The organism is Acetobacterium paludosum (genome assembly GCF_008086595.1).
GTDB classification, from domain to species: Bacteria; Bacillota; Clostridia; order Eubacteriales; family Eubacteriaceae; genus Acetobacterium; species Acetobacterium paludosum.
Window position 1 is genome coordinate 1 of sequence record NZ_RXYA01000006.1, and the last position, 115,343, is coordinate 115,343.

Below are 115,343 nucleotides of genomic sequence, written 5' to 3' on the forward strand. Positions count from 1 at the left end.
AGAAGTAAAGTCTTCCAGCGCCGAAAGTACTTGGTGGGTAACTGCCTGGGAGGATAGGACGTTGCGAGACTTTTTTGCGCGAAATAACGAGCCATGCGGCGAAAAATATAAAAATAGAGATCAAAGAACAAGTTTACTTGCTCTTTGATCTCTATTTTTATATTTTTTAGGAAGGAGCCATCTGGCGACTGACGCGACTGAGGCGTAGCGCAGCGGAGACGAAGTGTCGCATGAGCGAGTACAACAAACCCTGATTTGCGAGAACATTGATTCAAGTTCACTTGAAAATCAATGTTCGTGTATCTGTTTTTTTATAGGGCGAAGCCCGCGACTGAGGCGCAGCGACAGCGGAGACGAAGTGTATGTCTTCATTTAAGCGGCAGTATTTCCACGAGCCATCTGATGACTGCTGCGATGAAAGTAGTATTCAAAAAAATATTTGATTAATATATAGAGATGCCGATGACGCATTAATCCCAACAACTTTTTTATAATAAAAGCAGTCCAATTGATGAGTCGATTGGACTGCTTCGGGGATTTCACTTAACAGCGGCATTTTATGTTCATTTTTAGCTTTGATGAAAAAGAAACCGTCGCTTATCCAGTGCAAAATACAAAACTGAACCCAAAACAACACATGAGATCACTTCACCGATACCAACTGTTGCCATCATAACCGGTATAGGTAAAGGGATACCATAACTGAACTTTAAAATAAAAGGCACTACGATCATATTTGTAACAACTGGAGGAAGTGTAACCAGAAGCGGGTACTTATGGTTTCTCAGCTGATAACTGAGGACCGCGGCAATGAGGGTTGCCAGACTTCCAAAGAGAATATCAATTACGGTACATCCGGTTAAGAGATTGCTCAGTAAACAGCCGAGGAAAAGCCCTGGAATGGCTGCCGGTGTAAAAGCCGGTAAGATACAAAGCATCTCGGAGAGTCGAATCTGAATTTCACCACTGGCCAAACCCAGTGAGCTGGACACAAAGGTTAGAACGACATACATTGCGGCAATGACCGCCGCCTGGGTAACAAAGAGAACACTGATTTTTTGCATAAAAAAAAACTCCTTTAGTTTTGTTTTACGTGTGGAAGGTCACGAACACACGAAGAAATTTACTGAATCCGAAAAAAATATCAGTTCAATTATTATAACTATATCGGATTTATGAGAAAAATGCAAGAAAAAAGGGAAAGTATTAAAAATATAAAGAAAAGTTTATAATGGGCCACAGTAATCTGAGAGCCCCGAAATAAGAGTTCATAGAATAACCTGATGGCTCTCTCGGGGAAGAGAAATCGGCCACAGCATCTTTGATAGCAATAATTTCAAACAATCATCTTTACCTTCTGATAAACATTGATTTATTTGGTTTAATTTAGTATGATTATATTAGTAATTCAGCATGATGCTGACAAGCTCCTTAAATGAATTGGAGGAATGCGGTATTGTTCATTGGGAATCCTACAATGAGGTGCCACCAAAGGTCGAATACTCTAAGGGCATAGCTTAATGCCAATTTTATTTAAACTTGGCCGTTGGAACTCACAACTAAATACGAATAAGGATAGGACAAATGAATAACGAAGAAAAATTTTCAACATTAGATAAGCTTATTGGAAATACGCCATTATTAAAAATAAATTTCTTGTATCAGGGAAAACCGCGTTGTATTTATGCAAAAGCTGAACATTATAATCTTACCGGAAGTTTGAAAGATCGAGTGGCTTTGCATATCTTGAAAAAAGCCTATGAAAAAGGTGAAATATTTGAAGGGGAAACCATTGTTGAGGCAACAAGCGGGAATACCGGCATTTCATTTGCGGCCATTGGTACTTATTTGGGACATCCGGTCGTAATTTATATGCCGGATTGGATGAGTGATGAGCGAAAAAATTTAATTAAAGGTTTTGGCGGTGAAGTTCGTTTGGTATCAAAAGAAGAAGGTGGATTTTTAGGGAGTATTGCACAATCAGAAGCCTTGGCGGCAGAAGGCAACGTATTTTTACCCTGTCAATTTTCGAATCAGGAAAACAGCCAGGCACAGTACGAGACAACAGCGCCGGAATTAGAGGCTCAATTAGACAAGTTTCACGTGAAACCTCAAGCCCTAGTAGCAGGAGTTGGAACCGGTGGTACTATTATGGGATTAGCCAAATATTTCAAAGAAAAGAATCCGGAAATCAAAGGCCATCCTTTGGAGCCGGTTACTTCACCAACCTTATCAACGGGATATCGTGTGGGAAAACATCGAATCCAGGGTATTTCAGATGAATTTGTGCCTGATCTTATTAAACTGGATAAATTGGATGAGATTATTGCAGTGGATGATGGCGATGCCATCATCATGGCTCAGAGGCTTTCCCGAGAGCTGGGCTTAGGCGTTGGAATTTCTTCAGGCGCTAATTTTTTAGGTGCCATCATTGCACAGAACTTGCTGGGCGATTCTCAAGCAGTAGTGGCTACCGTATTCCCAGATGACAACAAGAAATATCTAAGTACCGACTATGTTAACGAAGAACCAATGAAAGGCCGTTATTTATCGAAAAATGTCGAGCTTATAGATTTTGAAGCCTGCCGATAAAAGTTCGAATGTACAAATGAAATAATTGAAAGGTTAGGATGAGTTATGGAAAACAAATATGTGGATGTTGTAATCGAAAAAACTAAAAAGATAGCTTTGATTGCACATGATGGAAAAAAAGCGGAATTATTGGATTGGGTTGTCAGAAACAAAGAAATATTACAAACCCATTTCTTATGTGGAACGGGAACAACCGGTCGGCTGATCCAGGAAAAAACAGGATTGCCGGTTAAAATTTTTAAAAGCGGACCTTTAGGCGGTGATCAGCAGATTGGTGCACAGATTGTGGATGGCAAAATCAATATGCTTATTTTTATCTGGGATCCTTTAGAGGCTCAACCTCATGATCCAGATATAAAGGCATTACTTCGGATTGCCACTGTTTATGATATCCCAGTAGCCAATAATCTGGCAACGGCGGATTTCATAATCCATTCCCGATTTATGAGTGAAGAATATGTGCACCCCATAGAGGATTACAGTAAACAAATAACAAAAAGAGTTGAAAAGTTTTAATAATAGAAAGAGGAAAAAATGACATATCGATATATACCCCAAGGCGTTTGCCCCCATGAAATTGATTTTGAATTAGACGGTGATAAAATTATAGATTTATCTTTTGTGGGTGGCTGCAGCGGTAATTTAGAAGCTTTATCCATCATGATTAAAGGGAAAACTGTTGATGAAATCAGCAGCTTATTCAAAGGCCACACCTGTGGAAATAAGACGAGCTCATGTATGGATCAATTAGCAATCGCATTAGAAGAAGCTCAGAAGGTAGCATCATGAACGGACAAAAAAGAAGCGATGTAAAAGTTGGTGCATTGGTTGATATTGTTTTAAAGGCGGATCAGAGAACTGGAAAATTAACACAAGGACGAGTAGGTCGATTGTTAACTAAAAGCCCTAATCATCCCCATGGGATTAAAGTGATGCTTGCCGACGGTCAGGTTGGACGTATTGCAAAAATATACGAAGAAAATTAATAATAATAAAGTATTTTAGGGGAGACAAAGCAACAGATAAAAAAGATAATCTGTTGCTTTGTCTTTTTTTTATGCAATTAAATCAATAAGATCGGTTGACATATAAGCGGTTGTAATATAAAATTGCAAATAACCAAAAATAGTAAAACAAAGCAAAACATAACATAAAAATATAAAAAAGAATAAAAAATACGGATGGTTAAAATAAATAATAAATATAAGGATATTAATGCAGTTACTAAAGGCAGTTACTAAAGGCAGTATGTATACAAATATAAGCTAATAACGGAGGAGAATTTAAAATGTATAAAAAACCAGGTTTTGAACCGAGTAGAAATGAAATGTTTAGCATCCTTGAAAATAATATTAAACCCATGTTAGAAGATGAAACAATATCGGTAGCAACATCACTGGGAAGAATTTGTGCTGAGGATGTTTATGCGAAAAATACCCTTCCCAATAAACCGGTCAGTGCACGTGATGGGATCGCCGTTCATTTTTCTGATTTTTCAAAAGGAACGCCTGATACTTCAGAATGGTCAGAAGGAAAAGAATATTGTTTTAGCAATACCGGGGTTGCTATCAGGGAGGATTATGACACGGTTATCACGATTGAAAATGTTAAATTTGATAAATCAGGAAAGGTAAGACTTTTATCGGTTCCCGAAAAGTGTGGTGAAGGTGTTGGTGTTGAAGGAGGTCAGGTAAAAGAGGGGGAACTGTTGGCGTACACCGGCGAGCGAATCAGCCCATCTTTAATCGGGATCCTGCTCACCGGTGGGGTTGCAAATATCAAGGTTCTATCAAAACCTAAGGTGGCATTTATTCCAACTGGAGACGAGCTTGTTCCTAGTGGATTCGAGATCCCATTGGGAAAAAATGCAGAGTCTAACAGTCTCATGCTGAAAGCATATATAAACGAATGCGGCGGTGAAGCGATTCTTTATCCAATTATTCCGGATGAATTTGAAAAACTGAAGGAAGCCGTTCTATCTGCCATCGAAATTGCGGATTTGGTTTTGATTTGCGCAGGTTCTTCAAAAGGAAGCAAGGATTTCACGATAGATATACTGGAAAGTGTGGGTAATGTGATTGTGTATGAGTTAGGGCATGGACCGGGAAAGCATTGCAGTTTGGCATATTCGGGAAATACCCCCATTATTGGTTTGCCGGGACCGCCTACCGGTGCGGATTTGACGGCAGCATTGTATGTTAAAAATACATTAAGATTAATACAAATGCAGCCGATACAGTTGCCATATCGAATTATTGCAATGCTTGCGGAAGATATAAATGGACGCAAGATTGATTTTGTCAGTTTTATGAGAGTGTTTATTAAAGATGGCCAATATTATGCAAAACCAGTTGAGCTGCAGGGGAAAACAAGAGCAGAAGTTTATCACTTGCAAAATGGACAATTTTATTTAGAGAAGGGATCCAGTATTAAAGCAGGAACGTTGATTTCGGTAGAAATGCGGTATCCAAGGGAATATATTACAGAGGCATAATGATGTAAAATGAAAGAAAGGAGTACACCGAGTGATAAATCTGGAATCAAGCAGCAAGTCGATCCCCATAGATAAGCCTAAACCGCAAATATCCGCGGTTTGGCATGCCCATAAAATAATTTACTTTTCAATCTTTTTATTTATTGCTGCTTTTTTAATCTCGCTGTCCATCGGACGTTTTAATGTACCGCTGATTCAAGTCGTTAAAATATTGATTTCACAAGTAGTTCCGACAGGCATGGAAGTCACCTGGACAGAGCAGATGCAAAATGTAATCATCAATATTCGCTTGCCACGCTTGGTGGGGGCTTCGTTGGTAGGGGGCGCACTGGCATTGTCCGGGGCGACCTATCAGGGATTGTTTAAAAATCCACTGGTTTCACCAGATCTGCTTGGCGTTTCCAATGGTGCCTGTGTTGGTGCGGCCATTGCAATTCTGCTGGGTTTTCCGTCATTGGTGATTCAGGGCTGTGCACTTTTGACCGGTCTTTTGGCAGTCTTGATTTCAACCAGTATTCCTAAGTTCTTCAAGAACAATTCTTCATTGATGCTGGTACTGGGCGGGGTGATTGTATCTGGTTTTATGAGTTCGTTGCTCGGAATTACCAAGTACGTTGCTGATCCCGATAATCAGTTGGCCGCGATTGTTTACTGGACGATGGGCTCCTTCGCCACGACGAATATGAATCAGGTACTTTTGGTGATGCCGGCAATATTGAGCGTCATGGTTGTTCTGCTACTGATGCGCTGGAGGATTAATCTGTTGTCTTTGGGTGATAAAGAGGCAAGATCGCTGGGCGTCAATATTCGAAAAACACGTGGCCTGGCAATCTTTTGTGCTACTATCCTCACGGCGTGTGCGGTCTGTTTGTGCGGTACCATTGGGTGGGTTGGTTTGATCATTCCTCATTTTGGCAGACTGATTATTGGACATGATAACCGCTATTTGCTGCCGATTTCCACCATCATCGGGGCGGTATTTATGATTGTGGTAGATACGATTGCGAGAAATCTGACTGGCAGTGAAATTCCTTTGAGTATCATCACCGGACTACTGGGCGCGCCATTGTTTGTCTGGTTGCTGGCCCGCCAGAAAGTGAGAATCAGCTGATGTGTGATGATGTAATTCTTGGAGTGAAAAACCTCTCCTACTCCTATGATGGCGTGAAAAAGATATTTGCCAATATCGATTTCGAACTGCGCAAGGGCGAGGTCCTTGTTATTTTAGGTGCCAATGGCGCCGGTAAATCTACGCTGCTTGACTGTATCAGCAATATGCTGACACCCACAACGGGAGAGATTCTGCTAAAAGGGAAGAACATTGCAAAATATGCAATTAACGATGTAGCGAAGCTAATGGGTTACGTCCCGCAAATTTCTACTCCGACGTTTTCCTACACAGTCAGGGATTATATTGTCATGGGCCGCGCACCTCACATGGGGATTCTCAACGTCCCTGGTCCGGCTGAGTATGACAAAGTGGATGAGGTTATGAAAGATATGTGGATCAGTGGTTTGGCTGATAAAATTTACGCCAACATCAGCGGAGGTGAGCGCCAGCAGGCGCAGATAGCTCGTATTCTGGTCCAGGAGACGGATATTATTTTGTTGGATGAGCCGACTAATCATCTGGATTACGGTAACCAGTTGAAAATTATCCAGATTATTTCCAAACTTGCCAGGATTCGAGGATTGACAGTGGTGTTGACATCCCATATACCGGATCACGCGATCATGATTGATGAAAAAGTTGGAATTATGGATAACCTTGGGCATATGACGGTCGGTCCGGTAAAAGAAGTAATCTCGGAGGAGTCCCTGAAGGAGCTCTATCATACGGACCTGCACTTGGTCTATATTGATGAGCTTAAACGTATTGCCTGTGTAGCAGGAAAATTGAATGATGAGAATCGGAAGTAATTCCGTTCTATATATATTAAATGAAAGAGAGATAACATCGAATGGAGAAAAAAATGAAAAGAAAAATTGTTAGTATGATGTTGGCAGTTGTGATGATCGCAACACTGGCCACCGGTTGCAGTAGCAGCAGTAATGCGGAGACTTCTAATTCTACCAAAACTGGCACCCATACCGTTGTTGACTTGGCCGGTCGTGAGGTCACCATTCCAAACGACGTAACCAAGGTTGCCACGCTATGCGGTCCCAGCTTTGAGACGGCAATCATGCTTGGCGTGGCGGACCAGGTTGTCATGACTGGTAGCAAAAGCGGTTCAACAGGTTGGGCGAATGTCGTCTGTCCGGAGTTTGCCAATATTCCTGTTTCTGAGAATGCCATGGCCCCCAATGTGGAAGAGCTAGTCAGCAAGGGCACACAAGTGGTTCTGTACTGGGACTCTTATCCGGATGTTATTAAAGAACTGGAAGACGCCGGTATAGCGGTAGTTGTGACCCAGCTGGATAAGACTGGCGTCAATACAGACGCGGATTTTCTTAAATTGAAGGAAAAGGAAGTAACCCTGGTGGGAGATGTTTTTGGTGGTGATGCCGTTGAAAAAGCCCAAAAATGGTGCAAATATGCCGAAAAAACCACGACTTCCATTACCAGCAAAACGGCCAATCTGACTGCGAACGAGATCCCCAGTGTCTATTATGTACGTGGCCCTGAAGCCCTGAGCATCCATGGCGGTCAATCCTACACTAATTACCTGGTTGATATGGCCGGTGGCAGCCTTGTCAGTAAAATTGATGATGAGCTGCTGTATACTACCACTATGGAGCAGGTCGTTCAGTGGAATCCCGAGTATATTTTCATGGGTCGTGTTAACAATGTCGAGCTGATCACTCAGGACCCCGCTTGGAGCTCTATCCAGGCTGTGAAAAACGGAAAAGTGTATGTGAATCTCAAAGGTGTCGGCCCGGCGGATTATTCGACTGACTGCTTCTTGTTGATGGAGCAGATCGCAAAGACCCTTCACCCAGATTTATTTAAAGATCTGAACATGACCGAGGAAGTCAAGTCCTATTACAGTGAGTTCTATAACTACAAACTGACGGATGATCAGGCCAATCTCATCTTGAACTTCAAAACCCCTGCCGGAAAGTAAGGACGAAAATGGTAAGTAATCCATGGAGACTATATGATTGTCTGTTGGAATCACTGCCTGATGAGGCCGTGGTTGAGTCGTGCATGATCGGACCGATCTGGACCGTCGTGTGCACCTCAGTCGGCACGGGAATGGCAATGACACCACCCGATGCACCACAAGCTAATCGATTGGCAGGGACGATTGCGGGTACACCGCTCAGAGAGCTTGCCGAACTGGTGAAATCCTGGGATTTTGGAGAGGCCGCAATAGGGCTGGCCGCGATCAACGCCTGGTATAATCAACCGGAACGGGTGCAGAGCAAGCGCTGCAGATCAAAAGAAAATGGATCAATGTTTGGCGAGTTTGAAACCCTTATGACGGGAAAAAAGGTGGCAGTGATCGGTCATTTCCCGGGAGTGGAACCATTGCGGCCAATCTGTGAGCTTTCAGTGCTGGAACGCATCTGCCAGACTGGTGATTATCCAGATCCCGCTTGTGAATATCTGCTGCCCGATCAGGACTTCGTTTTTATAACGGCAACGGCATTGGAAAATAAAACAATGCCGCGTTTGCTGCAGCTTTGCCAAAAACCGTTTACCGTGATTTGGGGACCAAGCACTCCCTTGACGAATGTTTTGTTTGAATTCGGTGTCGATGCATTGATTGGAAGCCTGATCAGTTCAACGGCGGATGTAATCCGCATTGCGGGAGAAGGGGGAATCGCAACCCGTCTGCGACCCTATATGGAAAGCCGATTATGGCTGTCCGACGAAGGGAAGAGCTAAAACTACAAGAATGGTTTTGGCGGATGTAATTGAATTGGGAGGATGCGTTGGAAAAATATTTTGAAGAATCTCTACAATACTACAATCCTAAGGCATCAATGAGGGAAGAAAATGCCAAAACGCTGATTCCAGAAAGTCACGAATTACACGTCGGCCCCTCTGCCTGTGCAAGACGTTTATCCATTGGTGCCTACCAACACCACGATGAGGACAGGATCACAAATTTGTATATCACTGAAGATGATATTGTTTCTGGCTCCTATGAAGATATCATACCAGATGCAGTTGAAGAGTTGCTGGAGTTGTTAGAGAAAAAGCCCCGTGTCATTATTATTTTTGTGACCTGTATCGATGATCTTCTGGGAACCGATCATGAGGCGTTATTGATACTGCTCAAACAAAGATTTTCGGAGATAAGATTTATAACCTGTCACATTGATCCCCTGGTTATGGATAGATCGATTAAGCCGGGAATGAAGATGCTGCAACAGCTTTATAGTGTATTGGATAAAAGCGAGCTTAGAGAGAAATGCATTAATTTGATCGGAAACAAGTTTCTGTTGTCCAATAAAAGCGAATTTAGAAATATCATGAATTCTGTAGGCTGGGAACTCAAAGAGATGAATGCTTGCAAAACATTTGATGAGTTCAATGAGATGGGAAAAAGCAGTCTAAATGTCGTGGTTGATCCGGTGGCAAAGTATGCTGCAGAACAGATGGAAAGAGCCTTGAATATACCACTTCGACTGACTTATAACTCCTATGATCTCGATATTATTGAGGAAAACTATAAAAAAATATTTAAGGCCATCGCTGAAAAGATGCCGAAATTAAGTGATTATCGTAAAAGCACAGTAAAAAAAATCAGTGAAACGGTGGGATATTTAAAAAATATCCCGATCGTTATTGACAATGGCGCGGTGAGTCGGTCGATACCGCTGGCAAGAGCACTGGACAAATATGGTTTTAATGTAAAGTTAGTATTTGATGGGACGATCATTTTCAGTGATGTTGAAGATTTAGAATGGCTGAAAGAAAATCGGCCGGATATCAAAATTGCCGATGGCCGGAATTTCAACATCATGAATATGAAAAATAATTTAGGGGATTGTCTCTGTATCGGTTTCAGTTGTGGCTATACTTTAGGTGCAAAACATATTGTGGAACGGCTGCCTTCCTGCTTCGCATTTGGATACTATGGGGTGGAGTTGTTAATGGAGCTCATGATTCATGCATACAACATGGTTGTAGATTATGAAAAAATTAGAGAGCGAAGTGAGGCGTGGAAATATGAGCCAATTAAGTAGATATAAAAAGGGGGTTTTAGAGCAAAGATGCAATTTATAATTCTCTTTTATGTCTATATGAAAATAAGAAAGGTAGGATAAGTGTGAAGACGAAAATACACTATCCTTTGGTAGAACCTGATAATTCAAAAAATTATAAAGAAATTCAAGAATGGGTAGGGATTCGAGTTGACATGACAGAGTTATGTCTTGGCGATCGCCGAGTGTGTCAATATGACTAATAATTATACGACATTACAAAATTATTACTCGATATTATGAAATTTATTGACATATGTCAATAAAAGACTATATAATAAAAAAAGCATAAATGTAAAACACAATAAAACGTAACTAAACAACATTAAATTCATGAAAGAGAGGTATGAAAAGGACAAATAATTGATGAAGAATTTAATAGAGATTGAATCAAAGCAAAACAATTGTAATCGATAGACAGGGAATTAAATAGTATTATCAAAGCAAAATGACAAAATAAGGTTGAGGAGAAGTGAGATGTATAAAGTACCGGATTTTCTGCCAAGCAGAGACGAGATGTTAAGAATTCTGGAAATCAATATAAAACCTGTTTCTAAAACTGAGACCATACAAGTTGCTGTTTCATTAGGGAGAATTTGTGCAGAGGATGTATACGCAAAGCATACATTACCGAACAAACCGACCAGTGCATGCGATGGCGTTTCAGTCAAGTTTGATGATTTTTCAAACGGAAAACCAGATACATCATTATGGATAGAAGGCAAAGATTATTGTTTCAGTAATACGGGAGTCGCCATTCGAGAGGATTTTGATACCGTTATTGCAATAGAAAAGGTTGTGTTTGACGAAACAGGGAGAATTTCCTTTTCATTGTGTCCTCAAAATCGCGGGGAAAAGGTTGGACAGGTTGGCGGTCAGACGAAAGAAGGCGAGTTGATTGCATATCAGGGCGAGTGTCTGAATGCATCATTGATTGGTATGCTTCTGACAAGCGGCATTACAAATATCAAGGTGTTAGCTAAACTAACGGTTGCATTTATACCAACGGGGGATGAACTTGTTCCGGCCGGTTATCAAACGCCGCCAGGAAAAAATGTGGAGTCAAACAGTCTGATGCTGAAAGCGTACATTAATGAATGCGGGGGAGAAGCGATTCTGTATCCAATTATTCCAGATGAGATGGAAAAACTGAAGGAAGCGATTCTATCAGCCGTTGCCGCAGCAGATTTGGTTTTAATTTGTGCAGGCTCGTCAAAAGGCAACAAGGATTTCACAATCGAGCTTTTGGAAAGCATCGGGAATGTCATGGTTTATGAATTGGGTCATGGACCGGGAAAACACTGCAGTTTTGCTTATTCCGGCAATACCCCGATTATCGGTTTACCGGGACCGCCCATGGGGGCAGATCTTACGGCGGCATTATATGTAAAAAATGCAATACGTCTCTTGCAGATGCAACCGGTACAGTCACCATATACGATAGAAGCAGAACTCACTGAAGATATTAACGGAATTTCTTTCGATTTTATACGCCAGATGAATGTGGTTATGAAAGATGGAAAATATATAGCACAACCTATTGCCAATCAGGGAATGACACGTGCAGAATTTTATCACAAGACCAATGGGTATTTCTATATAGAAAAAGAGGCGATCATCAAGGCAGGTGCGAAAATTTCGGTAGCAATGCGTTATCCAAAAGAATATATTGAGGTAGTCTGAGGATGGAAGACGAAAGAAATATCATTATAGAAGAAACTATCGAGAAAATAGAAAGTACAATTGGAGCGGAATTAGACCAGATAACGGTGGAAAGAGCGGTTTTTGGCCTGTTTTTTTCAGGAGTAAAACTATCCACCGGACAGGGTGGCCTTTGTTTTACTCCGGTGAAGGAAATGCCTGAAGCGGTTTGCTGTCCCAGCACAGCTAAAGCAATGCCGCTGTCAGGTAAGCTTGCAGGTCGGTCAGTTCTAAAATACATCGAAGATGTTCATTCGAAAAATCCATTGAAACGAACTTTAGGTATTGCCACCCTAAATGCACTCAGCACGCTGTGCTGGGAAAAGGCTGATGATCGAAATTATGAAATCATCATGGGTGAAGATGCTTTTGATAAAGTTGATGTGACACAGTTTAAAAAAACGGTGGTTATCGGTGCCCTGGTGCCAATGTTGAAAAAGCTTACAAATGCGGAAGCAGACTTCAAAGTTTTGGAAATGGATTCAAGAACACTTAAAGGAAAAGAACTTGAGCATTTTGCTCCGGCAACAGATGCGGAACTTTATATTCCAGATGCAGATTTGATTGTTATTACCGGCGTGACCATCTTGAATAACACCCTCTATGATTTGCTGAAAATGGCAAAAAAAGGTGCTGAAATCATTGTTACCGGACCAACAGCCAGCATGTTGCCGGATGCTTTCTTTAAGTATGGTGTGACTCTTTTGGGAGGAATCATTGTCACAAAAGCAGATGAAATTCTCGATATCATCAGTGAAGGTGGATCGGGGTATCATTTCTTTGGAAAATATGCAGAAAGAACTGTAGTCAGAAGCGTGTGAACATCATAAGACTAATTAAATTGCTAAAAAAAGGAGGCCTGCATGGCAGATGAACAAAAGAAAAAACCGGCTGTAATCGTGATTATTGTGTCTTCTTTTTTACTAATACTGTTTTTTTTTATATCTCTTATGCTTGGGAGATATCAGGTGACACTGGGTGATATTGCCACTGTTTTCTATTCAAAGATTTTTCAAACAGATTGCAATGTTTCTGAAATGGTACAGTCGGTAATACTGAAGGTTAGAATCCCAAGGATATGCGCTGCGATTTTGATTGGAGGTGCGCTTGCAACAGCGGGAGCCACTTATCAGGGCCTATTTAAAAATCCCATGATATCACCCGATATTCTGGGTGCCTCAGCAGGGGCAGGCTTTGGTGCAGCAATGGCGATATTATTGTCATTACCATTTGTATTTATTCAATTCTCAGCATTCCTATTTGGATTGCTGGCAGTTGGTTTAGCGTGTCTTATCTGCAAAATGGTGAGCAGAGGAAAAGATGCTTTATTGATTCTGGTCTTGGCAGGAATGATCGTGGGAACTTTTTTTTCGTCGCTGATAACGCTGATGAAATATGTGGCTGATCCTCAAAGTAAGTTACCGGAAATAACTTACTGGTTGATGGGCGGTTTATCGGCAGTGTCAAGCAGCGATGTTTTGATGATGCTTGTTCCTTTTTTCTGTGGAATCGTTCCACTGTTTTTATTGCGGTGGCAGCTCAATGCGATGGCATTTGGAGATGAAGAAGCTAGGGCTATGGGTTTAAATACAAAAAAACTGCGAACTATTTATATTGTTTCGGCAACCCTTCTTACTGCGGCAGCCGTGGCAGTATGTGGAATGATTGGCTGGATTGGCTTGATTATTCCTCATTTAACAAGGATGTTGGTGGGACCAAACCATAAATATTTAATACCGGCATCCTTTTTAATCGGCGGTGTTTTTTTGCTGATGGTGGATGACTTGGCACGCACCTTGTTTACCATGGAAATACCATTGGGAATTCTGACATCAATAATTGGCGCACCATTTTTTGTATATCTTTTACTAAAAAGAAAGAAAGGGTGGATATGAATTTTGAAGCAAAGGACATTCGCGCAGGCTATGAAAATGTGGATATTGTAAAAGATGTATCCTTTTCACTGGATAGCGGCGAAGTATTGTGTTTGTTGGGGCCAAATGGTGTAGGTAAAACCACATTGTTTAAATCACTTTTAGGATTTTTGCCCTTACATGGGGGAGTGGTATTAATTGATGGACAGCCATTTAATTATAAGGATTGCAAGAAACAGGCCGCTTTGATTGGATATGTGCCGCAGCTACATGAGCCGCCTTTTCCCTTTCAGGTTTTGGATGTGGTGGTCATGGGGGGGATTGCACAGATGAATATTTTTTCAGGACCTACCCGAGAAGAATATCAAAAAGCAGAAAATATTTTAGAAATGCTTGACGTAGCATTTCTTTCAGATAAAGTATATACCGAAGTCAGCGGTGGGGAACGACAGATGGTACTGATAGCCAGAGCCCTGATGCAGGAGCCCAAATTTTTAATGATGGATGAACCCACATCAAATTTGGACTTTGGTAATCAAATGCGGGTACTTCAGCAGGTTCGCATGCTGGCAGCAAAGGGAATGGGTATCATTATGACATCCCACTTTCCAGATCATGCTTTCATGTGTTGTACAAAGGCGGCTGTAATGTGCAAAGATACTACTTTCAAAGTTGGTTCTGTAGAGGAAATTATCACCGAAGAAGCTCTCCAGAAAGCATATGGAATTCGGGTGAAGATTGCAAATGTGGATGTTCATGAAGAAGCCGTTGAGATGATTACAACTTGTTTACCAATATTGAATACCATTAAGATCTCTAGAGAAGGGAGGAAACTTAATGAATCGGCTTGATAAAGCATATGAAAAAATATTGCAATTATATGAAGCTGAAGGTTTGTCACCCGGATGTCTTGAAGGAATCACCTTTAGCGGAAAATGGACAAGCGTTTTTGGCGGATTGGGTCAGAATGGGATGGCTTTTAATTTCACTGGTGAACATAGCGTTTATGGAGCGATTGATCCAGCTCCTTTAGTTGAACTCCAGTGTTTTGTTGGGAAACCGCTTATCAACCTGGCAGAATATCTTTCACAAAAAGAGGATATTTTACATCGATCTGTTTACCTGGCGGTATTAAATGCATTGTCCGCCCCGTTAAACCGTCGGGAACGGTTGATCACCAGAGGATTTTCGTTTGTAAATAAAGAACAGTTTGAATTTGTCAAAGAAGACGATTTTGTTACGGTGATCGGAGCTGGCGGGGTGATTGGAAATTTGCAAAAGCGGTGCAAAGAGGTTCATGTTTTGGATATGCGGAATAAAAACACCTTGGAGAATCTTTATGTTGGAAAAGAAATTTGCCGGGGGCCGGGAAGATTGAAGTTTCATAACCCAGAGGAAAGTGCAGCATTGCTTTCTCAGTCGGATATTGTTTTTATGACAGGTTGCACATTGGTTAATCAAACAATTTTCGACTTGTTACCGATGATCAAAAAAGCCCGAGTGATAGGAGTTTTCGGACCAAGTGCCATGATTTTAGCAGATTTCTTGAGTGATTTGGGAGTGAATTATATACAAACTGTTTGCATAACAGATTCTGAGGCAATGAAAGAATGGATGCTCAATGGATTTGGAATGAAAATACCTGAGATTATGATGGAAAATTATTTAATTAAGATTTGTAAAGAAGGAGAAATTTCATGAAAAGAAAAATATTAGTGATGATGTTTTTATCTCTGGCAGTTGTATTGTTAGCCTTAAGCGGCTGCAGTTCGACAAAAACAGATTCGGCAAATACTGAAGAGAAATCGACGACAGTGACTGACGCAGCGGGTCGCGAGATAACCTTTCCGGAAAATATTAGCAAGATTGCAATCACATGTCAAGGTGGGACAACGCATGAAGTGGCTATATTCGGAGGAGCTGATAAGATTGTAGCCGAGCCATCCATGGAACAATTTCCACAATTATTGAAAATGTATCCGCAGTTAAAGAATGCTACGAATGCGGGCTCATTTGATGATATCAATGTGGAACAGCTTATGGGAACACAACCGGATATTGCTTTGGTTGGTATTACCTCGGCAAAAGGAAATGCTCTTATTGAAGGGGTTGGAATACCCACCTATACCATGTTGATTGGTTCAGCTGGAGTAGACAATCTGAAACAGGAATTTTTAAATGTTGGACACATGTTAAACGATGATAAAAAAGCGGAAGCTTTGGTTAAACATTGGAATGATACGTTGGGTGATCTGGATAAGATTGTGTCAAAGATTCCTGAAAATGAAAGAAAAACTGTTTATTATACCGGAAAGGTTATTACAAAAGCAAGTAGTGGTCAATGGGGACGCAGTTGGATTGAGGGGTCAGGAGGCATATTTGCTGTACCTGCTGATGTTACTGGAGATATCAGTGTGGAACAGGTTATGGAATGGAATCCGGATGTCATTGTAACACAAGGTGGAAACGGAACAGCAGATTTGTTGGGCGATGCCAGAATACAAGATATGAATGCTATTAAAAACAAAGAAGTTTATGAATGTCCTATCGGCGCTTTTTGGTGGGATCGCCCATCACCGGAAGCAACCCTGGGTTTCTTGTGGCTAGCAAAAACGCTATATCCAGAATATACAAAAGATATTGATTTAGAAAAGGAAACAAAAGATTTCTTCAAAGAATTTTATGAATATGATCTGAGCGATCAAGAATACAATTCTTTCTTTTTTAATAAAAGTATATAGTTTATTATGGATGCAGACAAATTGATTATGATAGTTCTTTGAATTAGTAATAAGAGAAAAGGGTTAAATGAAAATTAATTCTTTTTCGAAAAGCTGAACATGTAAAAAATAAAAAAAAGACAAGCTCGATTCAATATAATCAGTAGCTTGTCTTTTTTAATACTTTATCGTAAGTTAAAAAAATAACATATTTAATTGACATAAAAGCTTCAATAATATACAATTGTACAATAGAAACACAACTAAAATGAATAAAACAATACAAAAAGAAACTAATTAGAACATGGAAAATAAAACGAAAAAAAATTATGTTTGAGGAAACAGTATAAAAAATAAGTTTAGACTATTAAAGAAAAGGAATAATGGATTGAAAATTAGAAGTAACGACTATTTCATGATAAAAACAATTTTATTGATTTGCTTTACGATATTTTTGTTCTTTGCATCATTTTTGATAGGACGGTTTGAAATATCGATCAAAACGGTTTGGGATATCATACTGGCACAATTTATCAATATACCTCAGTATTGGGATGCTACTCTTAATACTGTTATTTTACAGGTGCGCTTTCCCAGAATTGTTCTTGCAATTTTAGTGGGAGGAGCACTTTCAGTATCTGGAGCTTCTTATCAGACATTATTTAAAAATCCTATGGTATCACCAGATATTTTAGGTGTATCAGCAGGCGCTGGTTTTGGCGCAGCATTAGCAATGGTTAATAATGCTTCTTGGTGGGAAGTTCAAGTGTTAGCTTTTGTTTTTGGGATTATTGCTGTAACATCGGCATATTTAATTTCACATATGTTTGGCGATCATTCAATTACGGTCCTTATTCTAGCGGGGGTTGTTGTTTCAAGTCTATTTCAAGCATTGATTTCGATCGTGAAAACGTTGGCCGATACGGAAAATCAGTTACCCTCCATCACCTTTTGGCTGATGGGAAGTCTGGGAAAGTGTACAAATGAAGATGTTTTAATAATGCTGCCGGCATTGATTTTATCACTGGCGATGATTTTTGTTTTTAGACACCAGATTAACGCTTTGGCAGCAGGAGAAGATGAAGCCATTACAATGGGTGTAAACGTATCACTGGTTAAACTGGTCGTTGTTACCAGTTCGACACTTATGACTGTTTCAGCGGTGAGTATTTGTGGTATCGTGGGATGGGTTGGTATGGTGGTACCACATATTGCCCGAATGATTACCGGTGCAAATTTTTCAAAGCTTGCTTCCACTTCGTTTATAGTTGGAGGAGCATTTTTATTGATTATCGACAATGTTATTCGTGGAGTTGAAGGTGCTGAACTGCCGCTTGGTGTGATGACCGCTTTGGTTGGAACGCCGGTATTTGTTATATTGTTGTCAAGAGTAAAAAAGGGGTGGTCGTAATGTTAGAAGTTGAGGGGTTGAGCTATTACTATCACCCGGACAGAATTATTCTCAAAGATGTTTCATTTGTACTGGAAAATCAAGATATTTTATGCATGCTTGGTCCGAATGGAACTGGTAAAACAACATTGCTTCGCTGCCTGCTTTCTCTTAATAAAATGAAAAGTGGGCGGATCGAAATTGACGGGTTTGATTTGACACGAACATCGGTGAAAAAACGTGCACAAATGATGGCATATGTTCCCCAGGCGACAACAATGGCGTTTCCTTATGAAGCAAGAGAAGTAGTGCTTATGGGCCGGGTAGCGCACCTGGCAACCGGAAAACGGCCAACAAAAAAGGATCGTTTAATTTCAGAGGAAGCAATGGATAAGCTTGGAATTTTAAATATGAGCCGTTATCTATTTAATGAGATGAGTGGTGGTGAAAAGCAAATGGTTTTAGTCGCTAGAGCTTTAGCACAACAGGCTCAAATCTTAATTATGGATGAACCTACTGCGAATCTTGATTATTGCAACCAAATCAAGATGCTTCAGGTGATTAAGTCGCTGGCTGAGCAGGGATATTCAATCTTGATGACATCTCACTTTCCGGATCATGCATTTTTGGCATGCAACAAGACAGTTCTTATGCGGGACGGAGTCATAATGGCACAGGGTTTATCTGAAGATGTGGTAACCACTAAGAATTTATCAATGCTTTATGACACACCTGTTTCTGTAATAGAAGCACGATTAGATGATCAGGATAGGGTCATTAAAGTATGTGTCCCAATAATGAATGAATATAAAAAAAGATAGAATAGCATTAAGATTGAGAGGATAAGATGAAAAAAATTGCGATTTATGGAAAAGGTGGAATAGGAAAGTCTACAACCACTTCTAATATTTCAGCAGCGCTGAGCGAAAAGGGATATAAGGTCATGCAGATTGGCTGTGATCCAAAATCAGATTCCACAAAAACATTGATGCATGGGAGAAAAATTCCAACGGTTTTGGATCAAATGAAAGAAAAAGGCGAAAATATTGAGCTGGAAGATCTCGTATTTGAGGCTTCCAATGGGGTTCTTTGTGTAGAAGCAGGTGGACCGACGCCGGGGATAGGTTGTGCCGGAAGAGGCATTATCACGGCTTTTGAAAAACTGGAGGATCTGGGAGCATATGAGAAATTCAAACCGGATATAGTGTTCTACGATGTACTGGGAGATGTTGTTTGTGGTGGCTTTGCGATGCCTATTCGAGGGGGATACGCAGATAAGGTATTTATCGTAACTTCTGGTGAAATGATGGCGATGTACGCGGCGTCCAATATCGTATCGGCAATCAATAATTTTGGGAAACGAGGCTATGCAAAATATGGCGGCCTGATTTTAAATTCCCGTAATGTTGAAAATGAAGTGGGGCTGGTTTCTAAACTGGCGGAGGAAACCAATGGCAGTATTATCAGTATCCTGCCACGGGATGGGATCGTGCAACAGGCGGAAGATCAGAATCGGACAGTTATAGAGTCTTTCCCTAAAGCGGATATGGCAAATTGCTATCGGGAACTTGCTGAGCAAGTTATAAATAGGCTCTGATTTGGAAAAATATTTTGAAGAATCTCTGCAATATTATAATCCAAGTGCTTCACTTGTTGAGGAAAAGGCAAAAACGCTTATTCCTGAAAGTCATGAATTGCATGTTGGACCCTCTGCGTGCGCAAGGAGACTATCCATTGGCGCCTATCGACGACATGATGAGGATCACATTACTAATTTGTATATTACCGAGGAAGATATTGTCTCCGGCTCCTATGAGGATATCATTCCAGATGCAATTGAGGAGTTGCTGGAATTGCTGGAGAAAAGACCACGTGTCATTATCCTTTATGTAACCTGTATCGATGATCTTTTGGGAACCGATCATGAGGCCTTGTTGATGTTGTTAAAGCAAAGATTTTCGAATATTAAATTTATAACCTGTCACATTGATCCGATAGCCATAGACAGATCGATTAAGCCGGGAATGAAAATGCAGGAACAATTCTATAGTGTGTTGGACAAAAGTGACTGTAGAGAAAAGAGTATTAATTTGATCGGAAATAAGTTGCAGCTATCCAATAAAAGTGAATTTAGAAATATTATAAATTCCGTAGGCTGGGAACTCAAAGAGATGAATAGTTGCAAAACATTTGATGAATTCAATGATATGGGAAAAAGCAGTCTAAACTTGGTGGTTGCTCCGTTTGCAAAGCTTGCAGCAGAAAGTATGAAACGAGACCTGGATATTCCTTTTCTGATGACATTTTCGTCCTATGATCTGGATACTATTGAAGAGAACTATAAAAAAATATTTAAAGCGATTGAAATAGAAATGCCAGTTTTAAGTGATTATCGAAACAGAACCGTAAAAAAAATCAAACAAACCGTGGAACATCTAAAAAATATGCCACTTGTTATTGATAGCAGTGTAATTGGTCGGTCAATACCGCTGGCAAGAGCACTGGATAAATATGGCTTTAATGTAAAGTTGGTATTTGATGGAACGATCCTTTTCAGTGATGTTGAAGATTTAGAATGGCTGAAAGAAAATCGCCCGGATATCAAGATTGCCGATGGCCGTAATTTCAATATGATGAATATGAAAAATAGCTTAGGCGATTGCCTTTGCATCGGGTTCAGTTCTGGGTATACCTTAGAGGCAAAACACGTTGTGGAACGGTTGCCTTCCTGTTTCGCATTCGGATATTATGGGGTTGAATTGCTGATGGACCGCATGATCCAAGCGTATGATACTGTTGCAGATTATGAAAAAATTCAAGAGCAAAGTGAGGCGTGGTAAAATGAGTCAACTAAGCAGATATTTACCTCCATTTTCAAGTGATTATTCTGGAATTTGCTCCAGTTTATTTGATTTGGATGGGATGGTTGTCATTCATGACGCCCATTGTTGCAGTATGAATTATGTCAATATGGATGAACCACGTTGGTACGGAAATAAAAAACCGATCTTTTCTTCTGGACTTCGGGAGATAGATGCGATCATGGGCGATGATGATAAACTCATTCGTAAAATCATCAAAGCATATCATGAACTGAACCCAGAATTTATTGCTATACTTGGGAGCCCCGTTCCAACAATTGTAGGTGCCGATATGGAGGGAATTGCTCAGGAATTGGAAAATGAACTTGAAATTCCCGTTTTTGGTTTTTCTTCAACGGGACTAAGATATTACAATCGCGGCATTTCTGACACCATGATAAAGCTGATAAAACGTTATGCCCGGGAAGGGTCTAAAGTGGATAAAAACGTCAATATTTTAGGCCTAAATGCGCTTGATTTCTCGGATAACAGTAATGCTGATGATATCAGAGAAGTGCTAAAATCAGCAGGCTGGAAAGTAAGCTGCAGTTTTATGATGGGTTGCTCCATACCGGAGATTGTAAATTCTCCCCGGGCAGCGGTGAATGTGGTTGTCTCGCAATCCGGTATGGATTTAGCAGAATACATGGAAAAAACATGGGGAATTCCATACGTTGCCTTTACACCGATGGGTTTAAACGATAATAAGAAGATATTCAGTATGATTGAAGAAGCTTGCAAAGAGGGAAAAAGCCGGGTTATCCGTTCTGATGATTTATATGATGGCGAAATACTGATTATCGGAGAACAACTGATTGCTAATTCAATTCGTGAAGTATTGGCCAGCCAATATGGAGTAAAGGGGGTTACGGTTGGCTGCTTATTTGGAAAAGACAAAAGACTGGCGACTGACTTTGATATCGATTTTAAAAGCGAACTTCAGATCGCCAGAAAACTGAAAGAAAACAAATATTCGATTGTAATCGGCGATCCGTTATTAAAAGCTTTAGTGGATAAGTCACAAGCAAAGCTTTTTGCTTTACCGCATGTTGCGGTATCAAGCAAGCTATATTGGCATCAGTATCCAACGTTTGTGGGGGATGAGATGGAGAATTTTATTGGTGAGGTTTCACAAACGTTAAAAAATATACTAATATAACAAAAAAAGAAGGAGAAACAAGCATGAAGTCAAGTAAAAGAATGATTGTGTTATTGTTAGCAATGGCATTGTGTGTATTCTGTTTTGCAGGATGCACTCAGAGTAAAGCCGCAGATACAAAGGGGTCAACCGAGCGAACAGTTACCGATATGGCAGGAAGAACAGTCACACTGCCGGCCGAAATAAATAAAATCGGTACTTTCGGTGCTATCGGTGTACTTAATACATTTGTAGAAACGATGGGTGCAGGTGACAAGATCTGCAATGAAGGATCACCTACTTTTGTGAAAAGCCCAAGCTGGTCAAAATATCAGTATTTATTCGCTCCCCAGTTGCCAAACTGTCTTCCATTTCAAGGAGCAGACAGCGAAATACTGATGGAAAATGTATTGTCAGTAAAACCTGATTTATGTCTGACGATGGATTCAGCGATGACGGCACAGCTTGAAGCTCAGGGATTGACCGTTATCCAACTTTCATGGACAAAAACAGATGATGTAAAAGAGTGTATTACCCTCCTTGGTGAAGTATTGAATAAACAGGATGTGGCAAAGGATTACCTTTCATATTTTGATGATATGGTTGCAAAAGCAGACAAACTCACCAAGAATATTGCTGAAACAGATAAGAAAAAAGTCGTTTATGGAACTATAAGCCAGTTTACACAACCCCATATTATTGCTGAGTGGTGGATTCCCGAAGCCGGTGGGATCAGTGTGACAAGTGCCAGCAGAACCGCTACGACTGGCGAAACATTGACTTACACAATGGAGGATCTACTTCAATGGAATCCTGACGCAATGATTGTTACAGACAAATCAGAAAAAGATAAGATTTTAGCTGATGCGCGTTTTGCTGATCTTACTGCAGTTAAAAATAATGCCATTTATATTATGCCTCGAATTGCACATGTTTGGGGAAATCGTACGACTGAGCAGCCGTTAACAATTATGTGGACGATGAACAAGTTATATCCAAACATAATGTCAAATAAAGATCTTGCAGATGATATTAAATATTTCTATAGTCATTTCCTTAAATATGATTTTACCGATGAGCAAATACAAGAAATTATTGGTTGAAAAAACATAACAGCGTTTCAATGAGAAAAAGATAATTTGATTAAAATATTTTTAGAAAGGTTACAAATCAATATGGATTTAACTATAGAACAGGCACTGGTGATTTTGCAAGATGCTCGTGATCCGAGAAATGCCTACAAAATCTTCCAGCAGGCATCAGAAATAAGGGACCGAACAATAGGACGCCGACTGTGGTGGACTTCAGGGTCCGGTGGGATTTTCCCGTGCAGGATAACACCCCGTTGCTCTTATTGCACGTTTTGTGCAGATGAGATGTTTCCGATAGATACTCTTTTGAAGGCTTTGGAGCAGATTGAAAGTCTTGGTATTCAGCAGTTCCATATAAGTGGAGGAACGGATTTAAACGGCGGGTTTAATGAGCCATTATTGGAGATGGTTCGCATCATTAAGGCCCATTCAGGACTTCAGCTGGAAATCAATCTTGGACCTTCGTTAAAAAAAGAAACAGTTGAGGAATTAAAAAAACTTGGTATAGACAGTATCACCAGTTCGCTGGAATGCAATGCTTCTGAAGTTTTCAGCCGTGCAAAGCCAGGAGACAGTTTAGAACGTCGTCAGGAGCTTTTGCAATTTTGTGATGATGCTAACATACCGAGTCGGTCAATGATGCTGGTAGGGTTAGGTGAAACGGATCGTGACAAAATTGAGCATCTGTTTTTTTTACAACGGTTCCGAAAACTTTATCAGTTACGAATTTCACGTTTCAAGCCCTTCCCGGGGACCGCTTATCAGAATAATCCCCGTTGTTCCCCATGGGAAACCGCTCTTGTAACGGCAATGGCCCGACTGATCTTGCCAAATATAGAAATCAGTTTAGCGGCTGGAAACAGTTCAGATGATATCCCTCTCTGGTATATGGCAGGCGGAGGAAATCAGTTGCTTGGTGTTTCCATTGCAAAAAAAGCACCGCCCACAGTCCCCGATGTTGATATTTATGAAATCGGGGAGAATGCTTTTGTTGTGGATAAACGAAAACAGGTAGAACGAATACTGGAAGGAATGAAGTTGGAAATATCTAATCAGCTGCCTGACCATCAAACAAGCTAACATAAAAAAAGACGTACTTTCTTTTGAAAGTACGTCTTTTTTGGACTGAAAGTTAGGGCTCAACAGAGATGAGCTGGTCACCAAAATTCTTTACAAAATCAGCAAAATGGTCAGGTCCCAACAGCAGGGTGCGGTTGGTGGTTTGCACCAGTAAAACGGTATTGTCATCGTAAAATGCGGTCGCTTCGATACCGTTTTCCAAATTGAAAATCCCTTCTCGATAATGACGGATTTCGGCCCCGACAACCTTGGATTTAATGGCATATTCGGGATGCTCATCCAAGTTTATTACGGTAGCAGAAAGAATATCTTCTTTGGGGATGGTTTCATAAGTTAACCCAGACGGAAGACGAAGAGACAGATTATTTTCATTGACGGTGATTCCGGCGAGGACCGGAAGCACGATAAAGGCCGCAATAATAAAAATAAGAACCAGGCTGCCCAGGACTATTTCTCTAATGGCTTTGCCCCGTAAATCATGGTAAGCTTTATAGGTATAAATAGCCTTTCCCAGAAGGAGACCGACTAGCGCTAAAGCAGCAAAAAAAAGTGGATTGATGGTACTTAAAAGAGAAACTGAATAATTCATGGTTAGTTAATTATGGCAATATTCTAATTTGAAAAGCCATACCCTTCTATAATAATTAATAAATTTACTGATGACCTATTTTTGATTCTTTTTTTCATAACGAGCAAGTTCGATGCTCATTTCTGATGGTGATTTGTCTTTTAGATTTGCCAATTGCACACTAAAATAGTAATAATTGATATACTCAATAATGGAAAAAAGGTAAAGAATTAAACCGAAAATATTCATTGTTACCAAAAGATTTTCCGGCTCTGTGATGATCAGATAAAGACAAAACAAAGGGTAGAGAAAAAATAAAAACTGGTCAAATTTCTTCAATACTGAAAAAAGCGGCATGATCCACTCATCAGCTGAACCGGGATGATCCACTTGATAATGGCGGTAATACCAATAACCGGCGCTTTGCAGGATAATGAAAATAAGGATAGCACCAGGTAAAAGCAGGCGCAAATCCAGCGGCTGATCGGTAGAATCGGTGAGTAAATACATTAAGATCCCGCAGATCATCGCGGTTACCAATTCACTCATATATAAACGATAAAGTTCTTTTTTTGTTTTTTCTGCCATTTAGAGCTCCTTATCATGTGGTTCTTGATTTGAATTCGCATCTTTTCTTTTTTTACTTTGGTGAATATAGGTGTCCAATCGTTTGCGATTAAGAAAAAGAATTAAAGCAAAAACAGCATAAATGGACACGGCGATAATAAATTGGGCGGGGGTATCATCCATAATACCGGCCCCAACCATGTTATTGATAAAAACGCTGGGACATCGTGCCAGCGTGGCGATGACCAAAAATGTTTTGAAAGGCATCGTCGAAAGACCGGCTATGAAACAGAGCATATCGTCAGGAAAAAGCGGAAACAGAAAAATAAGAAAAAGAACAATGGTTAGCTTTGAGTCCTCGATATTGTCATATTTTTCGACCACTTTCGAACTTACAAATTTTAAAACAAAAGGGCGGCCAAATCGTTTAGCCAAAAGAAAAACAACCGCAGAACCGATCAGGGTGCCCGATGCGCTTAATAAAAAACCGCCGACTGTGCCAAAAAGTGCGCCACCGATTAAACCAACAGTTCCCCCTGGAATCGGAGCAACGATGATTTGAAGAAGCTGCAATATAAAAAAGGCCAATGGGGTCCAAATTCCAAATTGTAATAAAAAGTTCTGGAGTGAATCCAACGTTGAAAAAATTTCCATCAATTACCTCGAATATCTTACAGTCATTTTAGCATAAAAACGACAGATCTACACCATTTTTTGCAGATCTGCCGTTTTTATGTTAAAAACATCAAAGAAAATTTTGGGAGAAGACTGAATATTTGTACGGCTATCGGTTTTATTCTAGGCAGCAAGCCCACAACAACCAATGTTTTTGAAGCTATCGAGACCAGGATGATTTTTGATTTAAGGCATGAAATGATATTATGTTTTCAAATCCCGCCGATTAAAAGCAAAAAACGTCAGGGCGAAAAAGATCACTGAGACAATCAGCAGGATTACGGCAGAAGTGAATGAAAGCTGATTATCAAGCATTAGGGTGGAACCTTCAAAATATTTGAAGGGGGTGAAAATCTTCAGAAATGTCAGCTTATCATATAAATCAACAGCCACGGAGATAAGAAAGAAACCCAGGATAAAAGCACCAGATACGGAGGTTGCAAGCTTGGTGTTTTTCAATACAGCGCCAAACATCGCTCCCAGCGCCAGAAAGAATAATTGCAGGATAAACAGCGCCAGCATGGTTAATGATACCTGGTTAAACATGCCGTCACCATTATTATGCAGGGAAATAAAGAAGACTGACGCTCCGAAAGTGACCATATTAAAAATCAGAATATTAATGACACCGGCGATGAGCTTGGGCATGATAACTTGAAATCGTCTGATTGGTTTAGCATAGAGAAAATCAGCACAGTGATCCCGTTCTTCCCGGGAAACGGCAACCGCTCCGAACATTACGGCATGGACAGCGGCCAGGAGCATGAAATATAAAAAGAAGACGGAATAAAAGCCGGCGACTTTGGTAAGATCAAGGGAAGAACCGACACCAAAAATAACCATGATTTCCTTTGGAAATCCCGCTAACAGTTTGCTCATATCCACATGAGAATCGATAAATCCCTGGTATTTCATCATTCCGGCATAGATAATAAAAACTTGGGCACAGCACCAGATAATCAGAGATGTGACGTTTGCTTTCATTTCTTTTTTGAATATATTCATTAGGGGGCCTCCTTAATAGCCTAGATGGATGGCAGATCTTTTCGTGCAAAAAGCCTGAAAGTTAAAAAGATAAACAGGCCAACTAAAACAAACCACAGTAATAAATACAGCGAGTCATAATTCATGGTTTTGGAAAGTTCGGATAGATCAAAATAACCAAACGGCGAGATAAGCCCGAGTTTGTCATCTTTTAATGTTTCGTTGAGTAAAAAGACAATATAAAAAATAAATACCACGCCCATGCTGATGGGAAGAACGGTTCGAATCCGTCTTAGAAAGGCGGAAACAAAAAGCCCCAGGCTGGCAAAAAAGATCTGAATAAATAGCAGGCTGCTGGTGATCAGTACAAAAAGCTTAACATTGTAGGGTTCGGCACTGAGAATGGAAACCGTGATGAGAGCAGCCACAAAAACAAAGGCATTGGTAATCAAAATCTGAACCAGAACAGCCATTATTTTCATTGAAATAATCCGGTTGCGGGTCACGGGTTTAACAAACAGAAAATCACCGGTTTTTTCTCTTATCTCGGAAGAAATGACAGCAACCCCCATGTTCATGGCCTGAACAGCGCCGGCCAACAATATATAGGTAAAAGGAAATTGATAATAGCTCAGAATGGTGTTAAGTTGCAGATCGGCTATCCCTAAAGCTCTTTGAAACTCAATGGGAAAACTTTTAAAGACCTTTTGAAAATCCTCCAGCTGACTCGAAATGGATGGATAGATCAACATAAACAGCACTAAAATACCCGCCAGGGACAGACACCAGATGATCAGAGATTTTCTGCCCATGCGCAGTTCCTGCTTTAGAATATTCATGGCTAGTCCTCCTTTTGGTAATAGTGCATAAAAATCTCCTCAAGACTTGGCTCTTCCACGAGCATATTCAGAAGGGCCTGACCCTGAAGACGCTCAACAATCCGATTGATATCTCCTTTAAACAAAAAATGGAGGGTGTTTTTATCCAGGGTTAAGTTGGTAATACCGTCAAGGTTGAAGTGATGAACATCAATAACCCCACTATATTCCAGCGTGAATTTCTTGTAATTGTGTTTTTGCATATCCCGGATATTCTCGATTTTTACAATGGTGCCATCTTTGATGATGGCAACCCGGCCACAGAGCTTTTGGACCTCGGATAAAATATGGGAGGAAAACAAAACCGTGGCACCTTTCTTATTCTCAGTTCGGATAAGATCAAAAAATTTCTGCTGCATCAAAGGGTCCAGCCCACCGGTGGGCTCGTCCAGAATAATCAGTTTCGGTTCATGGAGCAACCCCTGGACAATCCCAACCTTCTTTTTATTCCCGTAGGATAAATCGTCAATGCGCTTGTTCAGATCCAGATCCATGACATCGGCCAGGGTTTGAATGCGGGTGTAGTTCACATTGTCGTAAAAACTGGCAGAATATTTGAGAACTTCTAGGACCTTCATATGTTCATAATAAAAAACCTCTGATGGTAAATAGCCAATATCTCGGCGGAGCTCACTGCCGTATTTAATACAGTCTTTTCCAAAAATAGTGGCGCTGCCGCTGGTGGGATGAATCAGCGACAGCAGGGCCCGGATGGTGGTGGATTTGCCGGCTCCGTTGGGCCCGATGAATCCGAAAATCTCACCTTCTTCCACCGAAAAAGTTACATTTTCAATGCCTCGATGTTTGCCATAATATTTCGTTAACTGATTGATTTCTATTACGTTCATAAGAATGCCTCTCTCTTGTTTAACTAACATTTTTCTATCACAGCTTATGTGGGGGATGTACCCTATTATAGCAGAAATAAACGATTCCAAAAAGAGTAGAAGTAGACAGCAATTAGTTCGATTAAATGACAAGATTTAGGGAATATAGGATAGTGTTGGAAAAGGAAATTCGGAAAATTGATTGAAAGTTAAAATAAAACATAAAGGAGAAGAAAAAAGAATGACTAACAAAAAAGAAATGAGAGAATTGATTCTAAATATTTTCAACACCCGTTATGCCTGCAAGGGTTATGACCCGGAGAAAAAGGTATCCGAAGAGGATTTTAAGGTGATTATGGAGGCTGCCAGGCTTTCACCCAGTTCCATGGGATTGGAACCCTGGAAATTTGTGCTGCTCAATAATAAGGATATTAAAGAAAAAATTAGACCATATGCCTGGGGTGCGGAAGTGAGCCTGGCAGGGGCAAGCCATTTTGTTCTGATACTGGCAAGAAAGCCCATAGATATGAAATATGATTCGGACTACATTGAGTATATGATGAATGATGTTCAGCATTTTACGGATGAATTAAGAGCAGTCCGAAAGAATAAATTGAAAGATTTTCAGGAAAAGGATTTGAAACTTCTTGAGAGTGAGCGGGTATTTTTCGAGTGGGTCTGCCGGCAGACCTATATTCCGCTCGCAAATATGCTGACAGCAGCAGCGATGCTGGGCGTGGATTCAACTCCCATGGAAGGTTTTAACTATGATCAGGTTGAGAAAATCCTTATTGAAGAAGGGGTCATTGATCCTGAACATTTTGGCTTGTCTTGTATGATTGCTTTCGGCTACAAAAACAGAGATCACCGCCCGAAAACAAGACGGAAGATGGAAGCGGTACTGGAAATTATCGAATAGGAATAAATGGAGAGCATCCCTAAATAACTTTCCTGAGTTGATTTTGGATGCTCCCTTTTTGATCAGACTATTCTAAATTATGCTCCGCCAGAATTGCTTTGATTTTATCGAATGAAAAATGAGCAGCGGCTCTTCGGGATTCCACCGGTTTAGTTCTAATATCAATATGAGGACTGGCATCATTTCCCTGGGAAGGACCATTGTCAATATAAAGATCCACATCGTCCCCGAAATATTTGATAGACTCTTCAATTGTGGCGGCAGCAGGCAAGGCCTTTGTATTTGAAGAGCTGATGGCGAGGATCATGTTACAACATTCATAAAGATCTCGGATGGGACTGTCCTGAAAATAGACAACGATGGCATCGGAATCAGCCGTTGCTGAATCAAGCGGAGTCTGTTCCTTCTTTTGAACGTACATGCTCACCGGTGAAGGCGAAAAAAGTTCGATAATACGTTGTTGACGTTCATCAATTACCGCGTATTTGGGTATTTTTGTTTTGTCCATTACGATGGTAATCGGCTTGTTTGAGGGGCTGTGACGGATTGCCCGTAATCGATTCAAAGCGTTGCAATTAAAGGCATCACAGACTACCACATACACCGTCAGTGTAGGCATAACAACGATTTTACCTTCTCGGATCGCCTGGGCTGCTACTTCATAAGCTTGCTGACCAGCTTTCAACAACTGATATTTGTGTTCCGGTTGTGTAGATTCTTTCTCAATGCGGGCATGATTCATAATCTTAACGCCTCTCTTTTATTTGCTATTGTTGTTATATAAATTATTTTGTGAGGATATTATACCACCTGCAATAAAAACAGTCGAATACATTTTGCACTCGTTTTCAATTTTGCCTTTTCCTCGAGGTACAGTAATAAGGATTTGAGGGAAAGGGGTGAATTCAATAATTATTTTTCACGGAAAAGCAAAGAAAACATTGACTTCTTAGGCATAAAACCGTATAATCATTGAGCATGAAAAAATTTAAAAGTTAGAATAACAACCTTGGAGAGATGTCTGAGCGGTTGAAGGAGCACGCCTGGAAAGCGTGTGTACATGTAAGTGTACCGAGGGTTCGAATCCCTCTCTCTCCGCCATTTAAAAAAACAACAATAACGGCGTTTAAGCCGTTTTTTTTATGCCGTATTTTAAGCCTATCCGTTAGAGGCTTTTTTTACCTTTAGAAAAAGTACTGATGGAAATGGAAAGTTAACTTGACATTTGTTGGTGTGATGGTATAATGAAAAAAAGGAAAGCAAACTTTCCATGAGAAGGTGCTTAATGAAAAATCGTTTAGAAGAGATTAGGAAGCAACGTGGTATTAAGCAAGAGGAACTGGCGGCAGCTTTAGAGGTATCACGTCAGACCATTGGTTCTTTAGAAAAGGGAAGATATAACCCCTCAATTTTATTGGCTTTTAAAATTGCACGATACTTTAATATGCGTATTGAAGAAATTTTTATCTATGAGGAAGAAAACAATGAATAGTAAATTTAAAAATTTGAGTTTTGTGTTAGTCGGCATTGTATTATTACTATTAGGATTATTTATTGTTAAATTCAATCCGGTATTTGCCAGAGCAATTTTAGCATTACCTTATGTGTGTATTGGTATTGGCTGTGGATTATTTGGTCATGGTATGGGAAATATCATTAGCATAGGAGCTTTGAAAAATAGTCCGGAAATTTCAAAACAAGTTGAAATTGATAAGAACGATGAACGAAATATAATCATAATGAACAAATCCAAGGCTAAAGCCTACGATATGATGGTTCCCGTATTTGGCGCATTGCTGCTGGCATTTGCATGTATGGAAGTAGAATTAACCGTGATATTATTATTAGTTGCAGCCTATTTGTTGGTGGTATTTTATGGCGTTTATTACAGATGTAAATATGATAAGGAAATGTAATTTGTGATAGAACCACACTGATTTTTCAGTGAAATTGAACCATTGTCTTCTCATTTCGAAGGTGATATCGGTGTTGGATTAAAATAATACAGACATATAGGAGATAATGATGAGCTAAATGTAGACCAACACGACAGTGATTATACACATCTCACTGAATAGGGCAGGAGACTTTTATAATCTTAGCGCTTCCTTAATTAACCCACTGTTAACATGATTCTAAGGTTTGATAAAGTTTCAATGGTTATTATCATAAATGTACACAACCAGTACACAACAAACAAATCCCTTTTTCTTTTCATTCCTAATATGAAAAAAGCAGCGAGCCAACCGAGGGTTCGTTGCTTTTTTATTTTTTGTTACAAAAAAATACAATAACTTGAATTAAAATCAAATTAAGAATAAGATATTTTTAAGCAAACCAAAAAACTTTGGGAGAGTGGAAAAACGAATAATTATTTTAAAAAAGGATTTGTTTTAGCAACAATGGAGCTGCCCGGGAGGCAGCTTTTTTTTATAAAAGTGGGTCAATTGTGGGTCACAATTGGGTTTGATTTAAAGCAATGTGATGCTTGAAATGAGCAACGAAAACGCTGCAATAGTTGTTGAGAAAATGCTGCTGCGGAATTATTTAATTCAAAAGTAAAAACATTCTATTTTTATAAAGTTTTTATTATGAGAAATAATAACTCGTGGACAAAGTCACTTTTTTCTGTTATTATTCAAATTATAAGGAAGGTGTTTATCATGGTACAAAGAAAACAATATATTGAGAAATTAAAAAAGATGAAAGACAAAGAAATCATAAAAGTAATTACCGGAATTCGCCGCTGCGGAAAATCTACATTACTTATGATGTTTCGCTCTTATCTTAAAGAATGTGGTGTCGCGAATAAACAAATTATTTCAATCAACTTTGAAGATATTGCCTACGAGCATCTGCTTGACTATCGAAAGCTCCACGACTATGTCTTAAATCTAATTATTCCCGGAGAAATGACTTATATATTTTTAGATGAAGTACAAAATGTGCCACAATTTCAGAAGGCTGTTGATAGCTTATTTATTAAAAACGATGTTGATCTTTACATCACAGGATCAAATGCACAGATGCTTTCAGGAGAATTAGCCACATTGCTTTCCGGTAGATATATCGAAATTAATATGCTTCCACTCTCTTTTTCGGAATATTATGAAATGGTTGGAGGAGATAAGCGGGATGCATGGAGCAACTATTTTATAAACGGTGGATTTCCTTATTCTGCAACAATTGAAGAAGATGATATTAGAAGGGATTATCTAACCGGAATATACAATACCGTTTTACTTAAAGATGTTGTTGCAAGAAAACGAATCAGTGATATTCCTTTACTCGAAAGTGTTGTCAAATTTCTTTTTGATAATATTGGAAATATTGTTTCTTCGAAAAAAATTGCTGATAGTCTGACTTCTTACGGAAGAAAAACAACTTCAGCAACAGTTGAAAATTACATTGAAGCTTTAACAAGTGCATTTATTTTATACAAAGCAAGCAGATATGATATCAAAGGAAAACAGCATTTAAAATCACTTGAAAAATATTATCTAGTGGATATAGGACTACGCCGTATGCTACTAGGCGACAAAAATGCCGATATCGGGCATATTCTTGAAAATATTGTTTATTTGGAATTGATAAGGCGTGGTTATTCGGTTAATATCGGCAAGGTTGATGATAAAGAAATTGATTTTATTGCAATGATCGGCGGTGATAAGATATATTATCAGGTTTCAGCAAGTATTCTCGATCCAGCTACCTTCGAGCGTGAAATAGCCCCTCTAAAAAAAGTTCCGGATAATTATCCTAAATTTATACTATCAATGGATAATTTTCCAATGGATGATGAAGGTATAAAACAAATTAATATCATCGATTTTTTGCTTGAAGAAATATAAAGGTGAATTACGGCACAAGTGCCGCCGGGTGTGCCAACAGTTAAAGTAAGAGAGTGAGAATTAAAATGGAAATGTTGAAATTTCAAGCTTTCAGTGCTATCATGCATATTATTAGATAGAACCCAAAAGGAGGATTGTGATGGCAACAAAAAGTATATTAAAAAGCATCGACATTAAAGACCGAAGGCTATGCCGTCAATTTGTTAATGCTTTGAAGAATGCAAAAGGCAAACGAAGCATCACTGTTGAAATGAGCAAGCCTGTAAGAGAGGTTCACGGAAAAGACATCAAAACTTTGTTTGAGAATAATTAATGAATAGCTATATCCAGATTAATTTAACCGGACAGAAAGGACGTGCTAAATGGAAAAATTGATAAAATACGTCACATTGATTGATCTTTGGAAAAAAAAGAATATTGCTTCAATCAATGATCTTGATCAAAGTTTAGACAGTTTTCGTGTTTTATTTGCATACCATTCAAATAAGATTGAAAACCAAGAAATTACTTATCATGATACCCGGGAAATTTTCGAAAATGGACAAGCTTTAAATTTCACAGGAGATCCCAGAACATTATTTGAACAGCAAAACCAAAAACTCTGCTATGATTTTTTAGCACCTAAAATTGTGAATAAAGAACCAATAACTTTAGAGTTAATTAAAGAGATCCATTTTTTATTAACTCAGGGAACCTATGATCAAAGACGCTTTATAGAAAATAATGAAAGACCAGGACAATTCAAGCAACGTGATTATGTTGTCGGAATCAATGAAGTTGGAGAAGCACCCGAAAAAATACCGACACTACTTCAAGGATTGTTGGATGAAATCAGCAATACAAAAGGCGATCAATTAAAAATCGCTTCTCATTTTCATGCTAGATTTGAATTTTATCACCCATTTGCAGACGGCAATGGACGAGTTGGCCGGACACTACTTAATTACTTTTTAATGATAAATAATCTACCGCCACTGATCATCTATGACGAAGATAAAAAGCTTTATTACGAAGCACTGGAAGCCTATGATAAGACAGAAATCATTGATCCGCTTTATAAATTCCTAGAGTATGAATCCATAAAAACATGGAATCGGCAAATAAAAAAACCAAAATAATAATTAAAACAACGCCCAATTCGAAGATGAGAAACTGATCATTCGAATTGGGCGTTTAATATGAGTCCAGGTGAACTACCCGCTACCCTAAAGGGATAGCGGCTTCAGAAATTGAAGCTGAGTTTACCAGACTAAGTATTCAGAAACGGATAATACGATAGTTAGGTCATGATACCTTCGGTTGACGCATCAGACCGTTGCTCTATCGCTTATATTTAAGTTTAGCCGAGGTAAGGCTATTGTGATATAAGTGTAAAAAGCCTAATTATCATTGTCGAGATGAGGTCGGATTCCTGTTTTGGTAACAAAATCAGGATACGCGCTACCTACTCCGGCCTGCGAATAAACTTTTGATTAAATGGCAAAAGAAAATGTATTAGCGATGTAAGTTGAAGTAAATAGTGATAATATGATAGAATTGGCCTAACAATAACATCGAAAAGAGGAAACCGTATGGCAACAGGCATCATTTACATAAGATTTAATAGGGAGATGACTCAATGAGCATCAGTGCTAATATTAACGAAAAAGCAAGTCTAATATGGGCAATTGCCGATAAATTGACCGGCGTCTATAAACCCCATGAATATGGAGAAGTGATTTTGCCACTCACCGTGATCAGGCGGTTTGATTGTATCCTGGCAGAGACCAAAGCAGCCGTGCTCGCAAAAAATGAAAAGTTGGGAAATCTGGCCATGAAAGAGTCCTTTCTTGCCAAAGAAGCCGGATATTCTTTTTATAATACCAGTCCCTTTGATTTTGAAAAATTGTTGAATGATCCGGATGGGATCGAAGCCAATTTCAGATCATATCTCAATGGATTTTCGGGAAATGTTCGAAATATCATCGAAAAATTCAAATTTGATAATCACATTGCCACCCTTGCCGAAAAAAACCTGTTATATATCGTCATCCAGGAATTTACCACGCCCAATGCCGATTTACATCCCGATAAAATTTCCAATTTAGAAATGGGTTATATTTTTGAAGAGATTATTCGCCGGTTTTCAGAAGCCCATAATGAGGATGCCGGACAGCATTATACCCCCAGAGAAGTCATTGAACTAATAGTCAACATCCTTTTTAATGAGGACAGTGAATTATTAACCGGGAATATTGCCAAAACCATTTATGATCCTGCCTGCGGGACCGGCGGCATGCTGTCGGTATCGGAAGACTATTTAAGAGCATTGAACAGTGATGCCCAGCTGATCTGTTTTGGACAGGAAATCAATGACCAGACCTATGCCATCTGCAAGGCCGATATGCTTATTAAAGGCGGCAATGCCGATAACATAAGGAACGATAATACCTTATCCTCAGATCAATTTCTAGAGGATAAATTTGATTATATATTGTCCAATCCGCCTTTTGGCCGGGAGTGGAAGAACGATAAAGCCGCCATTGAAAAAGAAGCCAAGATGGGTTATGCCGGCCGATTCGGACCCGGGCTGCCGGCAATTGGCGATGGTCAATTGCTTTTTCTGGAGACCGCCCTTTCGAAAATGAAACCCCAGGGCTCACGCGTTGCGATTATTCATAATGGTTCGCCGTTGTTTACCGGGGATGCCGGCAGCGGACCCTCGGAAATCCGTAAATACGTGTTAGAAAATGATTTATTAGAGGCCATTATTGCCCTGCCCAATGACCTTTTCTATAATACCGGCATTGCCACCTATATCTGGGTGCTGTCCAATAAAAAGAAAAACTTCCGCAAAGGGAAGGTGCAGCTGATCAACGCGAATGGGCTTTACGAGAAGCGCCGAAAATCCCTGGGCAATAAACGAAACGATATCCCCAAAACGGCCATCGATGAGATTGTGCAATTGTACGGTTCCTTTAAAGAAACAGAAATCAGCAAGATTTTTGATAATAAAGACTTTGGTTATGCCAAGATTGTGGTGGAACGACCAAAGCTTGATGAAAGCGGACAACCCCTTTTAAAAAAAGGATTGCCGGTACCCGATGCATCCCGGCGTGATACCGAAAGCATTCCTTTAAAAGAAAACATTGAGGCTTATTTTAAGAAGGAAGTCTTACCGTTTGCCCCGGATGCCTGGATTGATGAGAAAAAAACCAAAATAGGATACGAGATCCCGTTCACCCGTTACTTTTACAAATATACCCCACCAGTGCCATCAAAGGATATTATGGCAGAAATATTAGCAATTGAAAAGGAACTGGATGGGGCCTTGGAGGAAATTTTTAATGGATAATAATATTGAGAAGATTTCCGATAAAACATATCAAAAAATCCGCAAAACGGTTATTGTTGCTCAGACAAAAGTCTATTCGGCTGTTAATGCTGCAATGGTTAAAGCCTACTGGGAAATTGGCAAACAGATATTTGTGGATTGTGGGGAGAATGATCGAGCGGATTACGGAAAAAAATTAATTAAATATCTTTCTGTAAAACTGACAAAAGAATTTGGCAGCGGATTTGACGAAAGAAATTTACGATACATGCGACAATTTTATACGACATTTCCAAATTGGAACGCACTGCGTTCCGAATTGAGTTGGACCCATTACCGAGTAATAATGCGTGTTTCCAATGAGCAGGCACGGGGCTTTTATCTAGAGGAATGCTTCAAAGCTGGATGGAGTACCAGACAGCTGGAACGACAGATCAATACCTTGTATTATGAACGGATTTTAGCAAGCCAGGACAAAGAAAGCGTGGCTAAAGAAATAGAAACCTTAGAACCAAAACCCGAGTATCAAAGAATCATCAAGGACCCCTATGTGCTGGAATTTTTAAACTTAGAAGCCAATCCCCATTTCTATGAAAAGGATTTGGAGCAGGCCTTAATAGACCATCTGCAAAAGTTCCTATTGGAGCTTGGGCGAGGGTTTTCTTTTGTGGCCCGGCAGAAAAAAATAACCTTTGATGGTCGTCATTTTTATATTGATCTTATTTTTTACAATTATATTTTAAAATGCTTTGTACTCATTGACTTAAAGCTGGGGGATCTGGTCCACCAGGATTTGGGACAAATGCAAATGTATGTCAACTACTATACCAGAGAGCTGATGAATGAAGGCGATAACCCGCCGATTGGGATCGTTCTTTGTGCCAATAAAAGTGAAGCAGTGGTTAAATATACTCTCCCAGAAGATAATACCCAGATTTTCGTATCTAAATATATGACCTATCTCCCCACCGAAGAGGAACTCAAACGGGAATTAAATCTTGATGAGTTTGTCAAAATGGAATCAGGTGATGATCAATGAGAAAGATCAAAGACAGCGGGATTGAATGGATTGGGGAGATACCAGAAGATTGGAAAGTTCAAAAGCTTAAATATCTTGGAAGATTAACGTCAAATGGTGTTGATAAAAAAATTAAAGAAGGACAAAAATTGTTTAAATCTGTTCACTATATGGATGTGTATAGGAATAGTTTGAAAGAACTACAAAATAGTGATGACTATCTTGTGATTTCAGCGGATGATGATAAAAGAAGTAGTTGTCAATTAAATAAAGGCGATGTCTTATTTACTAACTCTTCTGAAACACCAGATGATATTGGTCATTCGACAGTGATTAAAGAAGACTTAGAAAACATTTTATTTGGATATCATCTAATGCGTTTTAGACCAGGGTGTAGGATGGAGTTACATTATGAAAAGTATTTATTTGGTTCATATTACATAAGAAAATGGTTTGAATATCGGGCTATCGGGATGACAAGGTATGGTTTATCACGTGCTGATTTCGAGGAGATACTAATTGTTTTACCTAGTTTAGCGGAACAAACTCAAATCGGCATCGTCCTTGATCGCAAATGCACCAAAATCGATGAAACCATCGAAATGGAAAAACAGGTCATTGAGAAGCTGAAAGCCTATAAACAGTCCGTGATTACTGAAGCGGTCACAAAAGGCTTGGATCCCAATGTGCCAATGAAGGATAGTGGGATTGAGTGGATAGGGGAGATACCAGAGCATTGGTGTGAAACTCGCATAAAGTATGTTCTAAAATTAAATCCGAGCTATTCAGAAAAAATTGATGGAAAAGCAGAAGTATCATTTGCTCCAATGGAGACTTTAACAAATTATAAATTTGAGCCAAAGACGGCTTTATTAGATAGTATTAAAGGTAGTTATACATATTTCGCTAATGAGGATATCATAATGGCAAAAGTAACACCTTGTTTTGAAAACGGGAACATTGCAATAGCAGATAATCTAAAAAATGGTGTTGGTTTCGGTAGCTCTGAATTATTTGTTTTTAGATGTAAGTTGGTTAGTAATAGATACATGCTCTATTATTTTCAAAATGAGATATTCAGACAGAACTGTATTGCAACGATGTATGGTACTGGTGGGTTGAAACGAGTTTCCTCCAATTATATATATAATTATAAATTAGTTATTCCAGAATTATCAGCGCAAATCCAAATTGCTAACTACCTCGACGCTAAATGCGCTAAAATCGACCAAGCTATCACCCAAAAGCAAACCCTTATCGAAAAACTTACCCAATATAAAAAAAGCCTGATCTACGAATGTGTCACAGGAAAAAGGGAGGTTCATCATGTCAGATAAACTTAAAGAGATCGATTTCGAAGCCGCCATTGAAGATTATCTAATCAATCAGGGCGGTTACAAAAAAGGTAATCCCCAGGTCTTTGATCGCGGGCTGGCGTTAGATAAAGAAACCCTGATCGCCTTTGTTAAAACAACCCAGCTTAAAAAGTGGGAACGGTATACCGACATTTACGGTGAAAGTGCCGAGGATGCCTTTATTAAGCGCTTTTCCAAAGAAGTCAAGGCAAACGGACTTTTAGCCGTGCTGCGCAAAGGCTTTAAGGACCGGGGCATTGAATTCAGGGTCTGCTTTTTTAAGCCGGAAACCGCCATCAATCCGGATACGGTCAAGCTTTATGATCAGAATAGCCTCCACTGCACCCGTCAGTTACATTACTCGCTTCTTAATGAAAACAGCATCGATATGGTCCTCTTTCTCAATGGCATCCCAGTGGTATCGCTGGAATTAAAGTGTCAGTTCACCGGTCAGACGGCACACCACGCCATTAACCAATATCAATTTGACCGCGCTTCCAAAGACCCGATATTTGAGTTTAGAAACAGGGTCCTGGTTCATTTTGCCGTGGATCTCTTTGAGGTTTATATGACCACCGGGTTAAAGTGCAAAGACACCTATTTTCTGCCGTTTAACCAGGGTTCCAATGGCTCCGGGAATGTCGGCGGCAAGGGTAATCCGCTTAATCCCAATGGCTATCAAACCGCCTATCTTTGGGAAAAAGTACTGTGCAAAGATCAATTAATGGAGCTCCTGCATAAGTATATGCATTTGCAAAAAGAGCTGATTGAAGATGAAAAAGGAAAAAAGACGACCAAAGAAACGATGATTTTCCCCCGGTATCACCAGTTGGATGTAGTCACAAAGCTTCTGGGGGATGTGAAAGCCAATGGCGCCGGAAAAAACTATTTGATTCAGCACAGTGCCGGCAGCGGGAAATCCAATTCCATTGCCTGGTTAGCCCATCGCTTGGCGGGTTTGCATAATAACGGGGATGAAAAAATCTTCCAATCGATTATTGTGGTGACCGATCGAAAGGTTCTGGATAGTCAATTGCAGGACACCATCTATCAGTTTGACCATGTCCTGGGGGTGGTGGAATGCATCGATGAGAAAAAACACGCGGTGGATTTACGAGACGCTCTGAATGCCGGCAAGCGAATCATCATTACCACCCTGCAAAAATTCCCGGTGATCTATAAAGAGGTGGAAGTCATCGGCAAAAACTTTGCTATCATCGTGGATGAAGCCCATTCCAGTCAAACCGGTGAAGCCGCCCAAAAACTTAAAAAGGCGCTGGGAAACAGCGAGGAAATCTTAGAAGAATATCGGCAAATGGAAAGTCAAACCGAAGCACAGACCAAGGACGATGAGGATAAGCTGGTTGAAGAGCTGTTATCCCATGGCCAACTCAGCAATTTATCTTTCTTTGCCTTTACCGCAACCCCAAAAGCAAAAACATTGCAGCTCTTTGGGGTGAAGCAAGCGGATGATACGTTCAGAGCCTTTCATATTTATTCCATGCGTCAGGCCATTGAAGAGGAGTTTATCCTGGATGTGCTTAAAAACTATACCACCTATCATATGTATTATCAAATTACTAAAAAAGTAGCGGATGATCCCAACCTGGAGACCGGTAAGGCAATCAAAGAAATTTCCAAATATGAATCCCTCCATCCCCATAATCTGGCGCAAAAAACAGCCATTATGGTGGAACATTTCAGAAGCAATACCAAAAACAAGATTGGCGGCCGGGCCAAAGCCATGGTGGTCACCTCGTCACGGCTTCATGCGGTACGCTACCTATTTGAATTCAGACGTTACATCAAGGCTCAGGGCTATGATGAATTATCGGTGCTCGTGGCTTTTTCTGGCAGCGTTAATGATCAGGGGGACGATTTCACCGAAGAAAAAATCAATCAAGATAAACAGGGCAAAACAATCAAAGAAAATCAACTCAAGGGGCAGTTTCATTCCGCTGATTTTAATGTGTTGATTGTCGCCGAGAAATATCAGACCGGCTTTGATGAACCGCTGCTGCATACGATGTTTGTGGACAAGAAACTATCCGGCGTTAAAGCGGTTCAGACTTTATCCAGATTGAACCGCACCATGAAAGGCAAAGAAGATACCTTTGTGCTGGATTTTGTAAACAATGCCGAAGATATATTAAAATCCTTTCAACCCTATTATGAAGCGGCGGTTCTGGAATGTGAAACAGATCCCAATGTGGTGTATGATTTAAAAAATGCTTTGGATCAGTATCAAATCTATCAGCCCTCAGAGGTGGAACACTTTGCTATTGCCTACTATGACCAGGATGAAGCCAATATTCAGGGGCTGCTGACGGGCTGCTTGAAGCCGGCAATGGATCGTTTCGAAGCCAAGGAACCCGATGAACAGGAAGTTTTTAAATCCGCGTTGGCTCGATTTGTGCGAATCTATGCTTTTATTATTCAAGTTTGCCGACTGTATGACAAGGACCTGCAAAAATTTTATGTGTATGCAAAATTTCTGGCCAAATGTTTACCCAAGGATGTGGCGGTGAAGCTTGATTTAGCCGATAAGATTGTTTTGGAATATTACAAACTTACCAAAAGCTATGACGGAGAGATTGTTATGGAAAGCTCGGTTGACTATATTGCCAATATCAAAGGCGGTGTGGGTAGTATTGAAGTTAAGAAAGATCCCTTATCCAGCATTATTGAAAAGATGAATGAACGGTTTGGCACTGCTTTTGCAGAACAGGACAAGGTGTTGGAACAAATGAAAAACGATTTTGCCAAGGATGATAAGATTGTGAATGCAGCAAAGGCCAAGGATCGATCCTTGTTTAAATATTTGTATGAACAGCGGTTTAAAGATGTGGCAGTCAATCGTTATGAGTCAAATGATTTATTCTTTATGAATCTATTTGGGGATGAAACAAAAATGAAATTTGTAATGGATATGATGTCAGACGTGATTTTCAATGAGTTGGGAAGCATTGAAAATAAGGCTTAACCGTTTTAAATCCCGGTTCGCCCCCCACATCTTCGGGTGGTCTTTTCCCCTTTCGTTCAAGCAAAACAATTCGTCTATTGGTACTATCTGGAACAACCGTTTCCAATTCAATAATCAGATCATGTAAAAATTAAGTTGTTTTTGTTATTATTTAGCGTATGACTAAAAAAAGAGGAAATAGATGACAAATACAAAAAAACAGGTTATTAATGCAGTTACAATTATGGGATTATTAGGATCAGCCTTCTTCATCATATACGGAATAAAAATGCAGATCTTTACATCACAGACGGCGCTGGAACAGTTTATGAAATCGGCTGGTGTTTTTGCACCTTCTCTTTTTGTTACATTTCAAGCAGTTCAGGTTGTTATCCCGATATTGCCGGGTGGTATTGGTTGCTTGGCAGGCGTTATCATATTTGGACCCGTCAAAGGTTTTATATATAATTATATAGGTATTTGTATTGGTTCCGTTATGGCTTTTTTATTGGCGAAGAATTATGGCTCGGGATTTGTGAGAAGTGTGTTCAATGAAAAAACATATCAAAAGTATGAGTCATGGCTGCAAAAAGGATCAAATTTTGATAAATGGTTTGCGTTGGCAATCCTTTCACCAGTAGCGCCGGATGATTATTTATGCTATCTGGCCGGACTGACAGAAATGAGAGTAAAAAAATTCACTTTAATTATTTTGGCCTGTAAGCCGATTGGGATTGCCGCCTATTCATTTGGAATTAATTTAATCTATACTTCTTTATTGTCGCTATTTCACTAAAAAAACGAATGACAACTATTCATTGACAAATAATTAATCGAAGAGTATACTGTTTTTATCGGGAGGTGCTTATGCGAATTTCAAAAGAACCGGAAGTAAGAAAACAGGAAATAATTGATACGGCAATGAAAGTTTTTGCCAGAAAAGGCTATGAAGCTACCTCCATGACAGATATTGCGAAGGAAATGAATGTGGTTTCGGGTCTGTGTTATCGGTATTTTAAGTCAAAGCATGAGTTATATGAAACAGCAGTGGAAATGTATGCGAAGGAATGCAGTGCACCAGTGATTCAGATCCTGAGACAGGAAGGGTTGACGCTGGAAGGGTATATCGAACGACTGGAAAAAAATTTTATTACGACAGACGGCAAAGAGAAATATCATGATTTCTTTCATCAGGCTGAAAATGTGATGTTTCATCAGCAATTGGAGTTAGTGATGTTAAAAATTGTTATGCCACACATGATAAATTTTTTAGAGAACATGAAGAAACAAGGGGAAATTCAGATTGACGACACCGAAAGTGTGGCAAAGTTCATTCTGTATGGCCAAATGCCAATTATTAATGATGAGACAATAACAACGGCAGAAAAGGTGAGCAAGATAGATAAAATATTAAAAAAAATTCTATCTTAGAAGAGTGATGTTCGTTAGTGAAATTATCAATATAAACAACAACCCCCGGCTTATTTCAATCGGGGTTATTATTTAAACATCGAATGAATTAATGTCAATGATAAAAATTTAATGAAGGAGAAAATTAATGAGCCAAGAAAAAGCAAAACAAGCAACGAAAAAACATTTTGATGAGAGTGCGGAAGATTATAACAACAGTTATGATGGAAAATTTGTAAAATGCATGTATGACGAAATTGTTGAGAGAGTTCTAGCGGCCAACCCCAAGTCAATTTTAGATTTAGGTTGTGGCAATGGAAACATTCTGGAAAAAATAAAGCTAAAATCAGACGCGGATTTATATGGCCTTGATTTATCTGAAAACATGATCGAATCAGCAAAAGAAAAATTAGGGGCAAGGGTAGAATTAAAAGTCGGAGATGCTGAACAACTGCCGTATGATGATAATCAATTTGATATTATCGTGTGCAATGCCTCGTTTCACCATTACCCAAATCCGGATCGGGTATTGCTGGAGATCCGCAGGGTTTTAAAACCGAAGGGAACATTGGTATTGGGTGATCCGACAGCACCTTTTGAATGGTATCTAAAATTTTTGAATTGGGGTTTGAAATGGAGCAATTCAGGAGATTTTCGAATTTATGGAAAAAAAGAAATTCATGAATTGTTATTGAAGCATGGATTTAAGGTATCGGACTGGAAAAAAATTAATTATCGGACTTTTGTTATTAATGCATCTGGGATCTAAAGGCTGATGAAAACCGGTGGCAGAATAGAAACATATTTGTTTGGTTTTGAATCATAACAATAGCTTTTTACCAACTTCAGAGTATCTATTCATGCCAAGACCCCCCTTTTCATTTTTTGAAAAGGGGGGTCTTGGGTTTTAACCGTTATGATTATAAGGCTGACAGTTTAGCCTGCATTTCTGGACTCAATTGGACAACCAGTTCGGCGTTGTAAGAGCGGTTTTCGGTTGGCAGTTTGAAGATCTGCTCAGCGGCAAGAGCATAGGTCCGGGAGATATCGGCAAAGGAGCCTTCCTTGACAGCCGGATCAACATCTGTCGCAAAGATCGAAATGGTATCGTTGTTGTTGTTGACGACCTCGATGGTGCGAAACTGCTGGGGAAATTCTCTCAGCGATGAGGTCTCGACTTCCCAGAAGCCAAGTTCCGGCCGGCTGTCGTCCGGTGATTTCAGTGCGGTCACCATATTGAGATGGCGGTGTCCGGCAACGATCAGAATCAGGTTTGGATAGGTATGAAGTTTAGCAATGAGCTCTTCTTCAGTGACAACAGCGTATTGGCTGAAGGTCATTAAAGCATTGAGACCGCTGCTTTCAGGATTAGCGCCGATGGGGATGTGCATGGCGATAATCATCAGTTTATCTTCAGCCTGACCTTTGTCCAGTTCGTTGACAAGCCATTCATAGCGTTCCGCGTCAAGCGAGCCCTTGCCATTGCCATAAGGGCCGCTGGGATCTTCATCACGCTGAGTGTCATCAACGACGATGACCTTAATGGGCACATCGGATTTTGGTTCAAAGCTGTAGCAGCCGAATCCACTGGCGGCGTGGGATTCATTGAAGCCGTGTCCTTTTGGTTCGGTGGTGGTATCGAAAAATTCGCTGAACCACTCGTGTCGAAAAAGCGAGCGGCGATTGGGATCCGCGGGTATTGTTGGGGCACCATCCGGAAAGTCGGAAACCGGACCGGCGCCGATGATGTCGCCGTATGGGGTTCGGCCATCGATTGAGCCCATGTAATAGCCTCGGCCGTTGATGCCGGCACCGGAGGTGAAGATATTATCCATATTGATGATGGTGTCGCCAATCAGGGTCTCGCGGATGTAGTCATCCGGGGGAAACATACCCATCCAGAAATGATCGTGGTTGCCAAGGACCTGATACCAGGGGATCGATTTGTCAAGCCCAGCGGCCTGGTATTCATCCTGGTAGTCATTAAGCGGTCCGGGAATGGGATCATCTTTCGCGCCAGAACACGGATTGATGAGCTGGCCGTCAAGGACATCAATAAACCAGCGAAGCTCGTTGTGCTGGGTGCAGTTGCAGTCATCACCCAGGGAAATTCCGAAATCAAATGACTTTTTCTGGTGAAGGGCATTGACGGTCTGGACGGCGGCATCAAGGACATGGGTGGTATACAGCATAATTCCGGAATAACCAGAAATAACGCCCCATTCGTAGCCATAATAAGGAACCTGGGCAGGAGATTCTTTGTCAGTCAGGTGAATATCGGTCATGGTAAAGAAATTCAAAAGTCGCATCGGCTCAGCAACTAATGAATGGTCGTAAGCAGCGGGCATGAGATCCAGTCGCTTTTCATAATCAAGTCCGTCGCCATATTGCCATTGACCATAGCCATACTGCGAATATTTTGAGAGCTCATGGATCGGAACTTTAGGGGCAGATGAGGGGATCGGAACAGGAACAATCGTTCGTTCAACCGTTGTAAAGACTTCAGAATCGATTGGATAGCTTGCTTCAGGATTTATTTTTGTCATTTTCGGTCTCCTTTTAATTTAGATTAAGATAATTTCTAATGGCACTGTGATCTTTTTTTATAGTGCTAGTTTACCATATTTTAAATCAAAAGATAAAGCTTATATAATTAATCAATTAAAAAGCTTAAGACTATTCATGTTTTAATAAATTGTTCATGATATACTGAAAAAAAGTTATTTGTCAGCAAGCTGGTTTTGCAATAATCATTTTTAGTCTGGAGTTGATCGTATTGATAAAAAAAAGTACCAAACCGAAAGACCTTTTTCATCTGGGATTTGAACTTGGGCTGATCCTAAAAGGTTTAAACGGTTTATTGGAGATGATTGGCGGCATATTGTTCTTGTTTTTAAACCCAGACAGACTGAATTATATCATTGTTTTATTGACGCAAAATGAATTATCTCAGGATCCAAATGATATCGTGGCAAATGCGTTAATCAATCTAAGTCACAGCTTTTCAGTCAGTACACAACATTTTGGGGCTTTCTATCTGTTATCCCATGGTCTGATCAAATGCATTCTTATTTTTCTGTTATGGCGAAGAAAAAGTTGGGCCTATCCTCTTACGATAGGCGCATTAGCATTATTTATACTCTATCAGTTATACCGATACATCATCAGCCCATCATGGTTTTTGATCGCTCTTTCTATTTTAGATGCGGTGATGATTGGTCTGACTTTGATAGAGTATCGAAAAATGAGAAGTCAGCCCGTTCAACTTGAAGAGTGATGTCATTCTACGATAAGAGTGCGGTTTAGCTGATTAAAAATTAGATAAATGGCTATAATTAATTTAAGTGATGTCATTTCGGCTGAGAAGCAGAGAAGCAGCGATTAAAAAAGATTAACCGATTAGTTTGAGGTAGTAAGGCTTTAAAAATATAAGGAGGAAAAAATGGCTAACATTATTAAAGTAGGAGAAAAGGCACCCGATTTTAAATTACAGGACCAAAGTGAAAAAGAAATATCGCTCAGTTTGTTCAAAGGTAAGAAAGTTCTTTTATCATGGCACCCATTAGCATGGACGGCAGTGTGTACGGATCAAATGAGATCTTTGGAAAGAAATTTTAAACAGTTTGAAGAAAAGAATACGGTGGTATTGGGTTTAAGTATTGATTCTCAGCCGAGTAAATCGGTATGGGCAAGAGTACTGTGTTTGAACAACATAAAGATTCTGGCGGACTTTAATCCGCTGGGAGAAGTCTCAAGAAAATACGGGATCTTCAGAGAAGACCGTGGGTCATCAGAGCGAGCAAACATTCTCATTGACGAGAATGGCATGGTAATATGGGCAAAATTATATGAAATTCATACGCTTCCTGATGTGGCGGAAATCCTGGAACAATTATAGGAGACGTTCGGATCGAGACGCAATAACAGGAGCTTGAAATGGGAATAGTATTAACCGAATTAGAAGAAAAAGATTATGAAAAAATATATCATTTAATGGAAGTTGCTTTTGAGAAGGAAGAAATCAGAACATGCGAAAGTGGCCGGGAGCAATTAAACAAGGGCAATTACCGGATTTTGATTTCCCCAAATAACAAGGATGACATCGGTGGTTTTATTGCTGAGTGGGATCTTGAAACCTTTGTTTTTATTGAACATTTTGCGGTTGAAAAAGAACTCCGGGGACTTGGAATCGGTTCGAAAATGCTGGAAGAGTATTTAAAAAAGGCAACCAAACCCGTGATGGTTGAAGTGGAAGACAATGAAACGGAAATTGGAAAACGGCGGATCAATTTTTATAAAAGAATGGGCTTCTTTCTATCTGAATTTGGTTATCATCAACCAATTTTAAGAGGCGACGGAGAGAAAGAAATACTGCTTAGAATCATGAGCTTTCCCGAAGAATTATCAGAGGAAGGGTTTCTTGAGTTTAAGAAGGTGGTTTTTGAAAAAATTTATAAAAGAAAAAATTAAAGTGAGTCAGGTACTCATTTAGTGATTGCTTTTGGGCAAATTAGAACGGAAAGGGGAATTGTTAATGGAAAACAGGTATTCAAAACTATTTCAACCAACTTATATCGGAAAACTTAAGATTAAAAACAAAATATCCATGGCACCCATGGGACCAATCGGTTTTGCGGATGACAATGGAGCATTTAATCAAAGAGGGCAGGATTATTATGTCGAACGGGCAAAAGGCGGAGTCGGTCTCATTATTACCGGAATTTGCAGTGTTGATTTAGAGGTAGAGGATATGACAAAACCCGTCATTCCCTGTCCCACCATCAATCCATTGGCGTTTATTTATGCGGGAACGCAGATGAACGAACGGATTCATGCATATGGAGCGAAGATTATTATGCAATTGACAGGCGGACTGGGGAGAAGTGCGATACCGGGATTTGTTGGTAAGCATATTGCCCCGTCCAAGCAGGAAAATCGCTGGGAACCTGCCATTATTCACAGAGAGATGACCGTTGAAGAAATCCAGGAGGTTATCAATAAATTTGCGATCGCGGCTTCAGTCGCAAAAGCTGCGGGTTTTGATGGTGTGGAAGTTCATGCAGTTCACGAAGGCTATCTGCTCGATCAATTTGCCATTTCCTTTTTCAATAAGAGAACCGATGATTATGGCGGCAGTTTAGAAAATCGGTTAAGATTTGCAACCGAGATTGTGAAGGCCATAAAAGGTGTTTGCGGCGCAGACTATCCGGTTACCCTGCGTTACAGCCTCAAAAGCTTTATGAAAGGTTTACGCCAGGGGGCCTTGCCGGGAGAAAAATTTGCTGAAGTCGGAAAAGATACTGCCGAAGGAATCGCGGCCGCCAAACTATTGGCTGCGGCAGGATACGATGCCCTGAACGTGGATGCGGGAACCTACGACTCCTGGTATTGGAACCATCCGCCGATGTACTTTAAGGAAGGCGGCATGTATCGTGAGTTTGGAAGAATTTTAAAACACCAGGTTAGCGTGCCGATTATTTTAGCCGGTCGCATGGATGACCCGGATATGGCCTGTGCGGCTATTGGCGATTCATGCGATATTGTCAGCTATGGCCGGCCGCTTCTGTCGGATCCCGATTATCCGGAAAAGGTCAGACAGGGACGTTTAGATGAGATCCGTCCGTGCTTGTCCTGTCATGAAGGCTGTCTGGGGAGAATATCCCATGGGCCGCTGTGTTGTGCAGTTAATCCGGAAGTCGGGCGAGAAAAGATATATGGCATTGAACCGGCAAAGCAGAAGAAAAATGTTCTGGTCATTGGCGGGGGACTGGCCGGAATGGAAGTCGCCCGGGTTTGCGCCATCCGTGGGCATAATGTGACACTCTGTGAAAAATCGGATAAGCTGGGGGGAAACTTAATCCCCGGAAGCGTGCCGGATTTTAAAATAAATGATAAAAAGCTTTTGGCCTGGTATGAAAGACAACTTGAGCTTCTGCAGGTCATGGTTAAGAAAAACATAACGATGAATAAAGAGCGGATCGAAATCCAGGGGGATGAAATCGTTGTGGTAGCAACCGGGTCCCAGCCAATTGCCGGAAATTTCGGGAATGAAAGAGAAATGATCACGGCCAGCGAGGCCTTGCTGGGAACAAAGCCGGTGGGCCAAAAAGTCCTGATTATCGGCGGCGGATTGGTTGGCTGTGAAACGGGGTTGTGGCTGGCCCAGCAGGGGAAAGACGTCACGATCGTTGAGATGGCGCCGGATATAGCCGGGGGCCCCCATGGTATGCCGTTTATGAATTACGATATGTTAAAAGATGAATTAACCTATCATCAGGTTGAAATTTATAAAAGCACTCAGGTTTCCAGCGTTGAAAAAGACCTTATTACACTGGTGACTCAAGATGGCGAGGTCAAACTTTTAGCGGATACCGTGATTATTGCCATTGGTTATAGAGCTGAAAATCATTTGTACAAGCAGATTAATGTGGATAGCAAGGTTCCGGTATACAATATTGGGGACTCCCGGCATGTGAACAATATCATGTATGCCATTTGGGATGCCTATGAAATAGCCCGGGAATTGTAAACAGCCATTAAAGGCCAATTGTTTTATCGCAGTGCGGCGCACTGCGATAAAACAATTGGCCTTTAACTTTAGTGCTTAATTTTCAGAATAAAATTCGACCGTTTTTCCTTCTAAAATCATATTGGTGGTTTTCACGGCGCACATTTTCCCACACATGGTGCAGGTGTGTTTTTCGGCAGGAGAGGCGCTTTCGTAATAGGCTCTTGCTTTTTCGGAATCAATTGCAAGTTCAAACATGGCATCCCAATCGAGTTTATGACGAGCTTCCGCCATGTTATTATCGATTTCTCGGGCATGAGGCACGCCTTTGGCGATATCTGCGGCGTGCGCGGCAATTTTGCTGGCAATAATACCCTCTTTTACATCATTGATATCCGGGAGCCGCAAGTGTTCTGCCGGGGTGACGTAGCAAAGAAAATCCGCACCGCTGGCGGCGGCGATGGCACCGCCAATGGCGGAGGTAATATGGTCATACCCCGGGGCGATGTCGGTTACCAAGGGGCCTAAAACATAGAAAGGGGCACCATGGCACAGCCGTTTCTGAATGGTCATATTGGCCGCGATTTCATTCATTGCCATATGTCCGGGGCCTTCAACCATAACCTGAACATCTTTTTCCCAGGCCCGTTTGGTAAGCTGGCCCAGCTCGATTAGTTCGCTGAGCTGTGAGGCATCGGAACTGTCATCAATGCAGCCCGGTCTTAATGCATCACCAAGACTGATGGTAACGTCGAATTCCCGAAGAATTTCCAGAAATTCATCATAGTATTCATAGAAGGGATTTTCATTTCCGGTCATTTCCATCCAGGCAAAGAGCAGGGAACCGCCCCGGGAAACGATATTCATTTTTCGGCCGGTACGCTTAAAGGCTTCAATGGCCCGTTTATTGATGCCGGCGTGGATGGTCATAAAATCAACCCCTTCTTCAGCATGCGAGCGGACGACTTTCATAAAATCCTGGGGGGTGATTTCCAATAAGTCTTTTTCCAGATAACCAATGGCATCGTACATCGGAACGGTGCCGATCATGGCTGGAGAAATTTTTATGAGTTGGTTGCGAAAGGTGTTGGTTTTCCCATAATTGCTTAAATCCATGATGGCTTCAGCGCCAAATTTCAGAGCGAGCTTAACCTTTTCCAGTTCAATATCATAATTTTTACAGTCTCCGGAAACCCCCAGATTGACATTGATTTTTGTGCTCAGTCCGGTGCCGATACCCTCTGGGGAGAGTGATGTATGGTTAATATTTGCCGGAATGGCAACCTGACCACAGGCAATCAGTCCCCTGAGTTTTTCGGGTTCCATGAATTCTTTTTTAGCCACGATTAGCATTTCTGGGGTAATGATGCCTTTTTTAGCCGCTTCCATTTGCGTTTTGTAGTTTTTCATCGGTTGTTCCTTTCGAATTTGTTTTTTGCATAAAAAAAAGTGCTTTCCCATTCAGGAAGGCACTAAAAGCACTTGATTAATAATATTAGCCGAAACGCTCTGCTTCCCTACGTTAGTATTAACTAACAGGTTCAAAGGGTCAGGTTTTAACCTTCTCAACTAGCATCTAGTCCCCCCGCAAATAAATATTCAATTTATCGCATTATATCATGGAAAGAAAATTTGTCAAGATGAAGGGGGGATGTACTCAGTTTTGTCTGAAAAATTGATCACAGCACTATTTACAAAAGATCCAAATGTGTTATAATGCTAGTAATTAAATGATTGTTTTTCGGGTGCCTTTCGGGGAGAATAGGGAAATAAAATAAGTGAAATACTTATACGGGCCCACCGCTGTGAATTGGGAGTTGCTGTTATATTGCCACTGTTGTAAAAGACGGGAAGGCGACAGGAGCGATGATCATAAGTCAGAAGACCTGCCGGAAAAACCAGATTATGTCAGATGTGGAAAGTCTACACTTTTATTAGTGTAGGCTTTTTTGTTTTTTAGTTAGAATTTGATCGATAGAAATATGAAAAGGGTGGATAAGAATGAAAGCAGCAGTTTTAGAAAAAGCAGGAAAATTGGAAATAAATGACCTGGAGATGCCCGTATGTGGGGATGATGAGATTTTGGTTAAGATAAAAGTGTGTAATATTGGCAAAATGGATATTAGATGCGCTACCCTGGGTCAGCGAGATCTTGTATATCCAAGAGTACTGGGTCGTGAAATAGCCGGAATTATCACCCAAAAGGGTAAAGAGGCAGTTGGTTATCAGGTTGGGCAGCGGGTTCATGTTCATCCGAAAATTGTCTGTGGAAAATGTGAATACTGTAAAGAAAGATCGGATAATTTATGCGACCAAGTCCAGATTATGGGATTTAATTTGGATGGCGGTTTTCAGGAATTTTTGAGAATTCCTTCAGAAGGAGTTAAGGGAAAAATTCTTAATGTCATCGACAATGATGATCTGAATTTTGGAGAAATCTCATTTATTGAACCGTTGGCATGTTGCGTTAATATTCAGGATTCTCTTAAACTGAAGCCATCATCAGTGATGGTTATTATCGGTGGCGGTCGCATGGGAGTACTTAATCTATTGGTAGCAAAAGCTTCGGGGATAAAAAAAGTACTGCTTATTGAAAAAAATGAGGAGCGTCGAAAGTCAGGTTTGGAACTAGGTTTTGATGAAGTGTTCGGCGAAAAACAGGAAGATATCATTGAACAGATAAAAGCTGTCACCAAAGACCAGGGAGCGGATGTGGTTATCCCCTGTTGCCCAGGACCCAATGCCTTGAACCTGGCTATGAAGATTTTACGCAAAAAAGGACAGTTAGGCTATTTCAGTGGGGTTATTAATGAGGAAGGGGTTCAGCCGGATATCAATCTGATTCATTATAAAGAAATTTCAGTGATCGGAACTTACGGTTCCAGCCGGGCTCATAGCCGGAAGGCGAAGGCCTTGCTGGAATCTGGAAAAATTAATGTGAAACCGCTTATTTCCCATTACGTCAGTCTGGATGATTTGGCTTTGGGAATGGAATATGTTAAAAATTGCGATGGTTATTCAACAATTGTAAAAATTTAAAGATCAGAAAGAAAAACTGAAAAGATTATTTTGTCTGAATCAAGGGATTTTTATAGGTGTTTTGAATAAAAGATGATAAAATAAATAGAAACTTATCCACAATTACCGGCGAAAATGAAAGAATTGTGGATAAGTGAAGATGTTCGAATGTACGACACGCTGAAATAAGACCATTGCATTAGAGAAAAATGAACAGAGGAGCGAAGCATCATGCATAAATTTGAAAACTGTTTAGTGGTTGGTATATCGTCCCGGGCGCTTTTTGATTTAGAAGAAGAAAATCAGATTTTTAATACAGACGGCGTTGAGGCCTATGCACAATATCAAATTGAACACGAAAACGATATTTTAAGTCCCGGCACTGGGTTTGATTTAATCCGGGCTTTGCTTAATCTTAATGAGATCGAGCCGGAGAAACGAAAAACTGAAATTATTGTTATGTCCAAAAACAGTGCTGATACCAGTCTGCGGATTTTTAACTCGATCAAATATTATAATCTGGACATTACTAGAGCCGCTTTGGTCAGCGGGGCTTTTCTGTCACCTTATTTGGAGGCGTTTCAAACCGACTTGTTTTTATCAGCTAACGAGGAAGATGTTCAAGAGGCCATTAACTCGGGAGTAGCGGCCGGAATCATCTATACTGAGCATCTGCCCAGCGAAAAAATAAAAGAAATTGATCAAATTCGAATTGCTTTTGATGGCGATGCGGTTCTTTTTTCTGATGCTTCTGAAAAAATTTATCAGGCCCAGGGAATTGAAGCTTTTCAGGAATATGAGGCCAAAAATGCCAAGAACCCTTTGCCGGAAGGACCCTTTGCCAAATTTTTAAAAACACTGTCCACCCTTCAAAAGCAGTTCGATAAAAATCAGGCTCCGATTCGAACGGCATTGGTAACCGCTCGAAATGCACCGGCTCACGAACGGGTAATCCGAACCCTAAGAGCCTGGGATGTACGGATTGATGAGGCTTTTTTTCTCGGCGGAATGGAAAAACAGGATGTCCTGAAGGCTTTTGGCGCCCATATTTATTTTGACGACCAGGCGATTCATACGGATGCAACATCGGAGTTTGTTCCTTCGGCCCGGGTGCCGGCTAAAATTAAAATAAATGAAGAATAGGCTTGTTGACAAAATAAAAAAGAATCCTTGGAAAGAAAGGATTCTTTTTTGAGAGAGAGAGGATTGTTTGTTTTTCAATCTATATTAAACTGATTAATTATGGAAAGTTAATTAATCGGTGTTAAATCATTACGCTTAGTTTATCCCTTGTATGTGGTCAAGTGTTGATAGTTATGTGAAAATTATGTGAATTCAGTGTAAAAATTATTTCAAGGTAAAATATTTTGTTTTAGCCCCTAATTTAAATCATATTTTAAATTAGGGGATTTTTTTATGAAACGTATTTTGTAGTTGTTAAAAATTAAAAAAAATACAATAAAATGATTGACAAATATAAAAGAATCACTTACACTATCCTTACAAAACATATATGAAAGATATGACATATATGAAATATAGGGAGGACTTAGAATGTCAATAAACAAAGAGGAATTATACAATAAACTGGCTGAAGCTGTGCTCAATATGGAAGAAGAAGAAACAGTTGCACTCAGCAAACAGGTTATCGCTGAGAACCTGGATGCATATGAGGCAATCGTTAATGGATTGACCGTTGGGATGAATCAGGCCGGAAAACTTTTTGATGAAGAAGAATATTTTGTACCAGAACTGCTAATCTGTTCTGATGCCATGTATGCCGGATTGGAAATATTGAAACCCCATATAAAAACTAAAGATAACGCGATCAAACGAAAAGCAGTGATTGGCGTTATTGAAGGGGATACCCATGATATTGGAAAAAATCTTGTCAAGATCATGCTTGAAACCGGCGGCTTTGATGTTATCGATTTGGGTAGAGATGTTGCACCGGCAACCTTTGTTGAAAAGGCTAAGGAGGAAAAGGCCGAATTTATTGTGGTCTCCACTTTGATGACAACAACAATGGAAGGTATGAATGAAGTAATTGAGATTCTAAACGAAGAAGATATTAGAGACGATTATAAAGTATTAATCGGCGGCGGTCCAATATCACAGGGCTATGCAGATAAAATTGGCGCAGATGGATACGCCGAAAATGCAGCAGAGGCGGTAAAATTGGCAAATAGATTAGTAGCAGCCTATGGAAACGAGATCTAATATAGAATAAAACGACTGTAAAACGAAAATACAGTGTAAAGACTATTAACAGGAGGAAATCAAATATGTCATTGATACAAAGAAAAGAAGAATTAACTTCCCTGGAGAGGGTTGTCCGAACTCTGGAACGCAAAGAGGTAGATCGAATACCGGCAGTGCCACTCGTTTGCGGTGCCTCATACAGAGTTCTGGGAACGCGATATGATAAATGGTCCAACGATGCAGAATTGGCAACCCAAAGTTTACTTGCCGCACAGGAATTAATTGGACAGGACGCCTTTCTATTGCTTGTTGATCTTTCTGTTGAAGCGGCTGATTTTGGCCAGGAACTTATTTTCCCGAGATACAGCACCGCTTATCCGGATTTTAATAACCAATTCATTAAAACCTATGACGACTATAACAAGATTAAAAAAATTAACCCCCGAGAAACAAAACGGATGAAACAAGTCATTGATATTATCAAAGGCCTTTCCGCAGCAAAGGGAAATGAAGTGGCAATTCTGGGATTTGTTTATGGCCCATTAGGCGTATTGTCGCAGATTAGAGGCCATAAGAACTTATTTGTGGATCTCATTAAGCATCCCGATGAAGTTTTAGCAGCGGTTGACACAATAACCGATGTGCTGGTGGAGTATGCCATTGCCCAGGTTGAAGCAGGCGCGCATTCAGTTTGTATCGATCCGTTATATTCTTCAGGAACTGTTCTTAGAAACACGACCTGGGAGAAATTTGAAGGACCGTATTTAAAAAGAATAACTGATGCTATCCGTAAAACGGGGGCGGCGGTATCCATCCACAATTGCGGTGATGGGGTATACTTTGAAGAAGTCATAAAATGGTCAGATCCTGTTGCAATATCCGTTGCTCATCCAGCCCATGGATCTAAAACTTGGGAAGAGCATGCTAAAGCATGGGGAGATAAAGTCATTACGATTGGCTATTCTGATCCGGCCGAAACAGGTTTGGTTTTTACAGCGGATGAAGTATTGGAAGATTGCAAAAATCAAATTGATACCTTTAAAAAATATAATGCCGGATTCATTCTTTCCACTGGTTGTGAATTCCCGCCAAATGGGAACTTGTTAAATGCCGCTGCGATGGTTGAAGCATCTAAGCGCTACGGACGATAAAATTATAAAGTGATTACAAAATCTGGTGATTATTATTAATATTTTGGGATTCAGACAGCTATTTTGTGTTTGAGTTTGCTGAAAATTCACACGCTTAAGGTGAACACCAAACGGGTGTTCACCTTAACGTGTATTTGGGATTATTCAGCAAATCAGACAGATTTAATGATCATTTATAAATAATTACAAATAGATTAGGAAGTGGAATGATGACGATACAAATTGATATTTTTTCCGGCTTTTTTGGTGCCGGGAAAACGACCTTAATTAAAAAGCTGATTGACGAAAAAGTGTACTCGAAAAAAGTAATGATTATCGAAAACGAATTTGGAGATATTCCCATTGATGGAGAATTCTTAAAAAAATTCAATATTGAAATAAAAGAAATAAAAGCGGGCTGCATTTGCTGTTCAACCGCGAATGATTTTAATGATACATTGATCGAAATTATTGATGCAAAAGAAACAGAACGCATTATTATCGAACCTTCCGGGGTTGGAAAACTTTCAGAAATCGTTAAAATTGTAAAAAAAGTCGAAGCAGAAAATGATGCCCGGCTTAACATGGTTATTTCAGCCGTTGACGTGACGATGTATGAAGAATTCAGTAATTTATTCAGTGAATTTTATGAAGACCAGGTTATCCATGCAAGTACGGTCGTTTTAAGCCGCACCCAAAGCGTTAACGATGAAGAACTGCAAGTGGTTGTTTCAAAAATAAGAGAACTCAACGAAAAAGCGCAAATCATCACAACACCCTGGGATGATCTAAATGGGATTGAATTGGTTGAACTGTCAGAAGCGGATGTAAAACAGGAAACATTGAAAGAAGCGTTCACTGAAATAACAACGGATGAAGTTGAATACGATCCCGAACGGCCCCATGACCATGACCATGATGAGTTTACAAGCTGGGGCATTGAAACACCAAAAGTTTATTCTTTAGATGAATTGACAAGCATCTTTCAGGGGCTGAAAAACGAAGAAAAATATGGAAAAGTGGTGCGATCAAAAGGAAAAGTTCAGGTGGATAGTGATCATTGGATCGAGTTTGATTTTGTCCCCAGACAATTTGAAATAAGAGCATCGGAACCGGATCACACTGGCCGAATAACGGTAATAGGCCATGATTTAAACAAAGAGAACCTGATTAATATTTTTTAAGATGAAGATAAAAGTAATCGCATGTGAGGTAATGAAAGAAGAAATTCAGGCTATCGAAGGATTAGATGACCTGGATTTCGAGTTCGTTTCGATGGATTTTCATCTTTATCCGAAAAAGTTGAAAACTGAATTACAAAGAATTATTGATCAGTCCCGGGGCTATGACAAAATTATTTTAGCCTTTGGTTTATGCGGCGGGGCAGCGAATGGCTTAAAGGCAACAAACTGCGAGCTGGTCATACCCAGAGTCCATGATTGTATTTCGATATTTTTATGCCCGAAAAATGGTTGCGTCTGTGATTTCAAAAAAGAAATTGGCACGTTTTATCTCAGCAATGGATGGATGATTACCGAGAAATCAATTTTATCCGATTATCAGCGCATTTTACAAAAGTTTGGGCCCCAGAAAGCCAATAAAATATTAAATAGAATGTATGACGGTTATAAAAAAATTCTGTTTATTGAAACCGGCGGGGTCCGTCAGGATGAGGTTATCCGCCAGTCAAAAGAAATTGCTGAATTATTTAAAGCGGAGTATGAAACCATCCAGGGGCAATCTGCTTTTATTGAAAAAATTATCAGCGGACCCTGGGATGAAGAAAATTTTATTACGGTAGCTGCCCAGGGGATTATAACAGAAGAGGATTTTGGGATTAATGCAAAATAATTTCAATAAGGAAAGAAAGAGGAATTAAATAATGAACGATTTAACACCAAAAGAACGGATATTTCGTTCTTTAAAAAAGCAAACAGTGGATAGGGCGCCGGTTATTTGCCCGGGAGGAATGATGAACGCCGCGATTGTTGAAGTCATGAATAAAACCGGACACACTTTGCCTGAGGGCCATCATGACAGCAAAATAATGGCTGCGTTGGCAAATGATGTCCATCTAAACACCGGTTTTGAGAATTTTGGCATACCGTTTTGTATGACTGTTGAGGCAGAGGTGTTGGGGAGCGAAATAAATTACGGAACTCTTTCCTGCGAACCCAAGATACAAAGGGAAGTATTTTCCTCTGTAACAGACGTTGTCTATAGAGAATCAGGGGCAATGGAAAAGAACGCAAGAGTCAATGCAATTATTGAGGCGACTTATGCATTATCAAAAAGATATCCGGATGTTCCGGTCTTTGGAAGTGTTACCGGTCCGCTTAGCACCTCGGCATCGCTGGTTGATCCCATTCCCTTTTTGAAAGAGCTGAGAAAAAACCGGGATGGAGCTCACCGCGTCATTGATTATGTCAGCGATCAGATTATCGAATATGCAAAATTGATGATCGAAAATGGCGCAAGTGTCATTACGATTGCCGATCCGACTGCAACTGGAGAAATATTAGGACCAACGATGTTTGGCGAATATGCAGTTAAATATTTGAATAAAATTATTGATGCAATCCATGAAACGAATACACCCGTTGTCGTACATATCTGTGGAAAAATGAATGCGGTAAAAAAATTTGTTCCGCAAATCAAATCTGATGCAATCAGCACCGATTCGTCAATTAGTTTGAAAAAGCTGAAAGAAGAGTATGGTCAACTGACAACAATGGGCAATCTCAGTACCTACTTATTAGAATTTGGTGAAGCAGAAAAAATTTCAATACTGACGGAAAAGTTGAAAAATGATGGCATCGATATAATTTCGCCGGCCTGTGGCCTAAGTACCTCTACGCCATTAAGAAACATCAATGCAATGACAAATAGGGTAAAGGAGTCTTAATGATGGTAAAAGTAAATTTTGTGGCAGAAAACAAGAGTGTTTTGGTTGCCAAAGGCACAACAATTTTAGAAGCTGCCAAAAAGCTGGAAATTGTTATCGAATCACCATGCAATGCTGAAGGTGTCTGTGGTAAATGCAAGGTGCAGGTTTCAAAAGACAGTCTAAAGAACATCGAGCAATATGGAAAACATCAGTTATCAGATCAGGAAAAGTCGCAAGGATTTGTTCTGTCATGTCAAACGAAGGTAATTGGAAATGTCAATGTTGAAGCGGTTTCCAAGCATCAGAACAAGACGCTGCAAATACTAAATCACGGTCAAAGCTTCGATATCGAGGTTGATAGCCTGATCAAAAAAGAGTACGACGGAAACGGAAAAACGATTATTTATGCCGGAGATCAGATTATCGGTGAGGAAGAAGGCGATACGTCATTACTTAATTTTGGTGTCGTGGTAGATATTGGCACAACCACGTTGGTAGCAACGATCGTTAACATTAATACCGGCGAAGAACGCTATTCGGTTTCGGCATTAAACCCCCAGAGCTTGTATGCCCAGGATGTTTTATCCAGAATAAAGTATGCCTCAAGCGAAGAGGGCTTGGACACCATGTATTTTGGGATAACCCAGGAAGTCAATAATTTGATCGAAAAAGCGGCAAAACATACGGGAATTGATCGAAACCATATCTATGAAGTTATTTACAGTGGAAACACCTGTATGATCCACCTGGCGGCTAAAGTGAATCCCTATTCATTAGGTAAATATCCGTACACGCCATTATTAAGGGGCGGAAGCAGGCTGAGTTATGACGAGCATTTATTAAACATTTCAGAAAGCGGAGCAATTTATTTGCCGCCGATTATTTCAGCATTCGTTGGTCCGGATATCACATCGGGGATTTTGGCGACCCGGCTTCAAGATCGAAAAGGGGTTACCCTGTTTGTTGATATCGGAACAAATGGAGAAATGGTTTTGGCCAGTGACGGGCTTTTAACCGCCACGTCCACTGCGGCCGGACCGGCTTTTGAAGGCATGAATATTACCTATGGGATGAGAGCCGAAAAAGGAGCCATTGAGTATTTTAATATTGAAGAAGATGGAACGATTGAAGTAAAAACCATCGAAGACGGAAAACCTGTCGGCATTTGCGGAAGTGGTCTGATCGATATTGTGGGAGAGCTTGTTGCCAATAAAGTAATTGATAAAAGAGGAAGATTTTCAGCGCCGGAAAACAGCGATTTAAAACAGGGACTCGGCGCCCGAATCGTGAAAATCGATGGAAAAAATGCTTTTGAAGTAGCAAAAGGTATTTTTCTTACCCAGAAGGATATCAGACAGGTTCAACTAGCAAAAGGTGCCGTAAGAGCGGGGATTGAATTCTTAATGAATACTAAAAACATTAAAGCCGAGGATGTCGATAAAATACAAATTGCCGGATCATTCGGCTTTCATTTGAGAGCAGAAAGTCTGATCAATATCGGTTTATTGCCAAAAGAATTTGAAGGCAAGATTGATTTTGTCGGCAACACCTCGAAATCAGGCGGCCATGCATTTTTGTTGAACCAAAAATACCGCGATGAAATGGAAGAATTGGTTAAGGAAATTGAAGTTGTTGAATTGTCAAACGGCGAGAATTTTGACCGGATATTCGTTGATTGTTTATCTTTTGATAAACAGAAAAAAATCGCATAATAAAATCAAAAAAAATATTGACAAGCAAAGAAAAGTGATGTATATTAATCATATAAAACATATAGGATATATATGAAATACAATTTTAGGAAGTAAAGCAATATGGAAAAAAATACAGAAAGAAATGAGAGGTCAATTAATATGAGCGAAAGAAAACTAGGATTCGATACACTACAAGTACATGCAGGACAGGTGCCAGATCCGGCAACAGGAGCTAGAGCAGTGCCGATCTATCAGACAACATCCTATGTATTTAAAGATACCGCAGAAGCCGAAGGTCGTTTTGCCTTAACCAATCCAGGAAATATTTATTCCCGATTAACCAATCCAACTACGGATGCGTTTGAACAGAGAGTAGCTGCTCTTGAAGGTGGATCAGCAGGTCTGGCCACAGCTTCAGGCGCAGCAGCAATCACCTATGCGATTGAAAATATTGCCAGCGCTGGTGATGAAATCGTAGCTGCAAGTACATTGTATGGCGGAACCTATCATTTATTTGCCGACACCTTGCCTAAATTTGGTATCAAAACAATTTTTGTTGATCCGGAAGATCCTGAAAATTTCAGAAAAGCCATCACTGATAAAACAAAAGCAATTTTTTATGAAACACTTGGTAATCCAGCTAACAATGTCATTGACTTTGATGCAGTTGGAAAAATTGCTGCTGAAAACAAAATACCAGTAATTGTTGATAATACGTTTGCTACTCCCTATTTATTCAGACCTTTGGAACATGGGGCAAATGTTGTTGTTCATTCAGCAACCAAATTCATTGGTGGTCATGGGGCAGCCATTGGCGGCATTATCGTAGATGGTGGTAATTTTGATTGGAAAAGTGGAAAATTTCCAGATTTCACGACTCCAGATCAAAGCTATAATGGCATAACCTATGCTGATTTAGGTGCGGTTGCCTATGCTGTAAAAATTAGAGCGCAACTTCTCCGCGATACGGGAGCAACGTTGGCTCCGCTTAACTCTTTCTTGTTTTTACTGGGATTAGAATCACTGTCTCTTCGAGTTCAAAAACATGTCGCAAATACCCAAAAAGTTGTTGAATTCCTGGAAAATAGTCCAAAGGTTAAAACCGTTAATTATCCAGGCACTAAGTCAAACAAATATTATGATTTGGCACAGAAATATTTACCACTTGGAGCTGGCTCGATTTTCACTTTCTCAATTAACGGAACGGTTGATCAGGCCAAGAAATTTATTGATAGTTTGGAAATATTTTCGCAATTAGCAAATGTGGCCGATGCAAAATCACTGGTTATCCATCCTTCATCAACAACACATCAGCAACTTACTCCAGAAGAACAGGCAGCCGCAGGATTCGGACCTGACACTATTCGTTTATCAATTGGGGTAGAAGATGTCGATGATATAATTTATGATATCAAGCAAGCTTTAGACAAAGCAATCACAGATTAATAAATATTTAAATGAGGCTGCTTGAACTTTGAATAGAAGAACAGCAGACCGTTAATTTATGCGAAGGCAATGAGGCAAATGAGTACCTCCTGCTCATTTGCCAACTGTTCGGGAGTCATAGAGAAATTCGCATCGCGTGTTTCTTGTCGAGCGAGAGGTGTTATGATGCCAATATGTGTTAAAGAAGGTCTTCCTGCAATTGAGGCACTTGCCAATGAAAATATTTTCATTATGTCAGAAAGTCGTGCCGAACATCAGGATATTCGTACTTTAAGAATCTTGATTGTTAATTTAATGCCCACCGTAATCGCAACCGAAACACAACTTTTAAGATTGTTAAGTAATACTTCACTGCAATTAAGTGTTGAATTTTTAAAAATATCAACACATATCCCTAAAAATTCAATTTTGGAACATTTACATCAATTTTATATGACCTTTGAAGAAATTAAAAACAAAAGTTATGATGGCATGATTATAACCGGTGCGCCGATTGGACAATTAGAATTTGAAGAAGCTGATTGTTGGGATGAATTGTGTGAGGTAATGGAATGGGCAAAATATCATGTTAATTCTGCACTGTACTCATGCTGGAGCGCCTACGCCGCGTTGCATTATCATTTTGGATTGAATAAATGTAATCTTTCAAATAAATTATCCGGGATTTATGCTCACACCGTGAATATACGCAGACACCCCATTGTCAGAGGGTTTGACGATATATTCATGGCTCCGCATTCCCGGGATATCGCAATCAATAAAGAAGAACTGCTTAAGATATCGGAACTTGATATTTTAGCTGAATCAGAGAAAGCCGGAGTATATTTAATCGCAGACACAAACAACAAGCAATTGTTTGTGACCGGGCACTGTGAATTTGACCGAGCGGCCCTGGAGTCAGAGTATATTCAGGATTGTTTAAAAGGACTGAATCCAAAATTCCCCGAGAATTTTCAAATAAAAGACAAATCGCCATTTTCCAAACAAACCAGTTGGAACAGTCACGCATCATTATTATTTTCGAATTGGTTGAATTATTATGTATATCAGCAAACACCGTATCGTTTAAGTGATATCGGATATAAGAATAACATTGAAAAAATGGGTAAACTGTCTGTTGCAAAATAAAGTTGGGACCAATTCATTTGAATGGTTCCAACTTTTAATTTTTAAGATAGGAGATGATTTTTTGACACATAAAGAAATAATATTATCTGGAATTGCTTTAAAATCAACACCGCGTTTGCCGCTGGTAATCTTATCCAGCGGCGTGTGGATATTTTACCGAAATGGCTTAACCTTGCAGGATACTTTTGAATGTCCTCCGGAAAAAATCGCCGAATGTATGATCAATAATAATAATGAAGCAAATTCCGATATCATTTGGATGGGTGCGGATTGTGGAAATTTGGCACTACGGGCTATTGGTGCAAAATGTACTTTTAATGCTTTGGGAGAGGCCTCGACAGTCGATGAACCGCTGGTCTTAAAACCTTCGGATGTTGATAAATTAAAAATTGAAGATTTGGAAAATTCCGCGGAATTGGAGAATTTATTAAAGACCACGCAAATTGTTGCCGAAAGAGTCGGCAATGAATTTTTATTGGGAAATAGTCAGTGGGGCCCATTTACCCTGGCAGGACAGCTAATGGGAATGGAAAATTTGATGGTAACCACCTTGAAAGACAAGCCGGGGATACAGCATGTGCTCGAGTTTACAGAACGCCTGCTTTTAAAATACTGGAACTTATTTATTGATGCCGGGGTTGAATTGGTTAATCAGGCCGAGCCGATGTCTTCGGGGAATGTCATATCGGCAAAAATATTTAAAGAAACGGCTTTTCCCTGGATCCAGTCGGCAAATAAAGCGATCAGTAAACGGACGAAAGCAAAAATGCTGCATATTTGTGGAAATACGACGAGAATATTGGATTTGATTCCGCTTACCGAGACCGATCTATTTTCGCTGGACTATCAAGTCGATTTAAAAATTGCCAGAGAGAAGCTAAGCGGCAAGATTGCTTTTGGCGGAAATCTGAACCCAACCAGTATCATCCTGGAAGGAACGCCGGAAGAAATTAAAATCGCCACGAAAAAATGCATTTTCGACGCAGGACATAAAGGGTATGTAGTTATGCCTGGCTGTGATATTCCGCCGAAAACTAAAATGGAAAATGTTCAGGCAATGGTAGATACCGTCCATCATACCTTTATCGGCTGCCGATAAAACCATTTTCGTTGTAACGGCGTTCGGCAGTATGATTAATAAGCAGAAAACAGATTGACAATAATCGTAGAACTTGCTATAATTAGTAAATCATATATGTATAGTATGAATTAAAATGAATTAAGGAGACTGATCAATGAGTAACTATAGTAACATTGATTCCAAACTGATCCATGGTGGAATTGACGGAGACGAAAATACTGGAGCAGTTAATGTACCAATATTTCAAACATCAACATATAAACAACAGGGTCTAGGCAAAAACAAGGGGTATGAATATTCGCGAACGGGAAATCCCACCAGACAGGCATTAGAATCTCTAATTGCTGATTTAGAAGGGGGCGTCGCGGGGTTTGCGTTCGCTTCTGGAATGGCGGCAACCACCGCGGTGCTCAGCCTTTTTAAAACCGGAGACAAAATCATTATTTCAAGTAATGTTTATGGCGGAACCTTTCGGGTGTTGGATAAAGTATTTAATAATTTTGGCATCACTTATGAAATTGTTGAAACATCAGATTTGGCGATCCTTGAGAAAAGCATCGATGCGGATGTAAAGGCGATCTTTATTGAAAGTCCGGCAAATCCGATTTTGTCCATTACCGATATCAAAGAAGTGGCATTAATCGGTAAAAAGCATAATATCTTAACCATTGTCGACAACACTTTTATGACGCCGTACTTACAGAGACCGATCGAACTTGGCGTCGATATTGTCGTCCACAGCGGCACCAAATATTTGGGCGGACATAGCGATTTGATTGCCGGACTGGCGGTCGTCAATAGTGAAGAACTGGCTGAACGGTTAGCTTTCATCCAGAATTCAACAGGCGGGATTTTGCAGCCATTCGACAGCTTTCTGCTGATTCGGGGAATTAAAACCCTTGGCGTCAGAATGGACAGACATATTGAAAATGCCCTATTTATTGCGGAGGAGTTAAAAAAACATCCCGGCGTAAAGGCGATCTACTATCCTGGTTTGCCGGAAAGTCAAGGATATGAAATCAATAAAAGTCAAACCAGCGGACCAGGCGGAATGCTGTCATTTGAACTTGATGAAAAATATAATATCCATAAGTTCTTTGAGTCGCTGGAATTTATTTCATTGGCAGAGAGTTTAGGCGGCGTTGAATCGCTGATCTGCCATCCATCCAGTATGACCCATGCTTCGATTCCGTATGAGATTCGCCAAAAAGTTGGCATCGTTGAAAATTTAATCAGAATTTCGGTGGGAATAGAAAATAAAAAGGATATCTTAAATGATTTGGAACAAGCATTCTTAAAGAGTTACGAGGGATAAAAATGGCTTATTATAATGACATTAGGGAATTAATCGGCAATACGCCAATGGTTAAACTTAATAATTTTGATGTAAAAAAGGGCGTAAATATTTTTGCGAAACTTGAGCTTTGGAATCCCGGGGGAAGTGTAAAAGACCGAATCGGGGTTTCAATGATCAAAGATGCGGAAGAACAGGGTCTGCTAAAACCGGGTTATACCATTATCGAAGGGACGGCCGGAAATACTGGTCTCGGGGTTGCTCTGGCGGCCATCAATAAAGGCTACCGCGTTATTTTTGTCGTGCCCACTAAGTTTTCAATTGAAAAACAGACGCTGATGCGCGCTTTCGGCGGAGAAATCATCAATACACCACGGGAGTTAGGGATGCTTGGCGCAACCGCCAAAGCCCAGGAATTACTCAGAACGATTCCAAACTCGATCTCCCTTAAGCAATTTGACAATCCTTCGAATCCATTAACCCATTATGAAACAACCGGACCGGAAATATACCGCGACCTTGAAGGTAATATCGATTATTTGGTAGCCGGTGCCGGCAGCGGCGGAACCTATTCTGGAGTTGTCCGTTATTTGAAAGAGCAAAATCCCAATATCAAAGGGGTGCTGGCCGATCCCATTGGTTCAATCATGGGTGGCGGAAATGTTGGCTGCTATGATATAGAAGGCATCGGGAATGATTTTATTGCCACCACAATGGATATGTCCCTTGTGGATGAGGTGATCAAAGTGCATGACAGCAATGCTTTTGAAATTGCCAAATTGCTGGCGAAAAAAGAAGGGATTATTGCCGGCACCTCATCCGGAGCGGCTTTATTTGCAGCACTGAAGCTGGCTGAAAAAATTGACAAAGGCAATATTGTCACAATTTTACCGGATCGAGGGGACCGTTATTTCAGCAAAAACATTTATGATTAAATCTCCCTGCTAAAAAGATTCGTTGATACGATGCGTGTTAAATAGTACAATATAACAGATAATAATGAAAGGGGAATAAAAAATGACGTATAATTTCAACGAGATCATTCAACGGGACAATACCAACTCCATTAAATATGATTTTGCAAAACAGAGTGGCAAACCGGAAGGGCTGCTGCCATTATGGGTTGCCGATATGGATTTTAAAACCCCTGGGCCGGTGGTGGAGGCCCTTGTCGAAAAAAGCAAGCACGGAATATTTGGATATTCTGAAAGCGGTCAGGACTATTTCTTTGTTTTGAAAGACTGGTTCAAAACTAACTTCGAATGGGATATCCGACCAGACTGGCTGGTGAAAACACCCGGAGTTGTTTATGCCATTGCCACGGCCATTCGCGGGATGACCGTTAAAGGGGATGGGATACTCATCCAACAGCCGGTTTACTATCCTTTTTCCGAGATAATCAGGATAAACGAGCGCAAATTGGTGGTGAATCAGCTCGTTTATGAAAAGGGCCGGTATACCATCGACTTTGCTGATTTTGAAAACAAGATCATCGCCAATAACGTGAAGCTGTTTATCTTATGCAATCCCCATAATCCGGTCGGGCGAGTGTGGACCAGAGAAGAACTCACCCGTTTGGGAGATATCTGTTTAAAACATCAGGTAACAGTTATTTCTGACGAAATTCATCAGGATTTTATTTATCCGGGGCATAAGCATCTGGTCTTTGCTGATTTAAAACCTGAATTTTTGAAGATTAGTATCACCTGTACCGCGCCAACTAAAACCTTTAATCTGGCGGGATTGCAAATATCCAATATCTTTATTAAAGACCGGGAATTGCGGAAAAAATTCGTCGATGAAATGACAAAAAGTGGTTATAATGAGCTGAATGTGATGGGGCTAGTCGCCTGTACAGCGGCCTATTCACAGGGTCGAGAGTGGTTGAACGAACTAAGAACCTATCTTGTTGGCAACCTGGATTTTGTCAGACGTTTTTTAAGTGAAAAACTGCCGCAGATAAAACTGGTTGAGCCGGAAGGAACCTATTTAGTTTGGCTGGATTTTAATGAACTCGGACTGAGTGAAATGGATCTGGAAGATTTAATCATTAATAAAGCCGGTTTGTGGCTCGACAAAGGAATCATGTTTGGAGCCGGAGGTGAGGGCTTTCAACGGATTAATATTGCTTCGCCCAGAGTGATACTGGAACAGGCGTTAACACAATTGGAACAGGCCATCAACAGCTGACAAAAAAAAGCTCCGGAAGATTTAAACACGCTTCCGGAGCTTTTTGATCGATTATCAATTAAATGTAGAATAAAATATCTTCGTAATTTGGGTATGGCCAGTATTTCTTGCCGACAAGGCTTTCAAGTTCATCCGCAAATTTGCGAAGTTCTTCCATTGCGGGGATGACCTGATCACAGTAATAGGTGGCTTCAGCCTGAGCTGATGCGGTGTCCTGAGCACCGGCCAGGATTTTTTCCAGCTCGTCAATGGAACGGATGAATTTTCCGGACAGTTGGGAGAGTCGTTCGGCCAGGGTTGATTCAGCTGAGACATCAATGAAATCACCACAGGATTTTTTCGCCAGCAGGGTGTCGCAAACCTCTTTGGTGTAAGTGACGACAGCCGGTGAAATTTCACGTTTGGCGATGTTGAGCATGGTCAGGGCTTCAATGTTGATGGTTTTGCTGTATTCGTCCAGATGAATTTCATAACGGGAGTCCAATTCAGCCGGGGTATAAATATTGTGTCGGGCAAACAGTTTGACATTTTTATCTGAAGTATATTCAGCCAGGGCTTCCGGGGTGGTTCTCAGGTTGGGAAGGCCGCGGCGGGCGGCTTCTTCAACCCACTCCTCAGAGTAGTTGTTGCCGTTGAAGACAATCCGTTTGTTTTCCGTGACGGATTTCTGCAGCAGGGCATCCAGGGCGGTATCAAAATCATCGGCCTTTTCCAGAACATCGGCATAGTTGCCCAGAACATCGGCGACAATGGTGTTAAGGGTAATGTTCGGACCAGCGATGGACTGGTTGGAACCCAGCATCCGGAATTCGAACTTATTGCCGGTGAAGGCAAATGGCGAGGTTCGGTTACGGTCCGTCGCATCCATGATCAGTTTGGGCAGGGTGCTGACACCCATTTCCAGCACGAGGTCTTTCGCTTCTTTAACCGGTTTGCCGGTTTCGATGGACTTCAGCGCGGCGGTCAGCTGTTCCCCGAGGAAAATGGAAACAATCGCCGGAGGGGCTTCATTCGCGCCCAAACGGTGATCATTGCCGGCGCTGGCAACGGTAATCCGCAGCAATTCACTGTATTTGTTTACGGCTTCAACACAGGCACAGAGGAAAAGCAGGAACTGTTTGTTGTTGACCGGATCATCCCCCGGTTCCAGCAGGTTCTCGCCGGTGTTGGTGGACATCGAAAAGTTGTTGTGTTTTCCGGAACCGTTGACAAAATCAAAGGGTTTTTCATGAAGCAGACAGGCCAGATCGTGGCGATAGGCCACCCGCTGCATGAATTCCATAACCAGCTGGTTGTGATCCGTGGCGGTGTTGGTATTGGTGAAAATAGGCGCCATTTCATGCTGGGAAGGAGCAACTTCGTTGTGGCTGGTTTTGGAAGCAATGCCCAGTCGCCATAACTCCTTGTCAAGATCGGCCATGTAAGCGGCTACGCGGCCACGAATACGGCCGAAGTAATGGGTTTCCATTTCCTGGCCCTTGGGCGGTTTTGCGCCAAACAGAGTCCGACCGGTGAGAATCAGGTCCTTACGTTCTTTAAACATATCGCGTTCGATGAGAAAGTATTCCTGTTCGGCACCGATGGTGGTGGTTACTTTTTTCACATCGTCTTTGCCAAAAAGTTTAAGAATCCGAACAGCGTGGGTATCCAGGACTTTCATGGAACGCAGCAGCGGTGTTTTCTTATCCAGAATTTCACCGGAGTAAGAACAGAAGACGGTTGGGATACAAAGGGTGGAACCTTTAATGAAGGCGTAGGAGGTGGGATCCCAGGCAGTGTAGCCCCGGGCTTCAAAGGTTGCCCGCAAGCCTCCGGAAGGAAATGATGAAGCATCCGGTTCGCCCTTTACCAGCTCTTTTCCCGAAAATTCCATAATTACTTTGCCATCTTCGGTGGGGTTGATAAAGGCATCATGTTTTTCAGCCGTGATGCCGGTCATTGGCTGGAACCAATGGGTAAAATGGGTGGCACCCAATTCCAGGGCCCAATCTTTCATGGCGTTGGCCACAACTTCAGCCACGTTTTTTTCCAGCGGTAAATCCTCTTTTATCGTTTTAAGAAGAGAAGCGTAAATGTGCTTTGGCAGGCGTTTTCGCATGACACCTGAATTAAAAACTTTAGATCCAAAAATATCGGCTATATTTTCATGTGTAACATCTGGCACGTGAGTGTCCTCCTATATATTTATATTTTATTGAACAATTTAATCTTCATGTATTATAACATAAACAGCCCGGGTAAAAAACCGGTAAAGACAAAAAAAGATGCTAAATAGAAGTGTACATGAACACTTCTATTAGCACCATTGCTAATTTGCATCGTAGATTAACTACTCTCTTTAAGTTGTCTTCATTATAAACCATTAGTCACTAGCTTGTAAAGAAAGTTATTAAAGATTTCTGTGTAAAGGTTCTCAAATTGCTAAAAGAGCAGGGAATGATTTACAAAAATGAAACCCTATTATATAATAATTGTAGATAATAATAGTAAAACTAAAAAGTACAATTAGAAAGGGAGAAAAAATGAGCGATAATATAAAAATTGATGATGAAAAACATATCAAGGTTCTGGATGCCCTATTGGGGGATGCGGATTTAATGATGGCGTTAAATGCGGCAGAAAATTTTGAAGCCGGCTATTTATTAGTGGCAGAAAAAGTACCTGGTTTAACCATGGAAGAATTTACCGGATCGATGGAATTATTAAGACAGGTGATGATGGCTCAGATGGAGAAAACACCGGTACAATAGGCTGGGCAAATAATGTAAACAATATCATCGGGATTTTCAAAAATATGTGCAACAATTTGGACACCTTTATGTTATAATACTCTGGGAAAAAATGATCCCATGAATTTTGAAAAAAAGATTGATTTCTTGGTATTTGATTGAAAAAGCAATAAGTTTAACGGTGCTTTTTAATCTGATGTATATAGGGAAGGAATGAGAATAAATGTCGATTTCTGTATTAGTTGGCGCCCAATGGGGCGATGAGGGTAAAGGAAAAATGGTGGATTATTTCGCCCAAAAATCGGATCTAATCGTTCGATTTCAAGGGGGAGATAACGCGGGACATACTGTCATTAATGACTATGGTGTTTTTAAGTTTCATTTAATACCATGTGGTATTTTTAATAAAGACTGCCAATGTTTGATTGGAACAGGAGTTGTTGTGAATCCTGATGTTTTACTCGAAGAAATGCAACAACTAACCGAAGCCAATATCAGTTTGGCCGGATTGAAAGTATCGGCTAAAGCTCATATCCTCATGCCTTATCATCAAAAACTGGATGAATTAATGGAGGTCAGCGGCGGTATTGGAACCACAAAGCGCGGCATCGGACAGGCATATGCCTACAAGGCGATGCGAAAAAGTTTGCGTTTTGAAGATTTGCTGAATCTGGAAAATGCCAAAAAAAAGCTGGCAGACATTATTCTGGTTGTGAACAAACAAATGAGTTCTTATGGGATTGAACCTTATACGGTTGAAGAACTTTTTGCCAAATGCGAAGCCTGGGCAAGCAAAATCAGTTTCATGATTGTCAATCCGACCAGTTTTCTTCATGAGCGAATTGATGCGGATAAAAACATTTTATTTGAAGGCCAGCTAGGGGCAATGAAAGATATCGATCTGGGAATATTCCCTTATGTCACCTCCTCCAATCCGGTTGCTGCCTATGCAGCCGTGAGTGGCGGTTTTCCGGCAAAGAAAATCGATAAGGTCATTGGCGTGGCCAAAGCCTTTTCCAGCGCCGTCGGCGCGGGGCCGTTTCCAACCGAAGAGTTTGGCGGAACCATTGACATGCTGCGGGGCACCGGAGAAAAGCCCGATGATGAATTTGGCGCCCGAACCGGCCGTTCCCGTCGGCTGGGCTGGTTTGATATTCCGGTATTAAAATACACCCATGCGATTAACGGATTTGATGAATTGGCATTATGTAAAATAGATAAGCTGGATGATCTGCCGGTCATAAAGCTCTGTGTTGATTATAAATTAGATGGAAAAATCATCAAAGAATTTCCGAACACCGAGGATCTGGAACGGGTTGAACCGATTTACATCACCCTGCCCGGATGGCTGAGTGATACTTCAAAAATCCGTCGCATCGAAGATCTGCCGGAAAATGCCAAAAAATATATAAAAACAATCGAAGACTTGGTTGGAACGACCATTGCCTATGTCGGCGTTGGACCGAACCGAGAGGATTTAGCAATTCGATAAATGTGCTAATACGAAATACCTGGTTGCTTGCAATCAGGTATTTTTTGAAAATATAAAAAAACGGAGGTAAGATATGTCTTATTATAAAAGAGATAAACGCGCCTGGCTGGTTTTATCAGACGGCAGCGTTTTTGAAGGCTATAATTTTGGGTGCGAAGGCACCACGATTGGAGAAATCGTCTTTACAACAGGAATGACAGGCTACCAGGAAGTGCTAACGGATCCATCTTATTATGGTCAAATTGTGCTGCAAACCTACCCTCTGATTGGAAATTATGGAATAAACAGCGACGATATGGAATCTGAAAAAAGTTGGGTCAATGGTTATATCACTAAAGAATGGTGTGAAGAACCGTCAAACTTCAGAAATGCCAAAAACATCAATGAATTTATGATCGAACAGGATAAAATCGGTATTTGGGATGTGGATACCCGTGCCATCACCCGGATCATCCGTGAACACGGGACCATGAATGGCGCCATTACCACAGAATCGTTTGAAAACAACAAAGAAGAACTGTTAGAAAAAATCCGCGCCTTTAAAGTGGTGGATCCGGTCCAGGCCGTTACCCGAAAGAATAAGGGCTGGTATTACAGTCAGGTTAACCGTGCAAATCATGTGGCGTTAATCGATTATGGCTATAAACATAATATCCGGCGGATGCTGCTGCGGTTGGGATGTAACGTGACGGTTATGCCCGCCAACACTACCATTGAAGAAATCCGGACCCTTAATCCCGATGGGATCATGCTGTCAAACGGACCGGGAGATCCGGCGGAAAATGTTCAAATCATTGAAAACCTGAAAGACTTTATCAATTACGGGAAACCCATTTTTGGCATTTGCCTGGGACATCAGCTGCTGGCTCTGGCTTTAGGCGGAGAAACCTTTAAACTTAAATATGGACACCGCGGTATGAACCAGCCGGTTAAGGATGTAACCATGGATCGGGTCTTTATTACCAGTCAAAATCATGGCTATGCCGTGGTATCGGAAAGTATTCCCGAAGCAGTGGGGCAGGTTACCCATTTTAATTTGAATGATGGCACCTGTGAAGGCATTGAGTACAAAAACATTCATGCCTTCACCGTCCAATTTCATCCGGAAGCCAGTGCGGGACCAAATGATACCGGCTATTTATTTGAGAAATTTACCAATCTTATGGAAAGGGGGCAACAGGGATGCCTTTAAGAAGCGATATAAAACGTGTGCTCGTGATCGGGTCAGGTCCCATTATTATTGGCCAGGCGGCGGAATTTGATTATGCCGGAACCCAGGCCTGTAAGGCCCTGAAAAAACTGGGACTGGAAGTCATTCTCGTTAATTCAAATCCAGCGACCATTATGACCGATAAGATTATGGCGGATAAGGTCTATATTGAACCGCTAACGCTGACCGTCATCAGACGGATTATTTTAATGGAAAAACCTGATAGTATTCTTTCCACGATCGGCGGACAAACCGGCTTAACCCTATCGATGCAGCTGGCCAAAGAAGGCTTTTTAGAGGCTCATGACGTCAAGCTGCTGGGCGCCAATCTGGAAACCATTGAAAAAGCGGAAGACCGTCAGGCCTTTAAGGATATGATGCAGGAAATCGGGGAACCCTGTATTCCGTCCGAAGTGGTGACAACCGTTGAAGCCGCCGTCACGTTCGCCTTAAATATGGGTTATCCGGTGATTGTCAGACCGGCCTTTACTCTGGGCGGCACCGGCGGCGGGATTGTCAACAACCAGAAAGAGCTGGAAGAAGTAGCGACGAATGGCTTGCGACTGTCCCCGATTACCCAAATCTTGGTTGAAAAGGGCATTGCCGGCTGGAAAGAAATCGAGTTTGAAGTCATGCGGGATGCCAAAGGGAACGTCATCACCGTCTGCAGTATGGAAAACCTCGACCCGGTGGGCATTCATACCGGGGATTCCATCGTAGTCGCCCCCTGTCAGACCTTAAGTGATAAAGAATTCCAAATGCTGCGGACTTCAGCCCTAAAAATCATTTCTGCCTTAAAGGTTGAGGGTGGTTGCAATTGCCAGTTTGCGCTCAATCCGCAAAACTTTAATTATGCAGTTATCGAGGTCAATCCACGGGTTTCCCGTTCCTCGGCATTGGCATCAAAAGCGACCGGATATCCCATCGCCAAGGTTGCCAGCCAGATTGCCGTCGGGTTTTCCCTTGATGAAATCATCAATGAGGTAACCGGAACCACGACGGCCTGTTTTGAACCGGCGCTGGATTATATTGTGGTGAAATTTCCGCGCTGGCCGTTTGATAAATTTGTCTATGCTAAACGGACCCTCGGCACCCAAATGAAAGCGACCGGAGAAATCATGGCGATTGGATCAAGTTTTGAACATGCCATGATGAAAGCCATCCGCTCCATCGAATTGGGCTTTGAGACCCTGTCAATCGATAAACTGGTACAGTCCACCGATGCTGAAATTATGGCAATGCTGGGCGATTCCGATGATGAGCGCTGTTTTGTCGTTTATGAAGCCATCAAAAGAGGGGTATCGCTGGATACGATTTTTGACATCACCAAAATAGATAAATGGTTTTTGGACAAGCTGCGTCATTTAGCCATCATGGAAAAAGACCTGGCCACCAAAGGATTAACCGAAGAGCGCGTGTGCGTGGCCCGGGAAATCGGCTTTCTCGACAAAACGATTGAAGCATTATCGGGAGCGCCGATTCAGGAAGCGACAAAAACTTATGCTTCCTTTAAAATGGTTGATACCTGTGCCGGCGAATTCGCCGCCCAGACACCCTATTTTTATTCCACCCGGGATAAAGAAAATGAAGCCGCGCTGTTTATTGAAGAGCATCCCTCCGACAAAAAAAGAATTCTGGTGCTGGGCTCCGGTCCGATTCGGATCGGCCAGGGGATTGAGTTTGACTATTGTTCCGTGCATTGTTCATGGGCATTAAGAGAAATGGGCTATGAATCCATTTTAATCAACAACAATCCAGAAACCGTGTCCACCGACTATGACACCTCCGATCGGCTCTATTTTGAACCATTGACCCAGGAAGATGTTCGCTCCGTCGTGGAAACCGAAAAACCGATCGGCGCCATCGTTCAGTTTGGCGGACAAACCGCCATCAAATTGACCCGATATCTGGAAAAAATGGGTGTGCCGGTATTGGGAACATCGCCGGCGAATGTTGATGCGGCGGAAGACCGGGAAGTTTTCGATCAGCTACTGGAAAAATGTCAGATCCCCAGACCACAGGGTGAAACCGTGTTTACCACCGAAGACGGTGTAGAAGTCGCCAATCGATTGGGCTTTCCGGTACTGCTGCGGCCTTCCTATGTTTTAGGCGGGCAGAATATGATTATTGCTTATGAAGAAGAGGATGTTGTTGAATACATGAACATCATCACGACTCACGAGCTGGAAAATCCCGTCTTGATTGATAAATATCTGATGGGCAAAGAAGTGGAAGTGGATGCCATCAGCGATGGCGAAAACTACCTGATCCCGGGGATTATGGAACACATCGAAAGAGCCGGAGTTCATTCTGGCGATTCGATTTCCGTTTATCCGCCCCAGACGCTGGATGAAGAGACGAAGCAAACCATTGTCGATTATACCGGACGGCTGGTCAAGGCGCTGGATATTATCGGCATGGTCAATATTCAATATGTCATTTACAAGGGCAAAGTTTACGTGATTGAAGTCAACCCCCGTTCGTCACGAACGGTTCCCTATATTTCAAAAGTGACGGATATTCCGATGGTGAACCTGGCTACTAAGATGATGCTGGGCGAAAAATTGGTTGATTTAGGGTACACCCCGGGGTTGTATCCGGAAGGGGATTACGTTGCCGTGAAAGTACCGGTATTCAGTTTTGCCAAGCTCCAGGATGTGGATACCCAATTGGGACCGGAAATGAAATCCACCGGCGAGGTTCTGGGGGTGGCAAAAACCTTTGCGGATGCTCTCTACAAAGGCTTGGTGGCTTCAGGAAGCAAAATGGAACGCTCCGGCGGCGTGATCCTGACGGTTAAAGACCGGGATAAGGAACCGATCATTGCGATTGGCCGTCAATTCCACGAAATGGGCTTTACCATTTATGGGACGGTGGGAACCGCGCTTATTCTCAACGAGAACAATATTCCCACCAAGGTGGTCCGCCGCATGTCGGAAAGCGAACCGAATATCGGCACCCTGTTAGAAAGCGGAAAAATCAATTACGTGATTTCCACCTCAACCAAAGGGCGCATGCCGCTAAACGACAGCGTTCGGATGCGTCGAAAATCAGTGGAAAGCTCAATCAGCTTGCTGACTTCTCTGGATACCGCCCAGGCCCTGCTGGACTGCCTGAAATCCAATCGAACCATGGAGAAAATAGATTTAGTGAATATCAAGGATATCCGTTAAGAACGTAAACTAAACTTGTAGGGGCGATTATCAATCGCCCGAAAACGTAATGCTGGAACAAACGGTTGCGGGCGGGTAATACCCGCCCCTACGGTATGATGCCTGAACTGGGGAATTAAACAAGACCGGTCGGTGCGAGGCATGAAGGCTTCCTGATCAAATACATTGATAATGGTAATACCTGCCCCTACGGTATGATGCATTACGCAATCTGCATTACAGCAAACATAAATTTGAAAACTATATCGATATTTAACCTTTTTTATCAAAAGAACTTATTCAATTACATTGAATAAGTTCTTTTGATTTGGTAGAATAAAAATAATCGTTTCAAAACGAAAAATTTGAATCGTAAAAAAAATTGATAGAAAACAACAGCAAAGCAACAGAAGGGACAAGCGATGAAAGCAAAATTCAGCATCACGAAAATCAGTATTATTTCTATTCTCGTTGTTGCTCTATTTTTTGGAGCGAGTTATTATTACACAGCCGTTATCAACAGAGAATTGAAAGCAGAAACGCTTTTATATCTTTCGGAAGTCGGCAATCAGGGCGTGGAGCTGGTTGAATCCAAGACGAACAATCAGATCGAAAATTTGAAAATAACGGCAAGAATGATTCAGGCCAGCGGTAATTTTGATCAGGCTCAAATGGTCAATCTGATCAAACTTCAGGCCCAAAAAAGCGATTATAAACGCATGGCGATTGCCCTTCCCAACGGAGCGGTGATGACGACCGACGGAATAGAGAGTAGTATCAGCGGACGGGTCTATTTTCAGGAGGCACTGGCCGGAAAATCAGTGGTTTCGGAAACCATTACGGATTATATCGACGGGAAAAAGATTAATGCTTATGCCACGCCGATATTTAATGGCAATGACGTCGCGGCTGTTCTTGTGGCGACCGTAGAAACCGAGAGTTTTAAAGAATTCCTCGGCGTGGACACCTTTAACAATCAAGGGTATTCGTTCATCGTAAAAGCAAACGGGGATGAAGTGGTCGGATCCCTTCATCCCAACAGTGTCGGAGATTTTGACAATATGTTTGATGTTTTAGGAAAGGCTGAGTTTAGCGGAGGGGATAGCCTGGAAACCCTGAAGGCAAAGATGGAAAAGGGCGAAAGCGGAAGTTATATCAGCAAATATAACGGCCTGGAGCGGTATACCGTATATGAACCACTGACCATCAGCGATTGGTATATGATGACGGTTGTCCCCACGCGGGTTGTGAATGTCCAAACGATGAAAATTCTTGAATCAGCATCTTTTCTGATTGTTATCGCTTTGATTGCGATCAGTCTGTTGTTTTTGATCATTTTAATTTTCCAGAACCGCTCAAAAAATAAATTGGCAAAAATTGCTTTTGAAGACGAAGTAACCGGAGGAAATAACTGGCAGAAATTCAAATTGGAAGCGACGGAAATGCTGGGAAAAAAAGACCAGCGAAGCTATGTTTTGCTGACCTTTGACATTGATCAGTTTCGGTTTATCAATGAAGCCTACGGTCTTGATCGTGGCAACGAACTCCTTAAATTGATTATGGATATCTTGAAAGCCAATCTGGGTAAAAATGAAACCTGCGCCCGGGTGTCGGCGGACCATTTTGTGATATTTTGCGGTGGGCCAAGCCATGGGAAAATCACCCAGCGCATCAGAAATTTCATTTGTATTTTAAACGCCGAAAAAGAAGTGTTGAAGATCAAAGAAAAAATTGTTTGTCATTTTGGAATTTACATAATTGAAAATGAAACAAAAGATTTGGAAAAAATTAGAGAAAAAGCGAATATGGCCAGAATTGCCGCGAAAAGATCGGAAAACGGTACTTGGTTTTTTTATTCTGATGCTTTTCGAAAAATAATTGAGGATGAAAAAGAAATCATTGACAGCATGGACGAAGCCCTGAATAATAATGAGTTTGAAATGTATTTACAGCCGAAGTACAATCTGCATACCGATGAATTCTGCGGCTGTGAAGCGCTGGTTCGTTGGAATCATCCCCAAAAGGGCTTGCGAAGTCCGGGCGAGTTTATTCCGATTTTCGAACAAACCGGGTTCATCAGAAAACTGGATATGTTCATGATCAAAGCAGCCTGCAAGATCCTCAAACACTGGGAAGAAAACGGCTTTCCGGAAATGACGGTTTCCGTGAATATTTCCCGAAAGAACCTGCATCAATCTGATTTCACTCAAAAAGTGCTGAAAATTACGGATGACTATTGCATAAAAAAACACTGCCTGGAGATGGAAATAACCGAGTCCGTTATTTTTGAAGACCTTGAGCGGATGATTGAAGTCGGTAAAAACTTCCGCGATGACGGCTTTAAAATATCGATGGATGACTTCGGGTCAGGGTACTCGTCCATCAATCTGTTGGAAACTCTGCCGTTGGATACCATCAAGATCGATCAGGGCTTTTTTAAAGACAATCTTAAAAATGAACGGACCCAAATTGTCGTAAAAGCGATGATTGAGTTAATTAAACAACTGGGCATGACCGTTGTTGCCGAAGGCATTGAGACCAAAGAAGAGGTTGATATTTTAAGAAAACTGAATTGCGATATCATTCAAGGCTATTATTATGGAAAACCGATGACGGTTGATGATTTCGAAGAAACGGTTTTTAAGAAATAAGCGGACCTGGACTTGTTAAAATGATGATAATAATATCTGCTTGAGTGACGAGGAAAAGAGGGGAAAATGGAAACAAAAAATATTCGTATTGGTGATGTTCTGAAAAATGCCGGGTTTATCAGAGAAGAACAGCTTCAGGAGGCCCTGGCTTATCAGAAAATTGATAAAAGCAAACGGCTGGGCGCGATTCTGGTGGATTATGGCTATGTGACAGAAGCCCAGCTGCTCCAGGCTTTGTCGCAACGCCTTAATGTGGAGGTGCTGGATCTTAATGAGACGGTGATCAACCTCGATGCGGCCGGGAAAATCCCCCAGAATATGGCGATTAAATATAACCTTATTCCCATCAGCGAAGCAAACAATCGGCTGCTGGTAGCGATGAATGATCCCCTGGATTTTTATGCCATGGAAGACGTCCGCCTGATTACCAACATGCCCATTGATGTGGTGCTGGCCACCAAGGAAGTGATCCTTGCGACCATCCACAATGCCTACACCGAAATTGAAGCCAAAAAGGCGGCATCAGTGGCGAATGAAACGGTCGGCGGTACCAGTATTTCTTTTGTGGAAGAAATTACCACCAATGAAAAGGATGCCCCGATTGTCAATCTGGTCAATTCGGTTCTGTTAAAAGGCTACAGCGCCGGAGCCAGCGATATCCATATCGAACCGTTTGAGAATGAAACGATCATCCGGATGCGGATCGACGGTTTGATTGTAGAGTATCTGACGCTGGAACCAAATTTGCATCAATCGCTGGTGGCCCGCATTAAAATACTGTCGAATCTGGATATTGCAGAACGGCGTTCCCCTCAGGATGGTCACTTCCGGGTGCGCATCGACAAGGTCGACATGAACATCCGAACCTCCAGCATTCCGACGATTTATGGGGAAAAAATGGTGCTTCGTTTTTTAAATATGAACACCGCCCTGGATCATGCCGAACAGTTTGGAATGACCCCTGAAGATTACGAAAAAATGCTGCAGGTGCTTAAAAGCCCCCATGGGGTGATCTACATCACCGGCCCGACCGGCAGCGGAAAAACAACGACGCTCTATATGCTGCTGGAAATGCTGAGCAAAAATGCCGTCAATATTGCCACCATTGAAGATCCGGTGGAAAAAAATCTGGCTAACATCAACCAGACCCAGGTGAATATTTTGGCCGGGCTGACCTTTGAGTCCGGATTGCGCTCGATTTTACGGCAGGACCCGGATATTATCATGGTCGGTGAAACCCGTGATAATGAAACGGCTTCCATTGCCGTCCGTTCAGCCATCACCGGCCATCTGGTATTATCGACCATTCATACCAACGACGCGGTTTCCACCATCGCGCGGCTGGAGGATATGGGCGTGGAGCCCTATATGGTTGCCAATTCCCTAACCGGGGTGGTGGCGCAGCGGCTGGTCAAAAAGATCTGCAACAATTGCCGGGAAGCCTATCAAGCTTCGGATATCGAGCGAGAACTGTTAAACGACGAGTCCGTCACCACCCTCTATCGAGGACGCGGCTGTCATCTCTGCAACCACACCGGCTACAAAGGACGAACCGCGATTCATGAAATACTGGCCGTTGATAAAACCATTCGAACCATGATTTCCCGAAAAGAGCCCACGGAAAACATCTATGACTATGTAGAACAAAATCAAAAGCTGATTCCGCTGCGAAAAAGCGTGGAGCAGCTGACGAAAAGCGGCGTGACCACAATGGAAGAATTTCTGAAATTATCATATTACGTGGAATAGGGGAGAAAAATGAAGACAAGCTTTTTAGACCTGGTCAACTACGGCCGCCGCAACGATTGTTCCGACATCCATTTGTCCCGCGAGCTGCCCCCGGTGTTTCGTAAAAATGGACAATTATATCAAAGCGATTTTGAACACAATCCCGAGCTGATCGAAGAGCTGATTTTTTCCATCCTCGATCCGGAAGAACTCAAACTCCTGCGCGCCGGGGATGATCTGGATTTCTGCCATGTGACCCCGGAAGGCCTCAGACAGCGGGTGAATATTTATAAACAACAGGGCAGCTATGCAGCCGCCGTGCGGCTGCTGAACGATACCATCCCGAGCTTTGAAGAGCTCAAGCTGCCCCCGATTATGAGAAAACTGGCCAATGAGCCGCGCGGCCTGATTCTGATTACCGGCCCCACGGGCAGCGGGAAGTCCACCACCCTGGCGGCGATGATCGATTATATCAATACCAACAAGGCCCTGCATATTCTGACGGTGGAGAACCCGGTGGAATATAAGCACGAACACAAAAAAAGCATCGTCCATCAGCGCGAGGTCGGGACGGATGTGCCCTCCTTTGCCGGCGCCCTGCGGTCCTCCCTGCGAGAAGACCCCGACGTTATTCTGGTGGGCGAAATGCGCGACTTCGAAACCATTTCAGCCGCCGTTACCGCCGCCGAAACTGGCCATCTGGTTTTATCCACCCTGCATACCATCGGGGCGGCCAATACCATCGACCGCATCATCGATGTCTTTCCCCCCTACAGCCAGCAGCAGATTAGAACCCAGCTTTCCAGCATTTTAAAAGGCGTCGTCACCCAGCAGCTGGTGCCGCTGGCAAACGGCCAGGGCCGCATGGCGGCCCTGGAGGTACTGATTGGCACCGACGCGGTTTTAAACCTGATTCGGGACAGCAAAACCCATCAGCTGGCATCGGTGATGCAAACCGGCGGCCGGGACGGCATGCGAACCCTGAATTCCGATCTGGCCAGGCTGGTCAAAGAGCAGCAGATTACCTACGATATCGGTTTGGAGTGGGCCAGCGACAAGCAGGAGTTCAACCAGTATTTTGGGAAGTGATCAGAATGGTTATCGTGCAGACACCGTACCGACCAATTGTTAATCAGTTGTATGCTTGCAATTCGTACAGGCTATCGCCTGTTCGCCTTGATGCAGAGAGCCTGCTCCTTAGGGTGCAACATGATCTAACAATTGTCGGTACTACGTTTGTACGGGTATTTGCGTTGGCGGGCGATCATGGATCGCCCCTACGGGATAATGCGTGACGCTCACATGATTTTTAATTTCTGTTGTTTTGGTTTTTGGGGTACAAACCACAAACTTGACCGGGGTGTGCCACAAACTTGTCTGGGATGCGCTACAAACTTGGCGGGCGATCATGGATCGCCCCTACGGGATGATGCGTGACGCTTGTATGATTTTTAATTTCGGATGTTTTGTTTTTTTGGGTCAATCCACAAACTTGACCGGGGTGCTCCACAAACTTGACCGGGGTGCTCCACAAACTTGTACGGGATAATCTACAAATTTGTACGGGATAATCTACAAACTTGTAGGGGCGATCCATGATCGCCCGCAGGCATCATCCGCCTCAGGTAAATTAATAAAACCTTCCCTCCTAAACAAAAAAACGAAAAATCATCACATCTTAGCGAAATATTAATGAAATAATAACTTGACTTTAAACTGCAGATAACATAGAATAAGTTACAAATAGTTTACAATTTCATAATATGAGGCATAACAAGTGAAAGCTTGCGACGCAAAGCTACAGGGTCTAAGTTTGGTGGAGGACATCAGGATAGGACAGCCAGCTGCCACACAAGGTGTGGCTTTTTTTGAGCAAAAAATCAAACGAGGTTTTACGAAAAATAAACCAGCCAACCCAGCCAAGCGGGGGTCGGCAAAAGAACATTATGGTAAACAAACGGTCCGGTTAACCGAAGATAGCTTATGAATCGCCTCGTGGCGCAGGTGATACTATAGATTTTTTAAAATTTTCATAATATAAAGGAGAAAAATTAGATGGAATTCATTAACAGAATGCGGAAAGACAAAAAAGGGTTTACCCTGGTTGAAATTATTGTGGTGCTGGTTATCCTGGCGATTTTAGCGGCGTTTACGATCCCGAGTATGTTGGGATTTGTAGGCGATGCGAAAAAGAAAGCGGCTATTAGTGAACAGCGAGAAGTTTATATAGCCGCACAGGCAATCGCGACTGAACAATTTGCAAAAAATACACCCGCAATTGCAGAAGCAAACCTTGGAATGACATCTGCAACGGTAGATGGAGTTGACGCACTTAAATTAGGCTCATTAGCGGTAGCAGCGGTAGCAGCTGACGCCACAAGTGGTGCAGATTATGATATGATGAGCTATTTAAAAGGCGATATTATTGCTAATAAAGGTGCTATTACTGGTACTAGTCCCGTAGCCGCGGAAACAGCTAACTCTACATGGACTGTTAAAATTTCTTCGGATGGGCATGTTAAAGAAGTAACTTATACAAAAAATGGAGTAACATTAGATCCATTAGTACCAAGCTCAGCGGTTAAATAGAGAATAACGAAACTACCACCCTATGCGCCATAGGGTCACATCTCCCTATCTATGGCGCAGACCCGTCATTGGGTCTGCGCCGGTAGGGAGATTTTTAGATTTGAGCAAGGATCAGCAGCTCCATCTGATGTTAAATTCTGAGTTTGGCCTTCAGTAGTAATGAATGATTTCGGGGAATGTGTTATAATGAATCCAATTAAAAATTATCAATATGCCCCCCGAGATAACCAGCCAGTCGGTTTCAGCCGGGGCTTCGCGCTGGCGGTGGTATCCCTGCTCCTGGTGGTGGCATTGGTGGTGGGCGGCCTTGTTTTTTCGTCTCGCAACAGCACCTATGCCGCCAATGCTCAGTTGGTGTATATGGCCGCGACGGCGAAAGCGATAGAATTTGAAGCCGCGGGGCACTATCATGTTCCGGTTCAGGCAGATCTGGTGGCACTCATCGGCGACGATGTGAATCAAGGGGCCGTCATTCAGGTTGTGGATGAAAATAATGACGCCATCATTGATTACATTATTTACAGCAAAAGCGGCTTAACCACAAAATATTCACCCGGGAAAACCGCCGCCGCAAAAACATCAAGGTAAATGACTTGGCGCTGAGTTTCCACAAACAATTTTGTAACGTGTAGGCGAACAGTTCTGCGAACTGTCCGCCGTACCGTGTAAAAATTGTTTCGTGTGAAACCCAGCGCCAAGCACACGCTGCTTTCGGTTCACAACGACTTCATTCGGACCGTTATGAAAGGAACTAATTTTTTATGAACGATACAGTTGCAGTTGCACTCATTAATTTCATTCTCTATCTCTACATCTTTGTGTTCGGGGCGGTCATCGGCAGCTTTCTCAATGTGGTCATCTATCGGGTGCCCCAAGAGATCTCCATCGCCAAAGGCCGTTCCTTCTGTCCCAAATGTGGCGCTCCGATCAAAGGCTACCACAACATTCCGGTTTTCAGCTATCTTTGGCTGCGCGGGAAATGCGCGGACTGCGGGGAAAAGATTTCGCCGCGATACCCGCTGATTGAGCTCTTTACCGGCGCTTTGGCTGTTCTGGTGTTGTGGATTTTCGGCTTTTCCTTTCAGTGGATCGTGGTCTTTACCGTCGGAGCGATGCTGATCTGCATCGCCATGATCGATTTCGATACCATGACCATTCCCAACGGACTGGTCATCGCCCTAATGGTGCCGGCACTGCTGTCCTTTTTCTGCTTTCCCCAGGTGGAACTGCTGTCCCGCGTCATCGGCATGGTGGTCGTCAGCCTACCGATGCTGGTGATAACCCTCTTTATCGGTGAGGCCTTCGGTGGCGGGGATATCAAGCTGATGGCGGTGGCCGGATTCCTGTTGGGATGGCCAAATACCGTGCTGGCAACCTTCATCGGTCTGGTCCTTGGCGGGGTGGTGGCGGTTAGTCTGCTGGCTAAAAAAACGAAGGACAAACACATGGCTTTCGGCCCGTATTTATGTGTCGGAATCATGACCGCTTTGTTGGCTGGCGATGCAATAATTAAGTGCTATTTAAGCCTGTTTGGGTTATAATACCGTTAAGATAAATTCCAATGATGGAGGGCTTCATGCCGGTCTATAAATATACAGCAAAAAATTTACAATCCGAGGTCATCCATGGCACCATGGAGGCATCCGATGCCGACGTCGTGCGTCGAAACCTGCGGAAAAATAATGAATTCACAACAAAAATAAAAGAAGTTCAGGAAACAAAAAAGCCTTATAAATTGAAGCCGATGGAGATTTCCGATTTCTCCAGACAGATTGCCAGTATGCTGTCTTCGGGCATCACGATGATTCGCGCCATTAAAATCATGGAAGAGCGGGACATCAAGCCGGCGATCAAAAAAGTATATGGCATTTTGTATCAGGAAATTCAGCGTGGCAACACCTTGTCCTATGCCATGGAATTGACAAACGGGGCTTTCCCCCTGCTGCTGATCAATATGTACAAATCCGGTGAGGCCAGCGGTCAAATGGAAGGTACGGCCCGAAAAATGGCGGATCATTACGAAAAGGAACACAAACTCCGGGGAAAAATAAAAAGCGCCATGACTTACCCGGCGATTCTCTTTGTGGTCACCATTTTGGTGGTGCTGTTAATTTTTACATTGATATTGCCGCAGTTCTTTACCCTGTTTCAGGGGATTCAACTCCCGGCCATCACCCAGTTCATGATCAATATCAGCAATTCGCTGACCAGCTACTGGATTTTATATCTGATCGGGACCCTGGTCATATTTGCTCTGGTTTCATTTCTTTTAACGGTTCCTCGAGTGAAGCTGTTTTTAGATCAGCTGAAATTGAAAATACCAAAAGTCGGTAAACTGATGAAGATCATCTACACCGCGCGCTTTGCCAGAACCCTGAGCTCCCTTTATTCCAGTGGTCTGGCGATGATTACCGCTTTGACCATCAGCGGGGACACCATCGGCAACACCTATTTGCAGTCCCAGTTTCCCAAAGCCATTGAACAGGTGCGCAACGGGGAGCCCCTGTCAGCATCGATTCAGACCATCAACGGCTTCGATGCCAAACTGGTGGCCACCATCTATATCGGTGAAGAATCCGGAAATCTGGATGAAATGCTGGAAGACGTGGCGGATGCGTTTGATTATGAAGCGGAAATGGCCACCACCCAGCTGGTCACCTTTATTGAACCCATTATGATTATTATTATGGCAGTCATGGTTGGCGGCATCATGCTGTCGGTGATGTTGCCAATTTTAACCTTATATCAAAACGTCGGATAGGAAGGCTTTATTATATGCAGACAATTGTATTTTTTTCAAATGATGGCATCCAAGTCGTCCAGGGGACGATGAAGGGTGGCCAGCTGACGATTCAGCATTTTAAAACACTGCCGGTGGAAGCGGGCGCGCTCATCAATGGGGTCATTACCAATGAGGAGGCCATCAGACAAACCCTCTCCGACGCGTTGGCTGAAAATCCCAGTTTGTTTACCAACATGAAGCTAGTGATCGAAAGCAGTTTGATTGCGATCAAAAATGTGGCGGTCCCCCGGCTGAAACCGAAGGAGCTGGCCGCCCTAGCCGCTACCGAGTTTGAAGACACCGCCGGAAATTATGAAGAGTTGGTGGTGGATTATTCAAACATTCCCGGTCCGAACGGAAACAATATGTTCTGCTGCGGCGTGGAAAAACGGGTGATCGAGTCTTATGCGGCGCTGTTTGAAAGCCTGAAAATCAGGGTGCTGAGCATTGATGTCGGACTGAATGCCCTTATTCAATATGTTTCCGGAACCAAAGACTACAAGGGCATGACCCTGGCGCTTAACATCCTGGACGGGCGAGATTTATTATCGATATTATTTGAAAACGGCCTTTATATTTTTTCGACCCGCTCCCGGCTAATGGCGGAACGCGGCACCGATGCCTTTGCGGACGAACTGTCGGCAAAGCTTTCATCGCTAATCCAATTCAACAAATCCCAGAAATCCGAGTACGCCCTGAATATCAGCCTGTATGCCGGCCTGGATGAATTTGAATTGAATTCTTTGAAAAATCTGGTGTTTGATCCGGATCTTTCGTTATTCATTATCCCTCAAACCCGCAATATAAAAGAGCTGTTTGAGATTGATGAAACCTTTGATTTTGGAAAATTTATTTATCCCATTGCCGCATTTTTTACCGGAACCAAGGCCATTAATCTCTTTACCGCCTATAAAAAAAGCCTGGTGGTTAAAAAGGAACGACATTTTGAAAATAAAGCCCTGGCAATACCCATTGTCATGGCGGTAATTTTTTTAATTATTTTTTCGACCTTCTATTTGCTGCAGATGAGCGCCCAGAAAAAACTGGAGGCGAGCAACGCCTATATCAGTGATACCACGAATCAACAGCAGTACCTGGAAGCGAAAAATTTAACTGATGCCGTCGAGGGAATCAATTCACAGGTTTCTGACGTAGAGATGATTAATACCGCTGTTAACAGCAACCCCAAGCTGGTTTCAGATAAGCTGACGCATCTGGCGACGCTGTGCAACAGTGTGATTACCTTGAACAGCATGACTTATGACGGCGAAACCGGCGGCGTCAGCATCGCCGCGACCGCGAACAGTGTTCAGGAAGCCGCCGGTTATGTGGAACGATTAAGAGCCACGGCGTACTTTGTCCAGGTGGATTATAACGGCTATTCCAAGGCGACCGCAACGGCGGGGTCCACCGCAACTTCCGGAACAACATCGGGAACAACGGCTACCACCTTCACCGGTTACAACTTTACGGTGCAGGCTTATTTGAAGGCAGGTGATCAACAATGAAAAAACTGACACAACGGGAAAAATTGTTGATCTACATTCTGATCTGTTTCGCAATTGTCTCAGGAGGCATCTATTTTATGGCGCTTCCAAGCTATCAGCGTTACGCGGTTGTGAATGATCAAGCCACCGAGGCGGGATATACCCAACAGACTATGGCAACGGCGATTAACAGCATCCCGGCAACGATGACGGCTCAGGATGCTGCCAAGGCTAAACTGGCGGCAGTCAAGGGACCCTTTTCCGCCCATCTGCCCAATGAAGGGATTGATGCGTTGCTGACACAGCTGTGCCTGAGTTATAATCTGGCCCCGACTTCCCTGGCCATTGAGAGCAACGCCATGCAGGAGCTGTTGTTCTTTGAAGCCTATTCCGGCGACACGACCGGGGCAGGTGGTACCACGGGGTCGAGTTCAACCACCGGATCGAACACGACAACGGGGACAAGTTCAACAACGGGTTCTAGCACGACAGCCGGTACAAGCACGACCACCGGATCGAACACGACAGCGGGGACGAGTTCAACAACGGGTTCAAGCACGGCAACGGACACGAGTTCAACAACCGGTGCAAGCACAACCGGGAGTTCAAGCACGACAACGGGAACATCAACCGGTTCATCAACCTGGACAAGTGTGGTAACGATGGCACTGACCGGGACCCAAACAAACTTTTATCAGTTGCTGGATGCCGTGGCCGCTCGGCCGGATATGATTATTTCAAAATTTACCATTGCCCCGGCCACGACGACGACCTCCGTATCCAGTGTCACAAACTCATCCAGCACGACCAGCACCACTGGGTCCTATACCGGATGGACACCGGTGCTGGATGGCGGAAATATTACCATCAGTGTCACCTTTAATGTTTATATGGTGGATAAATAGAATATCAGATGAGAAAAGCCGGTTTAGCAACTGGCTTTCTTTGCAGGAAAATATAAAAAAGCGGGAGGGACCATGAAAAGAATCATTAGCAACCAATCCGGGGTTACACTCATTGAACTTTTAGTGGCTTTTTTGATCTTGTCAATTATTTTAACAACGATTGTTGGCGCCTTGATGTTTATGCAGAAGTCCATTATTGGCAGCGATCTTAAGAACAACGAGGCTGCAAAAGGTCAGGATTATGTCGATCAAATCGTAACGATGCTATCAAATGGTACTCCTCCGGCTTTGATCACTGAAGTTGGAACCGACGAAAAAGGGAAAGCCTACAGCATGGATAATCCTAAGTTAACAGATATAACAACAAAAGGACAATTCTACGATGATAAATGGGCAACATACCCGCGTCAGTTTTATATTGTAGAATATCCAGGTGCCGGTGGCTATAACATATACTATCGTGGATATTATGACAATGGCACTGCTCAAATTAATTATACTGCTTTTGCAAAAAAGGTGTAAATTAATCATTGCGTAAAACAGTCATATCGCTTTGATTTTGGAGCTATTATATTAGGATTGATTGTATTTCAAGGGAGGCCTTTATGGGAATTAAAAAGCTGAATCTAAAAATGAATCAAAGAGGAAGTGCATTACCCTTCGTTATAATTTTAGGCCTTGTTTTGCTTGTCCTGGTTGCTTCGTTAGCCACAGTCGCAACGGGTACGATCACTTTTACTCAGGAATCGGTGGAAAGTCGTCAGGCCTATTTAGATGCAAAGACCGTAACCGAGTATGGAAAGGTTTTAATTGATAATAAAATAGCAGCGATGCAGAGCACCACGCTAGAAAATAAAACGTCGGATAATAGTAATGGCGATGTCATTTTTTATATAAAGGGCGTTCGCTCAAATCCATTGGCACCCTTGACTTTGACGCAAATTGTGACCCCAAGTACATCAGATCCAACGACGGATAAATTAATTATTGGCATCGGTAAATTGAGCTGGAAACAGACCGTAGTAACAGGTGATGAAAAAAATGGAATTGCCACTACAACCTATACCATTTCGGTGGAATCGACAAATTTGGTAAGGAAACTGGATTATCGACAAACATTTGATTATCTATTGACAACGTCAACAACCGGAACCGGAACAGGAACAGGAACAGGAACGGGAACGGGAACGGGAACAGGAACCCCAAGCCAGCCGACTCAGCCTTCCGTTGCTTCAAGCACAGTAACTGCACAAATAACAAATAATAATAATTTGAACTTTAAATATAATGGTAATAGTGTTTATGGGATTCCCAATCCAGTTGTGGAAAGTGGGAATACCTTGTCTGTTAGACCTAACACTCAATTTGATCAATGCAATATTAAATTAACAGGATTTGATTTTAATGGAAGTAAGACTTTAAACATAGCGGCAAACCAAATAGTGGTATCTACTGCAATGCCAAGTGTATGGAATCCGATTTACAATTTTGGTGACAGGTTCCAAACTCAGCTTTTGTATTTTGCGAAAGGGTATACAACGGATGCTGGCGGCAATCACAATTCGTCGAATACGCTAAAAGCAAAAAACATCGTCATCATTGGCGATTTAAATCTCATGGACAACTCAATACTTGATATTGATTGTGATAATCTATGGATTACCGGAAATGTCACATTGGCAACTAAAAACAACACCATTACAAATAAAATTAAAGCCAAAAATATCATAATAGGGAAAAATCTGTATCTTGACCATTACACTAAGTTGACGATTGACTGTCCAAACGTTTGGTTAAATGGTAATTTGTCATCAGGTACAACAAAACCTGAATTAACCTTGAACAATGTGAAGTATTTTAAAGCAGGTACGATGAATCTGAATGATAAAATGAACCTCACAATTAATGGCGATCCTACGAGCAGTGCAACAAACCAGGTGGAAGTGGGATCCCTAGATACGACGAGCACCGGACAGCAAATCAGTGTAACCAATGTTTATTCATTCAACTGTCTGGGCAGCATTACACAAAGCTGGTCAAGTGCAACTATTAGTATTCAGGCTACCATGGTTACAATTGGCGGAGATTTAACCCTCACCGGTATTAATGGAGGTGATTTCAAAGTGTTGACCCAATATTTTACATGCAAAGGCACCACTCATTTGCAACAGATTAACGGACCATTTTATATCGGAGATGCTGCTCATCAGACAAGTGCTATTAAATTTGAAGGAAATTATGAACAAATTAAATCAACAGTAATAATGTACGGGGCCAAAAATATTGTATTTAACGGTGATTTTAAACTAGGTGATAATGGACCAGGAGTAACAACTTTAATATCGGATAATATTTATTTCCAATCGAATATAATAAATATGCAGTGTAATCAATGGTATCACCCAAATACTGTAATTTGCCAAGGAATCACCAATGCGGTGGCGGCAAATGTGTTATTAAAAACTCAGACAATCAACCCAACATTTCCAGCTGGAAAGTATACTGGTTATACAAATAGTGATTGGACTGATATTGATCCAGCAACTAACAAGTACACACTGCAGCCGAATGACTTTAAAGAAATTGCATTTCCGGATCAACCCGGGAGTAAAACGACAATTACGCCGTCGGTAAACAGAGGACCGTTTAGCTACTATTGAGAGAAAATAACAGAAAAAATGAAATAGATTGAATGGCAGGGGGCGAGAAAATGAAAGAAATGCAAAAAAAAATAAAAAAAAATAGTGGGTTCACATTAATTGAGTTGATTGTGGCTTTGTTGATTACATCCATTCTTTTAGTTTCCGCAGGGTCTGTCTATTTTATTGCGACAAAAGTGTATACACGAGGAGAAAATATCAGCTATAAGGAAGGGACGATTACCAATACCGAAACGAATCTGCAGGAGGTATTGCCGGTGGCAACCGCCGCCGCGCTTGCGGATGCGCCCAAAGAGGATGCTGGAAAAAGTTACAGTATTGGCTTTAAAGCGGATGGGACCTGTGAAGAAGTCATCATGTCTTTAGTGGTCAATACCAATGGTGATCCGGTACTGGATAGTCTGGGACGGAAACAATTTTCAAAAATCATCAATACCATTCCCCAGATTTCGGATATTGATGTGGTGGCCGTTCAAAAGACGTATGTCGATGCTAATGGAAAGACGGTCTATATCGATGCATATACTTTAAATTATGAACTTGTACCGGTTGATACAACAATGAGTATATTAAAAGGCGGCGTGGTAATGAACAACATCAAGGTTAATAACAATAATGTGCCGAATGTGACGAATGCATCCGGAAAAAATTTGTTTAATTCGGTGTCGCTTAATAATAATGGCGGAGCAACTAAACAATACCTGGTAGTGACTTTGGGTAATTGAGAGTAGCACTGATGCTTTGACAAGCGGTAAAATAACAGTGCGGCATTTCAATTAGATTATTCTTGAGACATGTTTGATGTGTTTGAGGAATGGAAAGAATTAGGGCTCGGATGTTTACAAAGGCGGGTATCTTAAAAAACAGAGCTGGTTTTACGATGATGGAGCTTGTCGTAACATTGGTAATAATGGCAATTGTTGCCGCTTTTGCGATACCCATATATTTGGGTTTTGTGAAGGATTCGCAAGCGAAGGAATGTGCCTCAAATACGGCAATGCTGACACGTGACTGCCAACAGGCACAAAAAAACCTGACAAAATCGCCAACCGAGAGTGTAAAAATTGATGGGGATGAGCCAGCTCAAGTGACGTTAAGAAACAACCTATTCTTCCAAGCCATTGATGATGAATTCAATGTAAATCTTAAATCATTGGAAAAATCGGATATAAAGGTAATCGAAAAAGACGGAAAAATAATGGTTGCCGGAATTTGTAAAGATGGAGGAAATTACTATACGCAGACAGACAATGGCAGCCTTAATGTTTACTGTGATAAACATGATGGTGAGATTGCAAATGTCATACCGGTTACAACGCCGGCCGGGAAAGATCCGGATGCACCGGTTGATAACAAGGTGACGATCAACTATGTCGCAGCGATAGGTGGGGTTGTATCTAGAATAAGTGAAACAGTGGATGCGAGCAATGGATCGGTCAGCGGTTCAACCGCTACGGCCAACATGGGCTATACGTTCAGTAACTGGACAAAAAATGGGACGGTTGTCAGCCCTGTTGCGGCATTTATTAAACCAGCCCTGGCAGCAGCAACCTATACGGCCAATTTCAACGAAAATGATGTGACGATTACCTACACCGCCGGTCCAGGTGGTGCAGTTAGCCCTACCAGTGAAGTCATCAAGGCGTTGGCGAAAACGGCAGGTGGTTCAACCGCTACAGCGAATAATGGTTACAAATTCCTGGAATGGGTTGACAGTAAGGGAAACCGGGTGGGAACAAGTATGAACTTTGATCCGCCCAAAGGTGATGTTTATATAACAACAACCTATACAGCACATTTCATAAAGCTTGAAAATGTGGATACGGTAAAAAATGTGGAAGATTATTTTGAACACCTTTATTCAAATTGGGATCCATATGGGTGGATCTGGAATTGGTATGCTGAAACAAAAATTGGCGCGGTTTACAGTTATTCGTCTTGGTTTATTGAAGGCGGAACCTATGTAGCAATTGATCATTTATCTCAATCTTTTTACAGCTTTTTTCCTTCAACTGATGGCTTTTATAGATGGTTAAGTCTAGCTGATCAGAAAAAATTTATTGAAATAACAACGTCTACCCCAGTATATAAATCGAAGAATGTTAGCGGAGATGTTTGGACAGGACCACAACCTACATTTGGAAATTTATATGAATATGGCAATTCAGTATATATCTGGACGAGCGACGATATAACTATTACACCGCCTACGGATCCAACTGCAACGACAACGGGAAATAAGTATTGGGTGAAAATCGTTGGAATATAAGTGGAATCACATGTGTAGTTAGTGTCTGTATAAATTAAAACTTCGATACAGTATTTTGGTATTGCAAAATATTTTCCTTATGATACTATAATTACCAAGATACAGGAGGCAAAAAATGAAAAGAATTGAAATATATGAACCGGGCGGCTGTGCATCCGGTGCCTGTGATCCCATGATTGAAGCGGATTTGCTGCGGATTGAACACATGGTCGCAGATTTAAGAGGGCAGGGCGTTTCGGTTTCCCGCTATAATGTGATGGATGACGGTCCGGCTTTTCTGGCCAGTGATCTGGTAAAAAAGGCGCTGGTAGAGAAAGGAACGGACTGTCTGCCGTTGGTAATCGTTGATGGCAAAGTCGAATCCGAAGGGGAATACCCGACCGATCTTGAATTGGCAAAATGGGGCGGACTGCCCTGGAGTGATCTGGAAATATACGCGGCTCGCGAAAGACGGGACACCGCCATCGCTATGGATCTTGCCCAGCATGGTGACTGTGACGCAGACGATGATTGTGACGGCGACTGTGACAGCTGCAGCTGATGAGTAAAATTATTCGTAAAAAATAAAGAAATGCGAAAGCATTTCTTTTTTCCATTAACTTTTGATACAAAATTTTGTTGGTTCGATTGTATGTTTTTTAACAAAGTAATAAAAGCAAACGAATTCATAAAAAAGAGGCAGAAAAACCAAACAATGGCTGCAAATATTTATATTGAAAAAGTTTGGTTTTTATCAGGATATAGTGATAAAATAATATTCAGTGTGAAAAGAAGGAGAATTTAGTATGCAATTTGATCGAAAGCTTCAGCTTGCAACGGATCTTTATCAATTTACCATGGGGAATGTATATGTTCAAGATGGCAAAGCTAATGAAGAAGCTGTTTTTGATGTTTTTATTAGAAATAACCCTTTTCAGGGTGGTTACACCGTGGCAGCTGGTTTAGAACAGGTCATCGACTACATCAATGGCATCCGTTTTTCAAAAGAAGATACGGCATTGCTCAAAAAAAATCATCCGGAATTTTCAGATGTGTTTTTGGACTATTTAGAGAATTTTAAATTTGAAGGGGAAATTTTTGCCGTTCCCGAGGGGACGATTATCTTTCCAATGGAACCGATTGTTCGGGTGAAAGCCCCGCTGGTCCAGGCCCAGATTGTCGAAACAACGATATTAAGTATTGTGAATCATCAAACCCTAATTGCCACCAAGGCGGCTCGTATTATTGAGGAAGCCCAGGGGGATGCGGTGATGGAGTTTGGTCTTCGTCGCGCTCATGGAACGGAAGCAGGTTATTATGGCGCCCGGGCGGCAGTGATTGGCGGATGTGTGGGAACCAGCGTGGTGGAAACGGAAGCCATGCTGGATCGTCCCTCCATGGGAACCATGAGCCACAGCTTCATTCTCAGTTATGATACGGAGTTGGAAGCCTTTGAAAAGTTTGTGAAATATAATCCCGACAATGCTGTTCTTTTGGTCGATACTTACAACACCCTGACACAAGGGGTGCCGAATGCGATTAAGGTGTTAAATAAAGCCCTGGCAGATAAAACGATGACCAAAGGATACGGGATTCGGATTGATTCTGGAGACCTGGCTTATTTAAGCGCGGAAGCTCGGAAGATGCTGGATAAAGCGGGTTTGGAAAAGGCCGTGATTGTGGCATCTTCGGATCTGGATGAACATTTGATTAAGGATTTAAAAATTCAGGGGGCTAAGATCGACTCATGGGGCGTTGGAACGAAGCTTATTACCGCTTATGATTGCCCTTCTTTAGGCGGGGTGTATAAACTATCCGTCATTGCCGGAAAACCAAAATTAAAAGTTTCCGACGATCCGGTGAAAATTACAAACCCCGGTTATAAAAAGATCTATCGGATTTATGGAAAGAGCAATGATATGGCATTGGCCGATTTATTGACGCTGGACAATGAACGCATCGATGTGAATGAACCATTGACGATTTTCCATCCGGTTTATACCTGGAAAAAAAGAATCATCACGGATTACTATGTCCGCGAACTCCTGCTGCCGGTTTTTATCAAGGGAAAATGTGTTTACAACTGTCCGAAAATTTCAGACATTCAGGAACACCTTAGAAATGAAAAAGCCAACCTATGGCCGGCTTTTAAGCGGATGGTCAATCCTCATGTTTATCATGTCGATCTGTCTGAGGCGCTGTGGACATTGAAACAGCGTTTGTTGAGTGAAGCTGAGTAGATCGGGAGGTCATCTTTTTAAGATCATGAAAACTAAAATAATTGCGATAGAAAGTCTTGATGAGACTGGGTTAAAAGCTTTAGAAGAAGTGGCGGCACTGATAAAAAAAGGTGAAACAGTCGTTTTCCCAACCGAAACGGTTTATGGATTAGGGGCAAATGCGTTTGATCCCGAAGCGGTGAAAAAAATCTTTATCGCCAAAGGGCGTCCGAATGATAATCCCCTGATTGTTCATGTTTCAGAAATTGCTGAGGTGGACTGTTTGGTTGCCGGGATTCCGCCTAAAGCCAAGCAGCTGATGGATGTCTTTTGGCCGGGACCGCTGACTTTGATTATGGAAAAATCAGCGCTGATTCCCGCTGAAGTTTCGGCCGGACTGAATACCGTCGGCATTCGTTTCCCGGATCATCCGATTGCCCGGGCGTTTATTAAAATGGCTGGGTATCCGATTGCGGCTCCCAGTGCAAACCGTTCCGGACGGCCCAGTCCGACCCAGGGAAAACATGTTCTTGAGGATCTGGATGGCCGGGTTGCGGCGATTATTCTTTCTTCGGATACCGAAATCGGATTGGAATCGACGGTGATTGATATGACGGCGGAACCGCCGGTGGTGCTTCGTCCGGGGGATGTGACGGTGGCTGAGCTTCGCGAGGTTTTAGGCGAGGTGCTGGTTTCAGCCAATGTCACTGAAAATGTTGTGCCTGAGAAGGTATTGTCGCCGGGAATGAAATATACCCACTATTCGCCCAAAGGGGATCTGGTGATCGTTAAAGGCTCAACAACGGAGATCAGCGAGAAGATCAACAATGCGGTCTCCCGCTATCGCGGAAAGCCCCTGTCGATTGGGATACTGGCAAGCGATGAAACCATGGGGTGTTACCATGAAGGTTTGATTATTTCTCTGGGAAGTCAAAAAGATCCCCGAGAAATGGCGAAAAATCTCTTTTCACGGTTGCGTACCTTTGATGAGCTTGGGGTCGAAAAAATATACGCTGAAGACATTGCCTTGAACAATGAAACATTGGCTTTGATTAACCGCCTTTATAAAGCGGCAGGCTATACATTTATTTAAAAAAAGGAGGACGAAATGAAAATAGCAATTGGTTCGGATCATGGGGGTTTTGATTTGAAAGAAGTCATAAAACCCTACTTAATTGAACTGGGTCATGAAGTTGTCGATTTTGGAACCGAGTCCCATGAATCCTGCGACTATCCAATCTATGGGCAAAGGGTCGGAGAAGCCGTCAGTTTTGGCGATTGCGATCGGGGGATTGTCATTTGCGGTACCGGCATTGGAATATCCGTGGCAGCTAATAAGATTCCCGGTATTCGCGGGGGCGTGTGCACCAACGAATTTATGGCAGCGATGTCCCGGGAGCATAACGATGCCAATGTGCTGGCATTGGGAGCAAGAGTTATTGGCGAGGGTTTGGCCCTGCGGATTGTAAAGGTTTTTCTGGAAACGGAATTTGCCGGCGGGCGTCATCAACGGCGAATCGATAAGATTCGCGAGATCGAAAAAAAATACTTGAAATAGTAAAAAAAGAAATTGCTGTATATACAAGTGTAAAAAAATGTGGTATTATATGTGAAAGTTGTTGGAATAAGATGATTTTGATCAAAAATACAGCAATTTTTTACAGGAACACAGAATTTTGCCGAAAAAAGTGAAAAAAATACTAAATAAGATGAAAAAAGTTCTTGCTTAGGAGAATGGAGCAGGCCAATGGATTCAAAAAGAGATTCGCCTAAAAAAGATTCACCTTATAAATATCTTACCATCATTACTCAGCTGGCGATTTCAACGGTTGTTCCCATCGTACTCATGCTTTTCGTGGGAAAGGCGCTGAATTACTTTTTTAACACCGGACCGATCGTCATGATTATCTGCATCATCCTGGGTGTGATTGCCGGGCTGCGGGAGTTATATACAATTCCCATGAAGATGAATAAACAGTCCATGGAGTATAATAAGCGGAGTCAATATGAATACGAAAAAGAAAAAGAAAAAGAGAATAAAAAGGATAGTGAAAATAAGAATGAAAACGACTAATCTGTCTTTCGAGGCAAAGGTAATGATCGGCGCCGGATTTGTTAGTTTGGGACTCATGCTGTTTGCCTTTATGGCGGCAGAGCCAATAAAATATGTGCTTGGGGTTTTCTTTGGAGGCCTCTACAGCATTCTTAATTTCAGATTAATGCAACTGACTTTTGAAAAAGCAATAAAAATGCCATCGGCAAAGGCTCAAAGTTATATTCAGACCAGATATTTCTTGAGATACCTTATCACCGGTGTTGTTATATATGTGGCACTCATTAATCCCTGGTTAAATATCATTGGTGTTTTTCTGGGTTTGATTGCTGTGAAACTCTCAATTTATCTTAATGGGTTTTTATCCCCAAAAAACGTTTCAGAAAATGAAGCGTGAATAAGAATCAAAAAATCACAAAAGACAGTTTGAATGTGTTTATTCAAACGAGTCTGGACAATGAGGTGAAAGAACAATGAATGGTCCAAAGCTTTTCGGGTATCTCTTCGGGTTACCGGTATCCGAAACATTAGTGAACACATGGATAACCATGGCAATAGCTTTCGTGATGTGTTTCGTTCTCACAAGGAATTTAAAAAAACATCCGGGAAAGGCTCAAGTCATCGGTGAAGGCATCGTCACCGCCATCGATAATCTTGTCGGTTCGACGATGGGCAAAGATAAAATGAAATTTGCGCCATATATACTATCTCTTATGATGTTCCTTATTTTTGCAAATACCTGTGGACTCTATGGTCTGAGATCGCCAACAGGGGATATAAGTTTTCCATTGACATTAGCATTAATTACATTTGTCTTGATTGAAGTCTACACCTGGAAGGGTAGGGGCCCAAAAGGCTATTTCAAAGAATATATTGAACCCTATCCTTTTATGCTGCCAATTAACATTATTGAAAAATTTTCAAGACCTGTTTCGATGACTTTTCGTATCTTCGGTAACTTAGTCGGCGGAATTATCATCATGCTTTTGGCTTATGAAGGCTTATCAGGGTTGACGTATTTGGCGTTAATCATTCCAATTCCATTGCATTTCTATTTCGATTTATTTGTTGGATGTATCCAAGCCTTTATCTTTTCAATGCTGACCATGGTGTTTATTGCCAGAGGAATGGATGATTGATCAAGAGGCAAAGCAAAAAATGTAATGGTTGACAGTAATGCCGAGTTGATTATTTAAACGGGTACAGCTGAAATCGGCAGTATTGATGGGTAGATTGTCAAATTGACTTTGCTATTTACAAATCCCTTTAGGCAGGGAAAAAAATATTTAGAAAAAATTTAGGAGGAAGAAATGGACGGATTAAGTATTATTAAAGCAGCTTCAGCAATAGGAGCAGGATTGGCAATGATCGGCGGTATCGGACCAGGGCTTGGCCAGGGTTATGCAGCTGGTAAAGCAGCAGAAGCGGTTGGACGTCAGCCAGAAGCACAGGGCGATATTATCAAAACCATGTTGATTGGTGCTGCAGTAGCTGAAACATGCGGTATTTACGCATTGATCGTGGCACTAATATTAATCTTTGCTAATCCCTGGGTTTGAGACTGGGTGGCTCTGATATAAAAATTTTTTATTTGAAAAAGTTATAACATTTAATAAAATTTAGGAGGAAAAAATGGACGGATTAAGTATTATTAAAGCAGCTTCAGCAATAGGAGCAGGACTGGCAATGATCGGCGGTATCGGACCAGGGCTTGGCCAGGGTTATGCAGCTGGTAAAGCGGCAGAAGCAGTTGGACGTCAGCCGGAAGCACAGGGCGATATTATCAAAACCATGTTGATTGGTGCTGCAGTAGCTGAAACATGCGGTATTTACGCACTGATTGTGGCACTAATATTAATCTTTGCTAATCCCTGGGTTTAAGACTGGGTGGCTCTGATATGAAAAACTTCAATGATTTTAAATTGGAAAGGGGGCTATAATATTGGAAACAACTGGATTAATCAGTATAGACGCAAGAGTAATGATTGCAACACTCATCAATTTCGTAATTTTCTTTTTCATTGTAAAACATTTCTTTTATGATGCGATTAAAGGTATTATCGCAAAAAGACAAGACAGCATTACGGCTGAAATTACAGGTGCTGAAGAAAAAAATGTTTCAGCTGGTCAATTAAAACTCGAATATGAAGGATTATTGGCTGATATTAAGGGGCAAGAGCGTGAAATTATTCGGGATGCCAATGCTGAAGCTCAGGCTCAGCGACAGGCAATTCTTGATAAGGCTCATACCGAAGCAAAAGGAATTCTTGATAAGGCTAATGCTGAAATCGAACTTGAAAAGAGCAAGGCCATGAATGAGGTTAAAACCAACATCGTCGATCTTTCGCTCTTTGCAGCTGAAAAGATTATTCACAAGGAAATGGATCCGAAACAACACGAAGCCATGATTTTAGACTTTATTGATAAGGTAGGAGAAGCTAAATGAGTTTAGTAGCGAAAAGATATGCCCAGGCCTTATTTGACACTGCCGTTGATAAAAATATTGTTGATGAAGTGTTCGATGAGTTTTCGACGGTGATTGATCTTTTCAAGTCTGAGGCAGAATTAATGGATCTCATGCTGACCCCTTCGATTAATAATTCTGAGAAGAAGGAAATTTTAAACCGGATTTATGGGGAAAAGTCACTTAATCAATATTTGAGAAATTTTCTGGATATCCTTTTAGACAGAAGCCGCTTCGAATATGTGCTAGAGATTAATGAGACCTTCAGACAGCTTGTATTTCCGTATAAAAATACAGTTGAGGCCGTTGTAAAAACTGCGGTGCCCTTGGACGAAACCCTTCGCGTTGCACTTGAAAAAAACCTGGAAAAGCGTTTTGATAAAAAGGTAATTCTTGATAATCAAATTGATGAAACCATTATTGGCGGCGCTGTGGTTTACGTAGGGGATCAGATCATCGATGGCAGCATTAGAAATCAGTTAAATCAAATGAAAACGCAAATGAACAGTATAAGACTATAATAAACGAGGTGAGTAAAGTTGAATCTCCGACCAGAGGAAATAAGTCAAATTATTAAAAGTGAAATAGAACGGTATCAAGATAAACTTGAAGTCGTCGATGTTGGTACAGTCATAACAGTAGGGGATGGCGTTTGTCGTGTTCATGGTTTGGAAAATGCCATGGCTGGCGAACTGTTGGCTTTCCCTAATGATGTTTATGGGATGGTACTGAATCTTGAAGAAGATAACGTTGGTTGTGTTCTTTTAGGTTATGATGATAACATTGTTGAAGGTGATGTTGTTCGTTGTACCGGTCGTATTGTTGAAGTACCGGTTGGTGAGGCCATGATCGGCCGTGTTGTGAATACTTTAGGTATTCCGATTGATGGAAAAGGACCCATTGTTACAGAATTCCATCGCCCAGTTGAAGTTAAAGCGCCTGGTGTTATCGAACGTGAGGGTGTTAATCAACCAATTCAAACAGGTTATAAATCCGTCGATTCGATGATTCCGATCGGACGTGGTCAACGTGAGTTAATTATTGGTGACAGACAAACCGGTAAAACCGCTTTGGCCATTGATACCATTATTAACCAAAAAGGTGAAGATGTTATCTGTATCTATGTCGCCATTGGCCAAAAAGAATCAACCGTTGCCCAGATTGTTGGACAATTGGAAGAAAGCAAAGCAATGGATTATACCATTATCGTTGCAGCTGGAGCGGCTGAATTGGCTCCACTCCAATATTTAGCACCTTATGCAGGTGTTACAATGGCGGAATACTTTATGAATGAACAACAAAAGGATGTCCTCATCATTTATGATGATTTATCAAAACATGCGGTGGCTTACCGTGCCATGTCCCTGATTCTTCGTCGTCCGCCAGGTCGTGAAGCTTATCCAGGGGATGTTTTCTACCTCCATTCACGTTTGTTGGAACGTGCTGCAAAACTAAAAGCGGGTGGTTCCATCACCGCATTGCCAATTATTGAAACTCAGGCTGGCGATGTATCAGCCTATATTCCGACCAATGTAATTTCTATTACAGATGGACAAATCTTCCTTGAAGCAGAACTTTTCCGTTCTGGTATTCGTCCCGCTGTTAACCCGGGGATTTCAGTATCTCGAGTTGGTGGGGATGCCCAAATTAAGTCAATGAAAAAGGTTGCCGGACCACTGCGTATTGAATATGCTCAATATCGTGAGTTGGCTTCTTTTGCTCAGTTTGGATCAGACCTTGATGATGTTACAAAAGCTCAGCTGGCCAAAGGGGCACGAATTGTTGAGATCTTAAAACAAGATCAATATGATCCGATGCTGGTTGAAGACCAGGTTCTGATTCTTTATGCGGCAACCAACAATTTCATCCTTGATATCGAAGTTAAAGATATTCAGGAATTTGAAAAAGGTCTAATGGTGTATGCCCATAAAAATCATGCCGGAATTATGGAGAAGGCCAGAGGAAAAGACGGCCTTTCAGATGAAGTTGTTGCAGGTTTTAAAGAATGTTTAGAGGCTTATAAAAAAGTTTTCTTGGCATCTAAATAGATTGTCATCGGAGGTGATTTCTAGTGGCAGAGAATGTTCAAGATATTAAACGTCGGATAAAAAGTGTGAACAGTACCAAACAAATCACTCATGCCATGGAGCTGGTGGCGTCTGCGAAGCTCAAAAAAAGCCGTGGGCTTGCTGAGCAACGCTATCCTTATTTTGAGGCGATGATTTTAAGTATGGGTAATATTGTGGAACGAACGGGAAAAAGCAAAAATGCTTTAATGAACCAGCGTGAAGTTAAAAAAACCGCTTATATTATCATTACTGGTGATAAAGGTTTGGCTGGCGGCTACAATGGAAATATTTGCAAACGGGTTGAGTCTCACTTAAAAAACAAAGATAATACAGTTTTATACACGATTGGATCGCGCGGCCGGGATCATTTTAAAAATCGTGATTATAAAATTCAAGCTGAATACCTGGGTATTTCAGAGAATCCCAACTTTTTCACGGCCAAATCAATAACGGCAGGTATTATGGATGCCTATTTAAAAGAGGAATTTGATGAAGTCTATCTGGTCTATACCAGATTCATTTCAACGCTTGTTCAGCATCCTTATTTAATGAAGCTTCTGCCCTTAGATGCAGAAGGTTTAAAGCCAAAGAAAAAGATTGAGGATGTTGAAGAAAAGAAGAGCTTAACGGGAATGATTTATGAACCTGACCCAGAAGCACTGTTGGAATATCTGATTCCTAATTATGTCGCAAACACATTGTATGGTGCGATGATTGAAAGTGCGGCCAGTGAACAGGGTGCACGTCGGACCGCGATGGAATCGGCAACCGAAAATGCCAATGAAATGATTGATGATTTAACACTTAAGCTTAACCGAGTACGTCAAGCGGCAATTACCCAGGAAATTTCTGAAATTGTCAGCGGGGCTGATGCATTAAGTTAGAAAAATAAACCATTGGCTGAAACAGTGCCGATATAATGATGAATGTATAAATTAACAGTGTAAATTATTTGCACAAGGAGGTTACAGGGAATGACCCAAAATATAGGGAAGGTTGTTCAGGTTATTGGCGCAGTCGTCGATGTTAAATTTAAAAAAGACGAACTGCCTAAATTGAACACTGCAATAAATATAGAACTTAATGGTCAAACTTTGGTAATTGAGGTAGCTCAATTACTGGGGGACGATGTTGTCAGATGTATTGCGATGGATTCTACTGACGGTCTCGTCAGAGGCCAGGACGCTGTAGATACCGGGGGCCCAATCAGGGTGCCGGTTGGAAAAGCAACGCTGGGAAGAATGTTTAATGTTTTGGGTAAACCAATTGATGGAAAACCTTTTGATACAACTGGTGTTCCAATGAATCCAATTCATTGCCATCCGCCAGCCTTTGAAGAACTGATGACACGACCGGAAATGTTTGAAACCGGGATTAAAGTAGTTGACTTGATCTGTCCTTACGTTCGTGGCGGTAAAATTGGTCTCTTCGGCGGTGCCGGCGTTGGCAAAACGGTATTGATTCAGGAATTAATTAATAATATTGCAACCCAGCATGGTGGTTTATCCGTTTTTGCAGGGGTTGGCGAACGTACTCGTGAAGGAAATGACCTTTACTATGAAATGATCGAGTCCGGCGTTATTGATAAAACAACGTTATGCTTTGGTCAGATGAATGAGCCCCCAGGTGCCAGAATGCGGATTGCGCTTTCCGGACTGACAATGGCTGAATATTTCCGTGATGTGGAAGGCCAGGATGTGCTTCTTTTCATCGATAATATTTTCCGATTTACCCAGGCCGGTTCTGAAGTATCGGCTCTTTTAGGCCGGATGCCAAGTGCTGCTGGTTACCAACCGACATTAGCGACTGAAATGGGTGCTTTACAGGAACGTATCACCTCTACCAGTAAGGGTTCGATCACATCGGTTCAAGCAGTTTATGTACCTGCCGATGATTTAACTGATCCGGCTCCAGCAACTACTTTTGCCCATTTGGATGCGACAACGGTATTGAATCGTGCGATCACTGAAAAGGGAATCTATCCAGCCGTGGATCCATTAGATTCAACGTCTAATATTCTTAGCCCTAAGATTGTTGGCCGGGAACACTATGAGACAGCTCGTGAAGTTCAGGAAATTTTACAGCGATATAAAGAACTGCAGGATATTATCGCAATTTTGGGGATGGACGAATTAGGTGATGCCGATAAGATTACGGTAGCACGGGCTCGAAAAATTGAGCGTTTTCTGTCTCAGCCTTTTAATGTGGCCGAACAATTTACCGGAACGACCGGGGTCTATGTACCTATTGCAGACACCATTAAGGGTTTCAAAGAAATTCTTGAAGGAAAACATGATGATTTACCAGAAAATGCCTTCTTAATGGTAGGAACCATTGAAGACGCCGTTGCAAAAGCAAAGAAATTAAAAGGTTAGTTGAGGTGAGCTTTAATGGCTAAAACTTTCAGATTGAAAATCATTTCTCCTACCGGGGTCTTTTATGACGGTGACGTTGAAAGGATTGTAGTCCGAGGAACTGAGGGGGAGTTTGCAATCCTTCCAGATCATATTCCTTTTACTACGACGCTTGCGCTAGGTACATTTAATATTCTCTTTGGAGATGGAACGAAAAAATATGGCACCCTTTTAGGCGGCATCGCCACGATTGGTTCCAAAGAATCAATTATTTTAACCGATGCGGCGGAATGGCCGGAAGATATTGATATTGAACGGGCTAAGGAAGCCAAAGAAAGAGCATTGCAGCATCTTAAGGATAGTAAGTTTGATGCGGCTCGAGCTGAAATTGCCTTACAACGAGCAATTATTCGAATCGGTGCGAAAGAACGGAAATAATATAACAGAACGGTTAATTCAAAAGCTGGGATTCGTAAAGAGTCTCGGCTTTTGTTATGTTTTTAGGTGCAAGTGTTTAAATGAAATCGTTTCTGTGCTATAATTTACGAAAGTATTAATGCTGGGATTAGTGTAAAAGTGAGCATTCCAGGCTGTTGATAAACTCAATTTTAAGGAGGATAAAGATGAATATTTGTATTATCGGAATGGGTATTCTGGGCATCACTTATGGTTCTATTTTATCGGATTCAGATGTCAATGTCATCTGTGTGGATACCGATGAGGAAACCATTAATATGCTGAAAGAAGGCGAAATGCCGATTTATGAACCTGGGCTTAGGGCGCTGACGGCGGCTTCAGAAGCGTCAGGTCGGTTGCGCTTTAGTTCAAATATTCAGGAAGCCATAAAAAAGAGTGAAATTATCTTTATCACATGTGAAGTACCGATCAATGCAGATAATGTCCCTGATTTGCGATTTATAAAGCCGATTGCTCAGAGTATTGGAAATCATATCGAAAATTATGTGATTGTGGTTATCAAATCGACGGTGCCGCCGGGAACCTGTCAGATCATTAAGCAGACAATCAAAACGGTGTTGGATGAGCGTGAAGCGGATATTCCTTTTGATGTCATCAGTAATCCGGATTTTGCCAGAAAAGGCTCCATGATCAAAGATTGTCTGGTACCGGAAATGGTGGTCATCGGGTCGGAGTCTGATTCGGCAGTTGAATGCTTGAAAAATCTTTACGACAGCCTTCATGTGCAAGAAAAAAACTATGTCATAACAAATCCCCAAAGTGCGGAAATGATAAAATACGGAGTGAATGCCTTTTTGGCGATTAAACTTTCTTTTATCAATGAATTGGCTTTGCTGTGTGAAAATGCCAATGCTAACATCCTTGATGTTGCCCGGGGCATCGGCCGGGATTACCGAATCGGTCCGGAATATTTAGATGCCGGACCGGGGTACGGGGGAAGTGATTTGCCTAAGGATTCAAAAGCGCTGGTTGAGATTGCCAAAGCCTATGGCACCGAATTCAAGGTGCTTCAAGGTGCCATCGATGCGAATGAAACACAAAAAAATAAAATGGTTGAAAAAATTAAGCGTTCACTGGTAAACTTAGAAGGAAAAACAATTGGCGTTCTGGGGCTATCATATAAACCGGAAACTACAGACATGCGGGATGCCCCTTCGATTAATATCATTAAAGGTTTAGTCGAAGGAGGGGCCGCAATTCAAATTTACTGTCCGGAAGGCAACCGGGAGGCAAAATGGCGATTACATAACGAAAAAGATCAGATTACTTATTGTCATGATGTTTACGAAGCGGCTGATGGAGCGGATGCCCTGGTAATTATTACCAATTGGCGAGAATTTAAAGGAATGGATCAACAACGGGTGAAACAGGTTATGAAAAATCGATATTTATTTGACTTAAGGAATATTTTTGGAGAAGAACCGCCGAAAGGCTTTATCTATTCAGGCTTGGGAATTCCCGAAATGGAGGTGAAGTAATTGAGCAAGATACGCAAAGCGGTTATTCCGGCAGCAGGTTTGGGAACACGGTTTTTACCGATCACCAAATCGGTGCCCAAAGAAATGCTACCGATCGTGGATAAACCGACCATTCAGTACATTATTGAAGAAATTGTCGCGTCAGGAATTGAAGAAATTCTGATCATTAACGGACGTAACAAAGAAAGTATCATTAATCATTTTGATAAGGTGCCAGAGCTTGAAGCTTTGCTCCGTGCCGGCGGAAAAACGGCGGCTTTAGCGGAAGTGGAAGCCATTACCAAGATGGCCAAAATCTTTTCAGTGCGGCAGAAAGAGGCTAAGGGACTGGGTCATGCGGTGCTTTGTGCAAAGGAATTTGTCGGCAATGAACCGTTTGCCGTGGTGCTGGGGGATGACATTGTTTATAATGATGGCAAACCGGCATTGAAGCAAATGGTTGAGGTCTATGAAACCTATGGGGCGTCGGTGATTGGTGTTCAGCAGGTGGCTCCGGACCAGGTGAATAAATATGGGATTGTTTCCGGGACAAAGGTCGGTGAACGGGTGCATCGGGTAAATGATCTGGTTGAAAAACCGGCAATTGGAACGGCCCCTTCAACCATGGCCATTTTGGGACGCTACATTATTACGCCGGGGATTTTTGAAATTTTGGAGCATACCGGTAAAGGTGCCGGCGGAGAAATCCAACTGACCGATGGGCTAAAAACATTGGCGACGATGGAAAAAATGTTCGCCTATGATTTCATCGGAAAGCGCTATGATGTCGGGGACAAGCTTGGTTTCTTGGAAGCGACGGTTGAATTTGGTTTAAGAGATCAGAAACTGGGGCCGGATTTCAGAAAATATCTGGAGACCTTAATGCGTTAGCCCAAAAGTAATTTTTTGTTCGTCGGGGCGATCCATGATCGTCCGTGAACGTTTGGCTAAAAGATTGACGTTGGCGGGCGGGCAAGACCCGCCCCTACGGTATGATGAATGACGTTAATTTATAAAAACAGAAAAAGCAAATATGGGTTGGTAGGGGCGATCCATGATCGTCCGTGAACGTTTGGCTAAAAGCTTGACGCTGGTGGGCGGGCAAGACCCGCCCCTACGGTATGATGAACGACGTTAATTTATAAAAACAGAAAAAGCAAATATGGGTTGGTCGGGGCGATTGATAATCGCCCGTGAACGTTTGGCTAAAAGATTGACGTTGGCGGGCGGGCAAGACCCGCCCCTACGGTATGATGAATGACGTTAATTTATAAAAACAGAAAAAGCAAATATGGGTTGGTAGGGGCGATCCATGATCGTCCGTGAACGTTTGGCTAAAAGATTGACGTTGGTGCGTGGAAAAGACCTGACCCCGACAGGATTATCAGTTGTGTGATCTGCAGATGCAAGAAAGGAAACTACAATGGATTATAAAAAAGCATATCAAGAATGGCTTAATCAAGCGGATTTAGACATGGCATTACGTCAGGAGCTGGAAGCTATTACGGATGAAAAAGAAATTGAAGACCGCTTTTATACCGAATTGGAATTTGGTACGGGCGGAATGCGTGGAAAAATGGCGGCCGGCACAAACCGGATGAATATCGTTATGATCGCCAAGGTAACCTACGGTTTAGGAAAGTATCTTTTAAACCTGGATCCGCAAAACTCGGAAAAGGGTGTCGCCATCGCTTATGATTCTAGAAATTTTTCTCGAACATTTGCTGAAACAGCAGCCGGGGTATTGGCGAAAATGGGCGTCAAAGCATATCTTTTTGAGGAGCTTCGACCAACTCCAGAGCTGTCATTTGCAGTGCGCCATTTAAATGCCGCAGGGGGAATTGTGATTACCGCATCCCATAATCCCAAGGAGTACAACGGCTATAAAGTTTATGGCCCGGATGGGGGACAGATGGTTACCGCATCGGCGGATGCCCTGATTGCCGAGATAGAAAAGGTTAAGGCTGTTTTCGATATTCAAAAACTGACGTTAAAGGAAGGCCTGAGCCAGGGAAAAATTCAAATGGTCGGGGCAGAGATGGATGATGCGTTTACTAAAGCGGTAACATCGATTTGTCATCCTAACCCGAATAGTCCCCTTAAAGTTGTCTATACACCCCTGCATGGTTCAGGAAACAAACCGGTACGTCGGGTTCTGGCCGAACTGGGCTATCAGAACGTCATCGTCGTGCCGGAACAGGAACTGCCCGATGGCAATTTCACCACTGCTCCATATCCCAATCCGGAAGATCGTTCGGTCTTTACTTTAGCAATGGCTTTGGCCGATAAATGTAACGCGGATATTATCATTGGCACGGATCCGGATAGTGACCGGGTCGGCGTTGTGGGCAGAAATCCCAAAGGCGAGTTTGATGTTTTCACGGGGAATCAAACCGGCGCACTTTTAGTGGATTATTACCTCAAAACCCGTCCGGAATTGCCCAAAAATAAAGTGGTTATCAAAACCATTGTCACCAGTGAGCTTGGCGGCGTTGTGGCAAAAAGCTATGGTGCCAATGTGGTGGATGTTCTAACGGGGTTTAAATATATCGGGGAATGTATGACTGAGTATGAAAAAACCGGGGAATACACTTTTGCTTTTGGTTATGAAGAAAGCTATGGCTATCTGGCGGGGAATTACGCCCGGGATAAGGATGCGGTGGTGGCTTCGGCGCTGGTTTGTGAAATGGCGGATTATTATGAAAAACAGGGACTCACGCTTTATGAAGCATTGATTGCGTTATATGAAAAACATGGGTATTTTATTGAAGATGTGATGGCTTTAACTCTTGAAGGAATTGCAGGCAAGGCCAAAATTATTGAAATTATGAATAAATTCCGCAAGGTGAAACTGACTGGTTTTGCTAATGCCCAATTGTTAAAATTCAATGATTACGAAGCAAGTGTCAGCCGGGATTTAACCACCGGTCGGGAAGCAGTGATTGATCTTCCTAAATCGAATGTTTTGAAATTTATTTTTGATGATTATTCCTGGTTTGCTCTTCGTCCATCAGGGACAGAACCGAAGTTGAAAATATATTTTTCAGTTACCGGAAAAACAGAAGAAGAAGCAACCACGAAGAAAGACCTGTTGAAAAAAATAGTAACAGATTTAACTGAATAGGATCGTAGGGGCGACCCATGATCGCCCGTGGATGTTGGTTTTAAAGATTAGCGTAGTCGGACGGGCAAGGTCCGCCCCTACAGGACCAAATGACATTAATTTATGATATGCAGAAAAAACAAACATAGGATCGTAGGGGCGATCAATGATCGCCCGTGGACGTTGGTTTTAAAGCTTGACGTAGTCGGGCGGGCAAAGTCCGCCCCGACAGTATGATGAAATATGTTATTTAATAAAGGCAGCATCCCGAAGTTTTGGGATGCTGCCTTTTAGTAAGTTCATTTATAAATTAATTGACTGTGTCAGTGGAGGAGCTGCCTCCTGAAGAGGAACCAGAACCGGTTGAGCCGGAGCTGGAAGATCCTGAGTCGGTGGAACCTGAACTGGAAGAATCCGAACCGGTTGAGCCGGAGCTAGAAGATCCTGAGCCGGTGGAACCCGAGCTGGAAGAATCCGAACCGGTCGATCCCGAGCTGGAAGAATCCGAACCGGTCGATCCAGAGCTGGAAGACCCAGAGTTAGAGTAGTCCGAGCTGGATGATCCGGAACTAGAACCCGAGCTGGAGGTCCCAGAACTAGTACCAGAGCTGGAAGAACCAGAACTTGAATCATTCGAGTAGGAAGACGTATTATCATAGGTGCTATCCGAGGTGGTTGATTCGGTATAAGTTGAGGACGACCCGGTGCTGGCATAGGCGGCAATGGCAGAACTTATTTCGTCCACAGTATCTGATGGTACATAAGCGGTATAGGTACTTGCGTTGGAACCAGTGGTTCCGGTGGTTCCGGTGGTTCCGGTGGTTCCAGTGGTTCCAGTGGTTCCAGTGGTTCCAGTGGTTCCGGTAGTACCCGTTGTACCAGTGGCTGTTGTCGGTCCGTAAATAAACGCATGAAGCGCAATAACGTTATCGGAAAGGGTATTTGGCACCACATAAGAAACACTGTTTATCATGGTATTTTTAACAAAGGCATCAGTCGGTAATCTAAATTCCAAAAATTGCTTGTCGGGAGAGCCTAAAAAGGCTTTCGCGTAAGTGGTTATTTCATTAATTGAAAGGGTGGTTTTTATATAGGGATAGATTTTGCTGATCAGGTTTACCCCGTTTAAAATATCAATGTTAAAGGCTTTTTTGGCAATCTGTCCGACAACCTCGCGCTGACGTTCGGTTCGATGGTAGTCATCATCACTGTATCGATTACGGGCATAGGCCAAGGCCTGAACGCCGGTCACGGTTTGAATACCGGTCGTGGTAAGATAGGGGTCTGCTTTGCCAACTTTGTCATTAACATCATCAATATACTTGTTGGTCCATTCAAGCACATTTTGATCCAGTACATTAATCTCAACTCCGCCTAAGGCATCAACCGTGTCGACCATGGCATCAAAATTGACAACCACATAATCGGTAATATTAAGATCAAAATTCTGGTTTAAGGTTTTAACGGCAAGCTCCGGGCCGCCATAGGCATAAGCTGCGTTGATCTTATCATAACTTTGATTGGTCGTTTTCGTTGCTGGAATCTGAACCAATAAATCACGCATAATAGAGGTTACTTTTATGTTTCCATTTCTAAAATCCATTGACACAATCATAATTGTATCTGATCGGTCACCATCAATGTCACTTCGTCCATCGATACCAAAGACTGCGATATTGACGGTGTCAATATCTAAATTATTATTCACATTTAATTGTGATTCATCCAGTTGGGGTTCTGCGACCATTTCATTGATTTTGCTGAGCGTGTTAAAGCCGTAGACTATTCCGGTGCCAATAAGGGAGGCAATCAAGAAAAGTATGACTAGAATTATTTTCTTTTTCATAAAGATTCCTTTCGCTTTACGAGTTAAAATCATATACACTACATAATAACATAAACTTGCTTAAAAAAACATTGAATAATAAAGGGAGACGATAAATATTTAATCGAAAAGATCATTTTAAATCGCTAAGATTATCTTAAGAATGAGAATGAATCTAGAAAAAAATAGACTTTTAAGAGAATATCGAGTATAATGACAATGAATTTTTATGGCTAAAAAAGTTAAAAAAGAACAATGAAATCAGGTGAATTATGAAAGTATTATTAACAGGTTCAAACGGTCAACTTGGTAGGGAACTCACGCAGCAGCTTAAAGAAAAAGAAATAGCTTTTGTGGGATATGATATTCCGGAGTTTGACATTACTGATAAAGAAAAGATTGCCGATATTATTGATAAAGAGCAGCCGACCGTTATTATTAACTGCGGTGCTATGACGAATGTAGATGGCTGTGAAACCCAGAAAGAAATGGCCATGGCAATCAATGCCATGGGACCGAAATATTTAGCGGAAATTGCCCGAGCTAAGGATATTGTGCTGGTACAGGTTTCAACCGATTACGTGTTTGACGGAGCGGGGATATTGGAAAACGGGTCTTTGCGGCCTTATGTCGAAACAGATGCGATTGATCCTCTGACGGTCTACGGCGAAAGCAAAGCCGCCGGAGAAAAAGCGGTTGCGGAAATTGCGCCGAAGTATTTTATTATTCGGACCGCCTGGCTATACGGAGACGGCAAGAATTTTGTAAAAACCATGCTGGATCTTGCCTCGAAGCATCCAAAGCTCACGGTTGTGAATGATCAGGTTGGTTCACCAACGAGCACGGTGGATTTGGCGGCGGCGATTATTGATTTGATTCAGACCGATCATTACGGACTTTATCACGGGACTTGTGAGGGACAGTGCAGCTGGTATGATTTTGCCTTGGAAATTTTCAGATTGTCGGGGATTGATATTCCGGTGGAACCCGTCACTTCAGAGCAATTTATTAGTCCGACTCCCCGTCCCAAATATTCGGTATTAGACAATAAAAAACTGAAAGATTTGAAGATGAATCATTTCAGACCATGGCAAGAGTCTTTAGTGGAATATCTGAAAAAATTGAACGCATAATTTAAGGAAAGAGGCAATCATGAAAGGTATTATATTAGCTGGAGGTTCCGGCACACGACTTTATCCCATTACTCGGGCGGTATCAAAACAATTGTTACCTGTTTACGATAAACCGATGATTTATTATCCTCTGGCAACACTGATGCTGGCAGGGATTAGAGACATTTTAATTATTTCAACCCCCATTGATCTTCCCATGTTTGAACGACTTTTTGGCACTGGTGAAGAATTGGGATTGAATTTTTCTTATGAAGTTCAGGAAGCCCCTAATGGCTTGGCGGAAGCCTTCATTATTGGTGAAAAATTTATTGGTGATGATAAGGTTGCCCTTGTATTGGGCGACAATATTTTTTACGGACACGGATTCACCGGAGCCATTCGTAAGGCTGCTGAATTGGCAGAGGGGGCCGTTATTTTCGGGTATCCGGTTACCGATCCGGAACGCTATGGCGTGGTTGAGTTTGCGGAAGATGGCACCGTTCTTTCGATAGAGGAAAAACCGGAGATGCCAAAATCTCATTTCGCCGTTCCGGGGCTTTATTTTTACGACAATAAGGTTATTGAAATTGCTAAAAATATTAAACCATCACCACGCGGTGAATTAGAAATTACAACGGTTAACGAAACTTATCTAAAACAGGGAAATCTAAAGGTTGAACTTTTTGGACGAGGAATGGCATGGCTTGATACGGGAACTCACGACAGTTTAATTGAAGCATCCAACTTTGTTGAAACCATTCAAAAACGGCAGGGGCTTTATGTGGCGTGTATTGAAGAAATTGCCTATCGACATAAATTTATCAATCAAGATCAGTTATTGAAGCTGGCTGAACCGTTAAAGAAAACAGCCTATGGCCAATACCTGATTCAATGTACAAAAGAAAAGTAGGAGAGAATATGGCAAAAATTAATGTAATAGAAACAAAAATCAAAGGCCTGGTTATTATAGAACCCTCTGTTTTTGGGGATGAACGCGGTTATTTTATGGAAACCTATAATGAAGAAGAATTTCATAAAGTTGGATTGACCATGCGGTTTGTCCAGGATAATGAATCGAAATCAAGCAAAGGTGTGCTTAGAGGCCTTCATTTTCAACGGAAATTCTGTCAGGGAAAATTGGTTCGGGCAACCAGAGGCGAAGTATTTGATGTCGCTGTTGATCTTCGGGAGGGTTCGCCAACTTATGGACAATGGGCAGGCGTGACTTTAACGGAAGAAAATAAAAAAATGTTTTATGTGCCGGAAGGCTTTGCCCATGGTTTTTTGGTCTTGTCTGATGAAGCGGTGTTTAATTATAAATGCACCAATCTTTATGCCCCGGAATATGATGGCGGGATCCGCTGGAATGATCCGGAAGTTGGCATAGAATGGCCGCTCGATGGAATCGGAGATCTTTTGCTTTCGGAAAAGGATACAAAACTTCCGTTTTTAAGAGAAATCAAAGACACGTTAAGATTTGAATAAGGATAGAATGGAGTAAAAATGAAAACAGTATTAGTCACCGGTGGTGCCGGATTTATTGGTTCTAACTTTGTAAAATACATGCTGAATCAGCACCCGGATTATAAAATAGTTAATTTGGATGTCCTGACCTATGCAGGAAATCTTGAAAATTTAACCGATATTGAAGATAATAAGAATTATGTTTTTGCAAAAGGAGATATTGCGGACCGTCCTTTTGTTAAGGATCTTTTTGCAAAATATGATTTTGATACGGTGGTCAATTTTGCCGCCGAGTCTCACGTCGACAGAAGCATTGAGGACCCTGAGATTTTTGTCCAGACCAATGTAATGGGAACACTGGTGCTTTTGGATGAGGCAAAAAATAACTGGCAAACGGGGAAAGATGAGAATGGCTATCCGACCTATCGGGCCGGGGTACGGTATCATCAGGTATCCACCGATGAGGTTTACGGAGCGTTGGGGAAAACGGGAATGTTTACCGAAACAACACCGATTGCCCCAAACAGTCCTTATTCAGCATCCAAGGCCAGTGCGGATTTGATTGTTCGGTCTTATGGTCAGACATTTAAATTACCAGTCACCATCAGCCGCTGTTCAAATAATTACGGCCCTTATCATTTCCCGGAAAAGCTGATTCCGCTGATGATTTCAAACGTCATTGCGCTAAAAAGTCTTCCTGTTTACGGGGATGGCATGCAGATCAGGGATTGGCTGCACGTGAAGGATCATTGCAGTGCCATTGATACCGTTTTGGAAAAAGGGGTGGCCGGCGAGGTCTATAATATTGGCGGAAACAATGAAAAAGCCAATCTTGAGATCGTTAATTTGATTATTGAAAATGTCGGCAAAAAACTTCGCTCAGGAAAATATAATATTGATAATGATGGCACAAAAATCAGCAAAGATCTCATCACCTATGTTGAAGATCGCTTGGGTCATGATCGTCGCTATGCCATTGACAATACGAAAATCACGACTGAACTGGGCTGGAAACCATCCTATACCTTTGAACAGGGAATCGCTGAAACCATTGAGTGGTATTTGAATAACCAGGAATGGTTGGAACGCGTGAAATCCGGTGGGTATAAA

At 41.7% G+C, this 115,343-nt stretch carries 106 protein-coding genes, 1 tRNA gene and 3 riboswitches (1 of these 110 running past the window's edge); of the genes, 95 read left to right on the forward strand and 12 right to left on the reverse strand.

What is annotated here, in order from left to right; translation table 11 throughout:
• Positions 1–569: 569 nt before the first annotated feature.
• Positions 570–1,064 carry a QueT transporter family protein gene (locus FZC41_RS07435; RefSeq protein ID WP_148566778.1) on the reverse strand — a complete coding sequence of 165 codons (495 nt, stop codon included), beginning with the start codon at positions 1,062–1,064 and terminating at the stop codon, positions 570–572.
• Positions 1,065–1,416: 352 nt separating this feature from the next.
• Here FZC41_RS07435 and FZC41_RS07440 point away from each other — a divergent pair, with 352 nt between their 5' ends.
• The 24 genes from FZC41_RS07440 (at position 1,417) to FZC41_RS07555 (ending at position 24,098) form a co-directional block, all read left to right on the forward strand.
• The gene (locus tag FZC41_RS07440) at positions 1,417–1,521 is read left to right on the forward strand and encodes a winged helix-turn-helix transcriptional regulator (protein WP_243136676.1); all 105 of its coding nucleotides are present in this window, start codon (positions 1,417–1,419) and stop codon (positions 1,519–1,521) included.
• A gap of 63 nt (positions 1,522–1,584) precedes the next feature.
• A complete protein-coding gene (locus FZC41_RS07445) occupies positions 1,585–2,592 on the forward strand; it encodes a PLP-dependent cysteine synthase family protein (protein WP_148566780.1) in 1,008 nt (335 codons plus the stop codon).
• Positions 2,593–2,637: 45 nt separating this feature from the next.
• Positions 2,638–3,108: a methylglyoxal synthase gene (locus FZC41_RS07450; RefSeq protein ID WP_148566781.1), complete on the forward strand. Its 471-nt coding sequence runs from the start codon at positions 2,638–2,640 to the stop codon at positions 3,106–3,108.
• A gap of 18 nt (positions 3,109–3,126) precedes the next feature.
• Complete coding sequence (locus tag FZC41_RS07455; protein ID WP_148566782.1) at positions 3,127–3,381, forward strand: TIGR03905 family TSCPD domain-containing protein; 255 nt, start codon at positions 3,127–3,129, stop codon at positions 3,379–3,381.
• A complete protein-coding gene (locus FZC41_RS07460; protein WP_148566783.1) occupies positions 3,378–3,578 on the forward strand; it encodes a YwbE family protein in 201 nt (66 codons plus the stop codon). The genes FZC41_RS07455 and FZC41_RS07460 overlap by 4 nt, the downstream gene beginning before the upstream one ends.
• A 302-nt stretch (positions 3,579–3,880) precedes the next feature.
• On the forward strand, positions 3,881–5,086 hold the full coding sequence (locus FZC41_RS07465) for a molybdopterin molybdotransferase MoeA (protein ID WP_148566784.1): 1,206 nt from the start codon (positions 3,881–3,883) through the stop codon (positions 5,084–5,086).
• A gap of 31 nt (positions 5,087–5,117) precedes the next feature.
• Positions 5,118–6,197, forward strand: coding sequence for a FecCD family ABC transporter permease (locus FZC41_RS07470; RefSeq protein ID WP_205737062.1), 1,080 nt, complete (start codon positions 5,118–5,120; stop codon positions 6,195–6,197).
• A complete protein-coding gene (locus tag FZC41_RS07475; RefSeq protein ID WP_148566785.1) occupies positions 6,197–7,006 on the forward strand; it encodes an ABC transporter ATP-binding protein in 810 nt (269 codons plus the stop codon). The genes FZC41_RS07470 and FZC41_RS07475 overlap by 1 nt, the downstream gene beginning before the upstream one ends.
• A gap of 53 nt (positions 7,007–7,059) precedes the next feature.
• Complete coding sequence (locus FZC41_RS07480) at positions 7,060–8,151, forward strand: ABC transporter substrate-binding protein (RefSeq protein WP_170253902.1); 1,092 nt, start codon at positions 7,060–7,062, stop codon at positions 8,149–8,151.
• An 8-nt stretch (positions 8,152–8,159) separates the two neighbouring features.
• Positions 8,160–8,918, forward strand: a complete 759-nt coding sequence (locus FZC41_RS07485; RefSeq protein WP_148566787.1) for a Rossmann-like domain-containing protein — start codon at positions 8,160–8,162, stop codon at positions 8,916–8,918.
• Positions 8,919–8,965: 47 nt separating this feature from the next.
• The gene (locus FZC41_RS07490; protein WP_148566788.1) at positions 8,966–10,225 is read left to right on the forward strand and encodes a nitrogenase component 1; all 1,260 of its coding nucleotides are present in this window, start codon (positions 8,966–8,968) and stop codon (positions 10,223–10,225) included.
• Between the two features lie 495 nt (positions 10,226–10,720).
• Complete coding sequence (locus FZC41_RS07495) at positions 10,721–11,926, forward strand: molybdopterin molybdotransferase MoeA (RefSeq protein WP_148566789.1); 1,206 nt, start codon at positions 10,721–10,723, stop codon at positions 11,924–11,926.
• Between the two features lie 2 nt (positions 11,927–11,928).
• Complete coding sequence (locus tag FZC41_RS07500) at positions 11,929–12,765, forward strand: DUF364 domain-containing protein (protein WP_148566790.1); 837 nt, start codon at positions 11,929–11,931, stop codon at positions 12,763–12,765.
• 42 nt (positions 12,766–12,807) lie between these two features.
• Complete coding sequence (locus tag FZC41_RS07505) at positions 12,808–13,839, forward strand: FecCD family ABC transporter permease (protein ID WP_148566791.1); 1,032 nt, start codon at positions 12,808–12,810, stop codon at positions 13,837–13,839.
• The gene (locus FZC41_RS07510; protein ID WP_148566792.1) at positions 13,836–14,669 is read left to right on the forward strand and encodes an ABC transporter ATP-binding protein; all 834 of its coding nucleotides are present in this window, start codon (positions 13,836–13,838) and stop codon (positions 14,667–14,669) included. Before FZC41_RS07505 ends, FZC41_RS07510 begins: the two co-directional genes overlap by 4 nt.
• The gene (locus FZC41_RS07515; protein WP_148566793.1) at positions 14,656–15,519 is read left to right on the forward strand and encodes a Rossmann-like domain-containing protein; all 864 of its coding nucleotides are present in this window, start codon (positions 14,656–14,658) and stop codon (positions 15,517–15,519) included. The genes FZC41_RS07510 and FZC41_RS07515 overlap by 14 nt, the downstream gene beginning before the upstream one ends.
• Positions 15,516–16,559 (forward strand): ABC transporter substrate-binding protein, encoded by a 1,044-nt coding sequence (locus tag FZC41_RS07520; RefSeq protein ID WP_148566794.1) that lies wholly within the window; start codon positions 15,516–15,518, stop codon positions 16,557–16,559. Before FZC41_RS07515 ends, FZC41_RS07520 begins: the two co-directional genes overlap by 4 nt.
• A gap of 367 nt (positions 16,560–16,926) precedes the next feature.
• Entirely contained in the window at positions 16,927–17,949 is a 1,023-nt protein-coding gene (locus tag FZC41_RS07525) for a FecCD family ABC transporter permease (RefSeq protein ID WP_243136671.1), read from the forward strand.
• The gene (locus FZC41_RS07530; protein ID WP_148566795.1) at positions 17,949–18,749 is read left to right on the forward strand and encodes an ABC transporter ATP-binding protein; all 801 of its coding nucleotides are present in this window, start codon (positions 17,949–17,951) and stop codon (positions 18,747–18,749) included. The genes FZC41_RS07525 and FZC41_RS07530 overlap by 1 nt, the downstream gene beginning before the upstream one ends.
• A gap of 26 nt (positions 18,750–18,775) precedes the next feature.
• Positions 18,776–19,525 (forward strand): nucleotide-binding protein, encoded by a 750-nt coding sequence (locus FZC41_RS07535; protein ID WP_148566796.1) that lies wholly within the window; start codon positions 18,776–18,778, stop codon positions 19,523–19,525.
• A gap of 1 nt (position 19,526) precedes the next feature.
• Positions 19,527–20,768, forward strand: coding sequence for a nitrogenase component 1 (locus tag FZC41_RS07540; protein ID WP_170253903.1), 1,242 nt, complete (start codon positions 19,527–19,529; stop codon positions 20,766–20,768).
• Position 20,769: 1 nt separating this feature from the next.
• A complete protein-coding gene (locus FZC41_RS07545; protein ID WP_170253904.1) occupies positions 20,770–21,948 on the forward strand; it encodes a nitrogenase component 1 in 1,179 nt (392 codons plus the stop codon).
• A 23-nt stretch (positions 21,949–21,971) separates the two neighbouring features.
• The gene (locus FZC41_RS07550; protein ID WP_148566799.1) at positions 21,972–23,030 is read left to right on the forward strand and encodes an ABC transporter substrate-binding protein; all 1,059 of its coding nucleotides are present in this window, start codon (positions 21,972–21,974) and stop codon (positions 23,028–23,030) included.
• Positions 23,031–23,102: 72 nt separating this feature from the next.
• Positions 23,103–24,098: a radical SAM protein gene (locus tag FZC41_RS07555; protein ID WP_148566800.1), complete on the forward strand. Its 996-nt coding sequence runs from the start codon at positions 23,103–23,105 to the stop codon at positions 24,096–24,098.
• Between the two features lie 52 nt (positions 24,099–24,150).
• Here FZC41_RS07555 and FZC41_RS07560 read toward each other — a convergent pair whose 3' ends face one another.
• The 6 genes from FZC41_RS07560 to FZC41_RS07585 all read right to left on the reverse strand — a co-directional run bounded on the left by FZC41_RS07560 (position 24,151) and on the right by FZC41_RS07585 (position 28,618).
• Positions 24,151–24,687: a PH domain-containing protein gene (locus tag FZC41_RS07560; RefSeq protein ID WP_148566801.1), complete on the reverse strand. Its 537-nt coding sequence runs from the start codon at positions 24,685–24,687 to the stop codon at positions 24,151–24,153.
• A 75-nt stretch (positions 24,688–24,762) separates the two neighbouring features.
• Positions 24,763–25,254 carry a hypothetical protein gene (locus FZC41_RS07565; RefSeq protein ID WP_148566802.1) on the reverse strand — a complete coding sequence of 164 codons (492 nt, stop codon included), beginning with the start codon at positions 25,252–25,254 and terminating at the stop codon, positions 24,763–24,765.
• A complete protein-coding gene (locus FZC41_RS07570; protein WP_148566803.1) occupies positions 25,255–25,887 on the reverse strand; it encodes a TVP38/TMEM64 family protein in 633 nt (210 codons plus the stop codon).
• A gap of 225 nt (positions 25,888–26,112) precedes the next feature.
• Positions 26,113–26,913 (reverse strand): ABC transporter permease subunit, encoded by an 801-nt coding sequence (locus tag FZC41_RS07575; protein ID WP_148566804.1) that lies wholly within the window; start codon positions 26,911–26,913, stop codon positions 26,113–26,115.
• Between the two features lie 20 nt (positions 26,914–26,933).
• Positions 26,934–27,731, reverse strand: coding sequence for an ABC transporter permease subunit (locus FZC41_RS07580; RefSeq protein WP_148566805.1), 798 nt, complete (start codon positions 27,729–27,731; stop codon positions 26,934–26,936).
• Between the two features lie 2 nt (positions 27,732–27,733).
• Complete coding sequence (locus tag FZC41_RS07585; protein ID WP_148566806.1) at positions 27,734–28,618, reverse strand: ABC transporter ATP-binding protein; 885 nt, start codon at positions 28,616–28,618, stop codon at positions 27,734–27,736.
• A 220-nt stretch (positions 28,619–28,838) separates the two neighbouring features.
• Here FZC41_RS07585 and FZC41_RS07590 point away from each other — a divergent pair, with 220 nt between their 5' ends.
• Complete coding sequence (locus tag FZC41_RS07590; protein WP_148566807.1) at positions 28,839–29,516, forward strand: NAD(P)H-dependent oxidoreductase; 678 nt, start codon at positions 28,839–28,841, stop codon at positions 29,514–29,516.
• 67 nt (positions 29,517–29,583) lie between these two features.
• Here FZC41_RS07590 and FZC41_RS07595 read toward each other — a convergent pair whose 3' ends face one another.
• Entirely contained in the window at positions 29,584–30,258 is a 675-nt protein-coding gene (locus FZC41_RS07595; protein ID WP_148566808.1) for a Sua5/YciO/YrdC/YwlC family protein, read from the reverse strand.
• Between the two features lie 269 nt (positions 30,259–30,527).
• On the opposite strand from FZC41_RS07595, the gene FZC41_RS07600 reads away from it, so the two are divergent.
• The 13 genes from FZC41_RS07600 to FZC41_RS07655 all read left to right on the forward strand — a co-directional run bounded on the left by FZC41_RS07600 (position 30,528) and on the right by FZC41_RS07655 (position 44,194).
• Positions 30,528–30,617 (forward strand) — tRNA-Ser (locus FZC41_RS07600).
• A gap of 184 nt (positions 30,618–30,801) precedes the next feature.
• A complete protein-coding gene (locus FZC41_RS07605) occupies positions 30,802–31,008 on the forward strand; it encodes a helix-turn-helix transcriptional regulator (protein WP_148566809.1) in 207 nt (68 codons plus the stop codon).
• The gene (locus FZC41_RS07610) at positions 31,001–31,432 is read left to right on the forward strand and encodes a hypothetical protein (RefSeq protein WP_148566810.1); all 432 of its coding nucleotides are present in this window, start codon (positions 31,001–31,003) and stop codon (positions 31,430–31,432) included. Before FZC41_RS07605 ends, FZC41_RS07610 begins: the two co-directional genes overlap by 8 nt.
• 747 nt (positions 31,433–32,179) lie before the next feature.
• A complete protein-coding gene (locus tag FZC41_RS07615) occupies positions 32,180–33,367 on the forward strand; it encodes an ATP-binding protein (RefSeq protein ID WP_148566811.1) in 1,188 nt (395 codons plus the stop codon).
• A 139-nt stretch (positions 33,368–33,506) separates the two neighbouring features.
• Complete coding sequence (locus FZC41_RS17270) at positions 33,507–33,680, forward strand: hypothetical protein (protein ID WP_170253905.1); 174 nt, start codon at positions 33,507–33,509, stop codon at positions 33,678–33,680.
• A 49-nt stretch (positions 33,681–33,729) separates the two neighbouring features.
• Entirely contained in the window at positions 33,730–34,485 is a 756-nt protein-coding gene (locus FZC41_RS07620) for a Fic family protein (RefSeq protein WP_148566812.1), read from the forward strand.
• Between the two features lie 500 nt (positions 34,486–34,985).
• Positions 34,986–36,701 (forward strand): type I restriction-modification system subunit M, encoded by a 1,716-nt coding sequence (locus FZC41_RS07625; RefSeq protein ID WP_148566813.1) that lies wholly within the window; start codon positions 34,986–34,988, stop codon positions 36,699–36,701.
• The gene (locus tag FZC41_RS07630) at positions 36,694–37,719 is read left to right on the forward strand and encodes a PDDEXK nuclease domain-containing protein (RefSeq protein WP_205737063.1); all 1,026 of its coding nucleotides are present in this window, start codon (positions 36,694–36,696) and stop codon (positions 37,717–37,719) included. Before FZC41_RS07625 ends, FZC41_RS07630 begins: the two co-directional genes overlap by 8 nt.
• Positions 37,716–39,035: a restriction endonuclease subunit S gene (locus FZC41_RS07635; RefSeq protein ID WP_148566814.1), complete on the forward strand. Its 1,320-nt coding sequence runs from the start codon at positions 37,716–37,718 to the stop codon at positions 39,033–39,035. Before FZC41_RS07630 ends, FZC41_RS07635 begins: the two co-directional genes overlap by 4 nt.
• Positions 39,025–42,036, forward strand: a complete 3,012-nt coding sequence (locus FZC41_RS07640) for a type I restriction endonuclease subunit R (protein WP_205737064.1) — start codon at positions 39,025–39,027, stop codon at positions 42,034–42,036. The genes FZC41_RS07635 and FZC41_RS07640 overlap by 11 nt, the downstream gene beginning before the upstream one ends.
• 181 nt (positions 42,037–42,217) lie before the next feature.
• On the forward strand, positions 42,218–42,811 hold the full coding sequence (locus FZC41_RS07645) for a TVP38/TMEM64 family protein (RefSeq protein ID WP_148566815.1): 594 nt from the start codon (positions 42,218–42,220) through the stop codon (positions 42,809–42,811).
• A gap of 71 nt (positions 42,812–42,882) precedes the next feature.
• On the forward strand, positions 42,883–43,446 hold the full coding sequence (locus FZC41_RS07650; protein ID WP_148566816.1) for a TetR/AcrR family transcriptional regulator: 564 nt from the start codon (positions 42,883–42,885) through the stop codon (positions 43,444–43,446).
• A 127-nt stretch (positions 43,447–43,573) separates the two neighbouring features.
• Entirely contained in the window at positions 43,574–44,194 is a 621-nt protein-coding gene (locus tag FZC41_RS07655) for a class I SAM-dependent methyltransferase (protein WP_148566817.1), read from the forward strand.
• A gap of 151 nt (positions 44,195–44,345) precedes the next feature.
• On the opposite strand, the gene FZC41_RS07660 is transcribed toward FZC41_RS07655, so the two are convergent.
• The gene (locus tag FZC41_RS07660) at positions 44,346–45,971 is read right to left on the reverse strand and encodes a TIGR03768 family metallophosphoesterase (protein ID WP_148566818.1); all 1,626 of its coding nucleotides are present in this window, start codon (positions 45,969–45,971) and stop codon (positions 44,346–44,348) included.
• A gap of 230 nt (positions 45,972–46,201) precedes the next feature.
• Between FZC41_RS07660 and FZC41_RS07665 the strand changes: the two genes are divergently transcribed.
• From FZC41_RS07665 to FZC41_RS07680, 4 genes are all read left to right on the forward strand, one after another.
• Positions 46,202–46,702 (forward strand): DUF2127 domain-containing protein, encoded by a 501-nt coding sequence (locus FZC41_RS07665; protein ID WP_243167692.1) that lies wholly within the window; start codon positions 46,202–46,204, stop codon positions 46,700–46,702.
• A 165-nt stretch (positions 46,703–46,867) separates the two neighbouring features.
• Entirely contained in the window at positions 46,868–47,323 is a 456-nt protein-coding gene (locus tag FZC41_RS07670; protein ID WP_148566819.1) for a redoxin domain-containing protein, read from the forward strand.
• 38 nt (positions 47,324–47,361) lie between these two features.
• Entirely contained in the window at positions 47,362–47,895 is a 534-nt protein-coding gene (locus FZC41_RS07675) for a GNAT family N-acetyltransferase (RefSeq protein ID WP_148566820.1), read from the forward strand.
• Positions 47,896–47,959: 64 nt separating this feature from the next.
• Positions 47,960–49,954, forward strand: a complete 1,995-nt coding sequence (locus FZC41_RS07680; protein WP_148566821.1) for an FAD-dependent oxidoreductase — start codon at positions 47,960–47,962, stop codon at positions 49,952–49,954.
• A gap of 75 nt (positions 49,955–50,029) precedes the next feature.
• Here FZC41_RS07680 and thiC read toward each other — a convergent pair whose 3' ends face one another.
• A complete protein-coding gene (gene thiC, locus FZC41_RS07685) occupies positions 50,030–51,343 on the reverse strand; it encodes a phosphomethylpyrimidine synthase ThiC (RefSeq protein WP_148566822.1) in 1,314 nt (437 codons plus the stop codon).
• Between the two features lie 86 nt (positions 51,344–51,429).
• Positions 51,430–51,530, reverse strand: a riboswitch (TPP riboswitch).
• A gap of 129 nt (positions 51,531–51,659) precedes the next feature.
• Positions 51,660–51,841, forward strand: a riboswitch (cobalamin riboswitch).
• Positions 51,842–51,934: 93 nt separating this feature from the next.
• Between thiC and FZC41_RS07690 the strand changes: the two genes are divergently transcribed.
• The 14 genes from FZC41_RS07690 to FZC41_RS07755 all read left to right on the forward strand — a co-directional run bounded on the left by FZC41_RS07690 (position 51,935) and on the right by FZC41_RS07755 (position 68,003).
• Positions 51,935–52,972, forward strand: coding sequence for a zinc-binding dehydrogenase (locus FZC41_RS07690; protein WP_148566823.1), 1,038 nt, complete (start codon positions 51,935–51,937; stop codon positions 52,970–52,972).
• Positions 52,973–53,182: 210 nt separating this feature from the next.
• Positions 53,183–54,094 carry a 5'-nucleotidase gene (locus FZC41_RS07695; RefSeq protein ID WP_148566824.1) on the forward strand — a complete coding sequence of 304 codons (912 nt, stop codon included), beginning with the start codon at positions 53,183–53,185 and terminating at the stop codon, positions 54,092–54,094.
• 411 nt (positions 54,095–54,505) lie between these two features.
• Positions 54,506–55,171 carry a corrinoid protein gene (locus tag FZC41_RS07700; RefSeq protein WP_148566825.1) on the forward strand — a complete coding sequence of 222 codons (666 nt, stop codon included), beginning with the start codon at positions 54,506–54,508 and terminating at the stop codon, positions 55,169–55,171.
• 65 nt (positions 55,172–55,236) lie between these two features.
• Positions 55,237–56,304, forward strand: a complete 1,068-nt coding sequence (locus FZC41_RS07705) for a uroporphyrinogen decarboxylase family protein (RefSeq protein WP_148566826.1) — start codon at positions 55,237–55,239, stop codon at positions 56,302–56,304.
• Between the two features lie 206 nt (positions 56,305–56,510).
• A complete protein-coding gene (locus tag FZC41_RS07710; RefSeq protein WP_148566827.1) occupies positions 56,511–57,467 on the forward strand; it encodes a CobW family GTP-binding protein in 957 nt (318 codons plus the stop codon).
• 31 nt (positions 57,468–57,498) lie between these two features.
• On the forward strand, positions 57,499–58,134 hold the full coding sequence (locus tag FZC41_RS07715) for a DUF1638 domain-containing protein (RefSeq protein WP_243136672.1): 636 nt from the start codon (positions 57,499–57,501) through the stop codon (positions 58,132–58,134).
• A 31-nt stretch (positions 58,135–58,165) separates the two neighbouring features.
• Positions 58,166–59,188 (forward strand): MtaA/CmuA family methyltransferase, encoded by a 1,023-nt coding sequence (locus FZC41_RS07720; protein ID WP_148566829.1) that lies wholly within the window; start codon positions 58,166–58,168, stop codon positions 59,186–59,188.
• Positions 59,188–60,882, forward strand: a complete 1,695-nt coding sequence (locus tag FZC41_RS07725; RefSeq protein WP_243136673.1) for an ASKHA domain-containing protein — start codon at positions 59,188–59,190, stop codon at positions 60,880–60,882. Before FZC41_RS07720 ends, FZC41_RS07725 begins: the two co-directional genes overlap by 1 nt.
• Positions 60,883–61,023: 141 nt before the next feature.
• The gene (locus tag FZC41_RS07730) at positions 61,024–62,310 is read left to right on the forward strand and encodes an O-acetylhomoserine aminocarboxypropyltransferase/cysteine synthase family protein (protein WP_148566970.1); all 1,287 of its coding nucleotides are present in this window, start codon (positions 61,024–61,026) and stop codon (positions 62,308–62,310) included.
• Positions 62,311–62,472: 162 nt separating this feature from the next.
• A complete protein-coding gene (locus FZC41_RS07735; protein ID WP_476559220.1) occupies positions 62,473–63,438 on the forward strand; it encodes a homoserine O-succinyltransferase in 966 nt (321 codons plus the stop codon).
• Between the two features lie 61 nt (positions 63,439–63,499).
• The gene (locus FZC41_RS07740) at positions 63,500–64,537 is read left to right on the forward strand and encodes a uroporphyrinogen decarboxylase family protein (protein ID WP_170253906.1); all 1,038 of its coding nucleotides are present in this window, start codon (positions 63,500–63,502) and stop codon (positions 64,535–64,537) included.
• A 136-nt stretch (positions 64,538–64,673) separates the two neighbouring features.
• On the forward strand, positions 64,674–65,834 hold the full coding sequence (locus FZC41_RS07745; RefSeq protein ID WP_148566831.1) for a trans-sulfuration enzyme family protein: 1,161 nt from the start codon (positions 64,674–64,676) through the stop codon (positions 65,832–65,834).
• Between the two features lie 2 nt (positions 65,835–65,836).
• Positions 65,837–66,748 (forward strand): PLP-dependent cysteine synthase family protein, encoded by a 912-nt coding sequence (locus FZC41_RS07750; protein WP_148566832.1) that lies wholly within the window; start codon positions 65,837–65,839, stop codon positions 66,746–66,748.
• An 82-nt stretch (positions 66,749–66,830) separates the two neighbouring features.
• Positions 66,831–68,003, forward strand: a complete 1,173-nt coding sequence (locus FZC41_RS07755; protein WP_148566833.1) for a MalY/PatB family protein — start codon at positions 66,831–66,833, stop codon at positions 68,001–68,003.
• Between the two features lie 58 nt (positions 68,004–68,061).
• On the opposite strand, the gene FZC41_RS07760 is transcribed toward FZC41_RS07755, so the two are convergent.
• Positions 68,062–70,101, reverse strand: coding sequence for a glutamine synthetase III family protein (locus FZC41_RS07760; protein ID WP_207725061.1), 2,040 nt, complete (start codon positions 70,099–70,101; stop codon positions 68,062–68,064).
• Between the two features lie 424 nt (positions 70,102–70,525).
• Between FZC41_RS07760 and FZC41_RS07765 the strand changes: the two genes are divergently transcribed.
• The 35 genes from FZC41_RS07765 (at position 70,526) to FZC41_RS07935 (ending at position 109,853) form a co-directional block, all read left to right on the forward strand.
• Positions 70,526–70,753: a hypothetical protein gene (locus tag FZC41_RS07765; RefSeq protein ID WP_148566835.1), complete on the forward strand. Its 228-nt coding sequence runs from the start codon at positions 70,526–70,528 to the stop codon at positions 70,751–70,753.
• A 202-nt stretch (positions 70,754–70,955) separates the two neighbouring features.
• Complete coding sequence (locus FZC41_RS07770) at positions 70,956–72,224, forward strand: adenylosuccinate synthase (protein ID WP_148566836.1); 1,269 nt, start codon at positions 70,956–70,958, stop codon at positions 72,222–72,224.
• 73 nt (positions 72,225–72,297) lie between these two features.
• Positions 72,298–73,416 carry a glutamine-hydrolyzing carbamoyl-phosphate synthase small subunit gene (gene carA / locus FZC41_RS07775; protein ID WP_148566837.1) on the forward strand — a complete coding sequence of 373 codons (1,119 nt, stop codon included), beginning with the start codon at positions 72,298–72,300 and terminating at the stop codon, positions 73,414–73,416.
• The gene (gene carB, locus FZC41_RS07780; protein ID WP_148566838.1) at positions 73,407–76,607 is read left to right on the forward strand and encodes a carbamoyl-phosphate synthase large subunit; all 3,201 of its coding nucleotides are present in this window, start codon (positions 73,407–73,409) and stop codon (positions 76,605–76,607) included. Before carA ends, carB begins: the two co-directional genes overlap by 10 nt.
• A 401-nt stretch (positions 76,608–77,008) precedes the next feature.
• A complete protein-coding gene (locus tag FZC41_RS07785; RefSeq protein ID WP_148566839.1) occupies positions 77,009–79,237 on the forward strand; it encodes a bifunctional diguanylate cyclase/phosphodiesterase in 2,229 nt (742 codons plus the stop codon).
• A 66-nt stretch (positions 79,238–79,303) separates the two neighbouring features.
• Complete coding sequence (locus FZC41_RS07790) at positions 79,304–80,986, forward strand: GspE/PulE family protein (RefSeq protein ID WP_148566840.1); 1,683 nt, start codon at positions 79,304–79,306, stop codon at positions 80,984–80,986.
• A 9-nt stretch (positions 80,987–80,995) separates the two neighbouring features.
• On the forward strand, positions 80,996–82,054 hold the full coding sequence (locus FZC41_RS07795; protein ID WP_148566841.1) for a type IV pilus twitching motility protein PilT: 1,059 nt from the start codon (positions 80,996–80,998) through the stop codon (positions 82,052–82,054).
• Between the two features lie 668 nt (positions 82,055–82,722).
• Positions 82,723–82,817: riboswitch (cyclic di-GMP riboswitch) on the forward strand.
• A 203-nt stretch (positions 82,818–83,020) separates the two neighbouring features.
• Entirely contained in the window at positions 83,021–83,554 is a 534-nt protein-coding gene (locus tag FZC41_RS07800) for a type II secretion system protein (protein ID WP_148566842.1), read from the forward strand.
• Positions 83,555–83,740: 186 nt separating this feature from the next.
• Positions 83,741–84,142, forward strand: coding sequence for a hypothetical protein (locus tag FZC41_RS07805; RefSeq protein WP_148566843.1), 402 nt, complete (start codon positions 83,741–83,743; stop codon positions 84,140–84,142).
• A 173-nt stretch (positions 84,143–84,315) separates the two neighbouring features.
• A complete protein-coding gene (locus tag FZC41_RS07810; protein ID WP_148566844.1) occupies positions 84,316–85,095 on the forward strand; it encodes a prepilin peptidase in 780 nt (259 codons plus the stop codon).
• 35 nt (positions 85,096–85,130) lie between these two features.
• Positions 85,131–86,315 carry a type II secretion system F family protein gene (locus tag FZC41_RS07815; RefSeq protein WP_148566845.1) on the forward strand — a complete coding sequence of 395 codons (1,185 nt, stop codon included), beginning with the start codon at positions 85,131–85,133 and terminating at the stop codon, positions 86,313–86,315.
• A gap of 14 nt (positions 86,316–86,329) precedes the next feature.
• A complete protein-coding gene (gene pilM / locus FZC41_RS07820; protein ID WP_148566846.1) occupies positions 86,330–87,844 on the forward strand; it encodes a type IV pilus biogenesis protein PilM in 1,515 nt (504 codons plus the stop codon).
• Positions 87,841–88,728 carry a hypothetical protein gene (locus FZC41_RS07825; RefSeq protein WP_148566847.1) on the forward strand — a complete coding sequence of 296 codons (888 nt, stop codon included), beginning with the start codon at positions 87,841–87,843 and terminating at the stop codon, positions 88,726–88,728. The genes pilM and FZC41_RS07825 overlap by 4 nt, the downstream gene beginning before the upstream one ends.
• A 72-nt stretch (positions 88,729–88,800) precedes the next feature.
• A complete protein-coding gene (locus FZC41_RS07830) occupies positions 88,801–89,250 on the forward strand; it encodes a type IV pilus modification PilV family protein (protein WP_148566848.1) in 450 nt (149 codons plus the stop codon).
• 83 nt (positions 89,251–89,333) lie between these two features.
• Positions 89,334–91,388, forward strand: a complete 2,055-nt coding sequence (locus tag FZC41_RS17515) for a hypothetical protein (protein ID WP_186855164.1) — start codon at positions 89,334–89,336, stop codon at positions 91,386–91,388.
• A gap of 50 nt (positions 91,389–91,438) precedes the next feature.
• Positions 91,439–92,113, forward strand: coding sequence for a PulJ/GspJ family protein (locus FZC41_RS07840; RefSeq protein WP_170253907.1), 675 nt, complete (start codon positions 91,439–91,441; stop codon positions 92,111–92,113).
• Between the two features lie 89 nt (positions 92,114–92,202).
• Positions 92,203–93,657 (forward strand): InlB B-repeat-containing protein, encoded by a 1,455-nt coding sequence (locus FZC41_RS07845; protein ID WP_148566850.1) that lies wholly within the window; start codon positions 92,203–92,205, stop codon positions 93,655–93,657.
• 115 nt (positions 93,658–93,772) lie between these two features.
• Positions 93,773–94,198 carry an arsenic metallochaperone ArsD family protein gene (locus tag FZC41_RS07850; RefSeq protein ID WP_148566851.1) on the forward strand — a complete coding sequence of 142 codons (426 nt, stop codon included), beginning with the start codon at positions 93,773–93,775 and terminating at the stop codon, positions 94,196–94,198.
• Positions 94,199–94,442: 244 nt separating this feature from the next.
• On the forward strand, positions 94,443–95,876 hold the full coding sequence (locus tag FZC41_RS07855; protein WP_148566852.1) for a nicotinate phosphoribosyltransferase: 1,434 nt from the start codon (positions 94,443–94,445) through the stop codon (positions 95,874–95,876).
• Between the two features lie 25 nt (positions 95,877–95,901).
• Positions 95,902–96,948, forward strand: coding sequence for an L-threonylcarbamoyladenylate synthase (locus FZC41_RS07860; RefSeq protein WP_148566853.1), 1,047 nt, complete (start codon positions 95,902–95,904; stop codon positions 96,946–96,948).
• A 15-nt stretch (positions 96,949–96,963) separates the two neighbouring features.
• Positions 96,964–97,413: a ribose 5-phosphate isomerase B gene (gene rpiB, locus FZC41_RS07865; RefSeq protein ID WP_148566854.1), complete on the forward strand. Its 450-nt coding sequence runs from the start codon at positions 96,964–96,966 to the stop codon at positions 97,411–97,413.
• Between the two features lie 189 nt (positions 97,414–97,602).
• Entirely contained in the window at positions 97,603–97,929 is a 327-nt protein-coding gene (locus FZC41_RS07870) for an AtpZ/AtpI family protein (RefSeq protein WP_148566855.1), read from the forward strand.
• A complete protein-coding gene (locus FZC41_RS07875) occupies positions 97,916–98,305 on the forward strand; it encodes an ATP synthase subunit I (protein ID WP_170253908.1) in 390 nt (129 codons plus the stop codon). The genes FZC41_RS07870 and FZC41_RS07875 overlap by 14 nt, the downstream gene beginning before the upstream one ends.
• A 76-nt stretch (positions 98,306–98,381) precedes the next feature.
• Positions 98,382–99,047, forward strand: coding sequence for a F0F1 ATP synthase subunit A (atpB, locus tag FZC41_RS07880; RefSeq protein ID WP_148566857.1), 666 nt, complete (start codon positions 98,382–98,384; stop codon positions 99,045–99,047).
• A 171-nt stretch (positions 99,048–99,218) separates the two neighbouring features.
• Positions 99,219–99,467 carry an ATP synthase F0 subunit C gene (gene atpE / locus FZC41_RS07885; RefSeq protein ID WP_148566858.1) on the forward strand — a complete coding sequence of 83 codons (249 nt, stop codon included), beginning with the start codon at positions 99,219–99,221 and terminating at the stop codon, positions 99,465–99,467.
• 73 nt (positions 99,468–99,540) lie between these two features.
• Positions 99,541–99,789 carry an ATP synthase F0 subunit C gene (gene atpE, locus FZC41_RS07890; protein WP_148566858.1) on the forward strand — a complete coding sequence of 83 codons (249 nt, stop codon included), beginning with the start codon at positions 99,541–99,543 and terminating at the stop codon, positions 99,787–99,789.
• A gap of 61 nt (positions 99,790–99,850) precedes the next feature.
• Positions 99,851–100,354, forward strand: a complete 504-nt coding sequence (locus FZC41_RS07895) for a F0F1 ATP synthase subunit B (RefSeq protein ID WP_148566859.1) — start codon at positions 99,851–99,853, stop codon at positions 100,352–100,354.
• The gene (locus tag FZC41_RS07900) at positions 100,351–100,893 is read left to right on the forward strand and encodes a F0F1 ATP synthase subunit delta (protein ID WP_148566860.1); all 543 of its coding nucleotides are present in this window, start codon (positions 100,351–100,353) and stop codon (positions 100,891–100,893) included. Before FZC41_RS07895 ends, FZC41_RS07900 begins: the two co-directional genes overlap by 4 nt.
• A gap of 18 nt (positions 100,894–100,911) precedes the next feature.
• A complete protein-coding gene (gene atpA, locus FZC41_RS07905) occupies positions 100,912–102,420 on the forward strand; it encodes a F0F1 ATP synthase subunit alpha (protein ID WP_148566861.1) in 1,509 nt (502 codons plus the stop codon).
• 23 nt (positions 102,421–102,443) lie between these two features.
• Entirely contained in the window at positions 102,444–103,325 is an 882-nt protein-coding gene (gene atpG / locus FZC41_RS07910) for an ATP synthase F1 subunit gamma (protein ID WP_148566862.1), read from the forward strand.
• Positions 103,326–103,415: 90 nt separating this feature from the next.
• Complete coding sequence (gene atpD / locus FZC41_RS07915) at positions 103,416–104,816, forward strand: F0F1 ATP synthase subunit beta (RefSeq protein ID WP_148566863.1); 1,401 nt, start codon at positions 103,416–103,418, stop codon at positions 104,814–104,816.
• A 15-nt stretch (positions 104,817–104,831) separates the two neighbouring features.
• A complete protein-coding gene (atpC, locus tag FZC41_RS07920) occupies positions 104,832–105,233 on the forward strand; it encodes an ATP synthase F1 subunit epsilon (RefSeq protein WP_148566864.1) in 402 nt (133 codons plus the stop codon).
• Positions 105,234–105,418: 185 nt separating this feature from the next.
• On the forward strand, positions 105,419–106,750 hold the full coding sequence (locus FZC41_RS07925) for a UDP-glucose dehydrogenase family protein (protein WP_148566865.1): 1,332 nt from the start codon (positions 105,419–105,421) through the stop codon (positions 106,748–106,750).
• Entirely contained in the window at positions 106,751–107,620 is an 870-nt protein-coding gene (gene galU / locus FZC41_RS07930) for a UTP--glucose-1-phosphate uridylyltransferase GalU (protein ID WP_148566866.1), read from the forward strand. It begins immediately after the preceding gene.
• Positions 107,621–108,152: 532 nt separating this feature from the next.
• On the forward strand, positions 108,153–109,853 hold the full coding sequence (locus FZC41_RS07935) for a phospho-sugar mutase (protein WP_148566867.1): 1,701 nt from the start codon (positions 108,153–108,155) through the stop codon (positions 109,851–109,853).
• Between the two features lie 289 nt (positions 109,854–110,142).
• Here the strand turns inward: FZC41_RS07935 and FZC41_RS07940 are convergent, their stop codons facing one another.
• Positions 110,143–111,678, reverse strand: coding sequence for an LCP family protein (locus FZC41_RS07940; protein ID WP_170253909.1), 1,536 nt, complete (start codon positions 111,676–111,678; stop codon positions 110,143–110,145).
• A gap of 251 nt (positions 111,679–111,929) precedes the next feature.
• Between FZC41_RS07940 and rfbD the strand changes: the two genes are divergently transcribed.
• The 4 genes in view from rfbD to rfbB are tightly spaced (at most 19 nt apart) and all read left to right on the forward strand, a layout consistent with a single transcriptional unit that may run on beyond the window.
• Positions 111,930–112,790, forward strand: a complete 861-nt coding sequence (gene rfbD, locus FZC41_RS07945; RefSeq protein ID WP_148566869.1) for a dTDP-4-dehydrorhamnose reductase — start codon at positions 111,930–111,932, stop codon at positions 112,788–112,790.
• 19 nt (positions 112,791–112,809) lie between these two features.
• The gene (gene rfbA, locus FZC41_RS07950) at positions 112,810–113,679 is read left to right on the forward strand and encodes a glucose-1-phosphate thymidylyltransferase RfbA (protein ID WP_148566870.1); all 870 of its coding nucleotides are present in this window, start codon (positions 112,810–112,812) and stop codon (positions 113,677–113,679) included.
• Between the two features lie 8 nt (positions 113,680–113,687).
• Positions 113,688–114,254: a dTDP-4-dehydrorhamnose 3,5-epimerase gene (gene rfbC, locus FZC41_RS07955; protein ID WP_148566871.1), complete on the forward strand. Its 567-nt coding sequence runs from the start codon at positions 113,688–113,690 to the stop codon at positions 114,252–114,254.
• Positions 114,255–114,272: 18 nt separating this feature from the next.
• Positions 114,273–115,343, forward strand: partial view of a dTDP-glucose 4,6-dehydratase gene (rfbB, locus tag FZC41_RS07960; RefSeq protein WP_148566872.1) — the 5' portion only. 33 nt of this gene lie beyond the right edge of the window; 1,071 of the gene's 1,104 nt are visible here — the first part of the coding sequence; it begins with the start codon at positions 114,273–114,275; its stop codon lies off the right edge, out of view.

Excerpts from the sequence above, each read along its gene's own strand:
- rfbC (WP_148566871.1), top strand. The coding sequence starts at position 113,688 with ATGGCAAAAATTAATGTAATAGAAACAAAAATCAAAGGCCTGGTTATT.
- FZC41_RS07620 (WP_148566812.1), top strand. The coding sequence starts at position 33,730 with ATGGAAAAATTGATAAAATACGTCACATTGATTGATCTTTGGAAAAAA.
- FZC41_RS07475 (WP_148566785.1), top strand. The coding sequence starts at position 6,197 with ATGTGTGATGATGTAATTCTTGGAGTGAAAAACCTCTCCTACTCCTAT.
- atpE (WP_148566858.1), top strand. The coding sequence starts at position 99,219 with ATGGACGGATTAAGTATTATTAAAGCAGCTTCAGCAATAGGAGCAGGA.
- FZC41_RS07725 (WP_243136673.1), top strand. The coding sequence starts at position 59,188 with ATGATGGTAAAAGTAAATTTTGTGGCAGAAAACAAGAGTGTTTTGGTT.
- FZC41_RS07700 (WP_148566825.1), top strand. The coding sequence starts at position 54,506 with ATGTCAATAAACAAAGAGGAATTATACAATAAACTGGCTGAAGCTGTG.
- FZC41_RS07940 (WP_170253909.1), bottom strand. The coding sequence starts at position 111,678 with ATGAAAAAGAAAATAATTCTAGTCATACTTTTCTTGATTGCCTCCCTT.
- FZC41_RS07645 (WP_148566815.1), top strand. The coding sequence starts at position 42,218 with ATGACAAATACAAAAAAACAGGTTATTAATGCAGTTACAATTATGGGA.
- FZC41_RS07750 (WP_148566832.1), top strand. The coding sequence starts at position 65,837 with ATGGCTTATTATAATGACATTAGGGAATTAATCGGCAATACGCCAATG.
- FZC41_RS07460 (WP_148566783.1), top strand. The coding sequence starts at position 3,378 with ATGAACGGACAAAAAAGAAGCGATGTAAAAGTTGGTGCATTGGTTGAT.
- FZC41_RS07560 (WP_148566801.1), bottom strand. The coding sequence starts at position 24,687 with ATGAATTATTCAGTTTCTCTTTTAAGTACCATCAATCCACTTTTTTTT.
- FZC41_RS07770 (WP_148566836.1), top strand. The coding sequence starts at position 70,956 with ATGTCGATTTCTGTATTAGTTGGCGCCCAATGGGGCGATGAGGGTAAA.
- atpC (WP_148566864.1), top strand. The coding sequence starts at position 104,832 with ATGGCTAAAACTTTCAGATTGAAAATCATTTCTCCTACCGGGGTCTTT.
- FZC41_RS07840 (WP_170253907.1), top strand. The coding sequence starts at position 91,439 with ATGAAAGAAATGCAAAAAAAAATAAAAAAAAATAGTGGGTTCACATTA.
- FZC41_RS07555 (WP_148566800.1), top strand. The coding sequence starts at position 23,103 with ATGGATTTAACTATAGAACAGGCACTGGTGATTTTGCAAGATGCTCGT.
- FZC41_RS07505 (WP_148566791.1), top strand. The coding sequence starts at position 12,808 with ATGGCAGATGAACAAAAGAAAAAACCGGCTGTAATCGTGATTATTGTG.
- FZC41_RS07710 (WP_148566827.1), top strand. The coding sequence starts at position 56,511 with ATGATGACGATACAAATTGATATTTTTTCCGGCTTTTTTGGTGCCGGG.
- FZC41_RS07565 (WP_148566802.1), bottom strand. The coding sequence starts at position 25,254 with ATGGCAGAAAAAACAAAAAAAGAACTTTATCGTTTATATATGAGTGAA.
- atpD (WP_148566863.1), top strand. The coding sequence starts at position 103,416 with ATGACCCAAAATATAGGGAAGGTTGTTCAGGTTATTGGCGCAGTCGTC.
- FZC41_RS07455 (WP_148566782.1), top strand. The coding sequence starts at position 3,127 with ATGACATATCGATATATACCCCAAGGCGTTTGCCCCCATGAAATTGAT.
- FZC41_RS07655 (WP_148566817.1), top strand. The coding sequence starts at position 43,574 with ATGAGCCAAGAAAAAGCAAAACAAGCAACGAAAAAACATTTTGATGAG.
- FZC41_RS07875 (WP_170253908.1), top strand. The coding sequence starts at position 97,916 with ATGAAAACGACTAATCTGTCTTTCGAGGCAAAGGTAATGATCGGCGCC.
- FZC41_RS07810 (WP_148566844.1), top strand. The coding sequence starts at position 84,316 with ATGAACGATACAGTTGCAGTTGCACTCATTAATTTCATTCTCTATCTC.
- FZC41_RS07860 (WP_148566853.1), top strand. The coding sequence starts at position 95,902 with ATGAAAACTAAAATAATTGCGATAGAAAGTCTTGATGAGACTGGGTTA.
- rfbD (WP_148566869.1), top strand. The coding sequence starts at position 111,930 with ATGAAAGTATTATTAACAGGTTCAAACGGTCAACTTGGTAGGGAACTC.
- FZC41_RS07485 (WP_148566787.1), top strand. The coding sequence starts at position 8,160 with ATGGTAAGTAATCCATGGAGACTATATGATTGTCTGTTGGAATCACTG.
- FZC41_RS07670 (WP_148566819.1), top strand. The coding sequence starts at position 46,868 with ATGGCTAACATTATTAAAGTAGGAGAAAAGGCACCCGATTTTAAATTA.
- FZC41_RS17515 (WP_186855164.1), top strand. The coding sequence starts at position 89,334 with ATGGGAATTAAAAAGCTGAATCTAAAAATGAATCAAAGAGGAAGTGCA.
- FZC41_RS07500 (WP_148566790.1), top strand. The coding sequence starts at position 11,929 with ATGGAAGACGAAAGAAATATCATTATAGAAGAAACTATCGAGAAAATA.
- FZC41_RS07465 (WP_148566784.1), top strand. The coding sequence starts at position 3,881 with ATGTATAAAAAACCAGGTTTTGAACCGAGTAGAAATGAAATGTTTAGC.
- FZC41_RS07510 (WP_148566792.1), top strand. The coding sequence starts at position 13,836 with ATGAATTTTGAAGCAAAGGACATTCGCGCAGGCTATGAAAATGTGGAT.
- FZC41_RS07805 (WP_148566843.1), top strand. The coding sequence starts at position 83,741 with ATGAATCCAATTAAAAATTATCAATATGCCCCCCGAGATAACCAGCCA.
- FZC41_RS07855 (WP_148566852.1), top strand. The coding sequence starts at position 94,443 with ATGCAATTTGATCGAAAGCTTCAGCTTGCAACGGATCTTTATCAATTT.
- FZC41_RS07515 (WP_148566793.1), top strand. The coding sequence starts at position 14,656 with ATGAATCGGCTTGATAAAGCATATGAAAAAATATTGCAATTATATGAA.
- FZC41_RS07640 (WP_205737064.1), top strand. The coding sequence starts at position 39,025 with ATGTCAGATAAACTTAAAGAGATCGATTTCGAAGCCGCCATTGAAGAT.
- FZC41_RS07605 (WP_148566809.1), top strand. The coding sequence starts at position 30,802 with ATGAAAAATCGTTTAGAAGAGATTAGGAAGCAACGTGGTATTAAGCAA.
- FZC41_RS07795 (WP_148566841.1), top strand. The coding sequence starts at position 80,996 with ATGAAGACAAGCTTTTTAGACCTGGTCAACTACGGCCGCCGCAACGAT.
- FZC41_RS07695 (WP_148566824.1), top strand. The coding sequence starts at position 53,183 with ATGCATAAATTTGAAAACTGTTTAGTGGTTGGTATATCGTCCCGGGCG.
- FZC41_RS07440 (WP_243136676.1), top strand. The coding sequence starts at position 1,417 with ATGCTGACAAGCTCCTTAAATGAATTGGAGGAATGCGGTATTGTTCAT.
- FZC41_RS07830 (WP_148566848.1), top strand. The coding sequence starts at position 88,801 with ATGAAAAGAATCATTAGCAACCAATCCGGGGTTACACTCATTGAACTT.
- FZC41_RS07680 (WP_148566821.1), top strand. The coding sequence starts at position 47,960 with ATGGAAAACAGGTATTCAAAACTATTTCAACCAACTTATATCGGAAAA.
- FZC41_RS07755 (WP_148566833.1), top strand. The coding sequence starts at position 66,831 with ATGACGTATAATTTCAACGAGATCATTCAACGGGACAATACCAACTCC.
- FZC41_RS07575 (WP_148566804.1), bottom strand. The coding sequence starts at position 26,913 with ATGAATATATTCAAAAAAGAAATGAAAGCAAACGTCACATCTCTGATT.
- FZC41_RS07660 (WP_148566818.1), bottom strand. The coding sequence starts at position 45,971 with ATGACAAAAATAAATCCTGAAGCAAGCTATCCAATCGATTCTGAAGTC.
- thiC (WP_148566822.1), bottom strand. The coding sequence starts at position 51,343 with ATGAAAAACTACAAAACGCAAATGGAAGCGGCTAAAAAAGGCATCATT.
- FZC41_RS07610 (WP_148566810.1), top strand. The coding sequence starts at position 31,001 with ATGAATAGTAAATTTAAAAATTTGAGTTTTGTGTTAGTCGGCATTGTA.
- FZC41_RS07845 (WP_148566850.1), top strand. The coding sequence starts at position 92,203 with ATGGAAAGAATTAGGGCTCGGATGTTTACAAAGGCGGGTATCTTAAAA.
- pilM (WP_148566846.1), top strand. The coding sequence starts at position 86,330 with ATGCAGACAATTGTATTTTTTTCAAATGATGGCATCCAAGTCGTCCAG.
- FZC41_RS07850 (WP_148566851.1), top strand. The coding sequence starts at position 93,773 with ATGAAAAGAATTGAAATATATGAACCGGGCGGCTGTGCATCCGGTGCC.
- FZC41_RS07735 (WP_476559220.1), top strand. The coding sequence starts at position 62,473 with ATGATGCCAATATGTGTTAAAGAAGGTCTTCCTGCAATTGAGGCACTT.
- FZC41_RS07675 (WP_148566820.1), top strand. The coding sequence starts at position 47,362 with ATGGGAATAGTATTAACCGAATTAGAAGAAAAAGATTATGAAAAAATA.
- FZC41_RS07535 (WP_148566796.1), top strand. The coding sequence starts at position 18,776 with ATGAAAAAAATTGCGATTTATGGAAAAGGTGGAATAGGAAAGTCTACA.
- FZC41_RS07615 (WP_148566811.1), top strand. The coding sequence starts at position 32,180 with ATGGTACAAAGAAAACAATATATTGAGAAATTAAAAAAGATGAAAGAC.
- FZC41_RS07730 (WP_148566970.1), top strand. The coding sequence starts at position 61,024 with ATGAGCGAAAGAAAACTAGGATTCGATACACTACAAGTACATGCAGGA.
- FZC41_RS07550 (WP_148566799.1), top strand. The coding sequence starts at position 21,972 with ATGAAGTCAAGTAAAAGAATGATTGTGTTATTGTTAGCAATGGCATTG.
- FZC41_RS07800 (WP_148566842.1), top strand. The coding sequence starts at position 83,021 with ATGGAATTCATTAACAGAATGCGGAAAGACAAAAAAGGGTTTACCCTG.
- FZC41_RS07635 (WP_148566814.1), top strand. The coding sequence starts at position 37,716 with ATGAGAAAGATCAAAGACAGCGGGATTGAATGGATTGGGGAGATACCA.
- FZC41_RS07925 (WP_148566865.1), top strand. The coding sequence starts at position 105,419 with ATGAATATTTGTATTATCGGAATGGGTATTCTGGGCATCACTTATGGT.
- FZC41_RS07715 (WP_243136672.1), top strand. The coding sequence starts at position 57,499 with ATGAAAGAAGAAATTCAGGCTATCGAAGGATTAGATGACCTGGATTTC.
- FZC41_RS07580 (WP_148566805.1), bottom strand. The coding sequence starts at position 27,731 with ATGAATATTCTAAAGCAGGAACTGCGCATGGGCAGAAAATCTCTGATC.
- FZC41_RS07520 (WP_148566794.1), top strand. The coding sequence starts at position 15,516 with ATGAAAAGAAAAATATTAGTGATGATGTTTTTATCTCTGGCAGTTGTA.
- FZC41_RS07595 (WP_148566808.1), bottom strand. The coding sequence starts at position 30,258 with ATGAATCATGCCCGCATTGAGAAAGAATCTACACAACCGGAACACAAA.
- FZC41_RS07630 (WP_205737063.1), top strand. The coding sequence starts at position 36,694 with ATGGATAATAATATTGAGAAGATTTCCGATAAAACATATCAAAAAATC.
- FZC41_RS07495 (WP_148566789.1), top strand. The coding sequence starts at position 10,721 with ATGTATAAAGTACCGGATTTTCTGCCAAGCAGAGACGAGATGTTAAGA.
- rfbA (WP_148566870.1), top strand. The coding sequence starts at position 112,810 with ATGAAAGGTATTATATTAGCTGGAGGTTCCGGCACACGACTTTATCCC.
- FZC41_RS07590 (WP_148566807.1), top strand. The coding sequence starts at position 28,839 with ATGACTAACAAAAAAGAAATGAGAGAATTGATTCTAAATATTTTCAAC.
- FZC41_RS07720 (WP_148566829.1), top strand. The coding sequence starts at position 58,166 with ATGAACGATTTAACACCAAAAGAACGGATATTTCGTTCTTTAAAAAAG.
- FZC41_RS07445 (WP_148566780.1), top strand. The coding sequence starts at position 1,585 with ATGAATAACGAAGAAAAATTTTCAACATTAGATAAGCTTATTGGAAAT.
- FZC41_RS07690 (WP_148566823.1), top strand. The coding sequence starts at position 51,935 with ATGAAAGCAGCAGTTTTAGAAAAAGCAGGAAAATTGGAAATAAATGAC.
- FZC41_RS07480 (WP_170253902.1), top strand. The coding sequence starts at position 7,060 with ATGAAAAGAAAAATTGTTAGTATGATGTTGGCAGTTGTGATGATCGCA.
- FZC41_RS07765 (WP_148566835.1), top strand. The coding sequence starts at position 70,526 with ATGAGCGATAATATAAAAATTGATGATGAAAAACATATCAAGGTTCTG.
- FZC41_RS07790 (WP_148566840.1), top strand. The coding sequence starts at position 79,304 with ATGGAAACAAAAAATATTCGTATTGGTGATGTTCTGAAAAATGCCGGG.
- atpE (WP_148566858.1), top strand. The coding sequence starts at position 99,541 with ATGGACGGATTAAGTATTATTAAAGCAGCTTCAGCAATAGGAGCAGGA.
- atpB (WP_148566857.1), top strand. The coding sequence starts at position 98,382 with ATGAATGGTCCAAAGCTTTTCGGGTATCTCTTCGGGTTACCGGTATCC.
- FZC41_RS07825 (WP_148566847.1), top strand. The coding sequence starts at position 87,841 with ATGAAAAAACTGACACAACGGGAAAAATTGTTGATCTACATTCTGATC.
- FZC41_RS07435 (WP_148566778.1), bottom strand. The coding sequence starts at position 1,064 with ATGCAAAAAATCAGTGTTCTCTTTGTTACCCAGGCGGCGGTCATTGCC.
- FZC41_RS07625 (WP_148566813.1), top strand. The coding sequence starts at position 34,986 with ATGAGCATCAGTGCTAATATTAACGAAAAAGCAAGTCTAATATGGGCA.
- FZC41_RS07570 (WP_148566803.1), bottom strand. The coding sequence starts at position 25,887 with ATGGAAATTTTTTCAACGTTGGATTCACTCCAGAACTTTTTATTACAA.
- FZC41_RS07900 (WP_148566860.1), top strand. The coding sequence starts at position 100,351 with ATGAGTTTAGTAGCGAAAAGATATGCCCAGGCCTTATTTGACACTGCC.
- carB (WP_148566838.1), top strand. The coding sequence starts at position 73,407 with ATGCCTTTAAGAAGCGATATAAAACGTGTGCTCGTGATCGGGTCAGGT.
- FZC41_RS17270 (WP_170253905.1), top strand. The coding sequence starts at position 33,507 with ATGGCAACAAAAAGTATATTAAAAAGCATCGACATTAAAGACCGAAGG.
- FZC41_RS07935 (WP_148566867.1), top strand. The coding sequence starts at position 108,153 with ATGGATTATAAAAAAGCATATCAAGAATGGCTTAATCAAGCGGATTTA.
- FZC41_RS07545 (WP_170253904.1), top strand. The coding sequence starts at position 20,770 with ATGAGTCAACTAAGCAGATATTTACCTCCATTTTCAAGTGATTATTCT.
- FZC41_RS07785 (WP_148566839.1), top strand. The coding sequence starts at position 77,009 with ATGAAAGCAAAATTCAGCATCACGAAAATCAGTATTATTTCTATTCTC.
- FZC41_RS07870 (WP_148566855.1), top strand. The coding sequence starts at position 97,603 with ATGGATTCAAAAAGAGATTCGCCTAAAAAAGATTCACCTTATAAATAT.
- carA (WP_148566837.1), top strand. The coding sequence starts at position 72,298 with ATGTCTTATTATAAAAGAGATAAACGCGCCTGGCTGGTTTTATCAGAC.
- FZC41_RS07650 (WP_148566816.1), top strand. The coding sequence starts at position 42,883 with ATGCGAATTTCAAAAGAACCGGAAGTAAGAAAACAGGAAATAATTGAT.
- FZC41_RS07745 (WP_148566831.1), top strand. The coding sequence starts at position 64,674 with ATGAGTAACTATAGTAACATTGATTCCAAACTGATCCATGGTGGAATT.
- FZC41_RS07705 (WP_148566826.1), top strand. The coding sequence starts at position 55,237 with ATGTCATTGATACAAAGAAAAGAAGAATTAACTTCCCTGGAGAGGGTT.
- FZC41_RS07585 (WP_148566806.1), bottom strand. The coding sequence starts at position 28,618 with ATGAACGTAATAGAAATCAATCAGTTAACGAAATATTATGGCAAACAT.
- FZC41_RS07815 (WP_148566845.1), top strand. The coding sequence starts at position 85,131 with ATGCCGGTCTATAAATATACAGCAAAAAATTTACAATCCGAGGTCATC.
- FZC41_RS07450 (WP_148566781.1), top strand. The coding sequence starts at position 2,638 with ATGGAAAACAAATATGTGGATGTTGTAATCGAAAAAACTAAAAAGATA.
- FZC41_RS07760 (WP_207725061.1), bottom strand. The coding sequence starts at position 70,101 with ATGCGAAAACGCCTGCCAAAGCACATTTACGCTTCTCTTCTTAAAACG.
- rpiB (WP_148566854.1), top strand. The coding sequence starts at position 96,964 with ATGAAAATAGCAATTGGTTCGGATCATGGGGGTTTTGATTTGAAAGAA.
- FZC41_RS07530 (WP_148566795.1), top strand. The coding sequence starts at position 17,949 with ATGTTAGAAGTTGAGGGGTTGAGCTATTACTATCACCCGGACAGAATT.